The sequence below is a fragment of the Bacillus altaicus genome (assembly GCF_042136375.2).
Lineage (GTDB): Bacteria > Bacillota > Bacilli > Bacillales > Bacillaceae_G > Bacillus_A > Bacillus_A cereus_U.
This window is the reverse complement of sequence record NZ_CM143394.1, coordinates 4893482-5008824: the sequence shown is the minus strand read 5'-3', so window position 1 is coordinate 5008824 and position 115343 is coordinate 4893482. Positions and strand designations below refer to the sequence as shown.

The following is a 115343-nucleotide window of genomic DNA, read 5'->3' as shown; positions in this document are numbered from 1 at the left end:
TTGGTAGATGGAAAAGCGACTGCTTTTCCCGAGCCATTGAAGATGAAATTCCGTAGACTTGATACCTTAGTTACAGCCAGAAAAAATTTTCACATTTATCATAACAGTGCAGAATTTATTGATGGATATTCTAGGTTTTGTTATGTTTATTTCGAAAATGATAAAGTTTTTGTATCGGAATATCAAAAAAGAAGTCAAGGCAGCAAATATTCGAGCTTCTTCAAACTTTTAGAAGCTAAACTTATTCAAGCTAATTTTTCACCAACTTCAGAAGAGAAATCAATTTTTCATATCCCGACAGAACGCATCGATGAGTTTGTGGATATTGTAAATGATATTTCACAAGCTTACGATAATAAAGAATTCGAACTATGTGTTGACGGAAAAGAGTTCATTTACAGCTGTAATTGGTTTAATCGGGTTTACTATAGGGAAAAAATAGATGGTGTGCCAGAAGAATTAATGAGTGATCTCAAAGCCGTTGAAGCTTTTGATGCCTTAGTGAAAATTCAAGATTTAGGAACTGAAAATGGAATTAAAATTAAAAAAGAAGCTATTCGTAAGATCAAAGCCGTTTTAGATTCCGTTTTATAAAGTAGAATCTGCATAAAAAAGCATGGTCCATACCCTTTTGGCAAAGGAATCAGGTCCATGCTTTTTTTATTATTCTGCCTTCTGCGTTTAATTAAAATCAATCCTTTTCTCTTTAAATGAACGTTCAATTTTATTAAAAAGTTTAATCAAAACTCATTGAGAATTCTTTGATTGAAGAGAAGAAGCATCGCATCTTTTTTATAAACGTCATAAATTCCTTCAAAACATCACGTCTTTCTTACAAACATCGTGACTTTATTTCAAATCCACACCATATTTCATGAATTCGAACTGTGTTATAGTATAAGTACAAGATATTGAAGGAGCATGAAGATATGGCAAAAAGCTTAGTATTAGCAGAAAAACCATCAGTAGCTCGTGATATTGCGAATGTACTGAAATGTAATAAAAAAGGGAATGGCTTTTTAGAGGGCGATAAATATATCGTGACATGGGCACTAGGACATCTAGTAACCCTAGCTGATCCAGAAATGTATGATAAGAAATATCAAAAATGGAATTTAGAAGATTTACCAATGCTACCCGATCGTTTAAAACTATCAGTAATTAAACAATCCGGTAAACAGTTTAATTCCGTTAAATCACAGTTAAATCGTAATGACGTAAACGAAATTATTATCGCAACAGATGCGGGGCGTGAAGGTGAGCTAGTGGCCCGTTGGATTATTGCGAAATCTAAAGTAAATAAACCAATTAAACGTTTATGGATTTCATCCGTAACAGATAAGGCAATCAAAGATGGATTCAATAATTTAAAGCCTGGTAAAGCATACGAAAACTTATATTTTGCTGCCGTAGCTCGTTCTGAAGCAGATTGGTACATCGGACTAAATGCCACTAGAGCTTTAACGACAAAATATAATGCACAGTTAAATTGTGGGCGTGTTCAGACGCCTACTGTAGCCATGATAGCTGCACGTGAAGATGAAATTAAAAACTTCAAACCACAAGTGTACTATGGTATTGAAGCGCAAACTGATTCAGTCAAACTAACTTGGCAAGATACTAAGGGGAATAATCGAAACTTTAACAAAGAAAAAATTGATAGTATCGTAAAGAGCTTAGATAAACAAAATGCTACTGTCGTGGAGATTGATAAAAAGCAGAAGAAGTCATTCTCTCCTGGTCTTTATGATTTAACTGAGCTACAACGTGATGCCAATACAAAGTTCGGTTACTCAGCTAAAGAAACATTAAACATTATGCAGAAGTTGTATGAACAGCATAAAGTGCTAACGTATCCTCGTACGGATTCACGCTACATTTCATCTGATATCGTCGGAACACTTCCAGAGCGTCTAAAGGCATGTGGTGTAGGAGAATACCGCTCTTTAGCACATAAAGTATTACAAAAGCCTATCAAACCTAACAAATCATTTGTTGATGATAGTAAAGTAAGCGATCATCATGCGATTATTCCAACAGAAGGATACGTTAACTTCTCAGCATTCACAGATAAAGAACGCAAAATTTATGATTTAGTTGTAAAACGTTTCTTAGCTGTTTTATTCCCAGCATTCGAATACGAGCAACTAACGTTACGTACCAAAGTTGGTAATGAAACGTTCATTGCACGTGGAAAAACAATTTTACATGCTGGCTGGAAGGAAGTATACGAAAATCGCTTTGAAGACGATGATGCAACTGATGAGGTAAAAGAGCAACTTCTACCTCGCATTGAAAAGGGCGATACATTAACTATAAAGCTAATTATGCAAACATCAGGTCAAACAAAGCCACCTGCAAGATTTAACGAGGCAACTTTACTATCAGCAATGGAGAATCCTACAAAATTTATGGATACGCAAAATAAACAACTTGCTGATACATTAAAGTCGACTGGTGGATTAGGTACTGTAGCGACACGTGCAGATATCATTGATAAATTATTTAATTCATTTTTAATCGAAAAACGTGGTGGCAAGGATATTTACATCACATCAAAAGGTCGTCAACTGTTAGAATTAGTTCCAGAAGAATTACGTTCACCAGCTACGACAGCAGAGTGGGAACAAAAACTTGAACTAATTGCAAAAGGCAAGCTGAAAAAAGATGCCTTTATTAATGAAATGAAACAGCACACTAAAGAAATCGTTGCAGAAGTTAAAGCAAGCGACAAAAAATATAAACATGACAACATTTCTACAAAGTCATGTCCTGACTGCGGTAAACCAATGCTTGAGGTAAACGGTAAAAAAGGCAAAATGCTTGTTTGCCAAGATCGTGAATGTGGTCATCGTAAAAACGTATCTCGTACAACGAATGCCCGTTGCCCGCAATGTAAGAAGAAACTAGAATTACGTGGGGAAGATGCAGGCCAAATTTTCGCATGTAAATGTGGCTATCGCGAGAAATTATCCACATTCCAAGAAAGACGTAAAAAAGAATCTGGAAACAAAGCTGATAAACGCGACGTTCAAAAATATATGAAACAACAGAAAAAAGAAGACGAACCATTGAATAACGCATTCGCGGAGGCATTAAAAAATTTAAAGTTTGATTAAATTCATATTTTAGAGGAGAACTTTATAATTTTCATTAGTGATGGTAGCCGCACTTCTCCAAAAATAAGGGCTTACTTTTGTTTGCAAATATACTGAAAAAAACTTTGTGCAAGTGCACAAAGTTTTTTATTTACTAACAAAATATCCGATTGTATAAATAGCCCATAAATGAACTGGATATAAAACATAAAACATAAAACATAAAACATAAAACATAAAACATAAAACATATATTTCGTGAATGCATTGTTTAAACTGTGCTCGCCATTATATAACAGAATAAATGGTAAAGTAAATACCATCATCCATCCGTTGTTACATCCAAATATTACCATTTGGGGGTACCGCCACATCACTATCAAGCTAACAAAATAAAATACCTCTTAAAATGAAAAAATACGCTTTCTTTCTGTAGACTTATAGGAAAGGATGGCGTTTTTTTACACTTGGGGGTAAAGCAAATTCTTAAGTTGATGGGCATGGGTCACCATATCAAAAAAAGAAAATTGTACGTTTTGACACATTTCGGACATAAATTAACCGGTACCTTGTACGATAAGGAACCGGCTATTAATGTTGCAAATCTTTTACTAAACTTATTTATAATGACTTAATTTATTTACATTGGCATACCTGGTAAAAACTTCGCTATTAATACAATAATTGCGGCTAAGAAGAACGCTTTAATAATGAATAGAATAATAATTGGAATCGATGCTTTCACTTTGCTTAATCCAGCTGTAATATGTAATCCGAGCCAAATTAAGACTAAATTCCATACATAGAATACTTCAATTGTATTACCAATTCCATATGCAAATGTACCTTCCGTAAATAATAATCCTAAACTCGTATATTGAGTCATTCCAGTACCAAAGATTAGACTTAAAATTGTATTAATAAGTCCACCAATAATAAGGACAATATTTGTATAAACTACAATATTCAATAAAGTTTTATAAGGGGTATCATTTCCCAAAAACATCATAAACATTTTATAAATAGCTGCTATGAAAAGTGTTCCAACCATCGCACTAGCAAAGCTTGATCCAATTCCAGAAATCACTTCGGATGTAAGTGAACTTTGTCCAGCCAGTTCACCTAACTCTTTTTTCATGTTAAGCATCTCAGGTGAGGTATGTATAACATACGCACTTAAACCACCTATAAGTCCTTGTAACAGTGCTATGAAGAAGAACATACCCCAAACTTTCTTGTTTGTTTTCATTCTTTCAAATTGTACTCCAGGAGATGTAATCATTCCAAATAATGATGGCTTTTTCGCACCTACATCTTGTGTATTAATATTCGCTTCCATTATAGCGCCTCCTTCTATTTATATAATCCTCTTAAAGGATGGTATAAACAATTCACTTGAACAATATGTATGTGTAGTAGAGATATTTATCTCTACTACACTAGTAAACTATTCGTAGCGAAGTGCTTCAATTGGATCTAATTTCGCAGCTTTATTTGCTGGGATTAATCCGAAAATAATACCAAGTGTCATTGAGAATAATACGCCTCCAACAACAACTTCCCATGAAACAAGCGGTGGCCATTTCGCAAATGTCGAAACAATATATGCCCCGCCATATCCAAGACCAATACCAATTAAACCGCCAAGAAGCGTTAACATAACTGCTTCAATTAAAAATTGTAATAAAATTTTACTACGTGTTGCACCAAGTGCTTTACGTACCCCAATTTCACGCGTACGCTCTGTTACGGATACAAGCATGATGTTCATAACACCAATGCCACCAACGACTAATGAAATGCCAGCGATACCACCAATAATCATTGTCATAATACCTGTCATTTTTGAAATACCTTCTTGAATCTCTTTTAAATTCATAACTTCGTATTTACCAGTTGCATCACTTGGTTTGCGACTGTTTAATACATCTGCAGCTTTTTTACCTGCTTGCTCTAAATCATCTACATTTTTTGCTTGAACAGAAATATTTTGAATTTCATCTTTTCCATACAGTGTCGGCCATAATGAAATGGGAACAAGTGCTTCTGATGGTCCCATTCCCATGAATCCGCCCTCGGCTTTATATACACCAATAATTTGCATCGGTTGACCTTTCATTTCAATAATTTTACCGACTGCATTGGCATCTATAAATACCTTTTCTTCCATTTGTTTACTAATCATGACAACATTATTACCTTCATCTACATCTGATTCCTGTAAAGAACGTCCCTTTAACAACTTTACTTTATTTACTGCAAAGTACTCACTATCTAGACCAGTAACGTTTACCATCTCTTTCTTATCTTCGATATCAAGTGGTTCCATACTTGAATTTGTTGTGACAACATGTGCAATCTCCGGAATTTTTTTAATTTCAAAAATATCTTCTTCCGTTATCTTTGGTGCTTCAGCCATTTCCATACCAAAAGGATCATTCATATCTGCACTATAATGAATTTGAACAGTTTGATTACCTGAACCAGCAAATTGGGATTTCAGCATAGCTTCCCCGCCCTGCCCAATCGCAACAACGGTAATAATAGAACCAACACCGATAATAATACCTAGCATCGTGAGTGCTGAACGCAGTTTATGAGCTAATATAGAAGATAGGGCAATTTTCATACTATCGAGTAAACTCATATTGCACACCTACTATCTTCTGTAATTTTTCCATCTCGCAGTACAATGCGGCGAGATGAATAAGCTGCTACCTCTTCTTCATGCGTAACCATAACGATCGTTGTACCTTCTGCATTTAGCTTTGTGAAAATATCCATAACTTGCTCACCAGACTTCGTATCAAGCGCCCCCGTCGGCTCATCGGCCATAATGAACGTTGGATTATTCGCAATTGCCCTTGCAATCGCTACACGCTGCTTCTGTCCACCTGATAACTCATTCGGTAAATGATGCACGCGGTCTGCTAAACCTACTTTACCGAGTGCTTCAAGCGCACGTCTGCGGCGCTCCGCTTTCTTTACGCCACCATATACGAGTGGAAGCTCAACATTTCCCACCGCAGAAAGACGAGGCAGTAAATTAAAATGCTGGAACACAAAGCCGATATATTCATTACGAATTAAAGCAAGCTTTGACTCGTCTGCTGTTAAGATATTCACGTCATTCAGCATATATTCGCCTTCTGTCGGACGATCTAAACAACCAACAATATTCATAAGCGTTGACTTACCAGAACCAGACGGCCCCATAATGGAAACAAACTCACCGCTCTGAATCGTTAAACTAATACCATGTAAAATTGGTACTGCAAGTTTACCTTGATAATATGTTTTAGAAATGTTGTTTAACGTAATCATTTCTCTTTCACTTCCATTCCGTCATATACGTTGTCGGAAGGATTTTTAACCACCTTTTGCCCCACTGTTGCGCCTTCAATAATCTCTGTCCATTCCCCATCAGTGGCACCTTTTTTCACATTTTGTTTACGAAGCTTTCCTTTGTCCTCGATGTAAACAAATGTGTCTTTGTCTTTTTCTACAATGCTCTTACTTGGAACAGCAATCACCTTCTTATTCTCTAAGTTTACTTGTAAAGAAACGTGATAACCTGGAGATAAGCCATCTTGGCTATCAAGACTTGCTTTATATGTATATTGAGACATATTTTGAGTTGCTTCACCCGCGCCAGCAGCTTGCGCCATTTCGGCGCTCGTTGGGAATTCACTTACTTCCGTAATTTTACCTGTCCATTTCTTCTTACTATTTGCTTTCGCAGTTACAGTAAATGGTTGGTCCTTTTGAATTTGTGACTTCTGAAGTTCCGTTAATGTCCCTTGAATTTGAAATGGTTCTTTAGAGGCAATTTGTAAGAATGCTTTCCCTTGTCCACCTAATGCCTGCGATGAGCTTTGTGCTGCATCTTTATCTAACTTCTGTACAACACCAGCGAAGTTACTATAAATAGTAAGTTCTTTTTGTTTTTTCTGTAGCTCTTCCTTTTGTAGCTTTCCTTTTTCTTTCTCAAGATCAGTTGTCTTTTGTTGCATTTCTAATTCACTTATTTGTTCTTCCATTGGATCTGTTACTTCTTTCCCAGCTCCACTATCCTTCGCTTTCTTAACTTCTTTCTTTAATGAATCTATTTTCTTTTTATTTTGATCGTAACGCATATCAGCCATCTTTTGATCCAGTTCCGCTTGTTTCATCTTTAAATTAATTTCTTCGTTATCATAAGAGAATAATTTCGTTCCTTTTTCTACCTCTTGTCCTTCTTTCACCTCAATATCTTTCACTTTTCCCTTTGTTGGATCTGAGTAGAAGCTCTCGATATTTCCTGGTTTTATTTGTCCAGAAATTAACTTCGTATTGTTAAGATTACGTTCTGTTACCTTCTCGAAACTTACAGCATCCACCTTAGCTGCACCTTTCTTCGTACTTTGCATGACAAAAATGTTAATAGCTGCAACAATAGCAATCAACACAATAACCCCAATAATGATCCCTTTTTTCTTCTTATTTGAGGTATGGACTTTATTTTGTAACATAATTTATCCCCTTTCAAAATAATTTATTTTTAATTTGTATAGCAATTAAATACTATAACAAAAAATAAATAGAACTATATAATTAGATACTAGCTATCAGATAATGTTGTCATATTCTATTTTTATCAAATTAAGAATATAAATAAAATGAATTTTCATTCAACTGGAATAGAAAAATTTATAATACTTTCCCCTTTCAAATTGAGCGTGCCAAATAAACATTAACTTAGCAGATTTAAATTATATTTATATATATTAAGTAAACATTAATTATTTTAATATAAACTTTTTAATTCCGTAAAACTAAATTTTTAAAATATGCAAATCTTCATATTTCTAAACTTATTTTCTGTGCTATTATTTCCTAGTACCCGGGGAACAACTTATTTTTAAATTTGAATTTGGGATGTTTAGCCTTTTATATTAATTAATTTAATTTTAATTATATAAGGATTAAACAGATATTTAGGGAGGAATTTCACATGAAAAAAGTTATGATTATGAACCTTATAGGCTGTAGCGCAGGTACTGCCTCAGCAATTATTTCTGCTATGGATTGGATTTCTTACGCTTCATTATTAATGTCTCTAACTGGAGTTGGCGCTGCAGCTTCTGCAGCCGTTTGGAGTTATCGTGCTACGATTTTAGGATTAACTAGAATGGGTAAGAGAGCTGCAGCAAACGCGCTTTAAAAAGAGATAGTGAGGGGGGGCTAAATAGCCCCCTAATCATCTTGGACTTTGCCCTTAACTAAAATTTTAGTTAAGGGCAAAGTCCAAGATGATACGTTTGTATTGCATTAGAGTCACATAATACTATTTTTTTGCACGAAAGCTAGGGGTTATTTATACCTTTGTTAATTGAAATAAGAAGTATTATGACGAAATAGAAAGGGAAATGGCTAAAGAGGATATATTCTTTCAGCCCCCTCACTGCATGCTAAATACGACCAAGCCATGAAGTTATTAAGTGAAAAACTCACTAAATTTTACAAAAAGATGGCCATCACTTCTGAATGGAGCAGAAGTGATGGCCCGCTGTTCGTGTATTAAAAATTTCAAAGATTTGTAATCTCCTTTTTACTAATAGCAATAAAATAATGAAAAACTAAGAAAAATAGAGAAAATAAGAAACAGTGTCCAATCTTAGGAGGTTGACCTGTTAACTTCTTTTATTATAAAGGAGATAAAAATGCTCAAATTAAAAAATAAAAGAGTAGTTAATTTACTATCTTTTTTCCTACTGGTTCTAGTAGTTGTTGCGAATTCATTTTTTACAATTAAGCAGTTTAAAGTTATTGAAGAATTTAACAAAATACAAATGCACTTCCAATTGTTTACTGATTCCTTTGTCATTGTTTTTTTAATTTTGATACAAATGATTGCGTGTATTACCGTAGTAGTAATAGAAACACTATTTGTGACTTTCGTTACAAATTTCATCATTAAGAAAAAGCTAAAGTTCAGCAACTTTTTTTCACTAATAATTTTTGCGAATATAACTTCCATCTTATTAAATATGACTATTTTTTCGATTGCTGGTTTGGATAATTTACAAGATATTCAATGGATGGGTTGGTCTCCAGGTTCTCAAATGTTTTTGACGGGTTTTATCTATCTATATTTATCTAATTTAGATAGTTCCATTTCAAATGGCTTGAAAATGAAACTAAGTATAATTATATTTTCAATAACTTATGGTTTGACATTTATCTTTCAAATGTTGACGACTTTTGTGTAATTTCAATAATTGTAGGAAGGTGTATTATATGGAAAAAAAATTTAAGATGAAGATGAAGATAATGTTAATAGTATCGATTCTATTTGGTTTGGTATCAGCCTTTACCTTGATAAAAACTATTGTGAAATTATTAGGGAATTGATGAAGATGAAGTACTTCAAATTCAAACGATTAATGAAAAAAAGAAAAGCATTTGCAAATATAGAGATTTTATTTGGGGCTTTTCTAAATAAGTTAGCAGATGGTGATAAAAAATTATTGCTAACTTTTATGTATAACGTAAATATATTCTTTACTTTCGTTTCGATATTAGCACCAATTTTTGTTTACGAGCTAATTTATTATTTTCGTTCAGATATAAATCCTTTTTATATCGCAACTATCTATTTTTTTGTGATGATTTTGATCACAGATATTAATAATGATGATTATGATCCAGAAGAGATGGAGAATATTTCTCAGTGGATGTATAGAGCTCAAAAAAATAATTTTAAATTACTTATCATAGAAAAATTGTTGTTTACATTTGGAACAAAAATTCTTTTTTATTGTTTTTTTATAATCATTTTTATGAGAGAACTTCATTTTAGTTACACAACAATATTTTTATATGAGTTTTTAGTATTAATAACTGTTTTATTTACTATTATCTTGAAATTCTTGTGGAGTAATCATCAGATTATCTTTTTATTTATTCATGGGCCAAACAATACAAAAAAGAAAGAACATATAATAAAATATCGAAACGACTACCAATTTGATAAGTATCAAATTGCTTTATCTCGATCTTGTCAAAATAGAACTTACTATTTATATATGATATACACTTATATGTTTACAGTAGCTTCTCTATGTATAATATGGATTTTAAATTTTTATTTTAATATTGATAAATTCATTATAATTTCTGTTTATTTAGCAGCAGAAAGCGCCGCTATTAGTTTTGTATCCCAAGGGATTATAAATAGTTCAAAAATGTTACAGGACTCTAATTTAAGTGATTTTTATTATATAAAGAAATTTAATCAGAAAAATTATTATAATAATTTACTTGCTAAGTTTCTTTCAAGAAAGCTCATAGTAATCCTAATTAGTTATTATCTTGGTGTATTCATCCTTTACGGGTTGTCATTATTTACAGTTATCACCATTTTATGTTCAACAATTATCTACTACTGCTCAATAAAAATCATTACAAAAAGGGTTTATCGCTTTAAAAAACTATCAATAGAAGATATTAAAAGCAATTTCTTTATATATTTTTTTAATCCTATTGAAGATCTATTAGTTTTAGGATTACCTTTTATTACATGCAGTGTTGTAGCTGTTTATTCAATGAAATTAGGGAATATATATCCCATAATGGGGTTCTTCATTGTATATTCTATTTATTTATTGTTTTATAATTTTCTTACAAAAGAGAGGTAAGACATGCTTGAATTGATAAACATAAAAAAAAAATATGGTGAATCAACTTACATTTTTGATGGAATAAACTTGAAAGTAGATAACATGAGTATTGTAGAATTAGTAGGTAAAAATGGTATAGGTAAATCAACGTTGTTGAATGTAATTGGTGGAATGACAAAATTTGATGGGGAACTCATACTAAACAAATTTTCAGTAAAGGACAATTTTAAAGAGTATATTGCAGGTGTCTCATTAATTGGTAATACACCTTTCTTATACGATTACTTAACACCCTCTGAAACAATAGATATGGTACTATCTTTTCTAAATAGAAAAAGATTAGATTCATCTTTAGAGCATCTAATGCAAGAGATTGGACTCGATATATATCAAAATACTTATACACGTGAATTATCATTAGGAACTAGACAAAAACTATCATTAATATTAGCCCTTCTATCTTCACCTAGTTTAATTCTCCTTGATGAACCTTTTGTTAATTTTGACATTAGGTCAAGGAAAGTTACTCTCGATTATTTGAAGAATTACATAATTCAACATAAAGCAATTTTAATTTATGCGACTCATTCAACGGATACTGATTTGGCTGATTTTTCAGACAAAAAAATAGTTTTAAAAAGAGATGGGCAACTAGATAAAGTAGTTCTGGGGAGTGACAATTGTGAAACTTAAATTATTTAGTATTTGTTTTATTGTCTGTTCAGTTATAGGAATTTCATTTTTCTTTTTGGGTTTTTTACTACTTCCTAATGAACAGTTTAATCCTAATTTACAGCCTTCTTTCATCACTATTTTTAGTACTAACTTTGAAATACATTTTAATACAATCATATTCTCCATTATTAGTTTCGGATTTTTTTCTTTAATTTTTTTGTTCCAACAATTTTTTTCTTTAGGATTTGCTTTTCATAGCTTGGTAGAACAAACTTCCTTAAAAACAGCATATTCTTATTTTGCAGGTCACGGAATAGTTGAAATCATAAATATGTTTTTCACTGCAGCAATAGGTTTATTTGTAACGTTATACATTATTAATATGATTAGAAAGAAAGAATTTAATAAGAACTCATTTATCATATTAGGAAAAAATCTTTTAATGTTATTAATTATAGATCTAATACTTTTATTAGTTGCAGCATTATTAGAAACATATTTATCCCCGTCATTAGTCGACAAAAGTCATATAATTTAACGTAACTACTCGGCCACCTTTTGGTGGCTTTTTTCTATTTTACTAGCTTCGTATGTTGCCTTTTTGCAAATACTGATGGTATCAAATCAGGAAGGTGGTAATATGATCAAAAGAAAAATCATTTTAGATACGTATGAAAAAGATTCCACTACTGCCAAGTAGAGACGGGATTTTCCAGGTAAACTAAGATAAAAGAAAAGTTGATTGTAGATGGCTAATAGCTACCTAAAACACCTAACAAAATGATGTTATTTCATCGCAAAAAACATTTAGCTTGGAGAATATCCAATCCATAGCTCTCACTCAAATATAATAAAACTGACAACTATAGCAATTAGTTGTATCTCCTTCTAAATCAACTACATGATATAAGTACATCCACTGACTTGTTTTACTTTAATATAGATTTCATGATTTTTCTACTAGTTATATGGTGATTTCAGCTAAAATCTTATTTTCTCTTCTAATTGCTATCCATATTAGGGGTACTGACGCATGCCCATCAACTTAAGAAAACAGATTCACCCCAAAACGAAAAAATGAGCTTAATTCTCATATATAACTGTCGAGAGATAAAATTTTTGTTTTGGTGGTGCTTCAAAATATTAGCTTGATGGCGATGTGGCGGTACCCCTATTTGAGTAGGGTTTCACCATCTATAATTAAAGGAATTGCTTCAATCAATGAGAATAATACGTATGTTAAAATGAGCCCAATCTTCTTATCTCTAAAGAAATAGAAGATTAATGTCATTCTTACCCCAAAGAAGCTTGACTCTGTGAAAAGTCCTAGTGCAGCTAAAGGAATTGCAGCTGGAATTCCTACCAAGGTACTAGAGAAATAGAAGAAGTAATATTAAAAATTAGGTTGTAATACACTTATTTATATATTTTGAATTTTATTGGAAAGTCTAAAGTGAAAAGATGAAAAATAAAAGCCTTCCTGTATATGGAAGGCTTTTATTTTTCAATCTAATGTTGATACAAATGGAATAAGTGTTCTTTTATTCCTATAATATTCCATTTGTATTTTGAAGCGTATGTTTGTTATATTTACTGTAGTAGTATTATAGTAATACTCTGGAGTATATAATAAAAAGAGAGATGTTGGCGCATCTCCCTAGGTAACTGTTATCATAAGATCGGTTGCTAAAATATTATTTCTGTTTAGAATCGTCCTCACGCTGGCAGGCATTTGGGACGATTCTTTTATTTGATTTATTTTTGATTTTATCAGCTAACTTATCTCCGTATGCTGCTAAGATTATTGTTAAAAAACCCTGAATAGGATCATGTAATAAATTGGTTAAGTAATCAAATAGTTCCGTTATTTCCATCTTCGCACCTCCTTTCACTCAAAAATATTAGAGAAAGGATAGCAACTTAATCATCTTACGATAACAATTGATTTCATCTTAACATGAAAAAAAGTAAATTTAATAACCCTAATTAATAAATTTTTTTCATTAATTCTTACAAAATTATTAACCTTCAATATTTTAATAGATTTTTATTTTATAACGTAGCCTTCCTATAATTAGGAAGGCTTTTCTTTTAAAAGAACATATTAATAAAAAATTGACTCGCTACGTTTGCTAAGAACGTAACCAGGAATGCTAAAACGAATTTAATGAATTGTTTCATATGTACCACTCTCCTTTCTTTCAATTGACTTAATATATAGTAGATTCTATTCCAAGCTTTTATAAGACAAAAACGTCTGATCAGGTCGAATAAAAAAAATTGTTTATTTTTTTGCCTCTTTAATCTTTTCGTGCGAAAACTACAAGACTATTAATTCGGAAATGTAGTGGTTACTTTAGAATCAAATAAAAGAAAAGGACTGATTTTCAGGAGACCCTTTCTATTCCTCAGTGTTTGTTGAAACTCAAATATATGGTATATTTTACATATGGGAATGTAGGAGGGGTAGTATTGGCGAAGGATGTAAATGAATTAGAAGAAATTGATAAAATTGCAGAAGTTAATCAACTAGAAGAGATAGATCTAGTAGAAGATAATATAATCGGAACCAAAAATGAGAAATTTAAACCAACTAATGATCAAATAAACACTATTTTCCATTCCTTAAAGACCTTAAATCAAGTCGAGGTATTAAACATTATAGAAAGCTTCAAAATCCCAATTGATCATACTGCTATACGAAAAAAAATTGATTTAATTGAGTATCTATTATATGGATTTAGAGAAGGGCTGTTTAGTGAGAATTTATTTAATGAATTAAGAAGCCAAGCTTTCAATCCAGATATTGATAGTACTGATGGTTTTTTTGTCTCCTTCGAAGCAGAAATAGGAGCGGTAACAAAACAAGGGCTTGAGACATTTTTAGGAGGATGGAACCAAGTAAATAAAACTAAAGGTATTGAGCTTATAAGTTTTTCAGATCAAAAGGCAACAATTTTTGTTAAGAAACATACTGAGAAGTTTATATTTGATCAGGATAGTATGTTCAGTATCAAATATAATGATGAAAAAAGAGCTAAAGCTGAGATACATTTCGATAAAAATATTATCTATATACAAACTACAAATACTGTGATTTATGCTGCAATAAGAACAATAATTAGAGGGTTCTTACAAGATTTCTTAGGTATTGAAAAAATCTTTTTAGCCCCACCAAAAATGAGTAAAAATTTAAGTCTTACATTTAATGAGGACTTTACAGAAGCAATACAGGAGAATTCAGTACATCCAAATACTATTAAATTACTAGATATACTTTTAGAATTGGATACTTCAAGTTCAAGTTTTAGCGGATTTGAATGTGTAAACATTACACTTGATCATGAAGATACTATTAATCGTAAGAATGCAAAATCTAAAATAGTTTCTCAGAAGTACGGCGGGGAAGACCTATTAAAAAGTAAAAGGGTTAGGGAGCTTATATTGAGTAATCGTATTATTTACGAAATAGAATTTATCATTGAGTATAATCATGAAGATTCAGACGGTAATATTAGAAAGCACATGATAACTGTAGGTATGATAAATGATAGAAAAAGTTCACTAAGAATTTTCATTAAAAATAGTGACTATAATCTTCGGGCTGTAATAAAAAACGCATACAATGAGGTTACAAATGTTTTTATCGCTAACTATGGTCAGTCAACTTTAAGAAATGAGGGTAATATTAAAAAGCTCCTAGGGATTGAATAGTATGAAAAATAAAATTTTAAATGAAGCTGTATTATATACATTCAATAAATCCAAGGACTTTTTTAATGCTTTAACAAACCTTATTGATAGTTTTAAAAAAAATGAGGAGATTTTAATAAACATAGATTTACTAGATTACTCTAAAGATAAAGCTTCTATAGTAGATGAACATTATCATAATATGTTAAAAAACAATATCTGCGAAGATAATCAAGTTAATATCTATCTTTTTTACAATCTTCTTTGGGTTTGTGTAGAAGATGTTTTTGAGTATTCCTCATTATTAGAAAAAGTTGAACTTACATTAGGAGATTACATTTCTCGTATTGATGTAACAGATAAACTATTTGTTGACTCTATTTTCAAGAGCAATTTTAGTGATAATCTCCTCGAAATAAACATTGATGGTGATGATTTATTTGAATTCGAGGAAGAAACCTTTACAGGTAGCTTTATAAACAAGACCTTTGTCTATAAAGACATTATCACATTTAAAGATATATATATTAGATATGTCAAATTCCAGCCTCTTAATTTAAATGTAGTCCTCACCTTAAGAGAACCTAATATTGTTCAATTTAGCAATTACATTGATAAAGAAATACATTTGAAATTAGTTAAAAGCTTTTCATTATACATTTATAAAACTAATAAGAAATTACTATATTTTAGAACAGGAGAACAAAAATGAGAAATATCATTATTACTAGTACTTCCAATGGATATGAAATTGAAGAAACACCCCATCAAGCTTGGCACCCAAGTGACGGTTGCACTGTAGATTTTGTTTTTGACTACAAACATATCCCACAAAAAGAATATTTATTAAATGTTATTAAGTTATCTAAGGAATTTGAATGGATGTCCGTAGAGGGCGGGATTTTTTATTTTGACCTTGAAAAAATAAAAAAGAGTTTTAATATATTTTCTGATTGCAAATGGATGAAAAGTTATATAAAACTAAATCCTAGTATTGAAAATAGCTTAGATGCATCAAAATATATGGTTAGTTTTTCAACAACTAAAGAAGAAATTGAAATTTACGCTCCAAAAAAGATCTTTTTAAGCCATAAAGGAGCAGATAAGCCTCTGGTAAGAGAGTATTTTTATTTATTGAAGGAACTGGGATTTGAACCATGGCTAGATGAAGACGCTATGGTAGCTGGAACTAACCTTAACAGAGGTATCGATCAAGGATTTCAAGAATCATGTGCAGCGGTCTTCTTTGTAACCCCTTCTTATATAGATGAGGGATATCTAGAAGATGAGGTAGATTATACAATAGGTGAGAAAAAAGAAAAAGGGGATAAATTTGCTATCATTACCTTGGCTTTAAAGGATGAAAAAGGAGTTACAGGTGAAGTTCCTCGTTTATTACGTAGAAAATATGTTTATAAAGAACCAGCGTCTCAACTGGAAGCTTTTAGGGAGATAATTAGAGCTCTTCCTTTAGAAACAGGTAAAAAGAATTGGAAATATTGAGGTGTTTTGTTTGGTTAGCTTGATGGGCTGGTGGTACCCTCGGTATTGCTTATTATAAACTAGACCAAAGTTTGGTTATCACGAATACCTATTTTACTAAACAGGCACAAAACCAGGCGGAGGGTACCAATGTAATGTTTTGGGACCGTGATACGCTACAGTAAAAGTTACGTGAAATGTATGGAGAAATAGAGAATCACTGAAAAAAATTCCTCGGATTATTAAGCAGATGCGGGGGATTTTTTATTTGAATAATCATTAGTATAGATTTGAAATAAAGTTGTATTGTTTTGAAGAAAGTAATACTGTTTGTAAAAAGTTACGTTGTTTTATTCCTTCTCGATTAGAGAATTTTAAGTGAGTTTTAATCGTTTTTTTTACAATGAATGTATAATATTTCACAAAGTAGGAATCTGTTTTGATTAATCTTTTTCAAAATGGTTTCCTTTTTTTCTTATCAAATAAGGAGAGGTGTTTTACAATCAAATGGAGGTCTTTGCTACTTTAAATTATCTTTATAACCATATAAATTTGGGAGAAAATCATACAAGTCATGTAAATACTAGAAATATTAATTTCACCCTAACTATTGACGGGATACATTTGTACACGACCACAATTTAGTTGGGCATTAAAGCGAGTAGTTAATGCTCGAGTCGCATTAAGTCCGATATACCAGTCAGCCTCTGAACGTGCGACAGCTGAAGCGTATAGATTGTCATATGCTTTTCCTGGTTTTAAATTTGCGAAGCCATCTTTAATTGCTTTATCGGTAACAGATGAAATCCATAGACGTTTAATCGGTTTCTGCATTTTAACTTTATCGATAATCCAGCGTGCGACCAACTCGCCCTCACGACCGGCGTCAGTAGCTATAATGATTTCATTTACATCTTTTCTAAGAAGCTGACTTTTTACAGCGTTAAACTGTTTCCCTGTTTGTTTAATAACGGTTAGTTTTAAACGCTCCGGTAGCATTGGTAAATCTTCTAAATTCCACTGTTTATATTTCACATCATAGCTTTCTGGATCAGCTAATGTAACGAGATGACCTAAAGCCCAAGTAACAATATATTTACTACCTTCAAGATAGCCGTTCCCTTTTTTATCACATTTCAGTACACGTGCGATATCACGTGCAACAGAAGGTTTTTCAGCAATTACAATACTTTTTGCCATATTTAAAAACATCCTTTCAAATTTCCATACGTTAAATATAGCATACATCTTTGTTCTATTCAGTCTTGCTGACGGTTTGAGTTATTTGTGGTGAAATATACGTGTGAGAGTTTTACTTATATAAAGGCGAAGAATGGTTGAACCAGGAGAGTTCTGATTTCTATCATTCTATAAAAGTAAAGAACTTGTTATTTTACTAGAATAAGAGTAGACTTTGAAGTAGATGAATAATAAACACATGGGAGTTTGTGGATGCAAACTGAGAGTATGACTAGTCCGTCATTGACCATTTGAACCTGTTGGATAATGCCAGCGTAGGGAGAGTGTAAAAGCACATGTTCAGGCACTTTGCGTACGCGCAAAGTGCCTTTTTGTGTATCTCCCATCACTATAGTTAGGAGATGAAAAGGATGAATATGAAAGAAATTAGTAAAGTAGTGGATTTGGTGAGAGAGTCTAATCCACTCGTGCATAATATTACAAATGTTGTTGTAACAAATTTTACAGCAAACGGTTTGTTAGCATTAGGAGCATCACCTGTAATGGCGTATGCAAAAGAAGAAGTAGCAGAAATGGCTAGCATTGCGGGAGCCCTTGTTTTAAATATGGGTACACTTCGTCCTGAAGAGGTAGAAGCGATGTTACTTGCTGGTAAATCAGCAAATAAGAATGATGTACCAGTATTGTTTGATCCAGTTGGGGCAGGAGCAACTTCTTATCGAACAGAAGTTGCGAGATATATTCCAGCTGAAATCGATTTAGCTGTTATCCGCGGAAATGCAGCTGAAATAGCTAACGTTATTAATGAGAAATGGGAAATTAAAGGTGTAGATGCTGGTACTGGAAACGGTAATGTTGTAAATATTGCAAAACAGGCAGCGGATGAATTAAATACAGTTGCGGTAATTACTGGACAAGAAGATGTTGTTACAGATGGAGAGCGAACTATTCTTATTCGAAATGGCCATCCTATTTTAACGAAAGTTACTGGAACAGGTTGTTTACTAACTTCTGTAATAGGAGCATTTGTAGCGGTAGAAAAGGATTATGTAAAGGCAGCAGTAGCCGCATTAACATTCTATGGAGTAGCAGCAGAAGTAGCGGCTTCGAAAACAGTAGAGAATGGACCAGGAAGCTTTCAAATTGAATTTTTAAATCAGTTAGCGAATACAACTTCAGATGATATTGAGAAGTATGGAAAGATTGAGGTTATACAGTAAGGAGAGGAACTAGATGTCGCGCATTACAATGGATGAAATGTCTAGGTTATTACCAGTATATTTTATTATGGGAAGTAACAATTGTACGAAGGAGCCTCTACAAGTATTGAGAGATGCACTAGAAGGTGGTATAACAATTTTTCAACTTCGTGAAAAGGGAGAAGGGGCTTTAACGGGAGAGAAACGTATTGATTTTGCGAAAGAACTACAAGCGCTTTGCAAGGAGTACGGTGTACCATTCCTCGTAAACGATGATGTGGAACTAGCCCTCGAGTTAGATGCAGATGGCGTGCATGTTGGACAAGATGATGAAGGAATTACATCTGTTCGTGAAAAGATGGGAGATAAAATTATCGGTGTATCTGCCCATACAATTGAAGAAGCACGCTTTGCAATTGAAAACGGGGCTGATTATTTAGGAGTTGGCCCTATTTTCCCAACGAGTACAAAAAAAGATACGAAAGCTGTGCAAGGAACGAAAGGTTTAGCTCATTTTAGAGAACAAGGAATTACAATGCCGATTGTTGGTATTGGTGGGATTACAATTGAAAATACAGCTGCGGTTATAGAAGCGGGTGCGGACGGTGTTTCAGTTATTTCAGCAATTAGTTTAGCGGAATCTGCTTATGAAAGTACGAGGAAATTAGCTGAAGAAGTAAATAAAAGTTTGTAGAAAAAGCCCATGTAATATTTTAAATGCTATATGGAGGAATAGACTGCCCAAAAAGTTTAAACAAACGTTTGATTAAAAAAGCACAAACCTTTTTAAATAAAGGTTTGTGCTTTTTCTTTAAAACATAATGGAAATTAAGAGCATTCCAATTCCAATAGAAGTAAAGGTTGCGATCAGGCCCGGAATCATAAAGCTATGATTTAAAACATATTTACCAATTCCTGTTGTACCAGTACGGTCAAAGTTAATTGCAGCAACGATTGTCCCGTAGTTTGGAATGAAGAAATATCCATTTACTGCAGGGAACATTGCAATAAGTAATGCCGGCGGAATACCAAGTGATAGTCCGAGTGGCACTAAAGCACGAACTGTTGCTGCTTGGCTATACAGTAAAATAGATAGAATGAATAGTGCAATAGCAAATAGCCATGGTGCACTTGTCACTAAGTGTTGAATTGATCCTTGAATTATATTTAAGTTTCCGTTGAAGAAAGTATCTCCCATCCAAGCGATACCAAAAATAGCAACAACTGCTGTTGCGCCTGCTTTAAAGACGTTACCAGTTACAATGCTTTCCACATTTGGTTTACAGAAAATAATAATGAGAGCAGCAATGGTTAACATGACCATTTCAATTGTGTTTGGCATGGAAAGACGAGCTAACTTCCCGTCAACCATCCATCCCGGACGAAGGGCTTCAAATGAACCAAGAAGTACGACAAGGAAAGTTCCTACTAGGAAAAGGATAACTGATAATTTAGCGCCTTTTACACCCGCAAATTCTTTTTTCTCTTCAAGTTTAGGGATCATTCCCTCTTTTAATCGCTTCAAGTATTCAGGGTCTTCATTTAATTCTTTTCCCATTTTACTAGCAACGAATGCAGCTACCATACAAGCAATAAAAGTAGAAGGGATACTGACTTTTAAAATATCTAACAAGGTGATTTTATAGTCGGCTAACATTGCTAAAAGTGCAACTGTTGCAGCCGATATTGGACTAGCTGTAATTGCCTGCTGGGAAGCGATAACGGCAATTGACATTGGTCGTTCAGGTCTAATTCCTGATTCGCGAGATACTTCGGCGATAACGGGAAGTACAGAATAAGCGACATGACCAGTTCCCGCGCATAGCGTGAATAAATAAGTAACAATAGGAGCAAAAAATGTAATACGCTTTGGATTTTTTCGTAATGCTTTCTCAGCAAGGTAGACAAGGTAATCCATTCCTCCAGCAGCTTGCAAAGCACCGGCAGCTGTAATTACTGCTAAAATCATAAGCATTACATCAATAGGAGGAGCTGTAGGTTGTAAGTGGAAGACGAAAACAAGTATTGCCATACCAACGCCACCCATTACTCCTAGACCAACTCCGCCTAGGCGTGCACCAATAAAAATGCAGAGTAGTAACGTAAGAAATTGTAGCCAAAACATGATAAACTACCTCCGAAATTCGTAAGTTAAGATATATTCGAATAGTTTAATTTGAATGAAAATTAAATGAATATCCGGAATAATCCTTGTGTTATATACGTTTTTTATTATATAACACAAGAAATGTAACATTCACTTATTTTGTTAAATTATTTCGAAAAAATAATACATTAAAACTTTATATTTACATCTTTAAATGGGTGGACATTTTAATTTTTATGTTGTAATATTTGGAAGAGAATATTTTAATTCTCATAGAACTCCCATATCGTTCAACTCGTTCAGCGAGAAAGGCAAACTTATGGAAACATGAGGACGCAAAACTACAGGAGCTAAGGTCGAAGGGCTAAGCTAGCCAGTTACCGGACGGATAGGGTTGGTCTTGGCCAATGCTTTTTCATTGGTCTTTTTTTTTGGTTTTTATTTGAGAATTGTTATCAATTAAAGGTGTGTTTTGAAATTATTATTTTGTATTAACTGAATTAAGGAAGGTAATGTGAATGAAAAAATATTGGCATAAGCTATCGTTTCTTCAAAAGAATGTATTGTTAACTGTACTCGTTATTTTAACGCTTGTTGGTACTATGGGAGCGTTAAGTTTTAATATGTTTCAAAATAGTATGATGTCTATATTTGAAAGGCATTCTTTTGAAACAGGAGATACGGTATTACATAAATTAGACGCAGAAATATTGAGAGATGTTGCAAAAGACCCAACGTCAGAAAGAGAAAAAAGAGAGAAATTAACAGAGAAATTAGATGAATCAACGAAAGAATTGAACAGTGTTGGACAAACGTATGTTGTTGGAGCGAAAAAAAATGAAAAAGGTGAGTTACAAATCGTCGGTTTGTCTACAGGTTTAGCAAATGTTGTTGAAGTAAAGCCGGGAGACTATTATAAACAACCAGATCGTTGGATGAAAGCATATGATAAAGTAATGAGTACGAAAAAAGCAAATATGACAGAAGTATATGAAGACGAATTAGGATCATGGGTAACGATATTAGAGCCAATTAAAGATGGAGAAGATAATATTGTGGCAATTGTTGCAGCCGATGTAGATGCCTCTATCGTTCCTAGTACAAAGGAAAAATTCATTATACAAGGTTTAATGTTTATTTGTATTTCTGTTTTAATTGCAACTGTTATTCAATTCTTAATTGTGCGTAACGCACTTGCTCCATTGCGAGATTTACGTGAAGGATTGCGCAAAGTTGGTGAAGGTAATTTAAGTATTAAATTAGAGGAAAGACCAGATGATATTGGTACTATTAATGCGTATTTTAATAATACCATCGAGAAGTTTAAAGGAATTATAGATAAAGTGAAGCAGACAGCAGAACAGGTTTCCTCATCTTCACAAGAATTGTCAGTGAGTACGAAAGAGAATAGCATGGCAGTTCAAGAAATCGTAAGTTCTATGGTTGAGTTAAGAGCGGGCGCTCAGTCACAAGAAACTTCAGTACCACAGTATTTAGGTATTGTATATGAAATGGAAGATAAGATGGAAGAGATAACGAATGCTGCAAAACAAATGGCGAAAGAGTCTGAAGGTATGGATCATCATTCAGTAAAAGGAAATGGTGTTATTGAACAGACGATTAATCAAATGAATATAATACAAAATGCAGTACAAGATTTATCTTCTATTATTTGTTCTTTGGAAACAAGATCAAAAGAAATTAGTGATATTGTAACAGTAATTACAGGTATTTCAAATCAAACTAATTCGCTAGCTTTAAATGCTTCTATTGAAGCTTCACGTGCTGAGGAAACCGGAAGGGGATTTGCCGTTGTTGCTGATGAAGTGCGTAAATTAGCAGAGCAGACGGAAGCATCAGCAAAAGATATAGCAAAATTAATCGGGGAAACACAAGCTGAAACGGAAGAAGCTGTTGTTTCAATGCAAAAAGCTTCAAAAGAAGTAGAATCTGGAATTAAACTTGTTGAAAGTAGTGGTGCTTTCTTTGAAAAAATTTCAAAATCAGCACAATTTGTTACAAATCAAGTTAGAGCTGTTTCTAGCAATTCAAGTGATATTTTGCAAAATGGCCAAAATATTGTTCGTGTTGTAAATGAACTATCACATATCGCAAATATGTATGCGAATAGTAGTAGTAATATTGAAGAGAGTATGAAAGAACAGGAAATGTCTGTACAAGATATTGCTGAATTAGCTAGTTCTTTAAGTTGGCTTTCACAGGAGTTACAAGAGTTAATTGGGGAATTTAAAAGTTAAATGAAATGATTATACATGCTTTTGTTTGTTCAATAAAATAAATCATGCTACAATGAAAACGAATTAAGAACCGGGGAGCCAATTGGCTGAGAGGATGTAAGTATACATCGACCCTCAACCTGATCTGGATAATGCCAGCGTAGGGAGTTACTTTAAAGTGATGTAGCATAAGTTATTATAGAATAACTTGTATACAAGGCTTTCCTACATGGTAGGAAAGCCTTTTCTTTTTTTGAAACCATATTTTGTAAGGGGGATTTTATTATGTCACAAAAAGTTACAATTTCATTTTCAGTAGTACCACAAGCGAAGAACAAAGATGTGTATTCCGTTGTTGATAAAGCAATTGAAGTTGTACAACAGTCGGGAGTTCGTTATGAAGTAGGGGCAATGGAAACAACGTTGGAAGGAGAATTAGATGTACTTCTTGACGTCATTAAACGCGCGCAACAAGCTTGCGTCGATGCTGGAGCAGAAGAAGTAATCACTTCTATTAAAATTCACTATCGTCCAAGTACAGGCGTAACGATTGACGAAAAAGTTTGGAAGTACCGTGATGAATATGCAAAACCAGAAGCGATCTAAAATAATCACAACAATTTGGCTTATCCTTCTCATTGCTATATGGGAAGGATCTGTTTCATTATTTAAAATTGAGCCGTGGATTTTACCGAAGCCGTCTGCAATTGTGCAAGAGTTAATTGGAATGAAAGATTTACTATTACCGAATACAGTGCAAACGTTACAGGAAGTAATAATTGGGTTGTTTTTTGCAATTTTACTTGGGACGAGCATTGCTATCATTATGGATGTCATCCCTTTATTTCGGATTTTAATGAATCCGTTGCTCGTTATTTCGCAAACAATTCCAATCGTTGTGCTCGCACCATTATTTATTATTTGGTTTGGATACGGAATGTTGCCAAAAGTAATGGTTGTTATTCTTGTTTGTTTCTTCCCAATTGCGCTTAGCATTTTAGAAGGTTTCCAAACGGTAGATAAAAATATGCTGAAACTGTTACAAACAATGAAGGCAACGAAATGGCAAGTTTACCAGAAAGTAAAGTTTCCAGCAGTACTCCCATACTTTTTCTCAGGTTTAAAAATTGCTGTTACATATAGTGTGATGGGAGCGATTATTGGGGAATGGCTTGGTGCTAGCGAAGGATTAGGAGTTATGCTTACAAGAGCAACGAAATCCTTTTTAACGGCCCGGGTATTTGGTGTTGCAGCAATTATCGTCATGGTGACACTATTTCTATACTTTATTGTTGAATTTATGGCAAGAATAACAGCACCATGGATATACAGAAAGGGCGGCAGAAAATGAAAAAAGGTTTAAAAATTATGTTAGCTGCATTATTAGCAGTTGGTGTTGCCGGATGTAATACGGCGAAGAAAGAAGAGAATACAAGCAAAGAAAAGAAAGTGAAAGTCGTTTTAGATTGGTTCCCTAATACAAACCATACTGGTTTATACGTAGCGAAGACGAAAGATTATTATAAAAAACAAGGATTAGATGTAGAAATTATTCAACCAGGTGATAATGTTACAGCGGAACAAATGATAGCTTCAGGAAAAGCTGATTTTGCAATAAGTGCACAAGAAAATGTAACGTTAGCTCGTGTTGAAGGTATTCCTGTTGTATCTGTAGGAGCGATTATCCAGCATAACACTTCAGCTTTTGCATCACTTAAAAAAGATAATATGACGTCACCAAAAGATTTTGAAGGTAAACGTTACGGCGGCTGGGGGGGACCAGCAGAAGAAGCGACGTTAAAGACGATTATGGAGAAACATCAAGCTGATTTTAATAAAGTTGAAAAAATTATTCTTGGACAAACAGATTTCTTTAAATCAATCGGTCGTGATGCAGACTTTGAATGGATTTATTATGGATGGGATGGAATTGAAGCGAAGCGTCAAGGAAAAGAGTTAAATACAATTATGGTGAAAGACTTAGATCCAGCGCTTGATTTCTATAGTCCTGTTATTATTACAAGTGAAAAACATACGAAGCAAGATAAAGATTTTGTGAAAAAATTTATGACGGCAACGACAGAAGGTTATGATTTTGCAATTAAAGAACCGAAAGAAGCTGCGGATATTTTAATTAAAGCTGTTCCAGATGTGAATAAAGAATTAGTACAAGAAAGCCAAAAGTGGTTAAGTACAAAGTATCAAGATGATGCAAAAGCGTGGGGAGTACAGAAGGAAGAGATTTGGACAAATTACATGAATTTCTTATATGACAACAAAGTTATTAAAAAGAAAATCGATGTAAAAGATGCCTTTACAAATGAATTCCTTCCAAGTGAAAAATGAGTGGATTACAAATAAAAGATATTGTAAAAGCTTTCGATGGAAAGAATGTATTAGAAAATATTAGTGCTTCTATACAAGAGGGAGAGTTTGTCTCTTTTGTAGGTCCGAGTGGTTGCGGGAAAAGCACATTGTTAAATATGATTGCGAGTGTTGAAGAGCCAACGAATGGAGAAGTGTTTTATAACGAGGAGTATGTAAAAAAACAAGATGTTGTTAGTTATATGCCGCAACAAGATTTATTACTACCGTGGCGATCGGCTTTACAAAATATTGTTCTTCCATTGGAAATCGAAGGAAAGCCTAAAAAACAAAGGCTGACAGAAGGAATGGAAGCATTAAAACAGTTTGAGCTAGATGAATATGCAGACCATTATCCAGAGGAGTTATCAGGTGGAATGCGTCAAAGAATTAGTTTCCTTCGCACATATTTATGTGAAAAGCCAATTATGCTGCTTGATGAGCCTTTTGGAAAATTAGATGCATTTACAAAAATGGAAGTACATAGTTGGCTCTTAAATTCTTGGCATCAAGAAAAGCAGACAATTGTTATGGTTACACATGACTTAGATGAGGCAATTTTACTTTCTGATCGCGTATTTATTTTATCTCAAAGACCAGCATCAATAGTTGGCGAGGTACAAGTGGAATTACCTAGGCCGCGAACGATGGATATGTTAACATCTCTTGAGTTAAAGAAGGATAAGGAAGAAATTTTAAGAGTATTGGCTCCTTATATGAAAAAATAGAAAAAAGTCTTTTAACAGTTTTTTGTATAATTGCTGTTAAGAGGCTTTTTTCTATTGAAGGAGAAAGATGAAATCTATAGGGGAAATAGTGGATTCATTAACATCGGATAAATTGGAAGAAGGAACAAAAGAAAAAGTAGAGAATAGAATATAACAGAGTGGTTTATACTCTTAATATAACAAATGTTAAAGGAGTGAAAGGATAAAATGACTTTATCAACTGTTCTTCAAATGGTTTTAGCTTGATACGGGAGAAGTCTGCCCATTTTTAAAGATGAAGCTAAATTGAAGACAGCAGGTAAAGAACCTTAATCCTTTCTTACGATAATATGTAATGGGTAAGGTGTATTCACCTTACCCATTTTTATATGTATAACTAAATAAGGCTTTATACTGTTGTTCTCTCTATTTAGCTTATGGATCATAAGAAAAGGAGAGAAAAAAATGAGTATATTAACAGTAGAAAATGTAAGTCATTCATATGGTGAGAAAACCATTTTATATAATGCGTGCTTTCGATTATTAAAGGGCGAACATGTTGGGCTAGTAGGGAAAAATGGAATTGGAAAATCCACATTATTACGCTTGTTAACAGGAGAACTTATACATGATGATGGAAACATTGAATGGTTTCCACATGTGAAGATTGGCTTTTTACAACAGCATATAGATTTACAAGAAGGCATAACAATTGAAGAATACTTGCAAAGTGCGTTTTCTAACCTGTATGAGTTGGAACGTGATATGTTAAAACTTACAGAAGAGATGGCTGGAGCAGGAGAAGTAGCGAAATTGTTAGTAAGGTATGGAGAGTTACAAACTATATTGGAGAATTCTAATTTTTATCAAATTCATACAGAAATTGAGGAAGTAGCAACAGGCTTAGGCTTGTTTGAAATAGGATTGGAAAAGGATGTTTCAAAGTTAAGTGGTGGTCAGCGGACAAAGTTGTTACTTGGGAAACTCCTTTTAGAAAAAGCGGATGTTTTATTATTAGATGAGCCAACTAACTATTTAGATACAGCACATATAGAATGGTTGCAATCATATTTACAAATGTATGAAAAAGCTTATATTATCATTTCGCATGATGAAATATTTTTGAACAATATTACGAATGTTATTTATCATCTAGAAGAACGAAAGGTTAAGCGCTATGTAGGAGATTATGAAACCTTTTTGCAAAGTTATCAATTACAAAGGAAACAATTACAAGCGGCGTATGCGAAACAACAAAAAGAAATTGTACATTTAGAGGGTTTTATTCAAAAAAATAAAATTCGTAAAGCGAAACAAGCGAAAAGTCGTGAAAAAGTATTAGAGAAAATGAAAAAGGTTGAAAAGGTTAACGATGTACCTCGCGCCCGTTTTGATTTTAATGTTTATACTGAGCCAGTGAGTCGTATATTACAGGTAGAGAAACTGAAAATTGGTTATGGTGAACCGTTATTTCCGGAATTGGATTTTCAAGTGAAAAAAGGGGAAAAGATTGCGATTATTGGTCATAATGGGATTGGAAAAACAACAATGTTAAAAACATTACTAGGACAAATAAAACCGTTAGGCGGCTCAGTTTCTGTTGGGGAACGAGTAAAACCCGCTTATTTTGCACAAGAGGAATTTTCCTCAGAAATAACTGCACTAGAAAGAGTATGGGCAGGGAGACCAGATATGACAAGAAAAGAAATCCGACAAGCATTAGCAAAGTGCGGATTGAAAGAAGAACATGTATTAAAACCTATCCAGTTATTAAGTGGAGGAGAACAAACAAAAGTACGATTATGCGAACTTATCGTAACTAAAAGCAATGTTTTAATTTTAGATGAACCAACTAACCATTTGGATACAGAGACTAAGACGGATTTACAGGAAGCGTTAAAACAATATAAAGGTACAGTTTTAATTGTTTCACATGAGCCCTCTTTCTATGAAGCATGGATAACGAAAATATGGAATATCGAAAAATGGAACGTTTAACAATAATCACAAAGAAAAGGCATTAGCTTTTATGAGCTAATGCCTTTTCTTTGTGATTAACATGATTTTCGAGAACTCTCAAATGAGAATTGTATGAAAAAGAACTCTTATGGTGCGCTTATAAGCGCACCATAAGAGTTCTTTTTCTTTGGTTATATTTATAATAATACTAGATGCCTTTCCCTAATAGGCTACTATCTTTTTATATATATATAGATAGTTTGAAATGGAATGGAAATGATTCCTATATGTAAAGGATAATGTGATTAGTATGGGAAGACAATAGAACTTAAAGGAAATTCATGTAAAATTCAGATGAACTTCACGCGAACTTCATATTAGAAACTAAATATAATTATAATAGGTTATTATAATATTGATTGTGATTTTTCATAAAATTAAAAGTTTGAATTTAGGATAGAGCACTCAAACCTAAATTCAAACTTTAGTGAAATAATTAATGGAGGTTACGTTTAGTTTTCGTTAATGGATGCATTTACAAGTTCGGCGGGATTGCCTGTTCCTGCCCCTCCGATTGTAACTGATCCACCAGGAGGAATTTCACCATTCCATCCTGCATTCGTAATTACGTAATGATTATTTATTTTACTACTAATTTTAGAATCCCAAACTTGTGTTAAATTGCCGTTATAATCAAATTCTAATTTCCAGTTTTTAATAGGGGTCGTTCCGCTATTTTTAATTATAATTGAGAAGTTGTAACCACTTCCCCAATTTGAAGTGACTGAAAAGGTAGCATTGCCATTTCCACCAGGAGGTGTTGTGTTAGCATCATCTGTTTTTATAAGAATAGAAGTAGGTTGTGATTTGTTACCAGCAGCATCTTTTGCTAATACTGCAAATGTGTATTCTGTATTAGGTTTCAAGTTTTTAATTGTAATGCTATTTGTTGTTGTACTCCATTTCTCTTCTCCGGCAGTAATTTCATATTTAGTAACGCCTACGTTATCAGTAGATGCAGTCCAGTTTAATTGAACTGAGTTTGAATTTTTATTTGTAACAGCAATATTTTTTACGTTTGTTGGTGGTTCAGTATCTTTTTGAGTAATAGGTCCACCAAGTAATTCTTTTACTAGCGTATCAAGTAATTTTGGTCCACTACAACTATATTTTGGACTTGTACGGCAATCCCCGCTTAGTTCCCAAAACATTGCGCCACTTAAACCCTTTGTCTTTATATAGTCTGTTTTATATTTCATAGATTCATTGTCATCATAGCTAATAAAGGTTCCTGTAGTCGCATTATATAAATAAGGTACTTTCGCTACATCGTTCCATCCGCGAACAAAACCATTTTTATTAACATAATTAGCTGCTAAATCACCATAATCGTACACACCTGTGTCACCGGTAGAATAATCATCCCAAGTACCTTTAGAAGCGAGCTTTCCGTCACTACCTGGTTTACAAGGTTGGTATTGTCCATTATTTTCTTTTCCGCAACTTTTCCATCCACGTCCGTAAAAAGGTACACCTAATACGAGTTTATCCGCTGGAACCCCTTCATTTGTATAAATGTCTATCGCACCATCTACGTAAAATTTCGTATCCGCTGCGGGGTCATTTGGATCTTTGTATAGTGCAGCATTATGGTTAGAAGTAGCTTCCCATCCACCGTGGAAATCGTATGTCATAATATTAATCCAATCCAGTATTTGAGAAATCTTCTTTAGCTCTGTATGATCCGCATAACGTTGGCTTGCACCTGACGCGATTGTTAGTAAATATTGTTTACCATCTTCTGCACCAGCTTTCGTTAATGCATTTCGAACATCTTGAAGGAGAAGGGTGAAGTTTTGTTTATCTTCAGGACGATAACTACCACCAGGAATCGTTTCAACACCCGGGTATTCCCAGTCTAAATCAACGCCGTCAAATCCATATTCGCGAAGAAAAGCTACTGTAGATTCAGCGAATACTTTTCTTGTTTTTTCATCAGCGGCCATATCAGAAAAGCGGTTAGACCAAGTCCAGCCACCAACTGAAATAATTGTTTTTAAGTGAGGATACTTAGCTTTTAATCGTTTCAGTTCTCCGAAATTTCCACAGCGGGCATATTTATCACAATCTTCCCAAGTTGTACCCGATCCCGGATAAGATTTTGTGACATCAGCCCATGGTTCACCGAGTACGAGAGTGCCATTAGGGACCTCTTTATTTTGCAGTGGTACACCAGATTCTTTACAGTTCCACGTTTATTTATTTGGATTATCGGGGTGAGTAGAAGGGTTTCCATGTTTTCCATTCCAGCAAATATCAGCGAAAGCATAGTTTAAATGAGTTAGCTTTGATGCATCAATGTCTGCAACTTGATAATTACGTCCGTAAACGCCCCATGAAGGAAAATACCCAACAATTTTTTGACCTTGCTTTGGTGAATCTGCTAATGCGAAATTTGGAGTAATAAAGTTTGTGAGAAAAAGAGGTAAGAAAAGTAGTAGGGATAGTAATAGCAGCGTGAATTTTTTTGATCTCATAGTCATTTCTCCTTTCAAAATAAAAGATATATTTAAAGGCATGCGCCAATAAACCAAAGTGAATCTAGACGTATGAAACGTCTAGATAAAAATGATCAGACATCACGAAGTCTATACAAGGGAGCTGGGGGTGATTAAATCGTAGCAAATGCAAGATTTGGTGTAAACGCTTTATTTGATTCACAAAGATTTTCTCAATATTAAATGGCTCTAATACAGACTACACATGAAAATAAAATATTGATTAGGGAGGAAAAGGCTCCTTGTAATTAAATTTGAGAAAAAATTGTATAAAGTCAATTTGTAATAGCGTAGCAAGATGAGAAAATATCATGTAAAATAATAGTAAAAATATGTAAAGGAGCGAATGGTGTGGATGTCTTTTTGAGCATTGCTGAAGAAAAAATTCGACAAGCAATACGGAATGGTGATCTCGATCATATTCCGGGGAAAGGAAAACCACTACAATTAGAAGACCTTTCAATGGTAACTCCAGAACTTAGAATGAGTTATAAAATCTTGAAAAATGCAGGTATGATTCCACCAGAAATGGAACTACAAAAAGATATATTAAAAATAGAAGACTTAATTGCGTGCTGTTATGATGAAGTAGAGAGAAAAGAATTACAAGAAGAGTTAACAGCAAAAACGCTGCGTTTTCAGCAGGTAATGGAAAAGAGAAAGATTAAAGATAGTTCAGCTTTTCGTATGTATCAGGGTAAAGTATTTCGTAAATTACGCTAAGAGGGATAAGATGAATACATTTGAAACGATAGAAGAATTAGCGACATATATTGAAGGACAACAATTAGTACTGCTGTTTATTAAAACGGAAAATTGTGGTGTTTGTGATGTTATGTTAAGAAAAGTAAATTGCGTATTAGAGAATTATGATTACGTAGAGAAAGTAGAAATATTACTACAAGACATGCAAGAGGTTGCGGGGCGATATGCAGTATTTACAGGGCCAACAGTTTTATTATTTTATAATGGAAAAGAGATCCTTCGTGAATCGCGCTTCATTTCACTTGAAAATTTAGAGAGAACCATTCAATTATTCGAAGATTAAGGGAGGCTTTTATATGGAATTTATTATTGTCATACTATTATTTGTTGTAGTTGGAACGATCGTAACAGCAGTTCGATCAAACAAAAAGAAGGTAAATCTTACAAAACAAAATAACATTCATAATTCATCCAACAGCTCATCACCATTATTTTTCTTTGCTGGATCGGATAATGATAGCTCGCACGATGGAGGTTCACATGATTGCGGAGGTTCTTTTGGTGGAGATAGTGGAGGTAGCTGCGGTGGTGGAGGCGGCGGTGATTGATGAGAATACGCCTTATAGGGGGCGTATTTCTTTTTAAACAAACGTTTGATTAGTTGGCTTACATATGCATAAAAACAGTTAAACAAACGTTTGATTAAATATTTTTAACATGCTAGGGGAAATGAAAAGGGAACCGTATTTCTTACTAAATTAGGATTTAAATTTGGAATAATACATATGATTCGAATGTGGTTTGAAAGTACGTTTTCTTAAATAAGGAGTATAGCCTCTTGCGATAGAGGTTTTTTATTTGTTATTATTAGACTGAACGGTCGGTTTAAAGAGGTGTGAATATGAGAAGAAGCGCAGAAGAGATAAAGAAAGAAATTGCCTATAAAGCAGAAAGTCTGTTTTCACAGAAGGGCTATGCAGCTACATCTATGGAAGAGATTTGTGAAATTACAGAGAGAAGTAAAGGAAGCATTTATTATCACTTTAAAAGTAAAGAAGAATTATTTTTATTTGTAGTGAAACAGCATACGTATGATTGGCTTGAAAAATGGAATGAAAAAGAGAAGTTGTATAGTACTAGTACTGAAAAACTATATGGTCTCGCGGAATATTATGTAGAGGACATACAGCAACCCATTTCAAATGCAATAGAGGAATTCTCTATGAGACAAGTTGTAAGTAAAGAAATTCTGGATGAACTGTTAGCTTTAACTAGAGAATCATATGTTATGGTTGAGAAATTAATTGAAGCAGGTATACAGTCTGGAGAGTTTCAAGAAGATGATACGCGTGATCTTATGTATATTGTGAATGGATTATTATCGGGGCTTGGAGTACTTTACTACGAGTTAGATTATAAAGAGCTGAAACGTATTTATAAAAAGGCAATAGATGTATTGTTAAAAGGAATGGCAGCTGAATAATAGGTCAGTTGCTTTTCTTACAAAATAAATTAGACCGAACGGTCGGTTTATGAAAGGGGAATGAAAATGAACGCTTTATTTAAAAACCGAGCATTTATGCTCGTTATGGCATCTGATATTTTACAACAATTTGCAATTTGGATCAGAAATATGGCTCTTTTGTATTTCATAATGGAGCGAACGAATAATGATCCAGTTTCAGTTTCTTTGTTATCGGTTATGGAATATGCACCTATTTTTATTTTCTCGTTTATCGGTGGGGCGCTAGCTAATCGCTGGAATCCGAAAAGAACGATGGTTGCTGGAGATGTATTAAGTGTACTGTCTATTGTAGGAATTGTCTTGTTGTTAAAGCTGGATTATTGGCAGGCTATATTTTTTGCAACACTCATTTCCGCGATTGTAGGTCAGTTTTCTCAGCCATCATCTTCGCGTATATTTAAACGCTATGTAAAAGAAGAACAGGTAGCAAATGCGATTGCATTTAATCAAACATTACAGTCGCTATTTATGATTTTTGGACCAGTGGTAGGATCGCTTGTGTACACACAACTTGGTTTATTTACGTCACTATATAGCTTAATTATTTTATTTTTGTTATCTGCTATCGCTCTTTCATTTTTACCAAAATGGGTGGAGCAAGAGCAATTGGCGAGAGGTTCATTAAAAAATGATATAAAAGAAGGTTGGAAATACGTTCTTCATACGAAAAATTTACGTATGATTACGATCACTTTCACCATTATGGGCTTAGCTGTTGGACTAACGAATCCATTAGAAGTGTTTCTTGTAATAGAACGGCTTGGAATGGAAAAAGAAGCCGTTCAATATTTAGCCGCAGCTGATGGAATCGGTATGTTAATTGGTGGTATTGTTGCTGCAGTTTTCGCTTCAAAAGTGAATCCGAAAAAGATGTTTGTATTCGGTATGAGCATATTAGCGATATCATTTTTAGTAGAAGGGTTATCTACATCATTTTGGATTACTAGTTTCATGAGATTTGGAACAGGTATTTGTTTAGCTTGTGTTAATATCGTTGTCGGTACGCTTATGATTCAACTTGTACCAGAAAATATGATTGGCAGAGTAAATGGAACGATTTTACCACTTTTCATGGGGGCAATGTTAATTGGAACTTCACTAGCTGGAGGATTGAAGGAGATGACCTCACTAGTTACTGTATTTTGTATAGCAATGGCACTTATTTTATTTGCGATAGGTCCGGTTTTACGTATGCAAATAAAGAAAGAAGATATTGTGAATCGAGAGGAAATGACGAATTGATTAGTTTCGAAATAGCTATTGTAAGGGAGCATAATTGCTCCCTTTTCTTGTGGCAATCTTTTGACAATGACATGCCCCAACTATATACTGATGTTGTAAAAATAATTTTACAGGTTAGGAGAAAGATGTGAAAAATCAAATCTATGCATTACGCACTGAAAATAATATTTCACAAGGTGCATTAGCGGATAAGTGTAACGTATCAAGACAGACGATAAATGCAATTGAGAATAATAAGTATGATCCAAGCTTAGCGCTAGCATTCCGGTTAGCAGAAGTATTAGGAACAACTGTCGATAAACTATTTTTGTACAAGCTGTAGAGTTTTTAATTGTACGACGTTATCGTTAAAAATAAAGGGAAAGATCCTCTTCTCGTTTGAAGAGGATCTTTTTCTTATATTGTTTTAGTTTTCGGATTAGGTGGTGTAACGGACGTATCATTTTCAGGTACTCTAGTTAATAAGAATCCGCCGATAATAAATAGGACAATAATACTAAGGACACCAGCGTTCGTTTTTCCTGTTAATTGTGTTGTGACACCTACTAATACTGGACCCATAATTGCTGCGAATTTACCAAAGATATTATAAAATCCGAAGAATTCATTTGCAGATTCTTTCGGTACTAGTTTTGCGAAATAAGAACGGCTAAGTGCTTGAATTCCGCCCTGAGAAGTAGCAACTAACATTGCTAAAATCCAGAAATCTAGTGTCGTTTTTAAGAAATAAGCATATATGCAAATAATGATATAAATAATAATACCGACATATAGCATTTTTTTACCGGTAAATGTTTCTGATAGTTTTCCATATAATAAAGCGAATGGACAAGCGACAATTTGTGTTACAAATAAGATGATTAATAGATTGGTTGCACTAATACCGAGATCTGTTCCGTAAGCGGTAGACATAGTGATAATTGTATCTACCCCGTCAATGTAGAAAAAGTAAGCTATTAGGAACATAAATACAGTTTTATATTCTTTAATATTTTTAAAAGTATTAGCAAGGCGCTTGAAGCTCATTGCAATTGGTCTTGGATGGCGTTCAATATAGTGTGTTTGCTCTACGTTTTTTAGCATTGGAATTGTAAATAGTCCCCACCAAAGAGCTGTTATTGCGAAAGAAATTTGACTAGCAATGCCGACTGATAAGGGGATAGTTCCTTTTTGAGAAAGAATAATAAGAGCAATACAACCGATAAAAGGAATTGTGCTCCCAATATAACCTAATGCAAAGCCTCTTGTAGAAATTCGGTCCATTCTATCTTTAGATGTAACATCTATTAAAAATGCATCATAAAAAATATTTGCTCCAGCAAAGCCGACTAATGCGAGCATATAGCATCCTAGTAATAAGTACCACTGAGATGTTGGAACAACTGCTAGCATACTCGTAAATACGATACCGAGTCCAAAGAAGAATGTGAAAAATCGTTTTTTAAATCCCTTATAATCAGCAACTGTGCCGAGAATAGGAGCGAGTATAGAAATTAAAAGTGTAGCGAACGAGTTTGCATATCCCCAATAGGCTGTTGAAGTTGCACCAGATAGTCCAGCTTCTTTTGCAGCTGCTTTAAAGTAAATTGGAAATAATGCAGTTGTAATGACGAGCGAATATACCGAGTTTGCCCAATCATATAATATCCAGCTTTTTTCTTGTCTGGACATTTTTTTCATATAATGTTCCCCCTTAAATTTGTTCTACTAACAGTGTACAAAAATAAAAATTGTAAAAAGAGAAACAGGGATGATTTTTACATAACTTTTACATATATACACAGTTCTTTACAATTGAAGTAAATCCTCTACAATTGCTCCGTCTGTTTCACCTAAGTGCAAACCGAGTAACCTAGCAATAGTGGGACCTTCATCAATCAGTCTCATATACGGGATTGTAACGCCACTTTGAATGCCTTTCCCAGCAGCCATAAAAATTGTTTCATAGTTAGGTTTTGTTGGGGAATATCCGTGTGTTCCAAATGTATATTTCTTACTAGAAGTAACATCTTTTTTAGTAATTTCTTTTATGAAATCACCTGTATAATTTTCAATGAAGTAATAACCTTCCATGGCTTCTAGCATAAATAAGCAATTACCATCAGCACCATGTTCTTTTGCATCTTCATCGTGCAGAATAAATTCAATTCCATTTTGTTTATCCTGAAGAAGTCCTTCAAGAAGAAGTTGAATCTCTTTAATTGTTTCAGTATCATTTTTATCTTTTACATGTACGTAGGCAGATCCATCACAGCTTTGGCAATAAGCTTTCCAATCTAGTAACTTTCCATTTTTGTTTACGGATATAAGTCCTTTTTGACGGAATAGGACATTTAATTGGATTGCTTTGTTTTCACTTAAAGCGCTATGGTCGCCAAGTGCAATAATTGTACTTTCTTCATATATCCCACTTTCTTTTAATGCGTGAATAATTTTTCCAAGGCGTTCGTCGTGTCTATGGATTGCAGCTACTGTTTCCTCGGACTCGAAGCCATGGTAATGTCTTTGAGTATCTAAATCAGTAAAATGTACAAACATAACATTAGGTTTTTTCGTCTGAATTGTATGTACGGCAGAAGCAAGGACGAAATCATCAAGCTCAGGCTGTGACAATCCATTTCGTATATGGCCGAAACGATGATTTAAATCTAATTGATATAGCGGGCTACCGCTAAATAATGAAACTAAAATTTGATTTTGCCACGGTCTATTTGGAAAAATTTCTGGTAAATTGTAATCGATATTTGCTCTTCCAGTAACAGGCCATAGAAGGGCTGCTGTCGTTAAATTTGCTTTGCGTGCTTCATCATATAAAGTTGTTCCTTTAATGGACTTTCGATACCAATGCCAATCTGGTGACTCACGTCCTGGTTGAAGTAATGTATTGCTGACAACGCCATGTTTATTAGGATAATTACCGGTTACGATTGTTGAGTGGCTTGGATATGTTACAGAAGGATAAATCGGCTCCACTTTTTTCGCAATCGCGCCCATTTTTATTAATTTTTGGAAATTAGGTAGTTTTTGTAATATAGGAAAATCTAAAGCTGATAAGCAGTCGAAAGATAAAATAATGACGTGATTTGTTAATGCTTTATCCATAAAGTTTCCCTCCTGATTATATAAAACCTATTATTATATATTACTATTAATACCTAGTAATAAAAATATATTTCTGAATAAAATTCTATTGTTTATTTTCAGAAAAATTAAACATATAATAAGTATAAGGGAATGAATGGAAGGAGGGAATACTATGGATTGGTTAGATGGATTTGGTATCTTTTACATCGTTGGTGGAGTTACAATTCTCCTTGTATTTTTTATGTCATATTTACTAAAGAAACGTTTTCCAGACAAACAGTTTGATATTATATTTGCACTTAGTTTAGTACTTCTTTGTTTAGCTTTCTTTCCTGTAACAATGATCGCTATTGGTGGATGGGAAGGAATGGGATACGGATTTATTTGTTTCTTCGTTTTAATTGGTACACTAATTGGTATGGTTACTCATCAACTTGTAAAAATAGTTCGGAAAAGTTATGTATAAAACAGTAATAACTGAAAAGAATATAGAAAAATAAGAAAATTGGCTCTTGTTTTGAAATGAAATTTATATTATGATATTGAACAAATTTATTTTGTTATAACGATGAAAAAGGAATAGTACATGTCTTACCTTTTTGCAGAGAGAGAATCCTTTTGGCTGGAAGATTCTTAAAAAGGCGATATGGAACCTACCTTTGAGTTCTGCATATGCAGCGGGAAATTCCCGTTATCAAAAAGAGAGCATACTCAATTGTTTTTGTGTATGAATCAGGGTGGTAACGCCGACAAAGCTCGGTCCCTATTTGGGGACGCGGGCTTTTTCTATTGTCTAAAGGAGGAAGAATGACTATGGTAAAAGAACAAGTACAAGCCATTACGAAGATGGAAGAAGACTTTGCTCAGTGGTATACCGATATTGTAAAAAAAGCGGAGCTTGTTGATTATTCAAGTGTGAAAGGTTGTATGATTTTACGTCCATACGGTTATGCATTATGGGAAAATATGCAGAAAGTGATGGATGAAAAATTAAAAGAATCTGGTCATGAAAATGTGTACATGCCAATGTTTATTCCAGAGAGTTTATTACAAAAAGAGAAAGATCATGTTGAAGGATTTGCTCCTGAAGTAGCATGGGTTACTCATGGCGGGGATGAGAAATTGGCGGAAAGACTTTGTATACGCCCTACATCTGAAACTCTATTTTGTGAGCATTTTTCAAAAATTGTTCAATCATATAATGATTTACCAAAGTTATATAACCAGTGGTGTTCAGTAGTTCGTTGGGAGAAGACAACGAGACCATTTCTTCGTACAACTGAATTTTTATGGCAAGAAGGTCATACGATTCATGAAACGGCAGAAGAATCTCAAATTGAAACATTAAATATTTTAAATTTATATGCTGCTTTTTGTGAAGAGTATTTAGCAATTCCGGTTATTAAAGGGCAAAAAACAGAAAAAGAAAAGTTTGCAGGAGCGAAGGCAACTTATACGATTGAAAGTTTAATGCATGATGGAAAAGCACTTCAAACAGGAACATCCCATAACTTTGGAACGAACTTCTCAGAAGCATTTGATATTAAGTTTTTAGATCGTAATGGTAAATGGCAATACGTACATCAAACATCTTGGGGTGTATCGACAAGAATGATAGGTGGACTTATTATGGTTCATAGCGATAATAACGGACTTGTAATGCCACCGAAAGTCGCACCATTACAAGTTGTTATCGTACCTATTGCTCAGCATAAAGAAGGAGTTTTAGAAAAAGTAACAGAGTTACAAGGGCGCATTCAAAAGGTTGCGCGAGTAAAAATAGATGCTAGTAATAAAACACCTGGCTGGAAATTTAATGAGTATGAAATGAAGGGTGTTCCAATTAGATTAGAAGTTGGTCCAAAGGATATTGAAAAGAATCAAGTTGTACTTGTAAGGCGAGATACGAAAGAAAAAGAGTTTATAGCAATGGATCAATTAGAAGAGCGCATCCCAACATTACTTGAGGAGATTCATCATTCTTTATTTAGTAAAGCAAAAGTATTTAGAGATGAGAGTACTTATAGTGTGACGAATTTCGAAGAGATGAAAAAAATAGCTGATGAAAAACAAGGCTTTATTAAAGCGATGTGGTGCGGAGAACTAGCTTGTGAAGAAAAACTAAAAGAAGAAGTTGGAGTATCTTCACGTTGTATTCCGTTTGAACAAGAAAGTTTAGTTGACGAATGTATTTGCTGTAGTAAAAAAGCGAAGCAGATGGTCTATTGGGGAAAAGCGTATTAATAGGCTTTCTGCTAGATGACAAAAAGGACTTTGGATTGCATAATGAAATGCAATCCAAGGTCCTTTTTAGTTTCATCTTGCTATTTGCGGGCAGTAAAACTCCCACCTCAAAATTCGGCTGGAGCAAAGAAGTTAGGTGGGAGCCCTGCTGCCCGTAAACGCCCAATTGGTGAGGGCTAATAATCAGTAGGGGATGAACAAAACCCCCACTGATTAAAGTTTCACTTTATAATTTGTTTCATGTGTTTTTTAGATGGAAGGATGATGTTTTTATTTTGCGTTTTTACGACGAATAAATAGTAACACACCGATTAGGAATGTTGAAAGACCAATTAAAATAGATGCAGGATAATGCGTTGCAGTATTAGGTAACTTATCGCCTTGTTTTCCTGAATTATCTTTTCCGTTACCGCTTTGAGAGCCGCTATCACCTTTAACGCGGTTGCCTCCCTGAGAGCCGTTGCCACCTTGAGAACTGCTGTCGCCTTTAACACGGTTGCCTCCCTGAGAACCGTTGCCACCAGAACCGTTGCCACCAGAGCCGTTGCCGCCAGAACCACTGCCACCAGAGCCATTGCCACCAGAACCACTGCCACCAGAACCACTGTCACCAGAACCGTTGCCACCAGAGCCGTTGCCGCCAGAACCACTGCCACCAGAACCGTTGCCACCAGAGCCGTTGCCGCCAGAACCACTGCCACCAGAGCCGTTGCCGCCAGAACCACTGCCACCAGAACCGTTGCCACCAGAGCCATTGCCACCAGAACCGTTGCCACCAGAGCCATTGTCACCAGAACCACTGCCACCAGAACCATTGCCACCAGAGCCGTTGCCACCAGAACCATTGTCACCAGAACCATTGCCACCAGAACCATTGCCACCAGAGCCATTGCCGCCAGAACCGTTGCCACCAGAGCCATTGCCACCAGAGCCATTGTCGCCAGAACCATTGTCACCAGAACCACTGCCACCAGAACCATTGCCACCAGAGCCATTGCCACCAGAACCATTGTCACCAGAACCACTGCCACCAGAACCATTGCCACCAGAGCCATTGCCGCCAGAACCACTGCCACCAGAGCCGTTGCCGTCAGAACCACTGCCGCCAGAACCGTTGCCACCAGAACCACTGCCACCAGAGCCGTTGCCGTCAGAACCACTGCCGCCAGAACCACTGCCGCCAGAACCACTGCCACCAGAACCATTGCCACCAGAACCATTGCCACCAGAACCACTGCCGCCAGAACCACTATCGTCCTGAGAACCATTGTTTCCTGGAGGTTTATTATTATCTTTTGAATTACCTTCTGCTAAATTATCGTTATTTTGTACAATAGCGTTTGTTATTGGATTGAAGTTTTCAGTTGCAGCATTACCAATATTTAAGCCGCTAAAAAAAGATAAAGAAAGTGTTGATGCTAAAATGAAGATTTTTTTCATTGTTTTCCTCCTGAAGAAAAAATTATTGTTCCATCTAAAATACATCCCTTTGTAATATTTCATAGGGAAAAGATTTTTATGCAAAAAAAACGATATATAGAAAAAGGTGGTGTATTTCTAAAGTGAGAAAAGAGTTAATGTAAATTTCTTGAAAACAGTAGAGTGATGGAGAATTTACACTCATAACAGTAGAGGAAGTGGCAACGGATGAAAGAATATATTGCATTTGATATTGATGGGAGAATTACTGAAAGAGGAGATGATTTCTTAAATGAAGTGAAGGAAGAGATAGGAACATACTTAAATCAAGATATTTATAGTAATTGTGAGATTAAACTTGTGCAAAGTGGCAATTGTGCAGGAATGATTGGTTCTATTTACCACTTATTACATCAGTATAAATAAATATAGTATCTGTTTTCATATAATTGAGAATTTATCCTTTTTCTCATTAGATAAATAATGCTACAATATAAGAGGAGAATACAATGTTTTCCGATTTGGAAAATGCTTTGTAGAAAGGAAGAAACTTCATGCCTATTATTTTAGAAAAAGGACAAAAGATTGATTTAACGAAAGGACAACCGAGAGTAGCGAAACTACAGGTTGGCTTAGGCTGGGATCCAATTGGGCAATCAGGTGGGTTTCTGTCTTCTTTATTTGGAAGTAAACCAAGTGTAGATTGTGATGCATCTGTTGTTATGTTAGAAGGGGATCGCTTTTTAAACAAAAATGATTTAGTTTACTTCGGCAACAAACTTTCTACTTGTGGTAGTATCATTCATTCAGGAGATAATTTAACAGGTGAAGGCGCTGGTGACGACGAAACAATTTTCGTAGAATTACATAAAGTTCCGAGCCGTATTAATCGTTTAGTATTCGTTGTAAATATTTATGACTGTGTAAATCGTCGTCAAGATTTCGGGATGATTCGCAATGCATATATTCGTATTCAAAACCCACAAACAGGTGAAGAATTAGCACGTTATAACTTGTCAGATAATTACGCTGGCAAAATGACTTTAATTGCAGGGGAAATGTATCGAGATGGAAACGAATGGAAGTTTTCAGCAGTTGGAGAAGGAACACAAGATAAAAACTTAAGTGAGATTGTATCACGTTACCAATAAAATAAACCAAGGAGGAATTGTATATGGCATCAATTTCATTGAAAAAAGGACAAAAGGTAGACTTAACAAAAACAAATCCAGGTCTTTCGAAAGTTCTTGTAGGACTTGGTTGGGATACGAATCGTTATGACGGACAAAACGATTTCGATTTAGATGTTAGTATCTTCTTAGTAGGTGCTAACGGTAAAGTTTCAGGAGCAGAGGATTTCGTCTTCTATAATAATCCAAAAGGTGCGAATGGCGCTGTAGAGCATTTAGGAGATAACCGTACAGGTGAAGGTGAAGGCGACGATGAAACAATTAAAATAGACTTAAAAAATGTTCCTGCACATATCGAACGTATTTGCTTCACAATCACAATTTATGATGGAGAAGGCCGTAGCCAAAACTTCGGACAAGTTTCTAACTCTTTCGTACGCATTCTGGATGAAGAAAAGAGTGCAGAATTAATTCGTTACGATTTAGGAGAAGATTTCTCTATTGAAACAGCTGTAGTAGTAAGCGAATTATACCGTCACGCAGGTGAATGGAAATTCAATGCAATCGGAAGTGGATTCCAAGGTGGATTAGGTTCTCTATGTAATAACTTTGGTTTAGATGTAGAGTAATAGATTTATATATCCATCAGTGAAACGAGTATTTACTGATGGATATATTTTTTGAAATTAAAAGATAGAGGTGAATATATATGGTTATTCAATTGCAAAAAGGACAGAAAATTGATTTAGCTAAAACAAGCCCAGGCTTATCAAGAGCAGTAATTGGTCTTGGATGGGATATTAAATCTTATGATGGTGGATCTGATTTCGATTTAGATGCATCTGCTTTTTTATTAGATGCGAACGGGAAATGTACGAAGGAAACTGATTTTATTTTCTATAATAATTTACAGTCTCCTTGTGAATCAGTTTTACATACAGGAGATAACCGTACAGGTGCAGGTGACGGTGATGATGAGCAACTTGTTGTCGATTTGAAAAAGGTTCCAGCAGATGTTCATAAAATTGCTATTACAGTTACAATTTATGATGGAGAAGGCCGTAATCAAAACTTTGGACAGGTTGCAAATGCATTCGTTCGTTTAGCAAATGAAGAAACAAACGAAGAAGTTCTTCGTTTTGATTTGGGGGAAGATTTCTCCATTGAAACAGCAGTTGTCTTTTGTGAATTATATCGTCATAATGGACAGTGGAAGTTTAGTGCAGTAGGAAGTGGATTCCAAGGTGGATTAGGTGCGCTTGTAAAAGCGTATGGCTTGGATGCATAAGAAGGGAAACGACATTCGTTTCCTTTTTTTGACCTTTCTATAAATCTAGCAAAGAATAGGGGATAAAGGTAAGATGAGTATTTTGCAAGGAATCCTTGATACGTATGCTCAGTTTTTCGACTTGGACATGTGGATTAAAGTGTTACAAGATCCAGTATCTTGGGGGTTAATAGGTACACTTGTTGTACTTGAAGGTTTATTATCTGCTGACAATGCACTTGTGTTAGCGGTAATGGTAAAACATCTTCCAGAAGAAAAACGAAAAAAAGCATTATTCTATGGACTGATTGGAGCTTATGTATTCCGTTTTATTGCAATTGGAATCGGGATGTTCTTAATTAAATTGGCCTGGGTAAAAGTGTTAGGTGCGCTTTACTTAGCTTGGTTGTCAATTAAATATTTCATTGATAAAAGAAAAGGCACTTCAGAAGAAGAGGAAGCCCATGGTATGAACCAAAACAGTATTCTCTTCAGAATGTTCGGTGTTTTCTGGGGAACGGTTGCGATGGTTGAATTAATGGATATCGCATTCTCTGTAGATAGTGTACTTGCTGCATTTGGTGTATCGAATGAAGTTTGGATTTTATTATTAGGTGGAATGCTCGGTATTTTAATGATGCGCGGTATCGCTGGCGTATTCTTAAAATTGTTAGAGCGTATTCCAGAATTGGAGACGACAGCATATATTTTAATTTTAATTATTGCAGCAAAAATGCTACTGTCTGTCATTCATATTGAAGTAAGTCATGCGCTGTTCTTTATTATTTTAGTTATAGCGTTTGGAGCAACATTTATACTTCACTACATGAAGAATTCTGGACAAGCTAAAGAAGAAGTTGCAGCTACTAAAAATGAACATAAATAATTGAAATGGGTTTGCTCGTTATGCGAGCGCCCATTTTTTATAACTAAAAATAGTTTATAATAGAAGAGAGACTTTATAAAAAACGTAAATGTTTTTGGAGGTGAACTGTTGTGTTTGCACGTTTTACACTTCAACCATGTGCATTAAAAGATGAATCAGATTTAAAGCAATTTGAAGCGCTTTTAGAAAAACGCCCACAATATGAACTGACAGAGAATGAGATGAAATTTAGTTACATAGCAAGTCGCATTCTTGGTGTTCCTAATGATGTAGATGAATATTTCAATGAACTATTTGATTATAGTGAAGCAAAAGGGATTGAGGTTTTGCATGAACAAAATTTAAATAAGGTGATTGATCCCGAAAAACTGCGCCATATTCAAGAAGTTTTTGCATTACATCAAGAAGCGCCGAATGGACTTACAGTAAATAGGCTTGTAGCACATTTGTCTGGAAAACAACTATTACCGCAAGTAGACAATCCTGATTTACAGCATTATATACATACGACGTTTATTTCTATATTGAAATTGTATGAGAAACAACATAATCAATCTTTAAAAACAGAAGGATTCCGGCGTTTCTTAATCGATATGATTAAATTAAGTGAAAATTACGTAGCGAAGTGGTTCTCTACCATTAATTATAAGAAACAAATGCCGCGTATCGTTTGGTACGGTGATGCGACGGAGAGTCGCATATATTTCTTATACTTTCTTATTATGCTCGGCTGTGATGTGCTTTATTATCACCCCGAAGGAAAAGATGGATTTGAGAGTGTAGATGAGGAAGGAAAGACCTTTGTCGTATCTCATTCAGGCCGTATTTCATTGGAACCATTTCCTGATCGGCGTCGTGAACGCGTCGCAACAGTAGCTTATCAAGCTTCAAAAGAAATCGAGCAAGTACTTCACCACGATAATTCATTATTATACAAACCGTGGCAATTCCGTTCGTATACACCTGTAGCCCGTACGCTCAAAACGACGTACGATGAACTTTTTTTAATTACGAAAGAAAAGGCATTTGTACGTCCAACATTCTTTGTTGAAAATAAGCATATTTATATTCCTTCTTTATTTGCAAAAATATCAGGGGTTTCAAAGAATGATAAAGAATATTTCCAGCGATTAAAGGCTGTTACATCATTTGATAACAGTTTTTTAATTAATACATTCCCGTTTACGAAAGAACAAAAAGCGAATTTCCAATATCATTATCGAGATGCATTGGACCGCACAGGGAAGTTACATCCGGATTTAATTATGAACAGCCATTGGTGGCCACATAAGCGTTTACCAGAAGGATTACAACATGGTATTGCAGAAGCAATCATCCATACGTGTGAAAGTGAAATGTGTAAACCAATTACGAAAGAGACGAAACAAGATGTAGCACTGTATGTTTTCGCGCAACTCTCTCAAATACCACCGAATATTTTAGAGCAGCTTGAGAAATTTGATTATTCGCAAGAAGTACCGAAAATTGTTATATTTAATAATGAGAAGAGCGGAGAATTAAGTCGTTCTGATGCTGTGTTATTACTATTTTTAAATCAAATTGGAGTAGATGTATTCCACTTTAATCCAACGGGGAGAAACGATATTGAACCCTATATTCAATCAGGAGCATTTGATTCACATTGGCTTGAAGAAGTTAATTTCGATCTTGAATTTCATGGTTCATCAGCCTATAAAAATTTATCACAAACAATAAAAGGACTATTTCGTCCATTTTTATAAGGAAAGGGAGAATATCATATGAATAACCCAGTCGTACTAGATTCGAAAACAGAATTGAATGAGCAAACCGCACAAGATGTTCGCTTGCAACTTAGACAAGATGCTGAAGTACAACGTATTTATAATGCAGTAGACATTAAAGACCAATTAGAATTAATCGAGCTTGGAAAAGAGCCTTCTATGGAGATTTCACGTTTCGCTGATCAAATTTTACATACAATGTCTTTATCGAAAGTAGAAGACTCTGGTGAATTATTAAAGCAGCTCGGTAAAATTATGGACAGATTTGATAGTAAAGACTTTGCGGAAGAGAAAAGTGGTTTCTTCTCACGTATGTTCAAAAAAGCAGATAAAATGATTGAACAAATCTTTAGTAAGTACCAGACGATGGGTCGCGAAATGGATAAAGTATACGTAGAAATTACGAAGTATCAAGATGAAATGAAAAAATCAATTGGTACGTTAGATGGTTTATATGAGCAAAACTTAAAGTATTATTTAGACTTAGAAAAATACGTAGTAGCAGGGGAAATGCTATTAGAGCGTTTAAATACAGAGTTAGTTCCGATGTACGAAGAGCGCATACGTAATAATGATCAGTTAGCAGGTATTGAATTAGAATCGCTTAAAAACTCTGTTGAAATTTTAGAACAACGTATTGATGATTTAGAAAAAGCACGTATGGTTGCTCTATTAACAGCGCCACAAATTCGTATGATTCAACGCGGTAACAATAAATTAATCGGTAAAATCAATACAGCATTTATTACAACGATTCCTATCTTTAAAAATGGTATCATTCAAGCGGTAAATGCGAAACGTCAAAAGCTTGTTGCGGACTCGATGGCTGAACTTGATCGCCGTACAAATGAATTACTTAAGAAAAATGCACAAAATATCGCAACTCAAAGTGTGGAAGTAGCGAGAATATCAGGTTCTTCTAGTATTAAGATGGAAACACTTGAGGAAACTTGGAACATTATTTCAAGAGGTATGCAAGAAACACAACAAATTGAAGAGCAAAATAAGCGTGAGCGTGAAGAAAGTCGTAAGCGTATGGCTACATTAACAGAAAATATTAAAAAAGAATTACAAGGATAAACAAAAAGGCAATGAGGAATATTCCTCATTGCCTTTTATTCGCTATTTGCGTGCTAATAATTAGTGGGGATGAACAAAATCCCCACTGATTAAAGTTGCACTTTATTTTCTCTTAAATAATTTAATGATTTCATTCACAACAAGCGGAATGATACTTAACAAGAGAACGAATCCCCAATCGCGTAATGTTAATGCATGTACACCAAATATATTGGCAAGAGGTGGGATGGAAATGATACACACTTGCATAAGAACACCGATTAGAAGTGAGAAGACTAAATATTTATTTGTAAATATCCCAATTGAAAAAATTGATTTCGTTCTTGAACGTAAGTTAAATGAATGAACGATCTGGGAAAAACTAAGAACGACAAATGCCATCGTTTGAGCGTGTAATAGCGCGTCTTCATCAATTTGCTCTGGGAAGAGAGGAAATAAATTTGTATCTCTTGTATAGAGCTTTGCCCCAACGATAAAGGCTGTTAAAGTAAGCAGTCCAATTACAACCCCATTGAAAATAAGAAAAGGAACGCTGCCGCTAAATAAGCTTTCTTTCGCATGCCGTGGTTTTTCCTTCATCACATCTGGATCTTCAGGATCAACACCGAGTGATAATGCAGGCAGTGTATCTGTAATTAAATTTACCCACAAAATGTGAATCGGGCGTAGTGGTGTTGCCCAGCCGAGTAAAATAGCTAAAAAGAGAGCTATAATTTCGCCGAAATTACAAGAAAGTAGGAAGAGAATAGACTTTTTAATATTACGATAAATATTTCTTCCTTCTTCAACAGCTTTCACAATAGATGAGAAGTTATCATCTGTTAAAACTACATCTGCTGCGCCTTTTGCGACGTCTGTTCCTGTAATTCCCATTGCTACTCCAACATCTGCTTGCTTTAAAGAAGGAGCATCATTTACACCGTCACCAGTCATGGAAACGATATTTCCTTCAGCACGTAATGCTTTTACAATCTTCACTTTATGTTCTGGAGAGACCCTAGCGAATACATTTAAGTGATTAATTTTACTTGCTAGTTCTGTATCTGAAATGGTATCTAATTCAGTTCCAATCATAATTTCAGATTTTTCTTCAGCAATGCCAAGTTCTTTGGCAATTGCAAAGGCGGTATCCTTATGATCACCAGTAATCATAACTGTGCGAATACCAGCTTTTTGACATTCTGTAATTGAATCTTTTACTTCTGTGCGTGGTGGATCAATCATACCGACAAGACCGATAAAGATGAGATTTTCTTCGAGGTGATTTATATCCACATCGTTTGAATCGTATCGTTTATATGCGAATGAAAGTACTCTTAAGGCTTCTTGCGACATTGACCCGGCAGCTTCTAATATTTGATTTTTATCAGAATCTGTTAGGACCTCCAGTTTATTATTTATAAAAATGTGGGTACAGTGAGGTAAAAGTTTATCAATTGCACCTTTCGTCATGCTATAGTAGCTTTCATCGTACGTATGTACAGTTGACATCATTTTACGATCAGACTCGAAAGGCAATTCGTTAACACGTTCATGTTTATTTTCTAAATGATCTTTTTGAATGTTAAACGAGCTTCCGGCAACAAGAAGGGCAATTTCTGTAGGATCCCCTGTTTGTGAGGCGGTACCGTAAGAAGCATCGTTGCATAAAATCATATTTTCTAATAATAGACGGTGTGCATCATTATTTACATTCAAATTTTCTAGCTGGTCGTATGTGCGATCACTATAAAAGTGAGTAACGGTCATTTTATTTTGAGTTAATGTACCTGTTTTATCTGAACAAATAATTGTGACAGAACCGAGAGCTTCAACAGCTGGTAGTTTACGAATGATAACGTTTTGTTTAATCATGCGCTGAACACCAATTGCAAGAACGATGGAAACGATAGCTGGTAAGCCTTCTGGAATGGCTGCAACAGCTAAACTAATTGCGGTCATAAACATTTCTAACGTATCCCGGCCCTGTAAAAAACCGATGAGAAACATAGTAGCGCAAATAGCTACAGCGACAAATCCTAAATATTTTCCTACCTGTGCTAAGCTTTTTTGAAGTGGTGTCATATCATCGTCTGCTTCATGTAAAAGGGTAGCGATCTTGCCAATTTGTGAGTTCATCCCAGTTTCAACAGCAACACCGACGCCACGTCCATACGTTACTAACGTCGACATAAATGCCATGTTTTTTTGATCGCCTAATGGTACTTGCTCATCACTTTGCATGGAAGGGTGGTAGACTGCCTCTTTATCGACAGGGACAGATTCACCAGTTAGAGCAGATTCTTCAATTTTTAAATTCGCAGTTTCGATAAGTCGTAAATCGCAGGGGATATACCGCCCAGCATCAAGCATAACGATATCACCTGGAACGACATGCTCAGATGGAATCTCTTTTAGTTCACCATCTCGCTTTACAATAGCTTTAGGTGTTGCCATCTTTTTCAATGCTTCTAAAGCCTGTTCTGCTTTCGATTCTTGGATTACACCGATAACAGCATTTAAAACTACAACGAGCGCGATAATACTTGCATCGGCCCATTCACCTACAAAGGCGGAAATAAGGGCAGCTATAATAAGGACATATACGAGGACGTCATTAATTTGGGCGAAAACTCGCTGCCATAAAGTACGTTTTTGTTTTGTAGCTAATTCATTAGGGCCATATTGCTTTAAACGTTCATTTACGTTTTCATCAGTTAAACCGTGCTGTTCATTTGTTTCTAAATCGATTAATGTTTGATCTTTCGTCTTACTGTACCAATTGCTCATAAGTAAGCACCCCCCCAGTAAAAACAGTTAGCAATGGTAGTGTGGCAATTTTTTTAGAGTAGTATGTATGGAGAAAAAATCTAAGGTGAGGTTCTACTTTCATTGTACAGTAATTTAGAATGTGAGGAGGAAAAGAGAAGAGTTGTCATGAATTTGTTGAAATTAAAAGAGCCTCGAATACGTGAGGCTCTTTGTCATTTTTTAATTAATGTACCTAATTCCTCAGTAATAGCTTGCATTTCACTAATACTGAATGTTTCACGTTTTATAACGTGCTCATAAATGTCACGTAAGTCCTCGTACATTTCTTCATTAAAACTAGCAGCTCTCATTGCCCCAGCATTAACCATGCGTAATTTTTCTTTAATAGCTTCTACCATATATTCAACGTTTGCTTCTGATTTTACGGATAAATCCACCGAAGTGTCCCCCTTTAAAATAACATAAGGTTATCTTAACATTTTTTTATCATTTTCGTTAATGAAACTTTTCAATCCTATTAAATTAGTAGGGATTTCCTTTATAATTAATAATTGGTTGTTTATACTATATAAGTATATGGTAAGAAATGCACCAAGAAGGGAAGAAACAAAAATATGGTCCGAGTATTGTTTGTTTGTCTTGGGAACATTTGTCGTTCTCCAATGGCAGAAGCAATTTTTCGAGATTTTGTCGTAAAAGAGGGACTCGAAGAGAAAATTGTCATTGATTCTGCAGGAACTGGAGATTGGCATATTGGTCATCCGCCACATAAAGGGACACAAAAAATTTTAAAAGAAAATGAAGTCTCTTTTGAAGGAATTAAAGCACGGCAAGTAGAAAAAGAAGACTTAACAAAGTTTGATTATATTATTGCCATGGATAACAAGAATATAGCGGATTTAAAAAGTTTTGGTAAAACTGGAGGCTATATTGGTAGACTGTCCGATTTTGTTCCAGACGGTGGCTGGACAGACGTTCCTGACCCTTACTTTACAGGGAACTTCCAAGAAGTGTATGACCTTGTAACAGAAGGGTGTGTAAAGCTATTAGCTTTCATTCGAAATGAACAAGGAATATGAGGAAGCTTAGAAAGTAATACTTTCTAATATAAGAAATGAAAGGGTGAAGGAATATGGCAAAGAAAAATAATATTGCTCGAAACATTGCGATTGGTGTAGCTGCAGGTGTAGCTGTATCTATGTTAAAGAAAGAAAACCGTGAAAAAGTAAAAAATACGGCAGAAAAAGCAAAAACAAAGATGATTGAAATTGGTGAAAATGCGAAGATAAAAGAAAAAGTGCAAACTGTTACAGATAAAGGACGCGAACTTGCTGATTTCAATGTAGTGAAAGCGAAAGTAGCAGAAATTAAAAAATTAACGCCGTCTGTTGTAGAAACGTTAAAAGAAACGAAAGAAATTTTTAGTAAGAAAAAAATTGTGCCAGTAGAAAAGCCGGAAACGATTGAAATTCAAGCTGTATCTCCAAAGGTAGATGAGCTTAAAGCAGAAGAAGAGCCAGTGGTAGCTGAAGATGGTGGTATGAAAGAAGCGCGTGAATTATTTATGAAGGACTCAAATGCAGAGGAAAAAAAAACTGAAGCATACATTGAGCTAAAGCAAAATAAAGAAGAGAAGAAAAGCGTCTAAAAAATATGAGAAAATTTCTAGAAAAAGCAAAAAGAAATCGTACTTTTTCGTTTGGGAAAGATTTATATGACCGGACGATGCGCGATGATGTAGCGGGCTTAGCAGCACAGCTCGCTTATTTCTTCTTGCTTGCGATTTTCCCTGGGCTTGTTTTCTTAATTACGCTTCTTGGCTTTATTGACCTTCAAACAGAAAGTGTGCTCAATTTATTAGAACCGTACGTACCAGAAGATGCGATGAACTTAATTGAAGTAAACGTAGATAAAGTTGTAAACGAACAAAATGGTGGTTTATTATCATTCGGTTTACTATCGATGTTATGGTTTGCTTCAAACGGGGTAAATGCGGTTATGAACGCTTTTAATCGCGCTTATGATGTAACAGAAACCCGTTCCTTTATTAAAACAAGAGCTTTATCTATCGTGTTCACGTTAGCGATAATTTTTATGATTGTGTTTGCACTAATCGTCCCAGTATTTGGACAAGTGATTGGGGCAGCCGTGTTTAAAGCAATTGGTTTATCGGATAGTTTTTCTTACGTGTGGAGTATTACGCGTTTAGTAGCAAGTTTCTTTGTCTTGATCGCTTTGTTTAGCTTTTTATATACATTTGCGCCTGATCGGAAATTAAAGCGAAGAGAAGTCATATCGGGAGCAATATTTGCTACCGTAGGATGGATTGTGGTATCGTACTCATTTGCCTATTATGTAGATAAATTTGCAAATTACGCTAATACATATGGTGGTCTCGGTGGTATCATTATTTTAATGTTATGGTTTTACTTAACTGCGTGGGTAATTTTACTTGGCGGTGAAATTAATGGTTTACTCCATCATTATAGAACGGGTGACAATAATTCCCGTAATGAAAAATGAGCTCTTGTTCCATAATAAAAGGGAACAGGGGGGATATTTCATGAGTAATAATAAAAAGAACCACAATAATAAAAGCAATAATAAACAAAAGAGCAGTTCGCATCCAAAGCATAAAACGAGCAGCAGTGCGAACGGTCATAATAGCTACCATTAAAAAAAACGGGTCCTTCATCAGGGACCCGTTATTTATTTCCTTTTAATAATCGTAAACCATTCAAAATGACAAGAATGGTACTTCCTTCATGTCCAATAACACCGAAGGGAAGAGCTAAAAACTGTAAAAAATTTGAACAAATCAGCATTGCAATGACAGCTAAAGAGAAGATAACGTTTTGCTTCACAATACGGTTCATTCGTTTTGATAAACGGATTGCTTGAGAGAGACGAGATAATTCGTTTTTCATAAGAACAACGTCTGCAGTCTCTAATGCTACGTCTGTTCCTTCACCCATTGCAACACCAATACTAGCAGTAGCGAGTGCAGGTGCATCGTTTATACCATCTCCCACCATGGCGACTATGCCGTACTTTTCTTTTAACCGCTTTATTGTTTCAACTTTTGTTTCTGGTAAACATGATGCGTAATATTCTTTTATATTACTTTCATTGGCAATTGCTTTTGCTGTTTCTTCATTATCACCAGTAATCATGATTGCTTCGACACCAATGCTTTGCAAATCACGAATAGCGGCTATGGTTTCTTGGCGAAGGGTATCTTTTAAAGCGATCAGTCCAAGAATACCATCCTCATCACTAATATAAACGACAGTTTTCCCCTCTTTTTCAAGTGAAGCAGAAATGCCATTATGAAATGTCTTTATTTCTTCTCCAATAAAATCAGCTTTACCAATTTTATAAGCTTTGTTTTCTAATATTCCTTTTAATCCAAAACCAGTTACATCTTCAACGTTTTCTGGTTTTTTTATCGTAATGTCGTAAGCGTGTTTTGCATATTTAACAATCGCTTCTGCTAAAGGATGTGTAGAGTGACTTTCAATTGCTGCTGTAATAGAAAGTACTTCACTTTCTGCTATGCCTTCTCGAACATATACATCTGTTACAGTAGGTTTTCCTTGTGTTAATGTTCCTGTTTTATCAAAGGCAATCGCCTTTACTGAAGCTAGACGTTCTAAATGAATACCACCTTTAAAGAGAATACCGTTTCTCGCTCCGTTTGAAATTGCTGATAAAGTTGCCGGTGTAATGGCTGCAACTAGCGCACAAGGAGAAGCGACTACAAGTAAGATCATCGCGCGATAAAACGTTTCATTCCAACTCCAATCAAGTAAGAAATGAGGAACAAACATCATAAGCGCAACAACAAGTAGTACACCTTTTACGTATGTTCCTTCAAATTTTTCGATGAATAGTTGTGATGGTGATTTTTCGCTTTGTGCACTTTGAACGAGACGAATAATCTTTTGGAATAATGTTTGATCGCTCGGCTTCGTAATTTTAACTTCAATAGCTCCACGTAAATTTACAGTGCCAGCAAATACTTCATCGCCGAATTTTTTCTCATTTGGAATAGGTTCTCCTGTAATAGCAGCTTCATCAATATTTGTTTCACCAGTATGAATTGTGCCATCAGCAGGAACACGCTCACCTGGCTTAATTAAAATAATATCGTTAATTTGTAATTGTCCAACTGGAATACGTTCCTCAATTCCGTTTGAAATACGTAATGCTTCTTCAGGTTGTAGATCAAGAAGCGCTGAAATTTCTTTTTGGCTTTTACTTAATGTATAAGATTCCATTGCTCCGCTTAATGCAAAGATGAAGATTAAAATAGCACCTTCTGCCCAGTAACCGATAACTGCGGCGCCGATAGCTGCAAAAATCATGAGCATTTCAACATTTAGCTCTTTCTCTTCAATTGAGTCTTCAATACCTTCTTTCGCTTTTGCAAATCCTCCAATTACATAAGCAAGGATATAGAAAGTAATACCTGCACTTATTGCATCATTTTTTGTGAATAACCAGCCAGCTAAAATAAAAATACCAGATGCGATTGCAAATATAAGTTCATAATGTTTCTTTAATGTATCCCATAAAGAGGGATGAGAAATATCTTTTTGTGCTTGTAATGTTTTTACTTCTGCGTTCATTAATACTCACTCCTTCCAAATTCTTATTGAGAAAAAGAATCAAAATCGAAACCCCTATAAAACGACGAAAGCTGCCATCCATAGTGGATAGCAGCATTTCTGTTGAATCTGATTTTAATAGTTATTATGTTGTAATTATTCTATAGTATAGCATATGTTTTTCTTAGATGATATGTTTTTGTTTTAGTATAAAGTGAAACTTTAATTAGTGGGGGTTTTGTTCATCCCCCACTGATTATTAGCCTTCACCAATCGGGCTTTTACTGCCCGGCGAATAGCGGGATAAACTGAAAACTTGTATTTTCGCATTTCCTTTGGTATATATGAATATTGTTCATAAAAAGGTCGGAAAGGAAGACATCAAGTTGAAGACAGAGAAATTTTTCACCCATCCGATTGGTGTGTTTATTGCTGCAATAGTCGCAACATTTTTATGGGGAAGCGCATTTCCCTTTATTAAATTAAGCTATGTTGAACTTGGAATTCAGCCACAAGAAGTCGGGGAACAAATATTATTTGCTGGCTATCGCTTTTTCTTATCTGGTGTAATGCTCTTATTATTTTTTAAAGCGTTAGGAAAAGATATGAAGTTCAAAAAAGGAACAGGAAAGCAGTTAGTTCAAATTGGCTTGTTTCAAACTTTTCTTCAATATATATGTTTTTATATTGGAATGAGTTACAGCTCAGGAATTGAAGGAGCGATTATTTCAGGAACATCATCATTCTTTCAAATTTTACTCGCACACTTTTTATATAAAGATGATGCTCTAAATAGGAGAAAGGTAATTGGAGTAGCTATCGGTTTTTGCGGTGTGATTTTAGTGAATGTACCGAGTGATGGAAGTTTATCATTCCATTTTGGAATAGGTAGCTTATTACTTCTTGGAGCAGCGATGATGTATTCGTATGGAAACATATTAGCGAAAGAAGGTAGTAAAACGTTAGATATTGGGTATATGACAGCATATCAGATGATATTCGGATCAATTGGGTTGATATGTATAGGTGCATTTCAAGTTGGAATGATGCCATTCGTATTTAATCTACATGCAATACTTATGCTCATATATTTATCGTTCTTATCAGCAGCAGGATTCTGTATATGGAATACAATTATGAAGTATAACAAAGTAGGGAAAGTCTCGATGTATATGTTCTTTATACCAGTGTTTGGTGTGCTACTATCAAGTCTGATTTTAGGGGAAGCAATTCATTCCTTTGTACTATTTGGTTTAGCATGTGTTGCAGCGGGAATTATTGTAGTAAATCGTAACCCGGTTAAAAAGAAAGTTGAGCAAGAAAAACAACTAGCATAGAGAACAGAAAAACGATTAAAATGGAAGAACAGTATTGTTCTTCTTTTTTTACATAGAAAAAGGAGAACGTGCTATATGTAACGAAAAAAAGATAGAAAAAGCATTTATTGAGGAGAACATATTATGAATGTACTTTACATTGTGTTAGTCGGGCAAATTATTCTTTTTTTAATAGGAGCAATTTATGCAATAGGACAGACGAAAAGAACGAGAAATAATATGCCGTTACCTTTAGCGGTTCGTCTTATTCTTAGTTTTTCTTTAACAGGAAGTGCAATTTGGATATGGTTACAAGATCCATCGGTTGAGTACAGTACGTGGGTTGCACTCGGTATGACTTTATCAACTGTAGGGGATTTATTTATGGCAGGACTAATTCCAATTGGTCATCGATTAATTGGAGGAATGGTTACTTTCGCTCTTGCACATTGTTTCTATGTGAAAGCATTTTTACAAACAGGTATTTCATGGAATGGTTTTTGGATCGGTTTACTCGTATACGGACTCTTTCTAATTATAGGGTGGTTTTTCTTTATTCGAAATGAAAAACAAGACAAACTTTTTACAATAGGGGCTCTAATTTACGGTTTGTGGGTTGGAGGAATGGCATGTTTTGCATTCGCCTTATATTACGAGAATATAGGGATATGGTGGGTGCCAGCACTTGGTGGTTTATTATTTGTGATTTCTGATTTTATTATCGGTGTTACAGATATCGGGGGGCGCAAACTGAAGTATGAACCACTTTGGATTTGGTTTACATATGTCGCAGCGCAGATGTGTATCGTATATGTAGGATTATAAAAAGATACTCTCAAAAATAGTTGATAGACTATTTTGAGAGTATCTTTTTTATTGCTATGCTACTATATTTGTTTGTTTAATTTGTACAGTATTTTATAAGTATGAATTTCATAGAAAAAGTCCTGCTTAGCAGATGAAAAATATAGTATATAAGAATAGCAAATTTATGGGGTTATTATTTTTATATTTGTAATATTCTAATGTTATAATTCAGAATTTTGTGGAAATTAACCGGTCGGAGTACTTATAATAAAAATAAAAAGATGATGAGATGGTGGAATGATGCAAAAGAAAAAAAGTTTGCGTGAATTCTTTGAAATAATTGCAATTGCATGCTTATTGGTGTTTTTGGCAAAAATCTTTTTGTTTTTTCCTACGACTGTAAAAGGAGCATCGATGAGGCCGACGTTACAAGATGGAGATAAAGTAATTATTAATAAACTTGCAAAGAGATTTGAAAGTTATGAGAGAGAGGATATTATTGTCGTGAAGACAGATAATTTCTACGTGAAGAGAGTTATTGGATTGCCAGGAGATGTGATTGAGATGAAGAATGATCAATTATATGTTAATCATCAAGTGAAAAACGAAGAGTATTTAAAGAATAATAAAAAACAGGCAGAAAAATTACTTATCAATTTAACTGAAGATTTTGGACCGATTACAATTCCTAAAAATAAAATTTTTGTGATGGGAGATAATCGTTTAGTTAGTAGGGATAGTAGGAACGGCTTAGGGCTCATTGATAGAACAGAAGTATTAGGAAAGCTCATGGCGATATATTATCCATTTGAACATGTGAAAATTGCAAATTAGAAATAAGAAAAACCAAGCAAATTAGTTGCTTGGTTTTTCTTATTTAAACAGTTGGTGTGTTATTTATTGTTTCTTGTGAAGCAATGTTTTCATTGTTTCGGTCGATATTTAACATGAATTTTCGTTGTAACAATTGCAATTTAAAGAGTGTTAAAGGATCATGATAAGTTTCTGGGTTCGTTCTTAGCTTTGTTAATGTTTGCTCATCTTCTTGTATTTCAAGTTGGGCTGCTTCTACGGTTTGTTTCAATATGCTAAGAGGGTCTTTAAAGAACATCATGATATCCCGTTCTAGCGCACCTTCAAATACTTCAAATTGAAGGAAGAATTGTTTTGAAATCATCTGAGCAACTTCTGTATAATCTTCTGTTTCAATATATTGTTTATATTTATTTGATAGCATAGATTGATTTTTTTGCATATTACCGAATAATTTCCCTGCACTCTTTAAGAAAAATTGTGTCGGTGTAAAGCGTAATAAAATATTGATGTTAGCTACTGTAATTCTATTCGTCATTCTTGCAACATCTCTATCCCAGTCATCTAGTAATTTGAAATCACAAGGAAGTTTAATACGCTCTTCCTCATAGAGCTTATTAAAGGTATCGCCCATTTCATCTAAATAAGCCTGAGCTTGAATGAATTCATTATGAGCAGTTTCAATCCATTCTTGAATAGACCCAGTAAATTTAGGAAGAAGCACTTGCTGTACATGTTTTTGAATTCTTTCATTCATTGCTACATTTAGTTCTTCATGGACCAATTTGAAATCACTATCTTCTTGAACAAGATCAGAGCAACTCTGCAACAATTCAGGAATTTGAGAATGTATATCCTGCGTAATCTCTTCTTTCGTTAAGAGATAAGATTCTGTAATAGAACGAATTTTATCTTTTTGGATGGCAGTAAGATTATTAATAAAACCATCAAGTTTTACTAAAATATGTTTATTCCAGCGGACGGATTTCACTAACGTATTTTCTAATTCCACACGCTCATTGACAAGGTATGCGATTGTTTTTTGGATAAACCATAATAATTTTTCAATGCGTTCTTTTTCAACATTACGCTGAGTAAGGTTAGAAAGAATAGAGTCGGTTACGTTACCTAGCTGTTCACTACTCTCTTGTGAAGGAGAGTAGGGGAAAAATTGTGCCTCTGGGAAATGTACGAGTATTTTCTTTTTAATGTTGTTCGTGATGTTTTCACTAGTATTCGTATCAATTGTTTGTAAGACGAATTGAATTTGTAAATTTGGTACTTGCTCACGAATATATAATAATGTATCGAGCTCTTCGTCATGTAATGGTGAAGCTGAATTTAGTACATAGATGAGACTATCTGCTGCCTGTAAGTATTCAAAGTGAGAGCTGTTTTTGTCAAGTTGTCCATGAACAGTAGGTGTGACAAGGAATGAAAACTTATTTTTTCGTAAAAATCTACTTGGTAATTTAACTTCAATACATTTTCTTTCTAGTTTTGACTGAGAAGGTACTGCTAGTATGTTATGAAGTTCGTCAAAGTTTGGTATATTTCGTATATCTAGTTCTGTAAGCTCAGTTATTTCAGTTTGACTATCATCTTTAAATGTAATTGAAGTTGTTATAGCCTCATTTAATATATTTTCTCCTAGTATAGAGTTAATAAAGGCTGATTTATCATAATCGCTAGCGCCTGCTACTAGAAGTTGTGTAACAGTTAAATCGTATAACTCACGAACAAGTAGTGTGAATTGATGACCTAAATCTACATCATTCTTCTCAGCCCATACAGCAATCGTTTCAAATAATGCTGATACGTCTGCCATATCAACATTTGCATGAGCTGATGCATTTGAAAGTAAGGCACCTGCGCTTTTTACGAGTAATGATTCTAGAGTTGTCGGTGAAACTTCATTCCATGCTAATACTGCTGCGGAGACAAGTAAAGAATCTTCGGCTTTCGTTAAACTAAACCAATTTGTTAATAAATCTGGTACAAGTCCTTGTAATTCGTGCATGAAATATTGTCCAGTAATCAAGTCAAAATAGGTCTCTTGATAGCGAGTAGAAATTGCATTCCAATCATCATTAGCGTCTACTTCAATATGTAAGAATAGGTGATTTATTGTTTGAATCCAAGGTAGATGTAATGATTCATTTTGATAACTGTTCCAAAGTGAAATAACAAGCTCTTTAAATTGAACTTGATCAATTGTATATAAGGCTTTTAAAGATTCATAGAAATACTCAGGTTTAATTTTTTTAGTAAAGCCTCTGTTCACATAATTTATTAAAGTATCAAACCAGTGTAATGATTTTGTTCGAATTCCTTCTTGAACAGTGAGTTCAATAGCATTATTCCAATCTTCTTGTTTTTCATAGAAAGAGCGAGCAATCGCAGTAATATTCGGATAGTCCGGTTGAAATGCAACAGCTTCACTAATCGTCTTAAATGCCAGTCCTATACGGTCTTGCTCGATATAAAGAGAAAGAAGTTGTAGGGAAACTTCCATCGTAAGAGTTGTATCTTCTGATTGAATAGATTTATAAAGTTCCTCTGCTTTTGGTAAGAAACCTAATTCGAAATAAGCATCTGCAATATTCTTCATAGCCCAGAGAGCAAGTTCATTATTTACTTTCTCCCATTTAAATATTGCTGCTTCAAAGTCGTTAGTTTGAAAATAAACTTCACCTTGTGCGAAGCGAATATTAGATATATTGGAGAACTCATTTTTTGATTCATTTATATATGTTTCACCGAGTACTTCCGCTACCGGAATGGAAGAGTCTTCTGTTAAAAATGTTTTATAGTAAATCTTTTGGATAAATTGTTTTTCAATGGTCATGTTCGTTCCCCCTGTATAATTTAGAAAAATGATGTTGTATGTAAAAGGGTGCATGTTACTCTAATAGGTAGAAGTTGCATTATATAGACCAAACTATGTTTTTGCTAGATATATCATTTTTCTTGAGAGTTAAACCGTTGCAAAAAGTAACTTCCCTTTATTGTAACAAAAAAATAAGCCTATGAATTTTTATTTTTTAATCCCGATTGGTGCAGGCTAATAATCAGTGGGGATGGATAAAAAAACCACTGATTAAATCTCTGTTTAAGGAATGGAATAGAAGTAGAGTTCATTATAAAAACAATGTATAGTGAATATGTATACCATGTTTGTCTTAAAGATAGAATGGGCACAATATGGAATAACGATCGTGTATAGGATGTGTCTTCCGAATGGAACAACATATTGGCGAGTTAATCGCACATTATGGATATTTTGGAATTATTATAGCTTTAGCTGGCGGGATTGTTGGATTACCTATACCGGATGAGTTTTTATTGACTTTTATTGGATATAACATTTCAAAAGGAGTTATGTCAGGAACAGCTGCTTTTTCAAGTGGAATGGCAGGTGCAATGCTTGGCATTACATTAAGTTACATATTAGGTTTAAAACTTGGGCTCCCTGTTTTAAAAAAATATGGTCCGAAAGTTAGAATTAAAGAACATCATATTGAAAAAACACATATTTTATTTGAAAAATACGGTCCATTTCTTTTAATGATTGGCTACTTTATACCGGGAGTACGTCATTTAACAGCATATTTTGCTGGAGTTTCAAATTTAACATTGTGGCGATTTTGTTTGTATGCTTACGGTGGTGCACTAATTTGGATAAGTGTTTTTATTGGATTAGGTTGGAAACTGGGAGAGAAGTGGCGCTTTGTTGAATACAGTTTACATCATTATGGAATATGGATTTTATTAGTTTCGGCAATTGTAATATTGATTGTGTGGATTTACATAAGGAAAAGAAAAAACCGCTAATAATAGCGGTTTTTTTAGCTGAAAGCAATAAATAATACACCAGCTGTAATAAAGACTACACCAATACCAGTCATAAAGTTTAACTTTTCACCTAATATAATCATCGCGAGAATAATGGAAAACACTACACTTAATTTATCGATAGGTGCTACTTGTGAGACTTTTCCTGTTTTTAGGGCAAGAAAATAAAATAGCCATGACGAAGCACCTGCAATTCCACTTAATGTGATAAATAGCAGTGCTTTTTTATTTAGGAGCACATCACCGATATTTTGAAATTTACCTTGTATAATAATAACTCCTACCATAAATAATGCCATAATAATAGAGCGAACCGTTGTTGCGACGTTGGCATCGATTCCATCTAAGCCAATCTTTCCAAAAATAGATACGAGGGCAGCAGCAATTGCTGATAATAGTGCGAATAATAGCCATGAACTCATAGTGAAATTCCTCCAATCTTACATTATTATACATGAAAATCATTCTCATGTATAAAAAGCGAAATAAACCCCCGCCCTATATTTTTAATAAGGTGGGGGTTTATTATGCTACTCTGCTATTTCTTCATATAAAAAGTACGTTACATTATAAATATGCTCTACTTCATCATCTGTCATAAATAATAATTCGTCACGTTCAATCCCTTTTTTCTTTTCAATAAACTCAATCATGTTTTTTCGTTCTTCTCTTTTCATCAATTTTTATTTCTCCCCTCAATCTGTTTTAATACAGTTTATTTAAGTTACTGCTATTATATAACAGAATCTTTAGAAAGTTCCACCTATTTTATTGTTTTTTTCAGAAGAACCTTTCGACAAAACAAGCCCACCTAAGGGGGGCTTGTTTTTATTTTATAGTCGTAAAAACTCGGGCTCGGTCGTACCGGCACTATCGATGTAATAAATTGTATCGGGATTAATTTTTATTAGTACGTAATTAGGGTCTTCCGCACCTAGTAACCAGCGTTTTAAGCTATTAGTCCAAAATTTGTTTTTTAATGTTTGATCTTCTTCGATGGAAGCTATCCCTTCAACTTCAATGTAATCTTCATCTAATTTCTTTCCTTCGCGTCCAAGTAGTACATGTACATTGGGATTTTTTTCGATATCTGTTATCTTTTTTGAATTTCGATCTGTTGCAACATATAGTACAAAATCTTCGTGGAAAAACATCATAAAGGCGCTATGTGGCTTATCGTTACGTACAGTAGATAATACACCAGTACGTTGACCTTGAATAATAGTTGCGATTTTTTCTTTTAAGTGCATATTTTTAGCCTCTTTTCATAATTCATAATTTTTTCTGTCTGAACAAGATAATTTAAATATCTTTCATACTGTTTTCTTCAACCCGATTTTTTAAACGTAATTGTGATGAAATCGGACAAGTTAGGAGATGAATAATAATAATATCGAGGAGAAATACATACGATGGAAGGATGAAAAGCATGTTTAATAAAATATTTCTTACAGTAGCGCTTATAGGTGTACCACTTTCTGTAATCGGAAAAACACTTCATTGGCCACAAACCATTATGTTTGCTGTATACTGCATTACTATTATTGCATTAGCTGGTTTTATGGGGAGGGCGACAGAAAGTTTAGCAATCGTTTCTGGGCCTCGGATAGGTGGTTTATTAAATGCCACTTTCGGTAATGCCGTTGAACTTATCATTTCAATTTTTGCACTTCAGGCAGGATTAACAGAAGTTGTTTTAGCTTCCTTAACTGGTTCTGTACTTGGAAACTTATTACTGGTAGGAGGGCTATCCTTCTTTATAGGTGGCCTTAAGTATAAAAGGCAAAGTTTCAATGTTTATGATGCAAGACATAATTCAGCTTTATTAATATTTGCTGTTGTCGTAGCCTTTGTTATTCCGGAGATTTTTTCAATGAAGATGGATGCTGGAAAGACGTATCAATTAAGTATAGGTGTTTCTATTATCATGATTATTATGTACCTTGCTGCATTGCTATTTAAGTTAGTTACGCACCGTGGTGTATATCAACATAAAAGTGATGAAGTAGCACATGAGGAAGAGCCAGAGTGGTCCAAAGGTAAAGCGCTACTCGTTTTAGCGATAGCAACACTTGCAGTTGCTTATGTGTCAGAGGCACTCGTACATACTTTTGAAACGGTCGCAAAGTCGTTTGGCTGGTCAGAGTTATTTATAGGGGTTATTATCGTTGCAATTGTTGGTAATGCAGCAGAACATGCATCTGCGATTATTATGGCATATAAAAATAAAGTGAATATCGCAGTAGAAATTGCAGTAGGTTCTACATTACAAATCGCCATGTTTGTTGCTCCTGTGTTAGTACTTCTTTCGATGCTTTTTGCACAAAAGATGCCTTTAGTATTTACAATACCAGAACTTGTTTCTATGATTACAGCTGTTTTCTTAACCATTGCGATTTCAAATGATGGGGATACAAACTGGTTTGAAGGAGGCACTTTATTAGCGGCGTATGTCATTATGGGAATTGGTTTTTATTTATTATGAAAAATAGGGATAACAATGCGTATGAGAGAAAACAATAAAGTGAAACTTTAATTAGTGGGGGATCTCCATCCCCTGCTAATTATTAGCTGAACCAATCGGGCTTTTACTGCCCGTTAATGCGGGATAAATACAGTAAATTATATACCTTTATGTAGGAAGGAGCCAGACAGGTGAAACGAGTATACAGCATATGTCTTTCAACCATGGTCTCGTTTATCTTATTATTTCCTAACAGTAGTTTTGCAAAGACAACGGTAGAAGTAAAAATGCCTTCATCTGTTTTAAATATTTCAAAAGATAATACATTTCCGAATGATGCACAAGATTTACCGCGTTTACAGCCAAGTAAGTTTGCGCAAGAACTATTGAAAACAGCAAATATCAAAATTGAAAACCCTGATTTAATTCGAATGTTTAACGAAACAACAATTTCGAATGCACCGCTTGCAGTAGGATACCGGGCGAAAATTTATTTAGGTCAATGGGCATTAAATTATGAGTCAATAGACACATCGATTAATTGGGAATATAAGCAAGTAAATCGAAATGTATATGATAATCGCGGAGGTGATCGCTTATACCCACTTCGCTATAAGCAAGAAACCCAAAAGACAATCGAAGGTGATTTAACAGCAGATATGAAAGATGCTACAGATGTGAAAAAAATGATGCTTCTCAAAGCGCTTGAAAAAGTACAATTGCCACTTTCATTTAAAACAACCATTGGCTATGGTACCGGACATGAGCGTGTTTATAATATTAGTCCAAGTCAACTTGGATATTTATATGCGTATACACCAGCAGTAAATGAAAAAGGAAAAGTAACATTTGGAGAAGTCTACCTTGTGTTAAAAGGGAATCAAAAAAGGCTTGTCGTGAAAAATATTACATCTCAAGGAATCGGAGCTGCTATTCCAATTCATGATCATTTATTTTTTAAATTTGTTTCTTCATCGCATTCACAATGAAATGAAAAACGTCAGCACACAGGCTGACGTTTTTTTATTTATAACATAATGTTTGATGTTTTTGATAAGAAATCTTCTTTTGGATAGTAGCTATTTTTCACAAGAACATTTGGTCCAAGGCATTTCACGGCAGGACAATGGCAACTTAATGATTTTGCTGTTTTTGAGTCACACCATTTGTCGTAAGCTTCTTGTAGTGTATTTGTTTGTACATTACCTAGAAGCGGGACATCACCGAAATCGGTCACGATAATATTTCCATCGAAAATATTTACGTTCAAACGAGAACGACCATCTGGATCATTGCGGACAGTTACATTTTTACTTTCATGTAATCTCTTCAATGTGTATAAATCACGTTCATCATCACTACATGCATAGAAAGGTAATGTTCCAAATAACATCCATACATTTTCATCACGGATCTCTAATAAATGTTCAATTGCATTTCGAATTTCTTCTTTTGTTAAAATTTCAAGTGTGCTAGCGAAGTCACTCGGATACATGGGGTGCACTTCATGACGTTTACAGCCCATTTCTTCAACGATTTGACGGTGAATATGTTCCATATGCGGTAGAGTTCGTTTGTTTAACATAGTTTCGGCTGATACGAGTACACCTGCCTCTGATAGAGCTTTACTATTTGTAATCATTCTTTCAAATAATTTAGCGCGCTGTTCATAAGTAGGTTTACGCTCCATCATTGCAAATCCGCCTTCAACGAAGTCATCGATTGTTCCCCAGTTATGTGAAATGTGCAATACATCTAAGTAGGGAATAATTTGTTCGTAACGTGCTAAATCTATAGTTAAGTTTGAGTTGATTTGAGTGCGAACGCCTCGTTCATGGGCGTATTTTAAGAGTGGTGTTACATAGTTGTCGACGGATTTTTTTGAAAGCATAGGTTCTCCGCCTGTAATACTTAAAGAACGTAGATAAGGAATCTCATCTAATCGTTTTAATAAAAGCTCCATCGGAAGCGGATTTGGATCTTTCGGCTGTAATGTGTAACCAACAGCGCAATGCTCGCAACGCATATTGCATAACGTCGTTGTTGTAAACTCAACGTTTGTTAATAGTAGTCTGCCGTACTCTTCAAGGTCCATATACGCTTCCCATGGATCGTAAGAAGGAGTAATCGGCTTCATTATTTGTGATATCGTCATATGAAATACTCCTTTGACTATTGAAATAACAATTTGTCCATTCTCTATAATAGAAGAATATGTGCTTTTTATAAAGTGAAACTTTTTTGTAAAAAAAGAGAGAGGGCTTACATTATAATGAATTACTGCGACAAATTTGATGAAATTACATGCCCATATCCATCATTTTTGCGGTATAATAAAAGCAACTCGAATTAAAAGGAGAGTGCCTTCATGGGAAAAGCAATTCAAGATAAAGATTCACAACTAGTATATTTGAAAAAACGTTTAAATATGTTTATTGAAGTAATTGATACGATTGAACCAGAAGAGGTAGAATTAGAAGATGTAGATCGTCTTCTTGCAATGTTAGATGAATTAGAACTGAAATGTGAGCAATTTAAAAAAGACGAATAATATATTAAAAAGGCTGCCACTACAAAATTGGCAGCCTTTTTCTGTACGGATAATAGAAGGAATATAGAAAAAAAGGTATAATCAAGTTGTGAAAAATTTCATTTAACCTTTAATGGCGTGAAATAAAGTGAAACTTTAATCAGTGGGGGTTTTGTTCATCCCCACTGATTATTAGCCTTCACCAATCGGGCGTTTACGGGCAGCAGGGCTCCCACCTAACTTCTTTGCTCTAGCCGAATTTTGAGGTGGAGTCTTACTGCCCGCAAATAGCGGGATAAATAAACAGCTGAAGAGTATAACAATGGAATTTTCATTTCATAACGTTTTGGTAGCGTTCACAATTGAGGGGGAAGTAACAATGGAAAAGCTTCAAGAAAGCATGTATCAACTAATTGTTGAAACGTCAACGAACTTACCGAAAGATGTTCGTCGCGCAATTCAACAAGCGAAAGAACGAGAAAATGCAGGAACTCGTTCGGCGATGGCACTTGGCACAATTACGAATAATATTAAAATGGCAGATGATAATATCTCGCCAATTTGCCAAGATACAGGGATGCCAACGTTTAAAATTTATACACCAGTTGGTGTGAATCAATTAAAACTGAAGGAAGCTATCTATAGTGCGCTTGAGCGGGCGACAAAAGATGGTAAACTTCGTCCAAACTCTGTTGATTCTCTTTTTGGAGACAATAGCGGAAATAATTTAGGACCAGGTACACCTGTTATTAAGTTTGAACAATGGGAAAAAGCTTACATTGATGCACGTTTAATTTTAAAGGGCGGGGGCTGTGAGAACAAAAATATTCAATATAGCTTGCCTTGTGAAATAGAAGGACTTGGACGAGCTGGGCGTGATTTAGAAGGAATTCGTAAATGCCTTCTTCATGCAGTATATCAAGCGCAAGGGCAAGGGTGTAGCGCTGGGGTAATCGGCGTCGGTATCGGGGGAGACCGCACATCAGGTTACGAATTAGCAAAAAATCAATTATTCCGTACATTAGATGATGTAAATTCAGTTCCAGAATTACAAAAGCTTGAAGAGTACGTAGTAGAGAATGCAAATAAGCTTGGCATTGGTACGATGGGATTTGGCGGAGAAACAACTTTATTAGGTTGCAAAGTCGGAGTATATAATCGTTTGCCAGCGAGCTTCTACGTATCTGTTGCATATAATTGCTGGGCATATCGTCGTCTTGGTGTAACAATTCATCCTGAAACAGGTGAAATTATGGATTGGTTATACCAAGAAGGTGAAGATACACTTCAGCAAGATGCTGCGCAAGAACAAACAGAGCAGCGTGAAATCGTATTACAAGCTCCAATTACAGAAGAGCAAATTCGTGAACTTCGTGTTGGTGATGTTGTTACAATTAACGGCATGATGTATACAGGACGTGATGCGATTCATAAACATTTAATGGATAACGATTGTCCAGTAGATTTAAAGGGACAAATTATTTATCACTGCGGTCCAGTTGTAGTGAAAGATGAGAATGACAATTGGCAAATTAAAGCGGCAGGTCCAACGACAAGCATTCGTGAAGAGCCATATCAAGGCGATATTATGAAAAAATTCGGTATTCGTGCTGTAATTGGTAAAGGCGGTATGGGTTCTAAAACATTAGCAGCTTTAGAAGAACACGGTGGTGTGTACTTAAATGCAATTGGTGGTGCAGCACAATATTATGCTGAATGTATTAAAGAAGTGAAAGATGTTGATTTCTTACAATTCGGTATCCCAGAGGCAATGTGGCATTTACGTATCGATGGTTTTAAAGCAGTTGTAACGATGGATTCTCATGGTAAAAGTCTACATGCTGATGTTGATAAAACATCATTTGAAAAATTGGCGAGCTTTAAAGAACCTGTATTTAAGTAAAGAGAAATGCATCTCGAATTATTCGAGGTGCATTTTTTGGTATATATAGAAAAACATGTTCAGCATGAAAGAAAGCAGGGAAACAGAAACTACAGGTACGATTATATATGGAAAGGAGACTATTTATGAAATATAAATGGTTATATATAGGTCTCATTTTTTCAATTATGATGGCACTTGTTCCAGTTTCAACATTTGCTTATACGAATACATCGCATAACTGGGGAATCCCACGTCCTAAAAATGAAACGGTGCCAGATGCAGGGAAACTATATACAGAATTACTACAAAAAAATGGTGGGTTTTATTTAGGAGATACGAAGAAAAAAGATATTTATTTAACATTTGATAATGGATACGAAAATGGATACACAGGAAAGATTTTAGATGTATTAAAGGAGAAAAAAGTACCAGCAACTTTCTTTGTGACGGGACATTATATAAAAACACAAAAAGATTTATTATTAAGAATGAAAAATGAAGGACATATTATTGGTAATCATTCTTGGAGTCATCCAGATTTTACAACAGTAAATGATGCAAAACTTCGTGAAGAATTAACGAGCGTAACGGAAGAGATTAAAAAAGTAACAGGGCAAAAAGAAGTGAAATATGTACGCCCTCCGCGAGGTGTATTTAGCGAAAGAACGTTAGCTCTTACGAAAGAAATGGGATATTATAACGTGTTTTGGTCGCTTGCATTTCTTGATTGGAAAGTAGATCAGCAAAGAGGATGGCAATACGCTCATAATAATGTAATGACTATGATTCATCCAGGATCTGTTTTGTTACTTCATGCAATATCAAAAGATAATGCAGAAGCACTTGCGAAAATCATTGATGATTTGCGCGAGAAAGGGTATCATTTTAAAAGCCTAGATGATTTAGTAAAAAGCAATCAACCGTGAGCATGTATGCTTGCGGTTTTCTCATGCTATAATGATGTGTAAAAAGGATGGGGAAACGTATGTGGAGCGAACATGTTACGTTAGAATATCCGTACCATTTTGAAGAAGTGCTAAAGCGTTTAGCTTTCGACCCGTTAAACGTCATTCAATTAGACGAGAAAGTAATTTATGTCCCGCTTTTTATAGACGAAGAACAAATTGTTGTTCGTTTGCAAGGGATTGGTACTGTTCAAAATCCACAGTTTTGGATTTCTAGTCAGGCAGGAGATCAAGAGAAAGTAATGAAACGAATGAGGTCCATTTTTCACTGGAATGAACCGTTTCAAAATATACAAGATCATTTTTTAAACACATCATTACGTCCACTGTTTGAAACATATGCTTATACTCCAATTATATTAGAATTTGATTATTTCGCTTGTCTTCTTCGTTGTATTATTCATCAACAAATAAATTTGAAATTTGCTACTGTGTTAACAGAACAATTTGTAAAACGATATGGGACAGAGAAGAACGGCGTTTTCTTTTTCCCAACACCAGAAAGAGTAGCGAATATTTCAATAGAGGAATTGAGAGAGCAGAAGTTTAGTCAGCGAAAAGCCGAATATATAGTAGGATTAGCAAAACATATTGCAGGCGGCAAGTTAGATTTAGCAAGGATAGGAAACGAAACAGAAGAAGAAGTATCGGCACAATTGTTACCAATAAGGGGTATTGGAGCATGGACAGTGCAAAACTTTTTAATGTTTGGGCTTGGCCGGAAGAACATGTTTCCAGAAGCAGATATCGGGATTAGGCGTGCACTTCAAGGTGTATTTCAATTAGATAATAAGCCTGATGATGCATTTTTAGAAAAAGTGAAACAAGAGTGTGAACCATATTGCAGTTATGCAGCGTTATATTTATGGAAAAGTATAGAGTAGAGGTGTAATAATGATACAAGAGCAACAAGAGAGTAAGTTGGAAGTTGGTCAAACGTTTCCTGTGACAATTAAACGTCTTGGGATTAACGGAGAAGGCGTTGGTTATTTTAAGAGACAAGTTGTTTTCATTCCAGGGGCATTACCAGGAGAAGAAGTTGTTGCTGAAGCAACGAAAATTCAGCGTGGCTTCGCTGAAGCGAAAGTGAAAAAAGTTCGTAAATCATCACCACATCGTGTGAAAGCACCATGTTCAGTATATGAGGAGTGTGGTGGCTGTCAATTGCAGCACTTAGATTATAAAGAACAATTAAATCAAAAGCGTGATATCGTTGTACAAGCATTCGAGAAGTATATGAATGACAGTCTAGAAGAGAAAATTCGCCCGACGCTTGGTATGGAAAACCCATGGCATTATCGTAATAAAAGTCAATTGCAAGTGGGGCGTAAAGACGAAAAGGTTATTACAGGGTTATATAAGCAAAACTCACATCAGTTAATTGATATTTCTCATTGCATAATTCAGCATAAAGCAACGAATGAAGCGACAAAAGTTGTAAGACGTATATTAGAAAAATTAAATGTTTCTATTTACAATGAGAAAAAACAAAAAGGTTTAGTACGCACAATTGTGACACGTACTGCAGTTCAAACAGGGGAAGTGCAAGTCACACTTATTACAACAAAAGAAGAATTACCAAATAAAGATCAATTTATCGCAGAAGTACAAAAACAAATGCCAAGTGTTAAATCAATTATGCAAAACGTAAACTGGCGTAAAACATCTGTTATTTTCGGTGATAAAACATTTAAATTAGCTGGAAAAGAAGTAATTCAAGAAACACTAGGTGATTTATCATTTGAATTATCAGCACGCGCATTCTTCCAATTAAATCCAGAACAAACGGTTGTTTTATACGATGAAGCAAAAAAAGCAGCTGCTTTAACAGGAAACGAGAAGATTGTGGATGCGTATTGCGGTGTCGGTACAATTGGACTTTGGCTTGCGAATGATGCAGCGGAAGTACGTGGTATGGATGTAATTCCAGAAGCGATTGAAGATGCAAAGAAAAATGCAAAACGCCACGGATTCACAAATGCAAAGTATGAAGCTGGTAAAGCGGAACAATGGTTACCGAAATGGGTGAAAGAAGGCTGGAGTCCAGATGTCATTGTTGTCGATCCACCGCGTACAGGTTGCGATGATAAATTACTTGAAACGATTTTAAAAGTGAAACCGAAACAAGTTGTTTACGTTTCTTGTAATCCATCCTCATTAGCACGTGATGTGCAAACATTAATGAAGAGTTATGAAGTGGAGTATGTGCAACCAGTTGATATGTTCCCACATACAGCTCATGTAGAAAATGTAGTGAAACTTGTTAGAAAGTAACATTCAATAAGGATATGTCCCTCACAAAGCAGGAGTTATGTGAGGGTATATTTTATTTAGCGAATGGAAGTAAGGAGAATACGATGAACAATTATAAATTGACGATTCAATATGACGGTGCGCGTTATAAAGGGTGGCAACGTCTTGGGAATAATGACAATACGATTCAGGGGAAAATCGAAAGTATAATATCTGAAATGGTCGGAAAAGAAACTGAAATTATCGGCTGTAGTAGAACGGATGCTGGTGTACACGCTTTGAATCAAGTAGCTAACTTTCAAAGTGATGAGAAGTTAGTAGAACATAAAGTGAAAAAGTATTTAAATCAATATTTACCAAATGATATTAGTATTACGAGTGTAGAAGAAGTACCAGATCGTTTCCATGCTCGTTACAATTCTAAAGCAAAAACATATTTGTATAAAATTTGGAATGAAGAGCATACGAACCCATTTATGCGTAAATACAGCATGCACGTGAATAAACAATTAAATGTGAAAAGCATGAAAGAAGCTGCGAAACATTTAGTTGGTTCACATGACTTCACTGCCTTTTCAAATGCAAAGTCTAAGAAAAAATCTATGGTTCGAGAAGTGTATACACTTGATGTTTCCGAAGAATCAGGATTTGTACAAATTAGAGTAAGTGGTAACGGATTCCTTCATAACATGGTGCGGAAAATTGTTGGAGCATTAATTGAAGTTGGATTAGGACAATTAGAGGCGGACGCAATTCCAAACATTTTAGAGGAAAAACAACGTAATCAAATTAATTGTCTTGCTGAGGCGAGTGGATTGTACTTGGAGAAGGTTGAGTTTTAGAAAAGATATGGATAAGAAAAAAGCACTCATTTGAGTGCTTCTTCTTTTATGCTGATGCAGTAGTCTTATCTTTTCGGAAAATCCCCATTAATCCGCCGATTAATAATAAAACACCTGGTAATAAGTAAACAATAGAAATACAAATAAATCCACCAATGGCAGCGATAGTCATCATAATGCCACCTACTTTAGCTTTGCTCTTAACCATAACACATCCAACAATCCCCAATATTGAAAGAGCTACAGCAGCCCAGCCTAATCCAATAATTTGATTAGCTCCGTCAGCTTCAACTGCTGCTCCTATGCCTCCGATAAATAAAGCGATGAATGCACATAAAATCCCGAATATACCACCAATTAATCCTAATACAAATTCTGCTGTTCTTTTCATAGTAACCACCTTTTAGAAAATATTTATTAGCTTTTTCATCCAACTCACAATTTGTTAGTTCAAACAAATTGAACTACATGTTATTAACATAAGTGAAGTTTATATAAACAATCTTCAAAGATGTTGAAATGTCAGATTTAGAACTTATATGATAACAAATATAATGAAAACAGAATGTCGAAATTTGTCGATTTTACTAAAATACATTTTTTCAGTATATAACTAATTTTGAGTTAAATTTCAAATCATTAAGATAAAGAAAGTAGAATGAAAAAACACGAGAGCGGTAACCGTCTCGTGTTTTTTATGATAATTAACTTTGTTCGTTTAAGAAGATTTTTCTCTTTTCATACGTAGCTTCAAATTCCAAAAAGCAGCAAGCATAATAGCTGCAAAGGAGCCGCTAATTGTGCCTAATAGCTTTGCATGAGGAAAGCTGCTCATATCAATGAATAGCATTATACATAGAATGGTAGGGAAAAGACCTAAATAGTGTAGTAACTTTAATTTTTTATCATTACTCATATATATAGCCCCTTTCTAGTATGTATATTATAACATTTTTTTCCAAATGATCACTTGTACTTAGAGAGATTCATTTCATATGTGTAAATGCAATTTTTTAATTCGATATTGTAAGTTTTGTCTGCTCAATCCTAAAAATTTTGCAGCTTGTGAGATATTACCTTTATTTTCTTTAAGAATTTGATGGATATACTTCTTTTCCATTTCTTCTATTATACGTTTTAAAGTCTGTGGTGTATCAGTATTGTGACTAGTTAGCGGAGTCTGCATATTGAGTTCTTTTTTTGCTAGTTCGCGAAAGTGCGTTGGCATATGGAACGCTGTAATGATATCTTCATCTTCTATTAAGTTCATGGAGCCTTCAATTATATGTTCTAGTTCTCTCACATTACCAGGCCAATCGTATTTATAGAAGAAGTTATTTACGTTTAAATCTACATCTTTTACGCTAAGATCAAATTGGATATTGTATTTTTCAATAAAGTGTTGAACAAGATATGCAATATCTTCTTTTCGTTCCCGTAAAGGTGGAAGACATAGAGTAACAACGCTTAATCTGTAATATAAGTCTTGCCTTAATCGATTGTGTGCTATGGCTTCAAGAGGATCTTCATTAATAGTTGCTATAATACGAACATCAATTTCTTTTTCTTGTGTGCCTCCGATTCTTCGTATTGTTTTTTCTTGTATAGCCCGCAGCAATTTAGCTTGAAGTGTTGGACTTAATGAGTTGATCTCATCTAATAACAAAGTCCCGCCGTTTGCTTCTTCAAATAAACCAGGTTTATCTATTGCTCCTGTAAAAGCACCTCGATTTGTACCAAATAGTAGACTTTCCATTAAGGTTTCTGGTATAGCGGCACAGTTTTGCGAAATAAATGGTTTTGTTGAACGCTGGCTTTCATTATGGATGCTTTGCGCAAATAGCTCTTTACCGGTCCCTGTTTCTCCGATGATAAGTATGGAGGAGGATGTACGTATTACTCTCTTTGCCTCTGCAATGACCGATTGAATAGCTCTAGAATCACCAATTATGTGATCAAAGGTAAACTTAGTATTTTGTTTGCGAGAAAGGTTCGTTTTCATTGTTTGCTTTAAATGACTAATCTCTTTTGAAATTTCAATAGCGCCTTTAATTTTTCCATTTTCTATTATAGGAAAAGTATCGTTAATCGTCGTAATCTCTTGTCCTTTATTGTTAAAATACGTTTGTTTTATATTTTTGTTTGTTTTTCCAAGTTTTAATGCTTCTATAAGAGTACTATTTTTATTTTCTTCAAATGCAAATACTTCTAAAGGATTTTTGTCTAGCACATCAGAACGATCCATTGATTCAATGTCCATCATTTTGCGGTTATAGATAATCGTTTTACTTTCCTCATTAATAATATGAATCCCAATATCTAGTTCATTTAGTAAAGTTTCATATAGCACATTCATTTCAATAATCTTTTTAAAATTGATTTCTTCTGTATGCATGTATTATCTTCTCCTCGTTATACCCTATGAAGACTGACTTTTTATAATTTTATTAAAATTCTCATAAAATCGCAAAATTTTTTTGCTATTTTCTCTTAAAACTTTTCAAATGATAGAAAAATTTTGCGGTTATGTAGATTTTTTTCGTAAGAAAGCCCAATTTTACATAGGTGTTGAGGTTGGTACGTATTTTGCATGAATAGTAGTTAAGATCTCTAAATTTAAAGAGTAGGGGGATTATGAATCTTTATAGGTTATGCAACGTTTCAGTGCCAATTAATAAGAGGGAGGAATTTATAAAGTGAAGACGGTTATAGAAGGCGTGTATAGTCCTTGTTACGGGAAAGTAGAGAAATTATTTGTTACTGAAAGTTCTTACGTATATGAGTGGGAAAAATTAGCGTTAATTGAAACAATAGATAAGCAGCAAGTGGAAATTAAAGTGGGAATCAGTGGGTATATCGAATCATTAGAAGTGGTAGAAGGACAAGCTATCGCTGATCAAAAATTATTAATAACAATGAGGGATGACCTTTTAATAACAGGTAGTGATTAATAGTAGTAATATGTATTTTGCACTTTTTAATAATTATTTTTGCTATGAAGGGTTTTAAAAACGCTTACATTAAAAGGGTTTGCTAAGTGAAAAGGGGGGATTTATATGATGGATCAAAACCAGGGATTAAAAAGGGAATTGAAAAGTCGGCACATATTTATGATTGCACTCGGGGGAGTTATTGGTACAGGACTTTTTTTAGGATCGGGTTATACAATTCATGAAGCTGGACCTGGAGGGGCAATTGTAGCGTATCTTGTCGGTGGGTTTGTTATGTATTTAACGATGCTCTGCCTTGGAGAGTTAGCGGTTGCGATGCCTGACGCAGGATCTTATCAAACGTATGCTACAAAGCACATTTCCCCTGCAGCGGGTTATGTAGTGGGATGGATGTCGTGGCTAAACTGGTCTGCTACGATAGGTATTGAATTAATTGCAGTTAGTATTTTGATGAAACGATGGTTTCCTGATGTACCGTCATGGATTTGGTGTGTAGTGTTTGCAGTGTTGCTCTTTGCAATTAATGCATTATCTTCAAAAAGTTTTGCGGAAGTTGAATTTTGGTTTGCAAGTATTAAAGTAATTACAATCATTGCATTTATTATTTTGGGCGGGGCGGCAATGTTTGGTTTTCTAGATATGAAAGGAAATGAACCAGCACCAATGTTTTCTAGCTTTACTGATTATGGTGGTTTATTCCCAAATGGATTATCGGCTATTTTAATTACGATGATTGCAGTTAATTTTTCCTTCCAAGGAACAGAACTAGTTGGTATTGCAGCTGGTGAGAGTGAAAATCCAGAGAAAACTATCCCGAAGGCAATTAATAATACAGTTTGGCGCATACTTATTTTCTTTGTACTATCTATTTTTATTCTTGCGGGACTATTTCCTTGGCAACAAGCAGGCGTGATAGAAAGTCCATTCGTAGTTGTATTTGATAAAATTGGTATTCCTTATGCGGCTGATATTATAAATTTCGTTATTATTACAGCTGTACTATCAGTTGCGAATTCAGGATTATATGCAACTTCCCGTATGCTATGGTCGATGTCGAATCAAGGAATGATTAGCCCGATTTTTGGTAAATTATCTAAAAACGGTGTTCCTATTTATGCATTGATTGTAAGTACGTTTGTAGGATGTCTCTCATTACTATCAGGTATTTATGCGGAAGATACAGTTTATTTATGGCTGCTTTCAATTGCAGGGTTCGGAGCGATATTAGTTTGGGCATCTATTGCTTTATCTAACCTATTAGCTAGAAGGACATACTTAAAGCAGGGCGGGAATATTAAGGATTTGAAATTTAAAACACCACTGTATCCATTTGTCCCAATTCTTGCGTTAGTATTAAATTTAACTGTAATTGTTGGAATGGCTTTTATTCCGGAACAAAGAATGGCATTGTATTGTGGTATTCCATTTATGATTATTTGCTTACTGTTTTATCGTGCTACCAAAAATAAGCGAAGTAAAGTAGAACTTATTGAAAAGACAAATACAACAGAATTAGAAAGTTTATAATAGTGATTAATTTGGAGACTGTAAGATTGTAAACAGTCTCTTTTTTTGTGAAAATAAAGCTGGAAACATACTACGTATGCAAAGGGGAATTAGCAATGAATCAAGAAGTTTCACAGCTATTAAAACAGATTGATTTACGAAAAGATGAGCTACTAGAACTTACAAAAGCTTTAATTCGCTTTGAAACACCAGCACCACCAGCAAGAAATACAAATGAGGCGCAAGAATTTGTTGCAGGGTTTCTAAAAAAACGAAATTTTAGTATTGATAAATGGGATGTATATCCGAATGATCCGAATGTTGTTGGAGTGAAAAAAGGGACAGCAAGTGAGTCACATAAAAGTCTCATTATTAATGGACATATAGATGTTGCAGAAGTATCAAAGGACGAGCCGTGGGAAACAAATCCGTTTGAGCCATTTATAAAAGACGGTTGGTTAGTTGGGAGAGGTGCGGCAGATATGAAAGGTGGACTAGCTGGAGCCTTATTTGCTATTCAACTTTTAGAAGAAGCGGGGATTGAATTACCTGGGGATTTAATTTTTCAATCGGTAATTGGCGAAGAAGTAGGAGAAGCAGGGACACTTCAATGCTGTAAACGTGGTTACGATGCTGATTTTGCAGTAGTAGTGGATACGAGCGATTTACATATGCAAGGACAAGGCGGCGTAATTACTGGATGGATTACTGTGAAAAGCCCGCAAACGTTTCATGATGCAACACGTAGACAAATGATCCATGCTGGAGGACGTCTATTTGGAGCGAGTGCGATTGAGAAAATGATGAAAATTGTACAAAGCTTACAAGAATTAGAGCGTCATTGGGCAGTCATGAAAACATATGAAGGCTATCCATCTGGAACAACAACAATTAATCCAGCTGTTATTGAAGGAGGACGTCATGCGGCATTTATTGCGGATGAGTGTCGATTGTGGATAACCGTACATTTTTATCCAAATGAAACGCATGAACAAATAATAGAAGAAATAGAAGAGTATTTAGGAAAAGTGGCAGCAGCAGATCCATGGTTAAGCGAGAACCCACCACAATTTAAGTGGGGCGGAGAATCAATGATTGTTGATCAAGGTGAGATTTTTCCTTCTTTAGAAGTAGATAGCGAACATGTTGCTGTAAAAACTCTAAGTTCAGTACATGAATCTATTTTATCTAAAAATGCAATTTTAGATATGTCAGCAACGGTAACTGATGGCGGTTGGTTTAGTGAATTCCACATTCCAGCGATTATTTATGGACCAGGCACATTAGAAGAAGCTCATTCAATAAATGAGAAAGTTGAAGTTGAGCAGTTAATTGAATTTACAAAAGTAATTACTGCTTTTATATATGAATGGTGTCATACGAGAAAATAAGAAAATAGTTTGATTTTTGAATCGTGCGAGTGAGTATGCTTGTACGATTTTTTTGTAACTATTTCAGAGGTGGATAAATTCAATATCTGAAATAGCTTGTTATGCTTTTTATGTTCTTCGTTTGACTTCAATTAATTTCTCTTTAGCTAATTCAACGGCAATGGCATCATCTAAATAGCCAATTGGAAAAAGATAATCGGGGATAATGTCTGTTGATAAAATGAAATATAGTAAGGCACCGCCAATAATTGCACGTTCTTCGTTTGAAATGGTTTCTGTACAAAATTGTTGGTACATACTTGTTAATTGTTCAATGAAAGGGCCAGCACTATCAATTTGTTCTATTTTACTTTTGAAACTCTCATGAATACGTTTTTCGCCTTCAGTAGTTTGAGCATAGCGCTCGTAATTTTCAAGTTCTTGTTTCACACGAGTTGTTGTGTATTCGAAGTCGAATAGGTTAGAGGATTGTAATGTTTGCTGAATTGTATCGAGAGATGTGTACATATCTGCTTTTTCTTTATTTATGTGTGGAGAGTCAGGATACATTTCATCAAGTAATAATTGCGGTGGAACTTGTAGACATTTTGCGAATTTTTGTAAATGGTTTTGCTTAGGTTGTTGTTTGCCATTAATTATTCTTGAAATTGTTGCAGGATCAATATTTGTCAGTGTTCCTAGTTGGCGCATAGATAGAGCGCGCTCCTTTAACAGTTTCTTTATTAATTTACCGAGCCGCTCATTTGGATTTTCATTGGGCATAATGTAGGCACTCCTTTTCTATTGTTTATCGTTGAAAAAATGTTGAGCATTTATTACAAGTATATGAAACAGACAGGCACAGTTGCTCAACATTTTCATAATATGCATTGAAAAGTGAGAAAGGGGTGACTGTACGATGAGTACAGCGGGTTTATTTTCAATTTTTTTAATCGGGATTGCGTCTAATTTAGATAATGCAGGTGTTGGGATTGCATATGGCATTCGTAAAATTCGAATTTCGTGGTTTAACAATTTTATCATCGCATTTTTTGGGTTTTTATTTACTTTACTAGCTGGATTTTTTGGAAATTGGATCGCATTATTTATTTCAGAGTTCACAGCAAACATTATTGGAGCAATTGTTTTAGGGATAATTGGGGTGTTTATTTTATGTCAGCCTTTCTTGAGTCAACAAGATACCATAGGATCTAAAGATAGTAGTGTACTTATGGGGGTTTTACGTGATCCAGAAAAAGCAGATTTTGATGGTTCTAAAACAATTAGTTTTTCGGAAGCAATTGTTTTAGGAGTTGCATTATCCATAAATAATATTGCAGGTGGATTTGATGCTGGAGTAACAAATTTAAATCTTTGGCTTACGGCATGTATTTCTGGGATTTTTAGTTTTATTTGTATTAGTGGTTTCATGTATGTTGGTAAAAGGTTTTTAGCTGAATACTTAGGGAAATGGGCAACTATAATTGCAGGTGTGTTATTAATTCTTATTGGAATTGATCAATTGTTGTAAGAAGGATAGAGAAAACAGTATTCGAGTATTTCCTTGGAAATACACTAAGAAATTGCATATATCGACGTGAAATCTTTTCACGGCAATGAAAATTTATAAGTATTATCCAATGTTTGTGCAAAAGGTTTTAAAAAATAAAAGCACCTGTATAGGTGCTTTTTAGCGTATATCTTCAATTAGTTGTGCACATTCATCATCATGCATACTGTACTCACTTAAAACTTGAATACAAAGCCATTTCAGCTCTTCAATACTATGCTCAAGTTCTTCGGGAAGTACATGGTAAATGTCTTCAAGTCCCATTCCGAAATGAATAAGTTCTAGTACTTGATCATCGATGTTCCGATCCATTAATAATTCAAGCACTTCTAAATTGAATATGTATCGGTGAGCTTCATCGAGTGAAACAACTTTTAGTTTCAAACTTTCTACAATACTCAATATGAAAAGAAGAATTGTTTTTTCGAGAACAGGTTGTTTCTCCATTTGAAATATGAGTTTCATCTTTTACACCTCCACATACAGCGCTAGGTTGTACTATATTATTCAGGAGGGGGGAGCAAATATGCATAATAAAGAGAACTTTTATTACTGTTTTTTTGAATTGGGTTGATGCCTAGTAGAACGGACTTTTTCGTGAAAAAAATCCTGCCAATATAGCAGGATAACTTCTAAATTAAAACATACTCCAACCTTCTTGGGCAGAAAGTAATTCAAGAATTTTAAAACCAGCGATACTATTTCCGTTTGCATCTAAAGCCGGTCCGAAAATACCAATTCCCATTTCGCCTTTTACGCAGCCGAAAATGCCGCCCGCTACACCACTTTTTGCAGGGATTCCAACACGAATTGCAAATTCACCAGATTCATTATACATCCCGCAAGTAACCATAAATGTTTTGCAAATTTTCGTAATATGCTTAGGGATGAGCTGTTTCTTTTTATATGGATCATATCCATCCATTGCAAAAATTAAGCCAATACGTGCTAAATCGATACAGTTTACTTCAACTGCACATTGACGAGTGTATAAATCCATAAGTTCTTCAATATCACAATCGATAATGCCGTTTTGTTTCATATAGTAACAAAGTGAACGGTTTAAGTAAGCAGTCTCTAATTCTGAATTAGCAACTGTAGAAGAATAATTAATAGTAGGATTATCTGTTATTTCACGTACAAAATGAAGAATATGCTCCATTTTTTCTTCGTTATCTTTTCCCGCTAACATGCTTGTAATAGCTAGTGCTCCTGCATTAATCATGGGATTAAGAGGTTTGGAAGGACTTGTCGTTTCTAACTTAATAATAGAATTAAAAGGGTCACCAGTTGGCTCCATTCCAACTTTAGAAAATACATATTCTTCACTACGATCTAAAAGGGCAAGTGCAAGTGTAATTACTTTGGAAATACTTTGAAGAGTAAATAGTGTTTGTGAGTTTCCAGCATGGATATATTCTGTTTCTTTATGGAAAATGGCAATCCCTAAATCAGTTGGATCTGCATTTCCTAGTTCGGGGATATAAGTAGCAAGTTTTCCTTTTTTCGTATATGGTTTTACTTGTTCTAACAACTGCTGTAAGTTGTTTGTTTCAATGCACTGCATAGTACCAACGCTCCTATTTCGAATTAACTAAGTTTACTTTTCCCGATATGCTCGGAAATAAATAATAACATGAAAAAGTGGAATGATAAAACGAAAGTTATTTGTGCTATAATAAGTTTTTTTGTCTGTATATTGTGTAGCTAACAAGGAGAATTTTCCTTTTATATAACAGTTTGGAAATAGGAAATTTATCCATAAAAAGTTCGCAAATAAAAACTACACATCTATACAACTATATGTTATTATGGTTATGTAATAGAAAGCGTTTTCTAAAGCGTACTTATAATGATAACGATTTCATAAATTTGATAGGGGGAATTAAAATGTTGCAGTTTTTACAACGTATTGGTAAAGCGTTAATGCTTCCAATCGCAGTACTACCAGCAGCAGGATTATTGCTTCGTTTAGGACAAGAAGATGTATTTAATATTCCTGTTATGGCACAGGCCGGTGCAGCAATTTTTGATAATTTAGCACTTATTTTTGCAATTGGTGTTGCAATCGGTTTGTCTATTGATGGTAGTGGAGCAGCAGGACTTGCTGGGGCAATCGGATATCTTGTTTTACAAAATACAACGAACGCTCTAAGTAAGGCATATTCAGCAGCAGAGCTGAATGATAAATTTAAAAGTGTTCAGGATTTAGTCGGTTCAGCAGATCCAACTAAATTAGCAGATACAATGACAAAAGTTTCAAAAGCAGCGGCGTTAACGCCAAAAATAAATATGGCCATACTTGGTGGTATTATTGCTGGGGTTGTTGCGGGGTTACTATATAACAAATTCCATAAGATTAAATTACCAGAATGGTTAGGTTTCTTTGCGGGGAAACGTTTCGTGCCAATCATTACTTCTATTGTAATGCTTCTTCTAGGATTAGTATTCGGTCAAATTTGGCCAACAATTCAAAGTGGTATTGATGCTGTAGCACACGGCATCGTGAACTTAGGTTCAGTTGGTGCTGGTTTATTCGGATTATTAAACCGTTTATTAATTCCAATCGGTTTACACCATGTAATGAACACATACTTCTGGTTTGTACTTGGTGACTTTACAAACGCAGCTGGTGATATCGTTCATGGTGATATTGCACGCTTCTTTGCAAAAGATCCATCAGCAGGTATGTTTATGACTGGTTTCTTCCCAATTATGATGTTCGGTTTACCGGCAGCATGTTTCGCAATGATTGCGGCTGCTAAACCAGAAAAACGTAAAATGGTTACAGGTATGTTAGGTGGTCTAGCATTAACTTCATTCTTAACTGGTATTACAGAACCAATTGAATTCTCATTCATGTTCTTATCACCAGTATTATATGGTATTCATGCAGTATTAACAGGTCTTTCTTTATTCATTACAACGACACTTGGCATTCATGATGGTTTCTCATTCAGTGCCGGTGCAATCGATTACGTTTTAAACTTTGGTATTGCAACAAAACCAGTATTATTAGCGGGAATCGGTTTAATTTACGCAGCAATTTACTTTGTAGTATTCTACTTCTTAATTAAGAAATTCGACTTGAAAACTCCTGGTCGTGAAGATGAAGATGAGTTAGCTGAAGAGGGTGATGCACCAGTTGCAGGTTCAATTGGTGAAACTTACGTAGCTGCTTTAGGCGGAAAAGAAAACTTAGCAGTTATTGATAACTGTGCAACTCGTCTACGCTTACAAGTGAAAGATGCAAGTTTAGTAAATGAACCAGCATTAAAACGTGCCGGTGCAAAAGGTGTTATGAAATTAAGTAACACAAGTGTACAAGTTATCGTAGGTACAAACGTTGAATCAGTTGCCGATGATATGAAAAAACACGTATAAATAGTTAGATAAGAGGATATCCCAAAAGATTGATAACACCAGTCTTTTACAGGATATCCTCTTTTATTATGTTGAAATTTTAAAGGGAATCTTACTTTTGTAAATTTTCTTTTTCTTTTTTATACATATAGGTTGGTAATATGTTCAGCGCGTGATAAAGTAGGGATGATGTAGAATAGAGTGTCTATAATCTACTGAAATGATTTGGAAAAAGTCTTGTGTAGATGAATTAAATTATCGGTAAATAAGGGGAAAAGGGTAATCATGGATCAGGAAAAAAATACTGTTAATGGTAAAGTACGTCGTCCGATTGCATACATAAAAAGAACAATCATTCTCGTCCTACTATTTTCACTTGTATATTTCATGTATACAAAAATTGTTGCGCATAATAAAAAAGAGGAAACTTTAAAAGCAGTAGCAGAAATGAAGAAGCAAGAAGAGGTAAAAAAGAAAGAAGAAATGAAAAGGCAAGAAGCTGAAAAACAAAGAAAACAAAAAGAACAGGAAGAACAGGAAGAACAGATAAAACAGGCGCAAGTTATAGAGAAACCTGCTGAAGGACCGCCTCAAGAAATTAATGAAAACGCTCAATTGGATCAATATTTACAAAACGCAGGATTTAGTGGGACAGCTGTTATTGTGAAGAACGGAAAAGTTCTTTTGAATAAAGGATACGGTATGGCGAACAAAGAGAAGCAAGTACCGAATAATTCAGAAACAACCTTTTATATTGGCTCTATTTCAAAGGCATTTGTAGCGACCGCTATTATGCAATTGAAAGATCAAAATAAGTTACAAGTAGAGGATACGATTGCAAAGTATATTCCAGATTTCCCTCAAGGTAATAGTATTCAGCTAAAACATCTATTAACACATACGTCAGGGATTCCAGAATATGAGCAGGGAACAGAGGATATTTCTCATGAAGAACTGATAAAGCGGATAGGAAATCAAAAGCGTATTGGCGGTCCAGGAGAGAAATGGAAGTATTCCGATTCGAACTACTCTATACTTGCTTACATTGCTGAGAAGGTAAGTGGACAACCGCTCGAAGAATATATTAAACAACATATTTTTGCGACTGCTGGTATGAAGAATTCTGGTTTTGGTAAAGCGTTAGAGCAAACAAGGTTCCCATCAACGGGTTATAAAATAGTGAATAACAACATGAAAACACCTAACATTCCGAGCATGTCACAACTATATGGTTGCGGTGATATATATACAAGCGCGCATGATCTATATTTATTTAATGAAGCGCTATTCTCTGGAAAATTAATTTCAAAAGAGAGTTATGATCAAATGTTTACAGCTGTGAAAAAGGATTATGGATTTGGCTGGTATGTAGATCCAGGCAGCTATTCAAATCACGGTGTAATGCCAGGTTGGAATTGCTTAAATGGATTTAGTAAAAATGGTAGTGTATACGTTGTTTTATTATCTAACATTCAAAACAACATTAAATCATTTGGTAAAGTGAATAATGATATTTATACGATGTTGCGGAATATTGAAGTGTAAGAGGCTATCCTTTTGGATAGTTTTTTTGTATTGAGGAAATATATGTGCGGTGTGATAATGAAATAAATGGAAAAGGGAGAGGGTTATGAGTATACATAAGCATCATGCACGCAATGCGAAACGAACTTTGTTTATAGCTATCATTGTATGGATTATCGTTGTAATTGGATTAGTTATGGAATATAAAAAAGGAACAATATTCACTTCAGATAAAGGAATCCTGAAATTAATAGGTATTTTGCTACCAGCGTTTGGATTACTAATATATAGTTTTATAGAAAAACGAAGAGCGAAAGTGCTTAAGCAGGATAATTGGAATATAGAGACTTCTAAATTATTTGAGCAACAAAAATTCGTTGTTCGTGGAGAGGTAGGAATATTTAAAGTAATAACGTACTTTGGATTAGATGGAAGTGCAGTAGGTGTTTTAAAAGAAGAGTATAATTCCGTTATTCAAAGTATATGGAAAGGTGCACTTTCTTTTCTTTTTAAGGGACTACATAAGCAACAATTTTATTTATATAATCAATCGGGAGAAAGATTGCTGCGTGTTCAAAAGAAGATGGGCGTGCGTAACTTCTATATATTTTATAGTATAAATGGAAAGAAAATTGGAGAGTTGAAACAAGTACTAAGTTTAACAAAATGGGAATGGATATTTTTAGAGATGAATGGAAAGAAAATTGGTAAAGTGACAGGGGACTTTTCAGCAACAATGCAGAAAGTAGACTGGCAAGATGGAACACATATTGATGTGAAAGAAGATGGTATTCCGTTAGAAGCTGCAAAATATTTTTCGGCAAGTGGTGGATCCCTTGTTACAGCTTCTATAAGTGAACAGACAGAATTACCACGAGCAGTTTATTACAGTATAGCTGCCATTATTACAATTGAAAATTAAAATATATATAAAGATAGATGGGACACCATCTATCTTTTTTATGCTCTGAAACAATTATTTCTTTTAGAAAATGTATGCCTTACCTATCACAAAAAACGCCTGCTTTGTATAAATTAAGATGTATGGATGTGAAATTTTATACTTTAAAAATAATAGGAGGAGAAGTGTATGTGTCTGTTCAGAAAATATTGGCATAAATTATCCAGACTGTTTAATAGACAATTAGGTTATTTTTTAGATGACAAGTTACTGCCTGCTGTGGAACGACTTTTATTTTCACAAAACTTCGCGAGGTTTATTCAAAGAAATTCTAAGCAAGCTATGGAAGAATTTATAGAATCAAGTCAATTTCAATCTATTATTTGTAACATTTTAAAAGAATGCAATACATCACCTTTTAAAGAAATTGCACAGCAATATTTAGGGGAAAACGTAGAAATTACTGTGACAGTGGGGCAATTAACAGGTGTTATTGTAGCAGTTGGTGACGATTTCTTAACGCTGCAAGAAGGAATAGGAACAGAAGTTTTATTACCGTTTACAAGTATTATATCAATGAAAGAAGCGTAAGAAAGGAGACTTATATATGTTATTTACTGATGAATTGCGTAACCATGTTGGTGAATTAGTGCAAGTTGTGACAGCTGTTGAAATTGTTGCAGGTATTCTTTTATCTGTGACGGACGGGGCAGTAAGCGTTCGTACATCTCCTTCTTATGGACCACCTGAAGATGTACTTGTACGTATTCCTATTATTGCTTATGTTCGCTTGGAAGGGTAAGAGTGATACAAGTATGAGAATATCAGTTGTTATTCCAGCGCATAATGAAGCAAGTACTTTATCACAAGTTTTAATAGAAGTGGAAAAGTTGAAGCCGTATGAAATTATTGTAGTAGATAATGGATCGACAGATGGAACGAAGGAAGTCGCATTACAGCATAGTTGCCATGTAATTTATTATAAACATTCTCTTGGCAATGATGTAGGAAGGGCAATTGGAGCTAGGGAAGCAAAAGGCGAAATTGTATTGTTTTTAGATGGTGACATCGTTATTGAGAGTAAAGAGCTACAACGTTTCGTGAAAGGAATTCAGCAGGGGCATCAAATTGTTGTGAATAATTTAACATGGTCTGTTTATTTAAAGATGAGGCCACATTATACGACAGTTGGAAAATTCATGTTGAATCGTTATTTGAATAAAAAAGAGCTTGTTGTTGGTTCTTTAATCGCAATTCCACATGCGATGAATCGGGATGTTATTGAGAATCTTGGATGGTGGAATTTAGCAGATCCCGCATTATTTCAAGCGATGGTGATGTCTAGAGAAGTAGATATTGCCGATATGGCTTCGGTCGATGTAATTCACACGAATAAGGTTCGTCCTGTGCATACGGGTACATCACCTGGTTCTCCTTATCCGAAAGCGACTAGTCGTATTATGGGGGATCATTTACGTGCTTTGCAATATGTAATCGAAACATATGGTAAACGCGGCGGTTTTTCGGAGGGAAACAGGGATAGAGAGTTTATAGGGAAGTATAAACCAGTTTTATTACAAAGGAAAAAAGCGAAATACAGTGCGATTATACCAGTATCAGAAGAAAGAATGACTATAAGATCTGTCATACAAGAAGTGAAAAAAGCAGGTGTAGATGAAATTATAGTTGTTGCGAATGGAGCGGATGTAGAGACAATTAAACAAGCAAAACTAGAGAATGTTATTGTAGTTGAATTCGCGAAGGCACTTGGACATAATGTAGCACGAGCGATAGGGGCTATGCATGCTACGGCAGATATTTGTTTATTTGTTGATGGTGATTTTGCTATTCCGGCAAAAAAGCTAATTCCATTTTTGCATGCTATTGAAGACGGAAATGATGTGGCGTTAAATGATTTGCAATGTTTGTTAGATATGTTTCACCCGGCAGATCCAATTAGTATGGGGAAATATTTCGTGAATTTGGTAGCGAAACGACCAGATTTATGGAACAACTCATTAACGGCAGTGCCACATGCTATGCATAAAAAGGTAATAGAGAAAATTGGATATGATTCTCTTATCATTCCACCATTAGCTCAAATGAAAGCTATTTTAGAAGAATGCTCTATTACAGCAGTGGAATTTGTAGATGTTATAAAAACAAATCGAGTACGTCCAGAGCAACATGGGTTTGTAAATGGACGAATTCCTGCATTCGATCGTATTTTCGGTGATCAGCTTGAGGCGATTGCTTATTTATTACAACATACGAATGAGCGTGGGAGTTTTACAGACGGAGAAAGGGATAGAGATATAATACTACAATTGAGAAGGGAGGAAGAGAATATAGATGAATGCTAGTAGTAAAGTAACCATTATTGGATTAGGATATGTTGGCCTTCCTTTAGCGGTCCTTTTTGCAGAAAGAGGACATGCTGTAATTGGATTAGATAAAGATACTAGGAAGATAGAATCAATAATTAAAGGAGAAAGTTATATTCCTGATGTTTCTTCAAACGTATTACAAAATTTATTGAACGAGAGAAAATTAATAGTAAATACACCAGATAAAGGTGTTGCGGAGTTCCAAAATAGTGAGTATGTTATTGTGACTGTGCCAACGCCAATTAATGAGAATAAAGAACCCGATTTAAGTGCACTCGTTTCAGCCTCCCATTATATACAACAACACCTTCAAAAAGGACAAACCTTCATTTTTGAAAGCTCCACATATCCAGGTACACTGGAGGAAGTTATCATTCCTATTATTTCTCAAACAGGTAAAAAGGTAGGAGAAGATTATTATATTGGGTATTCTCCAGAGCGAATTGATCCAGCGAATAGCCAGTATTCAGTTGAAACGATTCCAAAAGTTATTAGTGGACAAACCGAGCAGTGTAAACAAAAAGTACAGGATTTGTATAGCACTATATTTGATGTAGTTGTTCCAGTTAGTTCTCCGAAAGTAGCCGAGATGTGTAAGCTATTTGAAAATATTCAGCGCTTAGTTAATATTTCGTTAGTAAATGAGTTAAACACACTATGTGAAAGTTTAGGAATTGATTTTTATGAGGCGCTTGAAGCTGCATCTACAAAACCATTTGGATTTACCCCGTATTGGCCAGGACCAGGAATAGGAGGACATTGTATTCCAGTAGACCCTTTATATTTTCAATGGAGAATAAGAAAGGCTGGAGCAATTAGTCAATTAATTGAGGCGGCACATGTAATTAATGAAGAAATGCCAGCGAAAATAATCGGGAAAGTAAAAGGTATGGTGCAATCACCCGCAACGGTTTTAATAGTAGGGATTGCATATAAGAAAGATGTAAATGATTTGAGAGAATCACCGGCGTTGCCAATTATTCAATTATTAATAAAAGAAGGATACAAGATAGAATATCATGATCCGTATATTTCTACAGCGGAAATTGGAGATACACTATATCAATCCGTTCCACTAGATGAACAAAGAATTAAACAAGCAGATTGTATTTTAATTGTAACGGATCACTCTAGTATCGATTGGAAACTCTTTAAAGGGATTGAGCGATTAATAGATACACGTGGAATCGTAAAGAAGGTGAGTGTATGAGTAAAAAATGTTTAATTACAGGTGGAGCAGGATTTATTGGATCGCATTTAGCTGAGGAATTGGTGAAAAGAGGTTATGAAGTTACTATTGTTGATAACTTCTATAAAGGAAAAAATAAATATCATAATGAGTTAATGAAAGAGCTCCGGGTTATTCCAATAAGCGTTTTAGATAAAAATTCAATTTATGAATTAGTAAATCAACATGATGTGGTGTTTCATTTAGCTGCAATTTTGGGAGTCAAAACTACAATGGAAAAAAGTGTAGAGCTTATTGAAACAAATTTCGATGGAACGAGAAATATTTTGCAAGCAGCATTAAAAGGGAAGAAGAAAGTAGTTTTCGCATCTACTTCGGAAGTATATGGAAAGGGAAAACCTCCATTCTCTGAAGAAGGAGATCGTTTATACGGTGCAACTTCCAAAATACGTTGGAGTTATGCAATTTGTAAAACGTTAGAGGAAACATTATGTTTAGGGTACGCATTAGAAGGCTTACCTGTAACGATTGTTCGTTATTTTAATATTTATGGTCCAAGAGCGAAAGATGGTCCGTACGCAGGAGTAATTCCACGATTTATTCGTGCGGCTTTGCAAGGTGACGATATTCTCGTTTATGGAGATGGAAAGCAGACACGCTGCTTTACGTATGTAAGTGATGCGGTCGAGGCAACGATTTGTGCAATGGATGAAAAGGTAAATGGTGAAATTATTAATATAGGTTCTGAGAATGAAAAAAATATAAGGGAAGTAGCGGAAGATATAAAAAAATTAACGAAGTCTGTTTCCAAAATTGTGCACGTTCCATTTGAGGAAGTATATCCACATGGATTTGAAGAAATTCCAAATCGAAAGCCGGATGTAACGAAATTAAGAGAACTTGTTCAGTTTCAAGCGAAAGTAACGTGGGAACAAGGATTGAAAGAAACTATGAAGTGGTTTCGTGAAGAAAACCATGACTAAATCATTATCTGTCATTATTCCAGCGTGTAATGAAATAGATACAATTTCTGATGTTATTCATTCAATAATACCTTTAAAACCATTGGAAATCATAGTAGTGACTAATGGGTGTACAGATGGAACAGATAAGGTCGCTGAAAGTTTAGGATGTAAAGTTATTAATTATAGAGAGTCACTTGGGAATGATGTAGGACGTGCAGTAGGTGCCAAACATGCAAAAGGTGATGTTCTATTATTTATAGATGGTGATTTTGCTATTCGAACTTCACAATTGCAATTATTTCTTAATCCAATTTTATATGATCAGGCTGATTTAGTTTTAAATAATTTGGATGCATTATTTTTAAAGAAACAAAGACCACATTCTATTACAGTATGGCGCCAAATCTTAAATGCAATGTTAGAGCGTGAAGAATTAAAAATTGATTCTTTACTATCTGTACCTCATGCGCTGACTAAGGAAGTTGTGCAAAATATTGGATACGAATGTTTTGTTAATCCTATTGTGGCTCATCTACGCCTAGCACAAAGTAAATGGAGAATTAGCCGTCATTGTGCGATTGATGTTATTACTCCGAATAAATTTCGCCCGTTCGAGCATGCTGCATACGGCACGAATCTTGCTCATTCCGAAAAACGAATGATAGGCGATCATATAGAAGCTGTAGCAGAGAGGATATTAGGCAGTGATACGCGCGGGGGATATTGCGATGGAAATAGGAAAAGAGATAGTGTCTACCATACTCTAAATTTTGAAGACTTTTATCAAGGATGGGGCATTACATCTAATTTGTATAAAGGACAGCAATTATCGGTTATTATTCCTGTGCAAAATGAAGAGATGACGATTGGAAAGATTATAGAAGAGCTTCGCAAAATTGAACCATTGGAAATCATTGTTGTTGTAAATGGTTCGTCCGATAAAACGGCAAAAATTGCAAAAGACAAGGGAGCAACAACAATTGTGTATAAAGAAGCACTTGGAAACGATGTGGGGCGTTCACTTGGAACTTATTTTGCACAAGGAGAAATTGTTTTATTTATAGACGGTGATTTTGTTATCCCAGCTAGTGAGCTATATCCCTTTGCAAAAGCTATTGCAGATGGAACGGATGTCGCATTAAATGATTTAAATCATTATTTAGATTTGAGAGTACCACTTCATCTTGTAACAGCATTTAAATATGCATTAAATTTAGCTTGTGATAGAAAAGATTTAGGAGTAGGCTCTCTTATTGCGGTTCCTAATGCGTTTAGTCGTACTTGTTTGAAGGAAATAGGGTATAAATCATTATTGTCACCTTGTGTAGCACAAGTGAAAGCTGTACTTTCAGGTTTTGAAATCGCTTGTGTAAGTCGTATCGATGTTGATAAGATGAACCGTATTCGTCCCAGTGAACATTTCGCAAAAATAGGTCATCCTCCAGCTGTCCTTCGAATTATTGGTGATCATATAGAAGGATTAGAGCAATTAATTGCATTAACAAACAGTCGTGGTGGATTTTACGATGGAAATAGAAAAAGAGATGTTTTATCCCGCTTTAACGGGCAGTAAGACTCCCACCTCAAAATTCGGCGAATACGAGGAAGTTAGGTGGGAGATAACTGCCCGTAAAAGCCCGATTGGTGAGGGCTGATTAAAGTTTCACTTTATAGTGGTAACAAAAAAAGTGTACAACATATGTACACTTTTTTGCTCTGTTATAAAAACTATAACAGATTAGGAGATAAGAGTATTACAGCTCTACAATGGGTATCGTTCTTATATTACAAAATAGGACTCGTATATAAGAGTACCAAAAAAATACAATTAAAGAAAGGGTTAATTATAAAGACTTTTAAACGAGGTTAACACTACGAATGTAGTAGTTTGTTCAACGTTTCACAAACATGTCACAACTATTTCGTCCACTCCCGAAAAAAAGTAGTATTCTAAGTGTGTAAGCTGTTATATAAAAAAACGTAGTCCTGTACTAATCAAAAATGGAGGAGATTAGGATGACTCAAGTATTAGAAAATGTAAAAAACGCGTGGGAAAACTTTAAAGGTGAAAAATGGAAAGCAGAGATTGATGTTCGCGATTTCATTTTAAATAATATGAACGTTTATGAGGGAGAAGACTCTTTCTTAGCGGAAGCAACTGAAGCAACGAAAAAACTTTGGGATCAAGTAATGGATTTAACAACAAAGGAACGTGAAAACGGTGGCGTTCTTGATATGGATACAAAAATTGTTTCTTCTATTACATCACATGAACCAGGATATTTAAATAAAGATATTGAAAAAGTGGTCGGTTTCCAAACTGATAAACCATTTAAACGTTCTTTACAACCATATGGTGGTATTCGTATGGCGGAACAAGCTTGTGAAGCGTATGGATATGAAATGGATAAAGAACTTAGCAAGATTTTCAGAGACTGGCGTAAAACTCATAATCAAGGTGTATTTGATGCATACACACCAGAAATGAAAGCGGCTCGTAAATCAGGTGTTATTACTGGTCTTCCAGATGCATATGGACGTGGACGTATTATCGGTGACTATCGCCGCGTAGCGCTATATGGTATAGATCATTTAATTGAAGCGAAAAAAGCTGATTATAATCTAACTGGCGGTGTAATGAGCGAAGATACAATGCGTTTACGCGAAGAATTATCTGAGCAAATGCGTGCACTTCAAGAGTTAAAACAGATGGCTGCTTCTCATGGATTCGATATTTCTAAGCCAGCTACAAATGCACAAGAGGCCTTCCAATGGTTATACTTTGCTTATCTTGCAGCAATTAAAGAGCAAAACGGGGCAGCAATGAGCCTTGGACGTACCTCTACATTCTTAGATGTTTACATTGAAAGAGATTTAGCAAATGGTACTTTAACAGAAGAAAAAGCACAAGAAATTGTTGACCATTTCATTATGAAATTACGTCTTGTGAAATTTGCAAGAACACCTGATTATAATGAACTATTCTCTGGAGATCCAACTTGGGTAACTGAATCTATCGGTGGTATGGCGTTAGACGGTCGTCCGTTAGTAACAAAAAACTCATTCCGTTTCTTGCATACATTAGATAATTTAGGCCCAGCACCAGAACCAAACTTAACAGTTCTTTGGTCTAAACAATTACCAGAGAACTTTAAAAACTACTGTGCAAAAATGTCTATTAAAACATCAGCAATTCAATACGAAAATGATGACATTATGCGTCCTGACTACGGTGATGACTATGGTATTGCTTGTTGTGTATCAGCAATGAGAATTGGTAAACAAATGCAGTTCTTCGGAGCACGTGCAAACTTAGCGAAAGCATTACTATATGCGGTTAACGGTGGTAAAGATGAAAAGTCAAAAGCACAAGTTGGTCCTGAATACGCACCAATTACTTCTGAAGTATTAGATTATGAAGAAGTTATGCGTAAATTCGATATGACAATGGAATGGTTAGCGGGACTATACTTAAATACATTAAATGTAATTCACTTTATGCACGATAAATATAGCTATGAACGTATTGAAATGGCACTTCATGATACAAATGTTCTTCGTACAATGGCAACAGGTATCGCTGGATTATCTGTAGTAGCAGACTCTTTAAGTGCAATTAAATACGCACAAGTAAAACCAGTGCGTGATGAAAATGGTATTGCAGTTGATTTCGAAATTGAGGGAGATTTCCCTAAATACGGTAACAATGATGATCGTGTAGATGAAATCGCAGTAAATCTTGTGAAAACATTTATGAACAAGCTTCGCAAACATAAAACATACCGTAATTCTGTTCATACAATGTCAATCTTAACAATCACATCTAACGTTGTATACGGTAAGAAAACTGGTAACACTCCAGATGGACGTCGTACTGGAGAACCATTTGCACCGGGGGCAAACCCAATGCATGGCCGTGATACAAAAGGTGCATTAGCGTCATTATTATCTGTAGCTAAATTACCATATGAAGATGCACAAGATGGTATTTCAAATACATTCTCTATTATTCCAAAAGCACTTGGTAAAGAAGATGATGTACAAGTACGCAACTTAGTATCTATGCTTGATGGATATGCAATAAAACAAGGACACCACTTAAATATTAACGTATTTAACCGTGAAACATTAATGGATGCAATGGAGCACCCTGAAAAATATCCACAATTAACAATTCGTGTATCTGGTTACGCTGTTAACTTTATTAAATTAACTCGTGAACAACAAATTGATGTAATTAACCGTACAATGCATGAAAGCATGTAAGTGAAAAAAGTGTTTCTCCGCTTTTAATATATAGCGGAGGGAGGCTGTTTCAATAAAGGAGGAAGTAACATGGTAAAAGGAAGAATACATTCTGTAGAGTCTTGCGGTACTGTTGATGGCCCAGGGATTCGTTATGTCATATTTACACAAGGGTGTTTATTACGTTGTCAATATTGTCATAATGCTGATACATGGGAAATCGGTAAAGGTAAAGAAATAACAGTTGAAGAAGTGATGCAGGATGTGACATGTTACCTTCCATTTATTGAAGCTTCTGGAGGCGGTATAACAGTTAGCGGTGGAGAGCCACTATTACAGCTAGACTTCTTAATTGAGTTGTTTAAAAAGTGCAAAGAGGCTGGTATTCATACAACAATCGATTCTTCGGGCGGTTGTTATTCTGAAGAACCAGAATTCCAAAATAAGCTAGATATTTTAATGGATTATACAGATTTAGTTTTATTAGATTTGAAGCATATTGATTCAAAGAAACATCGTAAATTAACAGGGAAACCAAATGAACATATTTTACAATTTGCTCGTTATTTATCGGATAAAAAGAAGCCAATTTGGGTAAGACATGTATTGGTTCCCGGTGTTACCGATGGTGAAGAGGATCTGCAAAATTTATCAAACTTTATTCAAAGTCTATCTAATGTTAAGAAAGTGGAAGTGCTGCCATATCATAAACTCGGTGTTTATAAATGGGAGGCACTTGGACATAAGTATCCACTTGCGGATGTGAATCCACCGACAGAAGAAAATGTTGAGCATGCAAAACATATTTTAAAAGCAGTCTAATCCAAATATTGGATTAGACTTTTTGTTTCTTTACCCCGCTATTTGTGGGAGACCTGCTGCCCGTAAACGCCCGATTGGTGAAGGCTAATAATCAGTGGGGGATGAACAAAACCCCCACTGATTAAAGTTGCACTTTATAATAAAATCTAGAGTATATATTTAGAAAAGAGTATACTGAAGAGAGAATATCCATATTTTTGTAAAGGATAGGCGGAGAAATTTACATAATTGTAAAGGGAAATCAAAATAGTAAAAAGAATTAAGAAGTAAAAGAGTGAGTATCATGAAATATAGAACATTTGTAAGTTATTGCGAAAGCTCTTATAGGAAAGTATAATGTAAAGATATGAGCACAGATAGGATTAAGGGGTCAATCTTATATGCTTTGCATATCCACGACAGGTACATAGCTAACAGGGGAATATTGGAATCCGAGTATGTAATGTTTAAGGAAAATGTTTTTCCTATTGTCGTATATGCAATATGGAGAAACAAAAAGCTAGGAGTGGATTTGTTTGATAAAAAACCCCAAGGTTTTAATATTAACTGCACATTACGGTAACGGTCATGTGCAAGTAGCGAAAACATTAGAACAAACCTTTCGTCAAAAAGGAATCAAAGATGTAATTGTATGCGACTTGTTTGGAGAATCACATCCAGTTATAACCGATATTACAAAATATTTATATTTAAAAAGCTATACGGTAGGAAAAGAATTATATCGTTTGTTTTATTATGGTGTAGAGAAAATTTATGATAAAAAAATAGCATCTTGGTATGCGAATTTTGGAAGAAAGCGTTTGAAGACGCTATTACAGATGGAGAAACCGGATATTGTTATTAATACCTTTCCAATCATCGCTGTACCAGAATTGAAAAAGCAAATAGGTATTTCTATTCCTGTTTATAACGTATTAACGGATTTTTGTGTGCATAAAATATGGATCCATCGAGAAGTAGATCGTTATTTTGTAGCAACCGATCATGTGAAAAAAGTGATGGTTGATATCGGTGTACCTGCAGAGCAAATTGTTGAAACAGGGATTCCGATTCGCAGCAGTTTTGAGCTAAAGATCAATCCAGCAATTATATATAATAAATATCAGTTATGTAAGGATAAAAAGATGTTACTAATTGTAGCAGGTGCTCATGGTGTGCTAGGGAGTGTAAAAGAGCTATGCCAGTCATTTATGTCAGTACCAAACTTACAAGTAGTTGTCGTTTGTGGGAAAAACGAAGCTTTAAAGCAGGATTTAATGGAACTACAGGAACAAAGTTCTGATGCTTTAAAAGTATTTGGTTATGTTGAAAACATTGATGAGTTGTTCCGTGTTACTTCTTGTATGATTACGAAGCCAGGTGGTATTACATTAAGCGAAGCAGCAGCATTACAAGTACCTGTCATTTTATATAAACCTGTCCCAGGACAAGAGAATGAAAATGCGTTGTATTTTGAAAAAAAAGGGGCTGCAGTTGTCATTCGTGATGATAGTGAAGTTTTTGCAAAAACAGAGGCGTTATTACAAGATGATATGAAGCTTCTTCAAATGAAAGAAGCAATGAAAAGTATTTATCGTCCTGAGCCAGCTGGTCATATTGTGGATACAATTTTGGCAGAAAATCATGCAGAGCCGAATCATATACCTATTAAATCACCAGCTCTTGCCGAATCTTTTACTTAATATGAAACCCCTCTTTTAAGCATTTAAAGAGGGTTTTTTTAGTGTTGTAAAAAAGTAAACGTGAATTATTAACTTATCCACAAGGTATTACGCTTCTATTAGACAGTAAAGTCGGAATATTAACAACTATATCCACACAGTCCACAATTTTCACGTTTAGAATTCATTTAAATAGATGAATTCGTAAAATACTTTTGGAATTTATGCACAATTCTACGATTTTTGTGGATAAAGTTGTCCACAAAAAAGATTCCTTATTTATAAGGAACCTTTTTTGCTAATCTATTGGAAGATCTTATGTAATGAAACTGAATAATTAGGGGGGAAACCTTCTAATTATTCAGTTTCACTTTAAATGCTTTTTGAGCGATAGCCCGCTGCACGATCTGCTTTTCGAAATTCTCGTTGATAGAGAACTTCTTGTGTACTAGATAATGTGTTTTTTGCTTTATCACGTTTCTTTTTATCCATTACAAATCACCTCGTGTCTTAAAGTCACTATCTATCGTTTCCAAAGACATGGGGTGATATACATATATGTCAAACTAGTAATGATTAATTATCATTTCTGAATTTTTAGATTACGCTTCTTTTAATTGGTGTGCTTCTTGGAATGTTGTATCTCGCATTGTTGCAAGTGTATATTGATCTTTTGGAATTTCATATAAATTATATACTTCTTCATGCTCGTTAATTTCATCATAAACGGCTTTTCTTGTTTCGTTTGCTAGATTTACATATTGTAGTTTTTCGGCAGCCTTAATAGACCGGATATTTATTTTACGAATACGCATAAAGATCGTTTCAATATCTAATTCGTAGAAAAGTTCGCTAAAAAATGAATCTTTCGCTAATTTATTATAGCCTTTACCATGATAGGGTTTGCCAAGCCAGGTTCCGAGGAATCCGGCTTTTTCTTGCACATCAAATAAAGTAATTGTACCGATAGGGTTACCCCATTCATCTAAAATTGTGCGTGAGATTAATTCTCCACGCTCTTCGGCTTCAATTGTTTGTTTCGTTAAAAATAAATATTCTTCATAAGAATAAGCCTTTTGACGCACAAAAGGGAAGACAGCTGGATCCACCATTAACTCGTATAGAACGTGGCTGTCGTGTAAGTCGCGTTTTTTCAACACACTAACTCCTCCTCACACGAGGGTAGCATGACGAAAAAACACTCACCCTCGAAATTTTTATATCAATCTTTAAAAAATTTCGGGGTGGGAATCGAACCCACTAGAACCAGTTTATAACGCTGGTGGCGCACCATTTGCCTTCCCCATTCATCAATTTGAAAATGATAATCACGACACAAATTGATTATGGTTTCATTCAGTTTATAATCGTATAATACTTTATCTAGTCAAAAAAATAAACTAGTTTTTTTTATTTTTTTTGTAAATTATTTTTCCGTCAATCATGGTGAGTACAGGCTTGGCTAAATAATGGAAAGGATGGTGAGTCCATAACACGAGATCAGCATCTTTTCCAACTTCAATGCTTCCAATTCTACTCTCTAAACGTAAATTACGAGCTGGAAAAATAGTTATTCCTTCCAAGGCCGTTTTTTCATCTAATCCTTCTCGAACAGCGATAGCGGCACAAACATTTAAATATTGAATGGGTGTATAAGGGTGATCTGTTGTAATAGAAACTTCTATGCCACTTTTCGATAATATATGATAAGTATCCCATGTTTTGTTTTTAAGCTCGATTTTCGAACGTCGTGTAAGGGTCGGACCAACTGAAATCTTTAAATTATGTTTCGAAAGTTCCTCAACAATAAAGTGTCCTTCTGTGCAATGTTCAATACGTAAATCAAGATTGAATTCTGTCGCAAAGCGTAAAGCTGAAGTGATATCATCTGCGCGGTGAGCGTGGATACGTACCGGTATTTCTCGGCGGAGTGCTTTTAAAATAGGGAGCATTCGAAAATCAGCTTCATGCCCATAGTGTTGTGCGTCATAGAATGATTCACGAAGTAATCCCATAATTCCCATACGTGTTATTGATTCTTTTGTGCCGTTGCTATGGAATTTTTTAGGGTTTTCTCCAAAGGCAATTTTTAAACCAGCAGGTTCCTGAATAATCATATGATCAATACAAGTTCCAGCAGTTTTTATTACACAAGTAGTACCGCCGATAATATTTTGGCTTCCGGGCATAACGTGAACAGTCGTAACCCCATTTTGTACAGCGTCTTGAAATGCAATATCAAAAGGATGGATCCCGTCTAAAGAACGGATATGTGGTGTTGAAACTTCAGATGTTTCATTTGCATCATTACCAGCCCAACCAGTGCCTTCGTCATAGAGACCAAGATGAGTATGCACATCAATAAATCCAGGTAAAAGATGAAGAGCTCGTGCGTCTATAACAGTCATATCTTGAGTAGGCTTAATATAAGGTTTGACCTCGGTGATTCGTTCTCCTGTAACCAGTACATCTCCTTGAAATTTTGGAGAGGTAATAGGATATACAATGGCTTGTTTGAGCAATGTTTTCATAGGTACCTCATTTCTGTTACTTTGTAATATTTAGTGTGAGTTAAGACAAAGTAACTGAAAGGTTGTTCGTGTAGTAATGCTCCAGAGTTTAGAAAGTGAGAAGTTTTGAAGGAGATAAACTACCCGTAAAACTATTTTAGAAGTACTACATTGTATGCAAGAGTATATTTTGTAATGCATGGTTAACTGTAGGGAATGTGTATCGATATCCATGTTCAATCGCTTTATTGGGTAATACATGTTGCCCTTCTAATACAAGTATACTCATCTCACCGAGTAAAGCGCGCAGTACAAATGAAGGAACAGGTAACCAATGAGGTCGCCTAGTTATAGTGGCAATAATTTCACCGAACTCTTTCATCCGTATTGGCGTTGGCGCTGTAATATTAAAAGGTCCGTCAATTTCTTTTTTGTGAATGATGAAATCAATCATGCGAACGACATCGTCTATATGAATCCATGATAACCATTGGTTTCCAGATCCAATTGTCCCCCCAATATATAATTGATAGGGAAGTAGCATTTTTGGAAGAGCTCCTCCTTCTGCACCTAATACGACTCCAAATCTTGAGTAGATTGTTCTTATTCCAAGAGAACGTGCTTTAGATGCTTCTTGCTCCCATAAAAATACTGTTTCTGCTAAAAAGTCATTTCCGGGAGTTTCTTGTTGCTCAGTAAAAGACTCTGTTTCAGATGTTCCATAGTATCCAATAGCGCTTGCGTTAATAAATGTGTGTGGTTTTGTTGCGAGTGCTTGTAATTGTTTAATGAGTCCTTTTGTTGTTTGAATCCTACTGTTTAAAATTGTTTCTTTTTGTTTCTTTGTCCATCTACTATTAATAGACTCTCCAGATAGATTAATAACTACATCGATAGAGGAGAGGGGGAAGGTCTGTAAATCCGGTGTCCACTGTACGTATTGAAGGTTAGTATGTGAAGTTTCAGCAGTTTTTTTTCGAGTAAGAATGTAAACAGTATATCCCTTTTGAATAAAAAAATTAGAAAGGCATTTGCCGATAAATCCAGTGCCACCAGAAATTGCGATTTTCACAATCATTTCCTCCTCATTATATATATTCTTGAAAAGCAAAAACGTTCCTTGACTATGTTAAAATAATAGAGAGGTGAGAGTATGTCTGTCATTACAAAAATAGAAGTGCAAAAACGATCGAAAGAACGATTTAATATTTATATTGATAAAGGCCAAGGTGAAGAGTACGGGTTTAGTGTGAATCAATCAATCTTAATGAAACATGGGTTACAAAAAGGCTTAGAAATTGATGAAGTAGCGTTAGGGAATATTTTGTACAATGAAGAGGTACAAAAAGCATATTTACAAGCAATTTCCTATTTATCCTATCAAATGAGAACAAAACAAGAAATAGAAGATTTCTTACGAAAAAAAGAAGTGGGACAGGCCATCATCTCTGAAGTCATTTCGAAATTATTACATGATCGATATATTAATGATAAAGAGTACGCGATTTCATACGTGCGAACGCAAAGTAATGTGAATCAAAAAGGTCCAACTGTTATTAGGAGAGGGCTATTAAGTAAAGGTGTTCAGGATTTAATCATTACACATAGTTTACAAGAGTATCCAAAGGAGAAGCAAATTGAGAATGCTTTGTTTCTTATAGAAAAGAAAAAAAAATCTTATCAAAAGCATTCATTTTTACAAATGAAACAAAAATTAGAAGAAATGCTTGTTCGTAAAGGGTATCCTAGAGAGGTAATTCAAATTTGTCTGGAAGAATTGAAAGACGAAAAAGATGACGAACAGCAACAAGAAGCGTTACACTATCATGGGAATAAATATTATGAGAAATATAAGAAGTATGATGGTTGGACATTCGAAAATAAGGTGAAGCAAGCGTTATATCGAAAAGGATTCTCTATTGATGAGATAGATATATTTTTACAAATGAAGCGTGAAGAGGGATGAGGAAATAAGATGGGTATGCCAAAACGCTACAGTGAAATGACACCACATGAGTTAAGGGAAGAAATTGGGGTTTTGAAGGAGCAAGCAGTAAAGGCTGAGCAACTTGGAATTGTAAATGAATTCGATGTATTAATGAGAAAAATGGCTATGGCTCGTGCTTATATGATAGATATAAATAAATTCCATATTGGTGAGACATATGAATTAGTAGAAGAACCTGGTATGGTATTTAAAATTACGTATTTCAATGGGGTATTTGCTTGGGGATATAAGCAACATGATAATGAAGAGATTGGAATACCAATTTCCTTGCTACAAGAAAAATAAAAACCAGAGAGCGAATCTCTCTGGTTTTCATCTTTGGTAGGCGTTAAAGGAGATAGGAGATTCTAAAATTGGCGTTTTTTACATTCGTTTGCCAGTATAATGAGAGACTGGGTTTGTTGCGTCTGTCCGTTAACTTGCGCCTTCGCATGTTTTGGACGAGTCCACGTATGGTTAAATAATTCAGAACGACGATCTAAATGGTCACGGTAGCTCATCTTTATCACCTCGTGTAGGAATTTAATTTGTACTACTCTTCCTGCTGATTTGCAGCACGCATACGTTCTTGTGGGTGCGTGTTAATTGTGCCGTTAGGTCGTTTCGAAGCGAAGCGTGATTTCGCTTTCGGTTGACCTTCGATTTTGCTGTTGTTTTTTGACTCAGACCAAAATTCGGCTTGTCTACCCATTAAGAACGCCCCCTCATTATCAGTTGATACCTCTTTAAGAAGTATCACTTATAGAATGTGCAAAATTGAAGAAACTATCCTTTAGAAATGAAGGGAATAAAATGCAACTTTAACCAGGGTTTTTTTATCCCCTACTGGTTATTAGCCCGCACCAATCGGGATAAATAAAAGGAGAATAGAACATGAATGATATTTATGAAACATTAACGAAAGAATTATTAGATAAGAATGACAACCTTTCTTACGCACAAGCTCGTGCATGGGTTGAATTACTGTGGGAAGACTTCCGAACAACTTATGCTAAATCAGGTCGTTACCAAGGTGAGGAAATGACTGAACAAGTGGTACGAACATGGGTTAATAATCATGGAGGGCGCCTTCATGAAATGCGTACGAATAATCCGAAGTATAGCCATTTAATCAATCAAGAAGATCATTTGAAACATTAAAAAAAGCGACTTAGGTCGCTTTTTTTAATGTGGAAGCAATTCTAGTTTCTTTCGAAGTTTTTCTTCGCTGAAAATCCATCCTGTATATGAATTAATAATATTTAAATTTTGATCGAGCTGAACGATTGCGACGAATGGATAATAATCTTTACTTCGATACCGCAAATCAATAAATCGAACTTCATAATAGTTATCATAATCGAAAATATCCCAGCGATATACAGGTGAGAAAGATAAGAAAGCTGATATATTTTCATCTCGCACAGCAGCTTGCATAATTGCAGTATTCGGGAACGGTACGCGATTAAATTTATCGTATACAAGGATATTACCGCGGTGCCATCTTGCGACGTAGTAATGTTCAGTTGTAACGACGGCTAAATGATAATGATAAAATTTGTAAGAAGGAGAAATAATTACTTTCTCTACATTTTTGAAACGTTTGTATACTACACTTTTGATATTTCGATGCATCATAATGCGGCCGATGTAGTAAACAAACATTAATATATACGCTGCTAAAGCAGTATAGCCTTTATGTGCTCCGACAAGCATACAGGCGATAGCGAGTATATGGATAAAGAAAATGACCGTATCAAACGTATTAATTATGCCGAGCGCTACCCATTTTTTTGTGAAGGGCCTTAATGCCTGTGTACCATAGGCATTGAAAATATCCACAAAAACATGAAGAAAGACGGCAATAAATGACCAAAGTAGTAGATGCAGATAGGGAGCGTCTGAAAAGAAGGCGAAAGAGATGCCACTTATAAGGAGTGACCAAAGAATCACTGCAGGAATGGAATGAGTAATCCCGCGATGATTTCTTATATATTTAGCGTTATTACGCAATTTTAAAACTGTATCGATGTCAGGAATATTGGAACCGGCAATTGTTGCAAGCATCACTGCTTGTGGTCCAATATCACTTTGTGCTATAGCTGGATCTAATGTTGCCAAACTGCCTAGAGTAACGCCCATAACAAGGTGAGTGGCTGTATCCATAGAAATCCACCTCCGTTTTTTATTAATGTAACTCTTTTTATTCGATACCTCAAGTCCTTTGCCTTCTATTTCCTATGTCATCTTACTTAAATTTTTTCCTAAAATCTTTATAATAGTACGTATATGCAAAAAAATGAGGGGGATCAAGTTTGACACTTGAAATATTAAATGAGTTTAACATAGAACAGTTTCAAAATGATTTAATTGGTTGGTTTGAAAAAGAACAACGTGATTTACCGTGGCGAAAAAATAAAGATCCATACCGTGTTTGGGTTTCGGAAATTATGTTACAGCAAACAAGGGTAGAGGCTGTAAAACCATATTACGCAAATTTTATGGGGAAGTTTCCTACGCTTGAAGCGCTAGCAACTGCCGATGATGAAGAAGTATTAAAAGCATGGGAAGGCTTAGGTTATTATTCTAGAGCACGAAATTTACACGCTGCAGTAAAAGAGGTAAAAGAAGTATATGGCGGGACAGTACCGAGCGATGTAAAGAAAATTGAAAAATTAAAAGGAGTAGGACCATATACAAAAGGTGCCATTTTAAGTATTGCATATGGCATACCAGAGCCAGCGGTTGATGGAAATGTTATGCGCGTATTATCTCGTATTTTATCAGTGTGGGATGATATTGCAAAACCGAAGACGAGAAAAGTTTTTGAAGAGATTGTGCGTGAAATTATTTCGGTAGAAAATCCATCTTATTTTAACCAAGGTTTGATGGAATTAGGGGCATTAATTTGTATACCGAAAAATCCATCTTGTTTACTTTGTCCTGTACGTGAACATTGCAGAGGGTATGCTGAAGGTGTTCAAAAAGAACTACCAGTGAAGAGTAAAGCGAAAGCACCTACAATGGTACCGCTCGTTGCAGGAGTACTTCAAACTGAAGATGGCCGTTACGTAATTAATAAACGCCCAAGTACGGGATTACTGGCTAATATGTGGGAGTTCCCGAATATTGAATTAGGTGAAGGTATTCGTAATCAGAAACAACAGCTTACGGATTATATGAAGGAGAGCTTTAATCTCTCTGTTTCAATTGATGAGTACGCGATGAATGTACAACATACTTTTACACATCGTACTTGGGATATATTTATATTTTACGGAAAAGTAACAGGTAATATTGTCGAAACGGATACATTAAAGTTTGTATCGAAAGAAGCGTTTGAACAGTTACCTTTCTCGAAATCGCATCGTACAATTTACGAAAAGTGCGTTGAGAAAATTACAATGCAATAAAGTGAAACTTTAATCAGTGGGGGTTTTCTTCATCCCCCACTGATTATTAGCCTTCACCAATCGGGCTTTTACGGGCAGCCCGACCCCAACCTAACTTCTTTGCTTTCGCTGCATTTTGAGGTGGGGGTCTTACTGCCCGGCAAATAGCGGGATAAATAATAAAAACGTGTTCCAGAACTTTGGAACACGTTTTTTATATTGAAAATAAATTTGTATTTTGAGGTTGAAAATCCACGCGTTTATAATCCGCCCCGTGACTCGATTTCTTTCACAATTTCTTTATAAATCGTTTGTCCCTCTACATTTAGATAAGGCATAATTTGCTGAAATGAATGATGAAAATAAGCTAATTCATCCTCTTTCCATTCATTTTTGGAAATCATAGTTAGCTCAGTCATATCACGTCCAGTATACATATTCCCACCTCCATCATATGTAGTTTGAAGGAGTGATAAGAGATATATGCGTGAATTTTTAAAAAGAAAATTAAGGATAACTTCTAAGTGAATTGGTTATATTATTGATTGTGGAGGTGAGAAAGATGAGTAAAAAACAACAAGGTTATAATAAGGCAACTTCTGGTGCTAGCATTCAAAGTACAAATGCTAGCTATGGTACAGAGTTTGCAACTGAAACGAATGTACAAGCAGTAAAACAAGCAAACGCACAATCAGAGGCACAGAAAGCACAAGCTTCTGGTGCTCAAGGTGCAAATGCTAGTTATGGTACAGAGTTTGCAACTGAAACAGATGTGCATGCAGTGAAAAAACAAAATGCACAATCAGCTGCAAAACAATCACAATCTTCTAGCTCAAATCAGTAATGAAGGAAAAACACTTCTCCGTTCGAGAGAAGTGTTTTCTTTGTGTGCGTGTCACTGTAATGAAAATAAAGTGAACGACATAACTTCTAATAAGTCAACAAATGTAGTCAAAGGAGAAAGAAGTTCACGATTAGAAATATGTAATAGGAATTATAACTGGCGAATGAATCAAAAAGGGGGTAAGTGATGAACGACTTTGATAAGTTGGTAGGAGAGCAGTTGGAAACGATGGATGAGCTTTTAAAGTTACAATCACATTTAGAGAAGTATCAGCAAATTGAAATGAGTGGAAGGGATACGTGCGATAAAAAAGAATTGCATTTTATCCGTCAAGAAATATACAGAACAGAAATAGCATTAAAACTTTTGCATGAAAAATTTGAACAGCAAACGAATAATGTGATTCAATCTTTTGAAACCGAAAAAATAATTTAAAATTAAGGGTGAGATATGTTGTTGATTTTAGGGGGAAGTCCTTTCTTAAACAGAGATGAGGGGACTTTTCTTTTTGTTATATCTTCGTTTAATCTTCTAAAATACGTATTACTAATTCATAGAGGATTTTCCTTTAGTAAAAGGGTTGGTGATGTGGTATTCAATAATACAAACTTCATTATATTCCTCATAAAAACAAGTGTCCTATCGCTTTAGTTTTAAAATTTTGACAAAAAAGTTATAATAGAAAAAAAGTGAATGCAGTTCAAGGGGTAGTTAAGACAACTTAAGAATGGCATTTGCAGTTGAAAGAAGGGAGCATATATGGGATTTCCCAAAGAAGGAGAAAAGGTACAAATACATAGTTATAAACATAATGGCTCCATTCATAGAATGTGGGAAGAGACAACGATTTTAAAAGGGACGCAGAGTCTTGTGATCGGAGCGAATGATCGTACAGTAGTTACGGAATCAGATGGCCGAACATGGATTACTCGCGAACCTGCGATTTGTTACTTTCATGCTAATTATTGGTTTAATGTGATTGGAATGCTAAGGGAAGAAGGAGTATATTATTATTGTAATTTAAGTTCTCCTTTTGCATATGACTCTGAGGCATTAAAGTATATTGATTACGATTTAGATATTAAAGTGTATCCGGATATGACATATACACTTTTAGATGAAGATGAGTATGAGAAGCATAGTCAAATCATGCAGTATCCACCTGTTATTGATACAATTTTAAAACGAAATGTAGCACATTTAACACAGTGGATTCATCAAAGAAAAGGTCCATTTGCACCAGATTTCGTAGATATGTGGTATGAAAGATATTTAATGTACAGAAATTAAAACAAACCTGCAGGGGATTTCCCGGCAGGTTTGTCCTATTAGAGGGGGGATTATGTGCAAGGTATAAAAAGATATTTACAATTTGTCAAACCATATCGATGGCTCATTGCTATTACAATTATTATTGGTCTTGTGAAGTTTGGTATCCCGCTTATTATGCCATGGTTATTAAAGTATATTATTGATGATGTTATTCAAGGCACGGGATCGCTTCAAGAAAAAACGTCTCAATTAATAACCGCAATTGGGATTGCCTTTTTTATTTTTGCAGTAGTAAGACCGCCGATAGAGTATTATCGTCAATATTTCGCGCAGCGCATTGCCAGTACAATACTATACGATTTACGAAAATACATTTTTGGGCACTTGCAAAAATTGAGCTTACGTTATTATTCGAACACAAAAACAGGGGAGCTTATTTCACGTGTAATCCATGATGTAGAACAAACGAAGGATTTTGTAATTACGGGTCTTATGAATGTTTGGTTAGATACTGCAACAATTATTATTGCCATTATCGTTATGTTTTCTATGAATATAAAATTAACCTTTGTTGCTTTATTAATCTTACCTATTTATGTAGTTGCAGTGAAATATTTTTTCGGACGTCTTCGAAAATTAACTAAAGAGCGTTCACAAGCGTTAGCAACTATGCAAGGGTATTTACATGAACGTATTCAAGGAATGCAAGTGACACGTAGTTTTGCATTAGAAGAGTATGAAAGAGGACAGTTTGAAAAGAGAAATAATGAATTTTTAACGAAAGCACTAACTCATACGAGTTGGACGGCGCGAACGTTTTCGGTAGTGAATACGTTAACGGATTTAGGACCGTTACTTGTGATTGGTTTTGCAGCATATGAAGTGATTCAAGGTCAGTTAACTCTAGGGACTATGGTTGCTTTTGTTGGATATATGGATAGTTTGTATAGTCCGCTTCGCCGCCTTGTTAATTCATCTACAACATTAACACAGTCTTTTGCATCGATGGATCGAGTGTTTGAATTGTTGGATGAAAAATACGATATTGTTAATGTGCCAAATGCGGTGCAAACGAAAAGGTTAAATGGGGAAGTTATATTTGATAATGTTTCTTTTCGTTATAATGCGGATGAAAAAGAAATATTGCATAATCTGTCATTAACTATGCGCCCGGGAGAGAAGGTTGCACTTGTAGGGGCAAGTGGAGGAGGAAAGTCATCTCTTGCTAGTTTAATTCCGCGTTTTTATGATGTTTCTGAAGGTGCAGTTTATATAGACGGGATAGATGTAAGAAAGTATAATATGAGAAATTTACGTAGTCACATTGGAATTGTGCTACAAGATAATTTATTATTTAGCGATACAATCGGGGCTAATATTTTATATGGCAATCCGAAAGCTACAGAGGCGGAAGTGATTTCAGCTGCCAAAGCTGCACAAATTCATAATTTTATTACAGAGTTGCCAGAGGGCTATGATACTGTCGTTGGGGAACGTGGTGTGAAATTATCGGGCGGGCAAAGACAGCGTGTAGCAATCGCACGGGTTTTTCTAAAGAATCCGTCTTTACTTATATTAGATGAAGCAACTTCCGCTTTAGATTTAGAGAATGAACGATATATTCAAGAGGCACTGCAAACGTTAGCTGCAGATCGGACAACAATTATCATTGCACACCGATTAGCGACGATTACGCATGTCGATACAATTATTTATGTTGAAGATGGTGAAATAAAAGAAAAGGGTTCTCATGAAGAGTTAATGAAAAAGAGGGGATTTTATTACAATCTATATCAACTTCAGCATATAACAGAAACAGCTCCTTTAGCGTAAAAGGAGCTGTTTTTTATTCGTCTTCTTTTTTATCTTCGATTTGGAGTTCACTCTCTGGTTTATGGTATGTGTAGAAGCTATCCACAAGTAAATCTAAATGCTCTACTTCTTCACTGTAGTTAATAATTGAAGAAATAAGAGGGAAGAGATGTAACCATATTTTATATGCTTCCTCATCGTCCTTATTTTGATAATCCATAAAGATATCAATCAATTCTTGTTTACCTGTTTCAACTTCATCAAGCATTTCAACAGATTGTTGTTTCTTTGCTTTACCAATAAATTTTAATAACACTTGTTCGTGATAATGCGTTAATGAATCAAGTTCGTTTTGAATAGATTCCTGAAACTCTTCTGGCATATAGCGCAGTTCATTTTCAGTGCGATGCAATGACTTTAACGTGCTTAAAGCGCGGCTTGTTGTCGCTAACATTTGTCTGAATAAAACGAGCTTACGAATTTTCGCGAATTGTATTTTTTTCGTATAGCTTCTTTCTTCTTTATACAGCAAATAGTAATGATTTAGTTTAATCATTTTTTCTTTCATGCGATCAATATCGGTTTTTAGCGTTGTAAAATCAGAAGCTTGCCTACTGTTCATACGAATCCATTTAACAATTTCTTCTGTATTATCAACGATGCGATGGTAAAGTTTTGTTTCATATTTTGGCGGCATAAATACTAAATTCACAAGTGAAGCCGCAATAATTCCAATCATAATCGTCGCGAATCGAAGTAAGGCAAAATTAAAGAAATCTTCGCCTTGATACTCCATAATGGCGATAACTGTTACTAAAGCGATTGATATTGTTTTTTCTAAGCGTAATTGTAAAGTAAGAGCAATTACTAATATACACGTTAATCCAATAATAAAAGGATTATGTCCAAAAGCAGTAGCAAATACGATAGCGAATACCGCACCAATTACGTTTGCTTGAATTTGCTCAAGAGCTGTTAAATACGAGCGGTATACAGACGGTTGGACAGCAAAGATAGCTGAGATTCCCGCAAATACTGGACTCGGTAATTGAAGTGAAATACAAGCAAATAAAGCTAATGTAATGGCAATACCCGTTTTTAAAATGCGAGCACCAAGTTTCATACCCTTATTGATATCCTTTCTCTTGTCATAATGAATGTACAACATGATACTATACATTCATTACAATATGTTAGCAAGTGATATTTTAGTGACGTTAAAAAGTTTAATAAATAAATTACAATCCATTTATAATTTCTCCAAATTCTCTTTAAACATCTATTCTTTAATAAAAAAAACCTGCTGAATTTCAGCAGGTTTCAAATTGTTATTCTAGATTACTATGCGATGCTCGCTTCGTCAATTTTTTTATGAAAATAAATATTGTACACATCATTCAGTTGAAATAGATGGATCCGCCTGTTCTTTTTTCGGGATAATTTCATAGAAGTGAAGCTGGATATCATCTAATAATGGTGTTAACAAAGCGACTTCTTCATATTGTTCATGCTCATTTAATACACGAATGTAGTCTAATAATAATTCATTCACATCTTGCAAACCATTTTTACTAATTGGCTGCAATGTTACATTTGCACCTTTAGCAATTCTTCTTTTTAAAGCGTGTTCTGTTAAACCTAAGTTTGGCTCATGACGTAAATAAACAACACCACCAGTCATGCCGGCACAAATCCATGGACCAGGATCTCCTAAAACAAGAGCACGACCATTTGTCATATATTCAAAAGCAAATCCTTTTATATTAGAATATACGCCGATATTTCCTTGTTCTTTTTCGCGGAGTGGTTTTGTAATTCTGCCTCCAATTATCATATCTGCTCCAGAAAGGCGAATGCCAGCACGAGCATCAGCGTTACCTTGCACGTATAATGCACCTTTTTGAGCGCCGTATCCAAATCCTTTTCCGACAGAACCGTTATAATATGTTCCATCTTTTCCTTTTGCTTTCGTTATATAAATGCCACCGCCAAATGAAGTTTTTCCAATTCCATCTTGCGCGCCACCATTTACGTGTATAAATAAGTTCTCGCTATTGTACGCGCCTAATCCGTTTCCGGGAACAGATCCGTTTGTATACTTTAATGTAAGTGGTTCAAGATGAGTGTTTTCATATAATTTGCTACGAATACGATAACAGGATTCTAGACCGCCCATTACGCGTTGCTCTACGCCGACGCTTACTAATTCTTTTGACTGGAGAGAATTTGTTGTTTCAAATTGTTTTTCTTGTACAGATGCCGTTATTTTCACGGATGAATCTTCTATCGTTTGTATTAAATTACGTAAGTCTAATAAATCCTTGCCTCGAGTTTGTTCTAATAAATCCGATCGTCCGATAATATCTTGTAAGTTTGTGTAACCGAGCTGCCCTGTTAAACGTTTCAATTCTGTACCGAAAGTAGTGAATAGGCTTAATAGTCCTGTAACTGCACTTTCTAATTCACGTGGAACGAAACGGCGCAGTCCATGTTCTTTCGCTTGAGCTTCAGATTCAATTTGTGTTGCAATTCCGACGTGGCACGTATCGAGATGACAACCACGGCAAGTTGTACAGCCAATTGCAATCATTGATAATGTGCCAAATCCGATCCGGTTTGCTCCAAGGAGCATGATTTTTAAGGCGTCATTGACACTTCGAATACCGCCATCTGCCCAAATTTCTACTTTATGTCTCATATGTGCTTCTAATAGAGCGTTATGTGCAGCTTTAACACCGATTTCTACAGGAAGACCTACATGTTGCAATGCGTGAATACGCGCGGCGCCTGTTCCGCCATCAAATCCACTAATGTTAATAAAGTCAGCGCCAGCTTTTGCGATACCGACAGCAATTGTTCCGATGTTAGGAACGACAGGAACTTTTACAGCTACTTTTGCAAGATGATTAGCCGTTTTAATTTCTGTAATCATTTGAGCCAAGTCTTCAATTGAATAAATATCATGGTTGTTAGAAGGTGAAATTAAATCGGAACCAATTGTAGCATTACGTGCTTCCGCAATTTTGGCAGTCACTTTTGAACCAGGCAAATGTCCACCCTCACCAGGCTTTGCTCCTTGACCGATTTTTATTTCAATTAAATTTGATGAATTTAGTAGTTCAGCGTTTACTCCAAATCGGCCAGATGCAACTTGTTGTCCGCGGGTATGCGGGTATTTACCAATCATATCTTTAATTTCGCCGCCTTCACCGTTCAAACTAATCATATTTAACTGATTGGCAGCTTCTGCATATGCGCGAAAGGCAATTTCATTTTGAGAACCGAATGACATAGAACTAATAATAAATGGTAAATCATGATTGTGAATGCCGATGGACACTTCTTCAGTTGGAATTACATGTTTTGTTTGTTTTGTTTGAATAAGGTGCCTGATTGCGATAGGGTTATTTTCTTCTAATTCACTTAACTTGTCGCGGTAATCATCATAAGAGTTTCCTTTTGCAACATCACCAATTGCTTTCCAAATCCGCGGGAATATATGAAAAGATTTTCGCATTCTAACTTTTGGATTGTTATAATCATCAGCTCGAATTTTCGCATCTTCAGCAAGTGATTCAAGTGAAAAAGCTAAATCATTTGAACCGAAGAAATTTGTAATTTGTAATATATTTGCGATTTCCTCATGTAATCCAATAGAGGAGAAGAGGCGACCGTAACCGCGTAATTCATGAATTCCAATCGTCGAAATTACTTTCTCTAGTCCTTTATTAAGAGCGGTATACAAATTAGTAATTGGTGCTTTTGTTCCATCATTTACCGTTGCGAACAATAAATAGGGATTAATACCATCTGCCCCTAATCCGTATAGCGTGACGATATCGTGTAAGGAGCGAAGGGCGCCAGAACGTATAACGAGAGAGCATTTCCGGCGTAATTTATTTTCAGTTAATGTTTGATGTACTTTAGCAGTAACTAAATGTGGATCAATCCATAACAGTTCATTTTGATGAGATTTAGCGTCATCTAATACTAGTAGGGAAGCCCCGTTTTTAACGGCTACTATCGCTTCGGAACTAATTCGATTTAACGCGCTTTGTAAAGTTTCTGATGGGTTAAATGTAACAGAAATTGTAGAGACAGAACTATGAGTGATGAATAGCTGTATAAGTTGTTCGTACGTAATCGTGTGTAAGTCTGCCGCGATAGATTGAGATAAATTTCCTTCTAAAATAATTGGTGAGAGCATCTCGATTACAAATGGTTGTTTAGAGTTATCTAATAAACCCGGACGCTCTCCGAGTACAGTACGTGTGGAGAAGTGTTCGACTTCTCGATCACGATCGATTGCTGGATTTGTAACAACGGCTACACTTTCCTTAATGAAATCAGCAATATTTCGTCTATCTGTATCAAGTGCGGCAAGTGGTGAGTCATGCCCAAGTGAACGAATTGGTTCGACGCCTTTTGTCGCCATCTGTTCAAGGAGCTGAATATGTTCTCGATCCCAGCCGAAAGCGACGTATTGCTTCATTTCAACTTGAACAGAATCACATAATCCCTCAGTTTCTTTCGTTTCAGGGATAGATAAGTTTACATGATAGTTGGTAACATCGATTCGTTTCTTAAAACGGTTGTATACTTCAATTTGATAATTATCGTATTCATAGAGAACAAGCTCATCTTGTTCATTCCATTTTAATCCAACCTTTTCGCCAGGAGCGAGTGGTTTCGGCTCTGCTACATATTCGGCTGGTGATACAACTCCAGGTTCGGAAGAGAAAATATAGGAGCTCTCTGTCTCTACTTTCCAAACAGGGCGTAATCCAAGGGAATCGACACTGAAAACAGCTTCATCTTTATAACGTGAAATGATGCCAGCTGGACCTTGTGCGAAATGCCCCCAAGCCTCACGTATATAAGTGTATAAGTTTTGTAAGTTTGTTTCGTAAAGTTTTATTTCATTAATAATTGGTGGAAATAATATATCCATTGCTTCAAATAAACTGTAGTTATACTGAACGAGAAGGGTTTCTAAGGTGCGGTTTAAATCTTGGGAATCACTGCCCCCGGCAGTAAGTGGTACATTAATCATGTCAGCTTGATCGCGTAATTTTGCAATCGTGTTAATTTCACCATTATGCCCGAGAATACTAAATGGTTGTACACGAAAAAAATTAGATAACGTATTAGTAGAATAGCGATTATGTCCTAGTGTCATAGTTGAAGCGATAAGTGGGTGTTGTAAATCATTGTAATAAGCAACGAGTGTATCACCAGCGCCGAGAACTTTATATACAACATGTTCATGACTTAATGAGGCAACATGAATTGCTTCATTTTCTTCGATTTTTATTGTTACAGAAAATAATGTTTGTTCAATATTTTTAACTTCACTTTCGGCGATAAGGGCAATTTGCCAAAATAAAGGTTCTTCTTGTTTACCAAGAGGACCGAGTGCATCTGAGTTTATTACATCATCATTTTCGAGAACAATTGTAAAGTTTGCATTGTTTAGTTGCGTACGAATGTAATCTTTTAACTCAGCAATGTTTTCTTTTTTGTTTAGAAAAAAATGTCCAACGATAAAGTGGGGATGATCCACAATCGTTGGATTATATCCGCTACTTTTCAGTTTTTCATTCCAAAGTGCTTTTGGCATGTCGATATGAATTCCGATGCCATCTCCTTCGCCATTAATGAAACCAGCTCTATGATTCATTTTGACTAGTGATTGTATACAAAGGTCGATGTTTTCTTTAGTAGGAATTCTTCGTTTTTCCATAACGGAAACGATTCCACACGCATCATGTTCTGCATTTTTATAATTCCGAAATAAAGACGGTGTCCATTTATTTTTTTTATTGAGCATCCGTCAATCCCCCCTCTGGAAAATGAATTTTGAATAATCTTACTGTTTAAGGCGTGAACTGCCTTGTATACAGGGATAGTAAGGATATAAAAGAATATAAAACAGATAATTATGAATAATTATACTATTAATGAGGGATTTATGAAATAGAAAAAAGGAAAAAAGAAAGGTTGCTTTCTTTTTTCCTTTTAATTACAGGGGTTATTTATTGTCTGCTAAAGCAGCAAATGCTCTGCCAACAGCTTCAATTGTATATTCAATATCTTCTTTTGTATGTTCTGTCGTTAAGAACCATGCTTCATATTTAGAAGGTGCTAAATTAATACCTTCTTGAAGCATCAGCTTGAAGAATCTACCGAACATTTCACCATCTGTATTTTTGGCTGCATCGTAATCTTCAATTGTATTTGTCGTGAAGTATACAGTTAATGCACCCTTTAGACGGTTTACTGTAATATCGATGTTATGTTTTGTAGCTTGTTCTAAAATTCCTTTTTCAAGCATTGCGCCAAGTGCATCTAATTTCTCGTATACGCCTTCTTGTTGAAGTACTTCTAGGCAGGCAATACCTGATGCCATAGAAGCAGGGTTCCCGGCCATTGTACCAGCTTGGTATGCAGGGCCGAGCGGTGCAACTTGTTCCATAATTTCTTTCTTACCACCGTAAGCACCAATTGGAAGGCCACCGCCGATAACTTTACCAAGTGCTGTTAGATCTGGGGTTACGCCAAGTAAGTCTTGAGCGCCGCCATACATAAAGCGGAAAGCAGTAATAACTTCATCATAAATTACTAGTGCACCAGCTTCGTGAACAAGTTCATTAACTTTTTCAAGGAAGCCAGGTTTTGGCTCAACAATACCGAAGT

At 35.1% G+C, this 115343-nt stretch carries 106 protein-coding genes, 4 pseudogenes, 3 riboswitches and 1 other annotated feature (2 of these 114 running past the window's edge); of the genes and pseudogenes, 74 read left to right on the top strand and 36 right to left on the bottom strand.

Annotated elements, in window-relative coordinates; all coding sequences use genetic code 11:
• Together ACE38F_RS25840 and ACE38F_RS25835 are read left to right on the top strand one after the other, a co-directional pair.
• A protein-coding gene (locus ACE38F_RS25840) for a hypothetical protein (RefSeq protein ID WP_375370580.1) crosses the window boundary here: on the top strand, positions 1–594 show its 3' portion. 144 nt of this gene lie to the left of the window's left edge; only the last 594 of its 738 coding nucleotides appear in the window; the start codon falls outside the window, past its left edge; it ends in the stop codon at positions 592–594.
• Between the two features lie 335 nt (positions 595–929).
• Positions 930–3119, top strand: a complete 2190-nt coding sequence (locus ACE38F_RS25835; RefSeq protein WP_375370579.1) for a DNA topoisomerase III — start codon at positions 930–932, stop codon at positions 3117–3119.
• 619 nt (positions 3120–3738) lie between these two features.
• Here ACE38F_RS25835 and yknW read toward each other — a convergent pair.
• From yknW to ACE38F_RS25815, 4 genes are all read right to left on the bottom strand, one after another.
• Entirely contained in the window at positions 3739–4437 is a 699-nt protein-coding gene (gene yknW / locus ACE38F_RS25830; protein WP_375370578.1) for a YknW family membrane protein, read from the bottom strand.
• A 108-nt stretch (positions 4438–4545) separates the two neighbouring features.
• Positions 4546–5745 (bottom strand): ABC transporter permease, encoded by a 1200-nt coding sequence (locus ACE38F_RS25825; protein WP_087994606.1) that lies wholly within the window; start codon positions 5743–5745, stop codon positions 4546–4548.
• Complete coding sequence (locus ACE38F_RS25820; RefSeq protein WP_375370577.1) at positions 5742–6422, bottom strand: ABC transporter ATP-binding protein; 681 nt, start codon at positions 6420–6422, stop codon at positions 5742–5744. Before ACE38F_RS25820 ends, ACE38F_RS25825 begins: the two co-directional genes overlap by 4 nt.
• Positions 6419–7609 carry an efflux RND transporter periplasmic adaptor subunit gene (locus ACE38F_RS25815; RefSeq protein WP_375370576.1) on the bottom strand — a complete coding sequence of 397 codons (1191 nt, stop codon included), beginning with the start codon at positions 7607–7609 and terminating at the stop codon, positions 6419–6421. Before ACE38F_RS25815 ends, ACE38F_RS25820 begins: the two co-directional genes overlap by 4 nt.
• A gap of 494 nt (positions 7610–8103) precedes the next feature.
• Between ACE38F_RS25815 and ACE38F_RS25810 the strand changes: the two genes are divergently transcribed.
• The 5 genes from ACE38F_RS25810 to ACE38F_RS25790 all read left to right on the top strand — a co-directional run bounded on the left by ACE38F_RS25810 (position 8104) and on the right by ACE38F_RS25790 (position 11972).
• The gene (locus ACE38F_RS25810; protein ID WP_375370575.1) at positions 8104–8301 is read left to right on the top strand and encodes a hypothetical protein; all 198 of its coding nucleotides are present in this window, start codon (positions 8104–8106) and stop codon (positions 8299–8301) included.
• 499 nt (positions 8302–8800) lie between these two features.
• The gene (locus ACE38F_RS25805; RefSeq protein ID WP_375370574.1) at positions 8801–9349 is read left to right on the top strand and encodes a hypothetical protein; all 549 of its coding nucleotides are present in this window, start codon (positions 8801–8803) and stop codon (positions 9347–9349) included.
• A gap of 147 nt (positions 9350–9496) precedes the next feature.
• Positions 9497–10777, top strand: a complete 1281-nt coding sequence (locus ACE38F_RS25800) for a sugar transporter (protein WP_375370573.1) — start codon at positions 9497–9499, stop codon at positions 10775–10777.
• A gap of 3 nt (positions 10778–10780) precedes the next feature.
• Positions 10781–11452 carry an ATP-binding cassette domain-containing protein gene (locus ACE38F_RS25795; protein WP_375370572.1) on the top strand — a complete coding sequence of 224 codons (672 nt, stop codon included), beginning with the start codon at positions 10781–10783 and terminating at the stop codon, positions 11450–11452.
• Positions 11442–11972, top strand: coding sequence for a stage II sporulation protein M (locus ACE38F_RS25790; RefSeq protein ID WP_375370571.1), 531 nt, complete (start codon positions 11442–11444; stop codon positions 11970–11972). Before ACE38F_RS25795 ends, ACE38F_RS25790 begins: the two co-directional genes overlap by 11 nt.
• A 1156-nt stretch (positions 11973–13128) precedes the next feature.
• On the opposite strand, the gene ACE38F_RS25785 is transcribed toward ACE38F_RS25790, so the two are convergent.
• Entirely contained in the window at positions 13129–13308 is a 180-nt protein-coding gene (locus tag ACE38F_RS25785; protein ID WP_375370570.1) for a hypothetical protein, read from the bottom strand.
• Between the two features lie 598 nt (positions 13309–13906).
• Between ACE38F_RS25785 and ACE38F_RS25780 the strand changes: the two genes are divergently transcribed.
• Genes ACE38F_RS25780 through ACE38F_RS25765 form a run of 4 tightly spaced genes read left to right on the top strand, consistent with a single transcriptional unit; the run spans position 13907 to position 16794 of the window.
• Entirely contained in the window at positions 13907–15148 is a 1242-nt protein-coding gene (locus ACE38F_RS25780) for a hypothetical protein (RefSeq protein WP_375370569.1), read from the top strand.
• Position 15149: 1 nt separating this feature from the next.
• Positions 15150–15839, top strand: a complete 690-nt coding sequence (locus tag ACE38F_RS25775) for a hypothetical protein (protein ID WP_375370568.1) — start codon at positions 15150–15152, stop codon at positions 15837–15839.
• Positions 15836–16630: a toll/interleukin-1 receptor domain-containing protein gene (locus tag ACE38F_RS25770; protein WP_375370567.1), complete on the top strand. Its 795-nt coding sequence runs from the start codon at positions 15836–15838 to the stop codon at positions 16628–16630. Before ACE38F_RS25775 ends, ACE38F_RS25770 begins: the two co-directional genes overlap by 4 nt.
• A 44-nt stretch (positions 16631–16674) precedes the next feature.
• Positions 16675–16794 (top strand): restriction endonuclease, encoded by a 120-nt coding sequence (locus ACE38F_RS25765; RefSeq protein WP_375370619.1) that lies wholly within the window; start codon positions 16675–16677, stop codon positions 16792–16794.
• A 439-nt stretch (positions 16795–17233) separates the two neighbouring features.
• On the opposite strand, the pseudogene topB reads toward ACE38F_RS25765, so the two are convergent.
• Positions 17234–17809, bottom strand: a pseudogene (gene topB / locus ACE38F_RS25760) (DNA topoisomerase III); the annotation flags it as partial.
• A gap of 228 nt (positions 17810–18037) precedes the next feature.
• Positions 18038–18147, top strand: a riboswitch (TPP riboswitch).
• Positions 18148–18219: 72 nt separating this feature from the next.
• Between topB and thiM the strand changes: the two are divergent.
• Together thiM and thiE are read left to right on the top strand one after the other, a co-directional pair.
• The gene (gene thiM / locus ACE38F_RS25755; protein ID WP_375370566.1) at positions 18220–19029 is read left to right on the top strand and encodes a hydroxyethylthiazole kinase; all 810 of its coding nucleotides are present in this window, start codon (positions 18220–18222) and stop codon (positions 19027–19029) included.
• A gap of 13 nt (positions 19030–19042) precedes the next feature.
• Positions 19043–19702 carry a thiamine phosphate synthase gene (gene thiE, locus ACE38F_RS25750; protein ID WP_375370565.1) on the top strand — a complete coding sequence of 220 codons (660 nt, stop codon included), beginning with the start codon at positions 19043–19045 and terminating at the stop codon, positions 19700–19702.
• 117 nt (positions 19703–19819) lie between these two features.
• Here thiE and ACE38F_RS25745 read toward each other — a convergent pair whose 3' ends face one another.
• Positions 19820–21133: an anaerobic C4-dicarboxylate transporter family protein gene (locus ACE38F_RS25745; RefSeq protein ID WP_002029556.1), complete on the bottom strand. Its 1314-nt coding sequence runs from the start codon at positions 21131–21133 to the stop codon at positions 19820–19822.
• 282 nt (positions 21134–21415) lie between these two features.
• A riboswitch (cyclic di-GMP riboswitch) is annotated at positions 21416–21500 on the top strand.
• Between the two features lie 133 nt (positions 21501–21633).
• Between ACE38F_RS25745 and ACE38F_RS25740 the strand changes: the two genes are divergently transcribed.
• The 6 genes from ACE38F_RS25740 (at position 21634) to ACE38F_RS25715 (ending at position 28421) form a co-directional block, all read left to right on the top strand.
• Complete coding sequence (locus ACE38F_RS25740) at positions 21634–23373, top strand: methyl-accepting chemotaxis protein (protein ID WP_375370564.1); 1740 nt, start codon at positions 21634–21636, stop codon at positions 23371–23373.
• A 61-nt stretch (positions 23374–23434) separates the two neighbouring features.
• A riboswitch (TPP riboswitch) is annotated at positions 23435–23536 on the top strand.
• Positions 23537–23637: 101 nt separating this feature from the next.
• Positions 23638–23958, top strand: a complete 321-nt coding sequence (locus ACE38F_RS25735; RefSeq protein ID WP_375370563.1) for an MTH1187 family thiamine-binding protein — start codon at positions 23638–23640, stop codon at positions 23956–23958.
• A complete protein-coding gene (locus tag ACE38F_RS25730; RefSeq protein ID WP_375370562.1) occupies positions 23930–24703 on the top strand; it encodes an ABC transporter permease in 774 nt (257 codons plus the stop codon). Before ACE38F_RS25735 ends, ACE38F_RS25730 begins: the two co-directional genes overlap by 29 nt.
• Entirely contained in the window at positions 24700–25698 is a 999-nt protein-coding gene (locus tag ACE38F_RS25725) for an ABC transporter substrate-binding protein (RefSeq protein ID WP_070140721.1), read from the top strand. The genes ACE38F_RS25730 and ACE38F_RS25725 overlap by 4 nt, the downstream gene beginning before the upstream one ends.
• On the top strand, positions 25695–26444 hold the full coding sequence (locus tag ACE38F_RS25720) for an ABC transporter ATP-binding protein (protein WP_375370561.1): 750 nt from the start codon (positions 25695–25697) through the stop codon (positions 26442–26444). The genes ACE38F_RS25725 and ACE38F_RS25720 overlap by 4 nt, the downstream gene beginning before the upstream one ends.
• 444 nt (positions 26445–26888) lie before the next feature.
• The gene (locus tag ACE38F_RS25715) at positions 26889–28421 is read left to right on the top strand and encodes an ABC-F family ATP-binding cassette domain-containing protein (protein ID WP_375370560.1); all 1533 of its coding nucleotides are present in this window, start codon (positions 26889–26891) and stop codon (positions 28419–28421) included.
• A 473-nt stretch (positions 28422–28894) separates the two neighbouring features.
• Here the strand turns inward: ACE38F_RS25715 and ACE38F_RS25710 are convergent.
• Positions 28895–30919: pseudogene (locus ACE38F_RS25710) on the bottom strand (glycosyl hydrolase family 18 protein).
• A gap of 372 nt (positions 30920–31291) precedes the next feature.
• Between ACE38F_RS25710 and ACE38F_RS25705 the strand changes: the two are divergent.
• The 7 genes and pseudogenes from ACE38F_RS25705 (at position 31292) to ACE38F_RS25675 (ending at position 34734) form a co-directional block, all read left to right on the top strand.
• Positions 31292–31663, top strand: a complete 372-nt coding sequence (locus ACE38F_RS25705) for a DnaJ family domain-containing protein (protein ID WP_341307790.1) — start codon at positions 31292–31294, stop codon at positions 31661–31663.
• Between the two features lie 10 nt (positions 31664–31673).
• The gene (locus ACE38F_RS25700) at positions 31674–31988 is read left to right on the top strand and encodes a thioredoxin family protein (RefSeq protein WP_341307789.1); all 315 of its coding nucleotides are present in this window, start codon (positions 31674–31676) and stop codon (positions 31986–31988) included.
• A gap of 13 nt (positions 31989–32001) precedes the next feature.
• Positions 32002–32253, top strand: a complete 252-nt coding sequence (locus ACE38F_RS25695; RefSeq protein WP_000394370.1) for a hypothetical protein — start codon at positions 32002–32004, stop codon at positions 32251–32253.
• Positions 32254–32382: 129 nt separating this feature from the next.
• Positions 32383–32466 (top strand): annotated as a pseudogene (locus tag ACE38F_RS25690) (histidine kinase); the annotation flags it as partial.
• A gap of 80 nt (positions 32467–32546) precedes the next feature.
• A complete protein-coding gene (locus tag ACE38F_RS25685) occupies positions 32547–33128 on the top strand; it encodes a TetR/AcrR family transcriptional regulator (protein ID WP_375370559.1) in 582 nt (193 codons plus the stop codon).
• A 66-nt stretch (positions 33129–33194) separates the two neighbouring features.
• On the top strand, positions 33195–34412 hold the full coding sequence (locus tag ACE38F_RS25680) for an MFS transporter (RefSeq protein WP_375370558.1): 1218 nt from the start codon (positions 33195–33197) through the stop codon (positions 34410–34412).
• A 127-nt stretch (positions 34413–34539) separates the two neighbouring features.
• The gene (locus ACE38F_RS25675; RefSeq protein WP_215555115.1) at positions 34540–34734 is read left to right on the top strand and encodes a helix-turn-helix transcriptional regulator; all 195 of its coding nucleotides are present in this window, start codon (positions 34540–34542) and stop codon (positions 34732–34734) included.
• 74 nt (positions 34735–34808) lie between these two features.
• Here ACE38F_RS25675 and ACE38F_RS25670 read toward each other — a convergent pair whose 3' ends face one another.
• Together ACE38F_RS25670 and ACE38F_RS25665 are read right to left on the bottom strand one after the other, a co-directional pair.
• On the bottom strand, positions 34809–36092 hold the full coding sequence (locus tag ACE38F_RS25670; protein WP_215555116.1) for an MFS transporter: 1284 nt from the start codon (positions 36090–36092) through the stop codon (positions 34809–34811).
• Positions 36093–36200: 108 nt separating this feature from the next.
• A complete protein-coding gene (locus ACE38F_RS25665; RefSeq protein WP_375370557.1) occupies positions 36201–37514 on the bottom strand; it encodes an alkaline phosphatase family protein in 1314 nt (437 codons plus the stop codon).
• Positions 37515–37668: 154 nt separating this feature from the next.
• On the opposite strand from ACE38F_RS25665, the gene ACE38F_RS25660 reads away from it, so the two are divergent.
• Positions 37669–37962, top strand: coding sequence for a YesK-like family protein (locus ACE38F_RS25660; protein ID WP_341307787.1), 294 nt, complete (start codon positions 37669–37671; stop codon positions 37960–37962).
• Positions 37963–38055: 93 nt separating this feature from the next.
• Positions 38056–38264: a binding site (T-box leader), on the top strand.
• 45 nt (positions 38265–38309) lie between these two features.
• Positions 38310–39740, top strand: a complete 1431-nt coding sequence (gene proS, locus ACE38F_RS25655) for a proline--tRNA ligase (RefSeq protein WP_341307786.1) — start codon at positions 38310–38312, stop codon at positions 39738–39740.
• Positions 39741–40010: 270 nt separating this feature from the next.
• Here the strand turns inward: proS and ACE38F_RS25650 are convergent, their stop codons facing one another.
• A complete protein-coding gene (locus tag ACE38F_RS25650) occupies positions 40011–41180 on the bottom strand; it encodes a cell wall anchor protein (protein ID WP_375370618.1) in 1170 nt (389 codons plus the stop codon).
• 231 nt (positions 41181–41411) lie between these two features.
• Between ACE38F_RS25650 and ACE38F_RS25645 the strand changes: the two are divergent.
• The 7 genes and pseudogenes from ACE38F_RS25645 to ACE38F_RS25615 form a co-directional block, all read left to right on the top strand.
• A pseudogene (locus tag ACE38F_RS25645) lies at positions 41412–41585 on the top strand (ROK family protein); the annotation flags it as partial.
• Positions 41586–41713: 128 nt separating this feature from the next.
• On the top strand, positions 41714–42310 hold the full coding sequence (locus tag ACE38F_RS25640; RefSeq protein WP_002029589.1) for a TerD family protein: 597 nt from the start codon (positions 41714–41716) through the stop codon (positions 42308–42310).
• Between the two features lie 23 nt (positions 42311–42333).
• On the top strand, positions 42334–42918 hold the full coding sequence (locus ACE38F_RS25635; RefSeq protein ID WP_215555121.1) for a TerD family protein: 585 nt from the start codon (positions 42334–42336) through the stop codon (positions 42916–42918).
• Positions 42919–42998: 80 nt separating this feature from the next.
• The gene (locus tag ACE38F_RS25630; protein WP_002091197.1) at positions 42999–43577 is read left to right on the top strand and encodes a TerD family protein; all 579 of its coding nucleotides are present in this window, start codon (positions 42999–43001) and stop codon (positions 43575–43577) included.
• A gap of 73 nt (positions 43578–43650) precedes the next feature.
• Positions 43651–44442, top strand: a complete 792-nt coding sequence (locus ACE38F_RS25625) for a TerC family protein (RefSeq protein WP_341307784.1) — start codon at positions 43651–43653, stop codon at positions 44440–44442.
• A gap of 110 nt (positions 44443–44552) precedes the next feature.
• A complete protein-coding gene (locus tag ACE38F_RS25620) occupies positions 44553–46184 on the top strand; it encodes a YceG family protein (protein WP_215555123.1) in 1632 nt (543 codons plus the stop codon).
• Between the two features lie 18 nt (positions 46185–46202).
• Positions 46203–47285, top strand: coding sequence for a toxic anion resistance protein (locus ACE38F_RS25615; RefSeq protein ID WP_002113709.1), 1083 nt, complete (start codon positions 46203–46205; stop codon positions 47283–47285).
• A gap of 102 nt (positions 47286–47387) precedes the next feature.
• On the opposite strand, the gene ACE38F_RS25610 is transcribed toward ACE38F_RS25615, so the two are convergent.
• Both ACE38F_RS25610 and ACE38F_RS25605 read right to left on the bottom strand, forming a co-directional pair.
• Positions 47388–50054: a cation-translocating P-type ATPase gene (locus tag ACE38F_RS25610; protein ID WP_375370556.1), complete on the bottom strand. Its 2667-nt coding sequence runs from the start codon at positions 50052–50054 to the stop codon at positions 47388–47390.
• Positions 50055–50248: 194 nt separating this feature from the next.
• Positions 50249–50473, bottom strand: coding sequence for a DUF1128 domain-containing protein (locus ACE38F_RS25605; RefSeq protein WP_215555125.1), 225 nt, complete (start codon positions 50471–50473; stop codon positions 50249–50251).
• A 177-nt stretch (positions 50474–50650) separates the two neighbouring features.
• Here ACE38F_RS25605 and ACE38F_RS25600 point away from each other — a divergent pair, with 177 nt between their 5' ends.
• From ACE38F_RS25600 to ACE38F_RS25590, 3 genes are read left to right on the top strand one after another with little or no spacing between them, the layout of a single operon-like run.
• Positions 50651–51115 (top strand): low molecular weight protein-tyrosine-phosphatase, encoded by a 465-nt coding sequence (locus tag ACE38F_RS25600; RefSeq protein ID WP_002125006.1) that lies wholly within the window; start codon positions 50651–50653, stop codon positions 51113–51115.
• 53 nt (positions 51116–51168) lie between these two features.
• A complete protein-coding gene (locus ACE38F_RS25595; protein WP_002115844.1) occupies positions 51169–51684 on the top strand; it encodes a DUF4075 domain-containing protein in 516 nt (171 codons plus the stop codon).
• A gap of 5 nt (positions 51685–51689) precedes the next feature.
• A complete protein-coding gene (locus ACE38F_RS25590) occupies positions 51690–52559 on the top strand; it encodes a YihY/virulence factor BrkB family protein (RefSeq protein WP_002063656.1) in 870 nt (289 codons plus the stop codon).
• Between the two features lie 182 nt (positions 52560–52741).
• Here the strand turns inward: ACE38F_RS25590 and ACE38F_RS25585 are convergent, their stop codons facing one another.
• The gene (locus tag ACE38F_RS25585; protein WP_462782411.1) at positions 52742–54403 is read right to left on the bottom strand and encodes a heavy metal translocating P-type ATPase; all 1662 of its coding nucleotides are present in this window, start codon (positions 54401–54403) and stop codon (positions 52742–52744) included.
• A 629-nt stretch (positions 54404–55032) separates the two neighbouring features.
• Here ACE38F_RS25585 and ACE38F_RS25580 point away from each other — a divergent pair.
• The 3 genes from ACE38F_RS25580 (at position 55033) to lepB (ending at position 57603) form a co-directional block, all read left to right on the top strand.
• Positions 55033–55983 carry a DMT family transporter gene (locus tag ACE38F_RS25580; protein ID WP_340821725.1) on the top strand — a complete coding sequence of 317 codons (951 nt, stop codon included), beginning with the start codon at positions 55033–55035 and terminating at the stop codon, positions 55981–55983.
• Positions 55984–56106: 123 nt separating this feature from the next.
• On the top strand, positions 56107–56787 hold the full coding sequence (locus ACE38F_RS25575) for a lysoplasmalogenase (RefSeq protein ID WP_341307779.1): 681 nt from the start codon (positions 56107–56109) through the stop codon (positions 56785–56787).
• Between the two features lie 279 nt (positions 56788–57066).
• Entirely contained in the window at positions 57067–57603 is a 537-nt protein-coding gene (lepB, locus tag ACE38F_RS25570) for a signal peptidase I (RefSeq protein WP_215555128.1), read from the top strand.
• A 43-nt stretch (positions 57604–57646) separates the two neighbouring features.
• On the opposite strand, the gene ACE38F_RS25565 is transcribed toward lepB, so the two are convergent.
• Positions 57647–60430: a tetratricopeptide repeat protein gene (locus ACE38F_RS25565; RefSeq protein WP_375370555.1), complete on the bottom strand. Its 2784-nt coding sequence runs from the start codon at positions 60428–60430 to the stop codon at positions 57647–57649.
• 392 nt (positions 60431–60822) lie between these two features.
• On the opposite strand from ACE38F_RS25565, the gene ACE38F_RS25560 reads away from it, so the two are divergent.
• Positions 60823–61416, top strand: coding sequence for a DedA family protein (locus ACE38F_RS25560; protein WP_341307777.1), 594 nt, complete (start codon positions 60823–60825; stop codon positions 61414–61416).
• A gap of 14 nt (positions 61417–61430) precedes the next feature.
• Here the strand turns inward: ACE38F_RS25560 and ACE38F_RS25555 are convergent, their stop codons facing one another.
• The 3 genes from ACE38F_RS25555 to ACE38F_RS25545 all read right to left on the bottom strand — a co-directional run bounded on the left by ACE38F_RS25555 (position 61431) and on the right by ACE38F_RS25545 (position 62687).
• Positions 61431–61859 (bottom strand): EamA family transporter, encoded by a 429-nt coding sequence (locus ACE38F_RS25555; RefSeq protein ID WP_002029573.1) that lies wholly within the window; start codon positions 61857–61859, stop codon positions 61431–61433.
• A 108-nt stretch (positions 61860–61967) separates the two neighbouring features.
• On the bottom strand, positions 61968–62114 hold the full coding sequence (locus ACE38F_RS25550; protein WP_000817786.1) for a BH0509 family protein: 147 nt from the start codon (positions 62112–62114) through the stop codon (positions 61968–61970).
• Positions 62115–62270: 156 nt separating this feature from the next.
• On the bottom strand, positions 62271–62687 hold the full coding sequence (locus ACE38F_RS25545; RefSeq protein ID WP_002140268.1) for a pyridoxamine 5'-phosphate oxidase family protein: 417 nt from the start codon (positions 62685–62687) through the stop codon (positions 62271–62273).
• Between the two features lie 179 nt (positions 62688–62866).
• Between ACE38F_RS25545 and cax the strand changes: the two genes are divergently transcribed.
• On the top strand, positions 62867–63922 hold the full coding sequence (gene cax, locus ACE38F_RS25540) for a calcium/proton exchanger (protein ID WP_002159406.1): 1056 nt from the start codon (positions 62867–62869) through the stop codon (positions 63920–63922).
• 170 nt (positions 63923–64092) lie between these two features.
• Positions 64093–64890, top strand: a complete 798-nt coding sequence (locus tag ACE38F_RS25535) for a YfkD famly protein (protein ID WP_215555131.1) — start codon at positions 64093–64095, stop codon at positions 64888–64890.
• Between the two features lie 38 nt (positions 64891–64928).
• Here the strand turns inward: ACE38F_RS25535 and yfkAB are convergent, their stop codons facing one another.
• Positions 64929–66056, bottom strand: coding sequence for a radical SAM/CxCxxxxC motif protein YfkAB (gene yfkAB, locus ACE38F_RS25530; RefSeq protein ID WP_375370554.1), 1128 nt, complete (start codon positions 66054–66056; stop codon positions 64929–64931).
• A 213-nt stretch (positions 66057–66269) separates the two neighbouring features.
• Between yfkAB and ACE38F_RS25525 the strand changes: the two genes are divergently transcribed.
• From ACE38F_RS25525 to truA, 6 genes are all read left to right on the top strand, one after another.
• Complete coding sequence (locus ACE38F_RS25525; RefSeq protein WP_002091170.1) at positions 66270–66452, top strand: SE1561 family protein; 183 nt, start codon at positions 66270–66272, stop codon at positions 66450–66452.
• Between the two features lie 358 nt (positions 66453–66810).
• A complete protein-coding gene (gene fumA, locus ACE38F_RS25520; RefSeq protein ID WP_375370553.1) occupies positions 66811–68334 on the top strand; it encodes a class I fumarate hydratase in 1524 nt (507 codons plus the stop codon).
• Positions 68335–68459: 125 nt separating this feature from the next.
• On the top strand, positions 68460–69242 hold the full coding sequence (gene pdaA / locus ACE38F_RS25515; protein ID WP_375370552.1) for a delta-lactam-biosynthetic de-N-acetylase: 783 nt from the start codon (positions 68460–68462) through the stop codon (positions 69240–69242).
• 59 nt (positions 69243–69301) lie between these two features.
• Positions 69302–70165, top strand: coding sequence for a DNA-3-methyladenine glycosylase family protein (locus tag ACE38F_RS25510; RefSeq protein ID WP_375370551.1), 864 nt, complete (start codon positions 69302–69304; stop codon positions 70163–70165).
• 10 nt (positions 70166–70175) lie between these two features.
• Positions 70176–71555 (top strand): 23S rRNA (uracil(1939)-C(5))-methyltransferase RlmD, encoded by a 1380-nt coding sequence (rlmD, locus tag ACE38F_RS25505; protein WP_002113776.1) that lies wholly within the window; start codon positions 70176–70178, stop codon positions 71553–71555.
• Between the two features lie 83 nt (positions 71556–71638).
• Entirely contained in the window at positions 71639–72376 is a 738-nt protein-coding gene (gene truA, locus ACE38F_RS25500; RefSeq protein ID WP_375370550.1) for a tRNA pseudouridine(38-40) synthase TruA, read from the top strand.
• Positions 72377–72422: 46 nt separating this feature from the next.
• On the opposite strand, the gene ACE38F_RS25495 is transcribed toward truA, so the two are convergent.
• From ACE38F_RS25495 to ACE38F_RS25485, 3 genes are all read right to left on the bottom strand, one after another.
• Complete coding sequence (locus ACE38F_RS25495; protein ID WP_002091161.1) at positions 72423–72767, bottom strand: DUF4064 domain-containing protein; 345 nt, start codon at positions 72765–72767, stop codon at positions 72423–72425.
• A gap of 327 nt (positions 72768–73094) precedes the next feature.
• Positions 73095–73292, bottom strand: coding sequence for a hypothetical protein (locus tag ACE38F_RS25490; protein WP_193658264.1), 198 nt, complete (start codon positions 73290–73292; stop codon positions 73095–73097).
• A 75-nt stretch (positions 73293–73367) separates the two neighbouring features.
• Positions 73368–74771 (bottom strand): sigma-54 interaction domain-containing protein, encoded by a 1404-nt coding sequence (locus tag ACE38F_RS25485; protein ID WP_215555137.1) that lies wholly within the window; start codon positions 74769–74771, stop codon positions 73368–73370.
• Positions 74772–75072: 301 nt separating this feature from the next.
• Here ACE38F_RS25485 and ACE38F_RS25480 point away from each other — a divergent pair, with 301 nt between their 5' ends.
• The 3 genes from ACE38F_RS25480 to ACE38F_RS25470 all read left to right on the top strand — a co-directional run bounded on the left by ACE38F_RS25480 (position 75073) and on the right by ACE38F_RS25470 (position 78224).
• Positions 75073–75327 carry a biotin/lipoyl attachment domain-containing protein gene (locus ACE38F_RS25480; protein ID WP_341307772.1) on the top strand — a complete coding sequence of 85 codons (255 nt, stop codon included), beginning with the start codon at positions 75073–75075 and terminating at the stop codon, positions 75325–75327.
• A 105-nt stretch (positions 75328–75432) separates the two neighbouring features.
• Positions 75433–76854, top strand: coding sequence for an amino acid permease (locus ACE38F_RS25475; protein WP_375370549.1), 1422 nt, complete (start codon positions 75433–75435; stop codon positions 76852–76854).
• Positions 76855–76901: 47 nt separating this feature from the next.
• Positions 76902–78224 carry an acetylornithine deacetylase gene (locus ACE38F_RS25470; RefSeq protein ID WP_375370548.1) on the top strand — a complete coding sequence of 441 codons (1323 nt, stop codon included), beginning with the start codon at positions 76902–76904 and terminating at the stop codon, positions 78222–78224.
• 108 nt (positions 78225–78332) lie between these two features.
• Here ACE38F_RS25470 and ACE38F_RS25465 read toward each other — a convergent pair whose 3' ends face one another.
• Positions 78333–78986 carry a helix-turn-helix domain-containing protein gene (locus ACE38F_RS25465; protein WP_375370547.1) on the bottom strand — a complete coding sequence of 218 codons (654 nt, stop codon included), beginning with the start codon at positions 78984–78986 and terminating at the stop codon, positions 78333–78335.
• A gap of 136 nt (positions 78987–79122) precedes the next feature.
• On the opposite strand from ACE38F_RS25465, the gene ytaF reads away from it, so the two are divergent.
• On the top strand, positions 79123–79734 hold the full coding sequence (ytaF, locus tag ACE38F_RS25460; protein ID WP_375370546.1) for a sporulation membrane protein YtaF: 612 nt from the start codon (positions 79123–79125) through the stop codon (positions 79732–79734).
• A gap of 159 nt (positions 79735–79893) precedes the next feature.
• On the opposite strand, the gene ACE38F_RS25455 is transcribed toward ytaF, so the two are convergent.
• Both ACE38F_RS25455 and glsA read right to left on the bottom strand, forming a co-directional pair.
• A complete protein-coding gene (locus ACE38F_RS25455; protein ID WP_002091149.1) occupies positions 79894–80238 on the bottom strand; it encodes a DUF3969 family protein in 345 nt (114 codons plus the stop codon).
• Between the two features lie 172 nt (positions 80239–80410).
• Positions 80411–81340: a glutaminase A gene (glsA, locus tag ACE38F_RS25450; protein WP_375370545.1), complete on the bottom strand. Its 930-nt coding sequence runs from the start codon at positions 81338–81340 to the stop codon at positions 80411–80413.
• A 323-nt stretch (positions 81341–81663) separates the two neighbouring features.
• On the opposite strand from glsA, the gene nagE reads away from it, so the two are divergent.
• From nagE to ACE38F_RS25390, 12 genes are all read left to right on the top strand, one after another.
• Complete coding sequence (gene nagE / locus ACE38F_RS25445) at positions 81664–83157, top strand: N-acetylglucosamine-specific PTS transporter subunit IIBC (RefSeq protein WP_375370544.1); 1494 nt, start codon at positions 81664–81666, stop codon at positions 83155–83157.
• Between the two features lie 264 nt (positions 83158–83421).
• A complete protein-coding gene (locus tag ACE38F_RS25440) occupies positions 83422–84681 on the top strand; it encodes a serine hydrolase domain-containing protein (protein WP_375370543.1) in 1260 nt (419 codons plus the stop codon).
• A gap of 85 nt (positions 84682–84766) precedes the next feature.
• Positions 84767–85582, top strand: a complete 816-nt coding sequence (locus ACE38F_RS25435) for a sugar ABC transporter ATP-binding protein (RefSeq protein ID WP_375370542.1) — start codon at positions 84767–84769, stop codon at positions 85580–85582.
• 168 nt (positions 85583–85750) lie between these two features.
• Positions 85751–86152 (top strand): LSm family protein, encoded by a 402-nt coding sequence (locus ACE38F_RS25430; RefSeq protein ID WP_375370541.1) that lies wholly within the window; start codon positions 85751–85753, stop codon positions 86150–86152.
• A gap of 16 nt (positions 86153–86168) precedes the next feature.
• Positions 86169–86363 carry an LSm family protein gene (locus ACE38F_RS25425; protein WP_002029614.1) on the top strand — a complete coding sequence of 65 codons (195 nt, stop codon included), beginning with the start codon at positions 86169–86171 and terminating at the stop codon, positions 86361–86363.
• Positions 86364–86376: 13 nt separating this feature from the next.
• Positions 86377–87924 carry a glycosyltransferase family 2 protein gene (locus ACE38F_RS25420; protein WP_375370540.1) on the top strand — a complete coding sequence of 516 codons (1548 nt, stop codon included), beginning with the start codon at positions 86377–86379 and terminating at the stop codon, positions 87922–87924.
• A complete protein-coding gene (locus ACE38F_RS25415; RefSeq protein WP_375370539.1) occupies positions 87914–89158 on the top strand; it encodes a nucleotide sugar dehydrogenase in 1245 nt (414 codons plus the stop codon). Before ACE38F_RS25420 ends, ACE38F_RS25415 begins: the two co-directional genes overlap by 11 nt.
• Entirely contained in the window at positions 89155–90120 is a 966-nt protein-coding gene (locus tag ACE38F_RS25410) for an NAD-dependent epimerase/dehydratase family protein (protein WP_375370538.1), read from the top strand. Before ACE38F_RS25415 ends, ACE38F_RS25410 begins: the two co-directional genes overlap by 4 nt.
• The gene (locus ACE38F_RS25405; protein ID WP_375370617.1) at positions 90113–91675 is read left to right on the top strand and encodes a glycosyltransferase family 2 protein; all 1563 of its coding nucleotides are present in this window, start codon (positions 90113–90115) and stop codon (positions 91673–91675) included. Before ACE38F_RS25410 ends, ACE38F_RS25405 begins: the two co-directional genes overlap by 8 nt.
• 443 nt (positions 91676–92118) lie before the next feature.
• The gene (gene pflB / locus ACE38F_RS25400) at positions 92119–94368 is read left to right on the top strand and encodes a formate C-acetyltransferase (RefSeq protein WP_341307759.1); all 2250 of its coding nucleotides are present in this window, start codon (positions 92119–92121) and stop codon (positions 94366–94368) included.
• 69 nt (positions 94369–94437) lie between these two features.
• A complete protein-coding gene (gene pflA / locus ACE38F_RS25395) occupies positions 94438–95169 on the top strand; it encodes a pyruvate formate-lyase-activating protein (protein WP_341307758.1) in 732 nt (243 codons plus the stop codon).
• Between the two features lie 515 nt (positions 95170–95684).
• A complete protein-coding gene (locus ACE38F_RS25390; protein ID WP_375370537.1) occupies positions 95685–96851 on the top strand; it encodes a diglucosyl diacylglycerol synthase in 1167 nt (388 codons plus the stop codon).
• Positions 96852–97202: 351 nt separating this feature from the next.
• On the opposite strand, the gene ACE38F_RS25385 is transcribed toward ACE38F_RS25390, so the two are convergent.
• The 4 genes from ACE38F_RS25385 to ACE38F_RS25370 all read right to left on the bottom strand — a co-directional run bounded on the left by ACE38F_RS25385 (position 97203) and on the right by ACE38F_RS25370 (position 100412).
• On the bottom strand, positions 97203–97322 hold the full coding sequence (locus tag ACE38F_RS25385; protein ID WP_000358484.1) for a YfhE family protein: 120 nt from the start codon (positions 97320–97322) through the stop codon (positions 97203–97205).
• A gap of 110 nt (positions 97323–97432) precedes the next feature.
• On the bottom strand, positions 97433–97990 hold the full coding sequence (locus ACE38F_RS25380) for a GNAT family N-acetyltransferase (protein ID WP_215555147.1): 558 nt from the start codon (positions 97988–97990) through the stop codon (positions 97433–97435).
• Positions 97991–98230: 240 nt separating this feature from the next.
• The gene (locus ACE38F_RS25375) at positions 98231–99361 is read right to left on the bottom strand and encodes an amidohydrolase (protein WP_215555148.1); all 1131 of its coding nucleotides are present in this window, start codon (positions 99359–99361) and stop codon (positions 98231–98233) included.
• A 145-nt stretch (positions 99362–99506) separates the two neighbouring features.
• Positions 99507–100412: a TIGR01777 family oxidoreductase gene (locus ACE38F_RS25370; protein ID WP_341307757.1), complete on the bottom strand. Its 906-nt coding sequence runs from the start codon at positions 100410–100412 to the stop codon at positions 99507–99509.
• Between the two features lie 81 nt (positions 100413–100493).
• Between ACE38F_RS25370 and recX the strand changes: the two genes are divergently transcribed.
• Together recX and ACE38F_RS25360 are read left to right on the top strand one after the other, a co-directional pair.
• Entirely contained in the window at positions 100494–101306 is an 813-nt protein-coding gene (gene recX / locus ACE38F_RS25365; protein WP_215555150.1) for a recombination regulator RecX, read from the top strand.
• 9 nt (positions 101307–101315) lie between these two features.
• Positions 101316–101633, top strand: a complete 318-nt coding sequence (locus tag ACE38F_RS25360; protein WP_215555151.1) for a YfhH family protein — start codon at positions 101316–101318, stop codon at positions 101631–101633.
• Positions 101634–101695: 62 nt separating this feature from the next.
• Here ACE38F_RS25360 and ACE38F_RS25355 read toward each other — a convergent pair whose 3' ends face one another.
• Both ACE38F_RS25355 and ACE38F_RS25350 read right to left on the bottom strand, forming a co-directional pair.
• Positions 101696–101848 carry a YpzG family protein gene (locus ACE38F_RS25355; protein WP_002010325.1) on the bottom strand — a complete coding sequence of 51 codons (153 nt, stop codon included), beginning with the start codon at positions 101846–101848 and terminating at the stop codon, positions 101696–101698.
• A 32-nt stretch (positions 101849–101880) separates the two neighbouring features.
• Positions 101881–102039, bottom strand: a complete 159-nt coding sequence (locus ACE38F_RS25350; RefSeq protein WP_002113845.1) for a small, acid-soluble spore protein K — start codon at positions 102037–102039, stop codon at positions 101881–101883.
• A 182-nt stretch (positions 102040–102221) separates the two neighbouring features.
• Between ACE38F_RS25350 and ACE38F_RS25345 the strand changes: the two genes are divergently transcribed.
• Positions 102222–102488 carry a YfhJ family protein gene (locus ACE38F_RS25345; protein WP_002010328.1) on the top strand — a complete coding sequence of 89 codons (267 nt, stop codon included), beginning with the start codon at positions 102222–102224 and terminating at the stop codon, positions 102486–102488.
• A gap of 24 nt (positions 102489–102512) precedes the next feature.
• On the opposite strand, the gene ACE38F_RS25340 is transcribed toward ACE38F_RS25345, so the two are convergent.
• On the bottom strand, positions 102513–103493 hold the full coding sequence (locus ACE38F_RS25340; protein ID WP_002151725.1) for a metal-dependent hydrolase: 981 nt from the start codon (positions 103491–103493) through the stop codon (positions 102513–102515).
• 149 nt (positions 103494–103642) lie between these two features.
• Between ACE38F_RS25340 and mutY the strand changes: the two genes are divergently transcribed.
• Positions 103643–104740, top strand: coding sequence for an A/G-specific adenine glycosylase (gene mutY / locus ACE38F_RS25335; RefSeq protein ID WP_375370536.1), 1098 nt, complete (start codon positions 103643–103645; stop codon positions 104738–104740).
• A gap of 239 nt (positions 104741–104979) precedes the next feature.
• Here the strand turns inward: mutY and ACE38F_RS25330 are convergent, their stop codons facing one another.
• Positions 104980–105156, bottom strand: a complete 177-nt coding sequence (locus ACE38F_RS25330; RefSeq protein WP_002159377.1) for a hypothetical protein — start codon at positions 105154–105156, stop codon at positions 104980–104982.
• Between the two features lie 125 nt (positions 105157–105281).
• Here ACE38F_RS25330 and ACE38F_RS25325 point away from each other — a divergent pair, with 125 nt between their 5' ends.
• The 4 genes from ACE38F_RS25325 to ACE38F_RS25310 all read left to right on the top strand — a co-directional run bounded on the left by ACE38F_RS25325 (position 105282) and on the right by ACE38F_RS25310 (position 108668).
• Positions 105282–105563 carry a gamma-type small acid-soluble spore protein gene (locus ACE38F_RS25325; protein ID WP_215555153.1) on the top strand — a complete coding sequence of 94 codons (282 nt, stop codon included), beginning with the start codon at positions 105282–105284 and terminating at the stop codon, positions 105561–105563.
• A gap of 186 nt (positions 105564–105749) precedes the next feature.
• Positions 105750–105998 carry a YgaB family protein gene (locus ACE38F_RS25320; protein ID WP_002091121.1) on the top strand — a complete coding sequence of 83 codons (249 nt, stop codon included), beginning with the start codon at positions 105750–105752 and terminating at the stop codon, positions 105996–105998.
• A gap of 324 nt (positions 105999–106322) precedes the next feature.
• Positions 106323–106853 carry a nucleoside tri-diphosphate phosphatase gene (gene ntdP / locus ACE38F_RS25315; protein WP_000506627.1) on the top strand — a complete coding sequence of 177 codons (531 nt, stop codon included), beginning with the start codon at positions 106323–106325 and terminating at the stop codon, positions 106851–106853.
• A 54-nt stretch (positions 106854–106907) separates the two neighbouring features.
• Positions 106908–108668 carry an ABC transporter ATP-binding protein gene (locus tag ACE38F_RS25310; protein WP_215555154.1) on the top strand — a complete coding sequence of 587 codons (1761 nt, stop codon included), beginning with the start codon at positions 106908–106910 and terminating at the stop codon, positions 108666–108668.
• 13 nt (positions 108669–108681) lie between these two features.
• Here the strand turns inward: ACE38F_RS25310 and ACE38F_RS25305 are convergent, their stop codons facing one another.
• The 3 genes from ACE38F_RS25305 to hemL all read right to left on the bottom strand — a co-directional run.
• The gene (locus ACE38F_RS25305; protein WP_375370535.1) at positions 108682–109770 is read right to left on the bottom strand and encodes an aromatic acid exporter family protein; all 1089 of its coding nucleotides are present in this window, start codon (positions 109768–109770) and stop codon (positions 108682–108684) included.
• Positions 109771–110040: 270 nt separating this feature from the next.
• Entirely contained in the window at positions 110041–114477 is a 4437-nt protein-coding gene (locus ACE38F_RS25300; protein WP_375370534.1) for a glutamate synthase-related protein, read from the bottom strand.
• A gap of 201 nt (positions 114478–114678) precedes the next feature.
• Positions 114679–115343, bottom strand: the 3' portion of a protein-coding gene (hemL, locus tag ACE38F_RS25295; RefSeq protein WP_215555156.1) for a glutamate-1-semialdehyde-2,1-aminomutase. It continues 634 nt past the right edge of the window; 665 of the gene's 1299 nt are visible here — the last part of the coding sequence; the start codon falls outside the window, past its right edge; its stop codon occupies positions 114679–114681.

What these genes read in the sequence shown, in the direction of transcription:
- ACE38F_RS25835 (WP_375370579.1), top strand. Translation starts at nt 930, where the DNA reads ATGGCAAAAAGCTTAGTATTAGCAGAAAAACCATCAGTAGCTCGTGAT.
- yknW (WP_375370578.1), bottom strand. Translation starts at nt 4,437, where the DNA reads ATGGAAGCGAATATTAATACACAAGATGTAGGTGCGAAAAAGCCATCA.
- ACE38F_RS25825 (WP_087994606.1), bottom strand. Translation starts at nt 5,745, where the DNA reads ATGAGTTTACTCGATAGTATGAAAATTGCCCTATCTTCTATATTAGCT.
- ACE38F_RS25820 (WP_375370577.1), bottom strand. Translation starts at nt 6,422, where the DNA reads ATGATTACGTTAAACAACATTTCTAAAACATATTATCAAGGTAAACTT.
- ACE38F_RS25815 (WP_375370576.1), bottom strand. Translation starts at nt 7,609, where the DNA reads ATGTTACAAAATAAAGTCCATACCTCAAATAAGAAGAAAAAAGGGATC.
- ACE38F_RS25810 (WP_375370575.1), top strand. Translation starts at nt 8,104, where the DNA reads ATGATTATGAACCTTATAGGCTGTAGCGCAGGTACTGCCTCAGCAATT.
- ACE38F_RS25805 (WP_375370574.1), top strand. Translation starts at nt 8,801, where the DNA reads ATGCTCAAATTAAAAAATAAAAGAGTAGTTAATTTACTATCTTTTTTC.
- ACE38F_RS25800 (WP_375370573.1), top strand. Translation starts at nt 9,497, where the DNA reads ATGAAGTACTTCAAATTCAAACGATTAATGAAAAAAAGAAAAGCATTT.
- ACE38F_RS25795 (WP_375370572.1), top strand. Translation starts at nt 10,781, where the DNA reads ATGCTTGAATTGATAAACATAAAAAAAAAATATGGTGAATCAACTTAC.
- ACE38F_RS25785 (WP_375370570.1), bottom strand. Translation starts at nt 13,308, where the DNA reads ATGGAAATAACGGAACTATTTGATTACTTAACCAATTTATTACATGAT.
- ACE38F_RS25775 (WP_375370568.1), top strand. Translation starts at nt 15,150, where the DNA reads ATGAAAAATAAAATTTTAAATGAAGCTGTATTATATACATTCAATAAA.
- ACE38F_RS25770 (WP_375370567.1), top strand. Translation starts at nt 15,836, where the DNA reads ATGAGAAATATCATTATTACTAGTACTTCCAATGGATATGAAATTGAA.
- thiM (WP_375370566.1), top strand. Translation starts at nt 18,220, where the DNA reads ATGAATATGAAAGAAATTAGTAAAGTAGTGGATTTGGTGAGAGAGTCT.
- thiE (WP_375370565.1), top strand. Translation starts at nt 19,043, where the DNA reads ATGTCGCGCATTACAATGGATGAAATGTCTAGGTTATTACCAGTATAT.
- ACE38F_RS25745 (WP_002029556.1), bottom strand. Translation starts at nt 21,133, where the DNA reads ATGTTTTGGCTACAATTTCTTACGTTACTACTCTGCATTTTTATTGGT.
- ACE38F_RS25740 (WP_375370564.1), top strand. Translation starts at nt 21,634, where the DNA reads ATGAAAAAATATTGGCATAAGCTATCGTTTCTTCAAAAGAATGTATTG.
- ACE38F_RS25735 (WP_375370563.1), top strand. Translation starts at nt 23,638, where the DNA reads ATGTCACAAAAAGTTACAATTTCATTTTCAGTAGTACCACAAGCGAAG.
- ACE38F_RS25730 (WP_375370562.1), top strand. Translation starts at nt 23,930, where the DNA reads ATGAATATGCAAAACCAGAAGCGATCTAAAATAATCACAACAATTTGG.
- ACE38F_RS25725 (WP_070140721.1), top strand. Translation starts at nt 24,700, where the DNA reads ATGAAAAAAGGTTTAAAAATTATGTTAGCTGCATTATTAGCAGTTGGT.
- ACE38F_RS25720 (WP_375370561.1), top strand. Translation starts at nt 25,695, where the DNA reads ATGAGTGGATTACAAATAAAAGATATTGTAAAAGCTTTCGATGGAAAG.
- ACE38F_RS25715 (WP_375370560.1), top strand. Translation starts at nt 26,889, where the DNA reads ATGAGTATATTAACAGTAGAAAATGTAAGTCATTCATATGGTGAGAAA.
- ACE38F_RS25700 (WP_341307789.1), top strand. Translation starts at nt 31,674, where the DNA reads ATGAATACATTTGAAACGATAGAAGAATTAGCGACATATATTGAAGGA.
- ACE38F_RS25695 (WP_000394370.1), top strand. Translation starts at nt 32,002, where the DNA reads ATGGAATTTATTATTGTCATACTATTATTTGTTGTAGTTGGAACGATC.
- ACE38F_RS25685 (WP_375370559.1), top strand. Translation starts at nt 32,547, where the DNA reads ATGAGAAGAAGCGCAGAAGAGATAAAGAAAGAAATTGCCTATAAAGCA.
- ACE38F_RS25680 (WP_375370558.1), top strand. Translation starts at nt 33,195, where the DNA reads ATGAACGCTTTATTTAAAAACCGAGCATTTATGCTCGTTATGGCATCT.
- ACE38F_RS25670 (WP_215555116.1), bottom strand. Translation starts at nt 36,092, where the DNA reads ATGAAAAAAATGTCCAGACAAGAAAAAAGCTGGATATTATATGATTGG.
- ACE38F_RS25665 (WP_375370557.1), bottom strand. Translation starts at nt 37,514, where the DNA reads ATGGATAAAGCATTAACAAATCACGTCATTATTTTATCTTTCGACTGC.
- ACE38F_RS25660 (WP_341307787.1), top strand. Translation starts at nt 37,669, where the DNA reads ATGGATTGGTTAGATGGATTTGGTATCTTTTACATCGTTGGTGGAGTT.
- proS (WP_341307786.1), top strand. Translation starts at nt 38,310, where the DNA reads ATGGTAAAAGAACAAGTACAAGCCATTACGAAGATGGAAGAAGACTTT.
- ACE38F_RS25650 (WP_375370618.1), bottom strand. Translation starts at nt 41,180, where the DNA reads ATGAAAAAAATCTTCATTTTAGCATCAACACTTTCTTTATCTTTTTTT.
- ACE38F_RS25640 (WP_002029589.1), top strand. Translation starts at nt 41,714, where the DNA reads ATGCCTATTATTTTAGAAAAAGGACAAAAGATTGATTTAACGAAAGGA.
- ACE38F_RS25635 (WP_215555121.1), top strand. Translation starts at nt 42,334, where the DNA reads ATGGCATCAATTTCATTGAAAAAAGGACAAAAGGTAGACTTAACAAAA.
- ACE38F_RS25630 (WP_002091197.1), top strand. Translation starts at nt 42,999, where the DNA reads ATGGTTATTCAATTGCAAAAAGGACAGAAAATTGATTTAGCTAAAACA.
- ACE38F_RS25625 (WP_341307784.1), top strand. Translation starts at nt 43,651, where the DNA reads ATGAGTATTTTGCAAGGAATCCTTGATACGTATGCTCAGTTTTTCGAC.
- ACE38F_RS25615 (WP_002113709.1), top strand. Translation starts at nt 46,203, where the DNA reads ATGAATAACCCAGTCGTACTAGATTCGAAAACAGAATTGAATGAGCAA.
- ACE38F_RS25610 (WP_375370556.1), bottom strand. Translation starts at nt 50,054, where the DNA reads ATGAGCAATTGGTACAGTAAGACGAAAGATCAAACATTAATCGATTTA.
- ACE38F_RS25600 (WP_002125006.1), top strand. Translation starts at nt 50,651, where the DNA reads ATGGTCCGAGTATTGTTTGTTTGTCTTGGGAACATTTGTCGTTCTCCA.
- ACE38F_RS25595 (WP_002115844.1), top strand. Translation starts at nt 51,169, where the DNA reads ATGGCAAAGAAAAATAATATTGCTCGAAACATTGCGATTGGTGTAGCT.
- ACE38F_RS25590 (WP_002063656.1), top strand. Translation starts at nt 51,690, where the DNA reads ATGAGAAAATTTCTAGAAAAAGCAAAAAGAAATCGTACTTTTTCGTTT.
- ACE38F_RS25585 (WP_462782411.1), bottom strand. Translation starts at nt 54,403, where the DNA reads ATGATTTTTGCAGCTATCGGCGCCGCAGTTATCGGTTACTGGGCAGAA.
- ACE38F_RS25575 (WP_341307779.1), top strand. Translation starts at nt 56,107, where the DNA reads ATGAATGTACTTTACATTGTGTTAGTCGGGCAAATTATTCTTTTTTTA.
- lepB (WP_215555128.1), top strand. Translation starts at nt 57,067, where the DNA reads ATGATGCAAAAGAAAAAAAGTTTGCGTGAATTCTTTGAAATAATTGCA.
- ACE38F_RS25565 (WP_375370555.1), bottom strand. Translation starts at nt 60,430, where the DNA reads ATGACCATTGAAAAACAATTTATCCAAAAGATTTACTATAAAACATTT.
- ACE38F_RS25560 (WP_341307777.1), top strand. Translation starts at nt 60,823, where the DNA reads ATGGAACAACATATTGGCGAGTTAATCGCACATTATGGATATTTTGGA.
- ACE38F_RS25555 (WP_002029573.1), bottom strand. Translation starts at nt 61,859, where the DNA reads ATGAGTTCATGGCTATTATTCGCACTATTATCAGCAATTGCTGCTGCC.
- ACE38F_RS25550 (WP_000817786.1), bottom strand. Translation starts at nt 62,114, where the DNA reads ATGAAAAGAGAAGAACGAAAAAACATGATTGAGTTTATTGAAAAGAAA.
- ACE38F_RS25545 (WP_002140268.1), bottom strand. Translation starts at nt 62,687, where the DNA reads ATGCACTTAAAAGAAAAAATCGCAACTATTATTCAAGGTCAACGTACT.
- cax (WP_002159406.1), top strand. Translation starts at nt 62,867, where the DNA reads ATGTTTAATAAAATATTTCTTACAGTAGCGCTTATAGGTGTACCACTT.
- yfkAB (WP_375370554.1), bottom strand. Translation starts at nt 66,056, where the DNA reads ATGACGATATCACAAATAATGAAGCCGATTACTCCTTCTTACGATCCA.
- ACE38F_RS25525 (WP_002091170.1), top strand. Translation starts at nt 66,270, where the DNA reads ATGGGAAAAGCAATTCAAGATAAAGATTCACAACTAGTATATTTGAAA.
- fumA (WP_375370553.1), top strand. Translation starts at nt 66,811, where the DNA reads ATGGAAAAGCTTCAAGAAAGCATGTATCAACTAATTGTTGAAACGTCA.
- pdaA (WP_375370552.1), top strand. Translation starts at nt 68,460, where the DNA reads ATGAAATATAAATGGTTATATATAGGTCTCATTTTTTCAATTATGATG.
- ACE38F_RS25510 (WP_375370551.1), top strand. Translation starts at nt 69,302, where the DNA reads ATGTGGAGCGAACATGTTACGTTAGAATATCCGTACCATTTTGAAGAA.
- rlmD (WP_002113776.1), top strand. Translation starts at nt 70,176, where the DNA reads ATGATACAAGAGCAACAAGAGAGTAAGTTGGAAGTTGGTCAAACGTTT.
- truA (WP_375370550.1), top strand. Translation starts at nt 71,639, where the DNA reads ATGAACAATTATAAATTGACGATTCAATATGACGGTGCGCGTTATAAA.
- ACE38F_RS25495 (WP_002091161.1), bottom strand. Translation starts at nt 72,767, where the DNA reads ATGAAAAGAACAGCAGAATTTGTATTAGGATTAATTGGTGGTATATTC.
- ACE38F_RS25490 (WP_193658264.1), bottom strand. Translation starts at nt 73,292, where the DNA reads ATGAGTAATGATAAAAAATTAAAGTTACTACACTATTTAGGTCTTTTC.
- ACE38F_RS25485 (WP_215555137.1), bottom strand. Translation starts at nt 74,771, where the DNA reads ATGCATACAGAAGAAATCAATTTTAAAAAGATTATTGAAATGAATGTG.
- ACE38F_RS25475 (WP_375370549.1), top strand. Translation starts at nt 75,433, where the DNA reads ATGATGGATCAAAACCAGGGATTAAAAAGGGAATTGAAAAGTCGGCAC.
- ACE38F_RS25465 (WP_375370547.1), bottom strand. Translation starts at nt 78,986, where the DNA reads ATGCCCAATGAAAATCCAAATGAGCGGCTCGGTAAATTAATAAAGAAA.
- ytaF (WP_375370546.1), top strand. Translation starts at nt 79,123, where the DNA reads ATGAGTACAGCGGGTTTATTTTCAATTTTTTTAATCGGGATTGCGTCT.
- ACE38F_RS25455 (WP_002091149.1), bottom strand. Translation starts at nt 80,238, where the DNA reads ATGAAACTCATATTTCAAATGGAGAAACAACCTGTTCTCGAAAAAACA.
- glsA (WP_375370545.1), bottom strand. Translation starts at nt 81,340, where the DNA reads ATGCAGTGCATTGAAACAAACAACTTACAGCAGTTGTTAGAACAAGTA.
- nagE (WP_375370544.1), top strand. Translation starts at nt 81,664, where the DNA reads ATGTTGCAGTTTTTACAACGTATTGGTAAAGCGTTAATGCTTCCAATC.
- ACE38F_RS25440 (WP_375370543.1), top strand. Translation starts at nt 83,422, where the DNA reads ATGGATCAGGAAAAAAATACTGTTAATGGTAAAGTACGTCGTCCGATT.
- ACE38F_RS25435 (WP_375370542.1), top strand. Translation starts at nt 84,767, where the DNA reads ATGAGTATACATAAGCATCATGCACGCAATGCGAAACGAACTTTGTTT.
- ACE38F_RS25430 (WP_375370541.1), top strand. Translation starts at nt 85,751, where the DNA reads ATGTGTCTGTTCAGAAAATATTGGCATAAATTATCCAGACTGTTTAAT.
- ACE38F_RS25425 (WP_002029614.1), top strand. Translation starts at nt 86,169, where the DNA reads ATGTTATTTACTGATGAATTGCGTAACCATGTTGGTGAATTAGTGCAA.
- ACE38F_RS25420 (WP_375370540.1), top strand. Translation starts at nt 86,377, where the DNA reads ATGAGAATATCAGTTGTTATTCCAGCGCATAATGAAGCAAGTACTTTA.
- ACE38F_RS25415 (WP_375370539.1), top strand. Translation starts at nt 87,914, where the DNA reads ATGAATGCTAGTAGTAAAGTAACCATTATTGGATTAGGATATGTTGGC.
- ACE38F_RS25410 (WP_375370538.1), top strand. Translation starts at nt 89,155, where the DNA reads ATGAGTAAAAAATGTTTAATTACAGGTGGAGCAGGATTTATTGGATCG.
- ACE38F_RS25405 (WP_375370617.1), top strand. Translation starts at nt 90,113, where the DNA reads ATGACTAAATCATTATCTGTCATTATTCCAGCGTGTAATGAAATAGAT.
- pflB (WP_341307759.1), top strand. Translation starts at nt 92,119, where the DNA reads ATGACTCAAGTATTAGAAAATGTAAAAAACGCGTGGGAAAACTTTAAA.
- pflA (WP_341307758.1), top strand. Translation starts at nt 94,438, where the DNA reads ATGGTAAAAGGAAGAATACATTCTGTAGAGTCTTGCGGTACTGTTGAT.
- ACE38F_RS25385 (WP_000358484.1), bottom strand. Translation starts at nt 97,322, where the DNA reads ATGGATAAAAAGAAACGTGATAAAGCAAAAAACACATTATCTAGTACA.
- ACE38F_RS25375 (WP_215555148.1), bottom strand. Translation starts at nt 99,361, where the DNA reads ATGAAAACATTGCTCAAACAAGCCATTGTATATCCTATTACCTCTCCA.
- recX (WP_215555150.1), top strand. Translation starts at nt 100,494, where the DNA reads ATGTCTGTCATTACAAAAATAGAAGTGCAAAAACGATCGAAAGAACGA.
- ACE38F_RS25360 (WP_215555151.1), top strand. Translation starts at nt 101,316, where the DNA reads ATGGGTATGCCAAAACGCTACAGTGAAATGACACCACATGAGTTAAGG.
- ACE38F_RS25355 (WP_002010325.1), bottom strand. Translation starts at nt 101,848, where the DNA reads ATGAGCTACCGTGACCATTTAGATCGTCGTTCTGAATTATTTAACCAT.
- ACE38F_RS25350 (WP_002113845.1), bottom strand. Translation starts at nt 102,039, where the DNA reads ATGGGTAGACAAGCCGAATTTTGGTCTGAGTCAAAAAACAACAGCAAA.
- ACE38F_RS25345 (WP_002010328.1), top strand. Translation starts at nt 102,222, where the DNA reads ATGAATGATATTTATGAAACATTAACGAAAGAATTATTAGATAAGAAT.
- ACE38F_RS25340 (WP_002151725.1), bottom strand. Translation starts at nt 103,493, where the DNA reads ATGGATACAGCCACTCACCTTGTTATGGGCGTTACTCTAGGCAGTTTG.
- ACE38F_RS25330 (WP_002159377.1), bottom strand. Translation starts at nt 105,156, where the DNA reads ATGTATACTGGACGTGATATGACTGAGCTAACTATGATTTCCAAAAAT.
- ACE38F_RS25325 (WP_215555153.1), top strand. Translation starts at nt 105,282, where the DNA reads ATGAGTAAAAAACAACAAGGTTATAATAAGGCAACTTCTGGTGCTAGC.
- ACE38F_RS25320 (WP_002091121.1), top strand. Translation starts at nt 105,750, where the DNA reads ATGAACGACTTTGATAAGTTGGTAGGAGAGCAGTTGGAAACGATGGAT.
- ntdP (WP_000506627.1), top strand. Translation starts at nt 106,323, where the DNA reads ATGGGATTTCCCAAAGAAGGAGAAAAGGTACAAATACATAGTTATAAA.
- ACE38F_RS25305 (WP_375370535.1), bottom strand. Translation starts at nt 109,770, where the DNA reads ATGAAACTTGGTGCTCGCATTTTAAAAACGGGTATTGCCATTACATTA.
- ACE38F_RS25300 (WP_375370534.1), bottom strand. Translation starts at nt 114,477, where the DNA reads ATGCTCAATAAAAAAAATAAATGGACACCGTCTTTATTTCGGAATTAT.